The organism is Bacillus sp. XT-2 (assembly GCF_025696525.1).
Taxonomy (GTDB): domain Bacteria; phylum Bacillota; class Bacilli; order Bacillales; family Bacillaceae; genus Bacillus; species Bacillus halotolerans.
Window position 1 is genome coordinate 115,343 of sequence record NZ_JAHVOC010000009.1, and the last position, 115,343, is coordinate 230,685.

Annotated in this window: 109 protein-coding genes, 2 pseudogenes and 2 riboswitches (2 of these 113 running past the window's edge); of the genes and pseudogenes, 29 read left to right on the forward strand and 82 right to left on the reverse strand. The window is 43.9% G+C overall.

The features are described from left to right. From KXD37_RS20215 to KXD37_RS20265, 11 genes are all read right to left on the reverse strand, one after another. Positions 1-521, reverse strand: partial view of a carbohydrate ABC transporter permease gene (locus tag KXD37_RS20215; protein ID WP_038954162.1) — the 5' portion only. 409 nt of this gene lie to the left of the window's left edge; 521 of the gene's 930 nt are visible here — the first part of the coding sequence; the start codon lies at positions 519-521; the stop codon falls past the left edge of the window. Then, the gene (locus KXD37_RS20220; RefSeq protein ID WP_024120496.1) at positions 518-1,801 is read right to left on the reverse strand and encodes an ABC transporter substrate-binding protein; all 1,284 of its coding nucleotides are present in this window, start codon (positions 1,799-1,801) and stop codon (positions 518-520) included. Before KXD37_RS20220 ends, KXD37_RS20215 begins: the two co-directional genes overlap by 4 nt. A gap of 103 nt (positions 1,802-1,904) precedes the next feature. Further along, positions 1,905-3,020, reverse strand: coding sequence for a response regulator transcription factor (locus KXD37_RS20225; protein WP_106022448.1), 1,116 nt, complete (start codon positions 3,018-3,020; stop codon positions 1,905-1,907). Further along, the gene (locus KXD37_RS20230; protein ID WP_106022449.1) at positions 3,020-4,753 is read right to left on the reverse strand and encodes a sensor histidine kinase; all 1,734 of its coding nucleotides are present in this window, start codon (positions 4,751-4,753) and stop codon (positions 3,020-3,022) included. Before KXD37_RS20230 ends, KXD37_RS20225 begins: the two co-directional genes overlap by 1 nt. Continuing rightward, a complete protein-coding gene (locus KXD37_RS20235) occupies positions 4,750-5,379 on the reverse strand; it encodes a YesL family protein (RefSeq protein WP_106022450.1) in 630 nt (209 codons plus the stop codon). Before KXD37_RS20235 ends, KXD37_RS20230 begins: the two co-directional genes overlap by 4 nt. A 114-nt stretch (positions 5,380-5,493) precedes the next feature. Beyond that, entirely contained in the window at positions 5,494-5,775 is a 282-nt protein-coding gene (locus KXD37_RS20240) for a YesK-like family protein (protein ID WP_151174815.1), read from the reverse strand. A 52-nt stretch (positions 5,776-5,827) separates the two neighbouring features. Continuing rightward, complete coding sequence (locus KXD37_RS20245) at positions 5,828-6,373, reverse strand: GNAT family N-acetyltransferase (protein WP_105954767.1); 546 nt, start codon at positions 6,371-6,373, stop codon at positions 5,828-5,830. A gap of 123 nt (positions 6,374-6,496) precedes the next feature. Continuing rightward, positions 6,497-7,066, reverse strand: coding sequence for a spore coat protein CotJC (gene cotJC, locus KXD37_RS20250; RefSeq protein WP_024120490.1), 570 nt, complete (start codon positions 7,064-7,066; stop codon positions 6,497-6,499). 14 nt (positions 7,067-7,080) lie between these two features. Then, positions 7,081-7,344 (reverse strand): spore coat protein CotJB, encoded by a 264-nt coding sequence (gene cotJB, locus KXD37_RS20255; RefSeq protein ID WP_024120489.1) that lies wholly within the window; start codon positions 7,342-7,344, stop codon positions 7,081-7,083. Next, a complete protein-coding gene (gene cotJA / locus KXD37_RS20260) occupies positions 7,328-7,576 on the reverse strand; it encodes a spore coat-associated protein CotJA (RefSeq protein WP_024120488.1) in 249 nt (82 codons plus the stop codon). The genes cotJB and cotJA overlap by 17 nt, the downstream gene beginning before the upstream one ends. Before the next feature lie 72 nt (positions 7,577-7,648). After that, complete coding sequence (locus KXD37_RS20265) at positions 7,649-8,278, reverse strand: TetR/AcrR family transcriptional regulator (RefSeq protein WP_151174814.1); 630 nt, start codon at positions 8,276-8,278, stop codon at positions 7,649-7,651. A gap of 250 nt (positions 8,279-8,528) precedes the next feature. Between KXD37_RS20265 and KXD37_RS20270 the strand changes: the two genes are divergently transcribed. Next, on the forward strand, positions 8,529-9,512 hold the full coding sequence (locus KXD37_RS20270) for an amidohydrolase family protein (RefSeq protein ID WP_263463714.1): 984 nt from the start codon (positions 8,529-8,531) through the stop codon (positions 9,510-9,512). A gap of 57 nt (positions 9,513-9,569) precedes the next feature. Here KXD37_RS20270 and KXD37_RS20275 read toward each other — a convergent pair whose 3' ends face one another. The 11 genes from KXD37_RS20275 to KXD37_RS20325 form a co-directional block, all read right to left on the reverse strand. Next, positions 9,570-10,418 carry an NAD-dependent epimerase/dehydratase family protein gene (locus tag KXD37_RS20275; protein WP_263463715.1) on the reverse strand — a complete coding sequence of 283 codons (849 nt, stop codon included), beginning with the start codon at positions 10,416-10,418 and terminating at the stop codon, positions 9,570-9,572. Continuing rightward, positions 10,415-10,858, reverse strand: a complete 444-nt coding sequence (locus tag KXD37_RS20280; protein ID WP_263463716.1) for a nuclear transport factor 2 family protein — start codon at positions 10,856-10,858, stop codon at positions 10,415-10,417. Before KXD37_RS20280 ends, KXD37_RS20275 begins: the two co-directional genes overlap by 4 nt. 81 nt (positions 10,859-10,939) lie before the next feature. Continuing rightward, entirely contained in the window at positions 10,940-11,521 is a 582-nt protein-coding gene (locus tag KXD37_RS20285; RefSeq protein WP_106021485.1) for a TetR/AcrR family transcriptional regulator, read from the reverse strand. 105 nt (positions 11,522-11,626) lie between these two features. After that, on the reverse strand, positions 11,627-12,061 hold the full coding sequence (locus KXD37_RS20290) for a spore coat protein (RefSeq protein WP_188323601.1): 435 nt from the start codon (positions 12,059-12,061) through the stop codon (positions 11,627-11,629). A 186-nt stretch (positions 12,062-12,247) separates the two neighbouring features. Next, positions 12,248-14,083 (reverse strand): DUF4365 domain-containing protein, encoded by a 1,836-nt coding sequence (locus tag KXD37_RS20295; protein WP_254518094.1) that lies wholly within the window; start codon positions 14,081-14,083, stop codon positions 12,248-12,250. A 550-nt stretch (positions 14,084-14,633) separates the two neighbouring features. After that, entirely contained in the window at positions 14,634-15,353 is a 720-nt protein-coding gene (locus KXD37_RS20300; RefSeq protein ID WP_010333282.1) for a YebC/PmpR family DNA-binding transcriptional regulator, read from the reverse strand. A gap of 169 nt (positions 15,354-15,522) precedes the next feature. Beyond that, a complete protein-coding gene (locus KXD37_RS20305; protein WP_106021538.1) occupies positions 15,523-15,702 on the reverse strand; it encodes a phosphatase RapH inhibitor in 180 nt (59 codons plus the stop codon). Beyond that, complete coding sequence (locus tag KXD37_RS20310) at positions 15,692-16,834, reverse strand: tetratricopeptide repeat protein (protein ID WP_254518093.1); 1,143 nt, start codon at positions 16,832-16,834, stop codon at positions 15,692-15,694. The genes KXD37_RS20305 and KXD37_RS20310 overlap by 11 nt, the downstream gene beginning before the upstream one ends. Before the next feature lie 163 nt (positions 16,835-16,997). Next, the gene (locus KXD37_RS20315) at positions 16,998-18,011 is read right to left on the reverse strand and encodes a hypothetical protein (protein WP_254518092.1); all 1,014 of its coding nucleotides are present in this window, start codon (positions 18,009-18,011) and stop codon (positions 16,998-17,000) included. A 104-nt stretch (positions 18,012-18,115) separates the two neighbouring features. Beyond that, positions 18,116-19,036: a DUF5655 domain-containing protein gene (locus KXD37_RS20320; RefSeq protein WP_254518091.1), complete on the reverse strand. Its 921-nt coding sequence runs from the start codon at positions 19,034-19,036 to the stop codon at positions 18,116-18,118. Between the two features lies 1 nt (position 19,037). Beyond that, positions 19,038-19,382, reverse strand: a complete 345-nt coding sequence (locus KXD37_RS20325; protein WP_254518090.1) for a hypothetical protein — start codon at positions 19,380-19,382, stop codon at positions 19,038-19,040. 166 nt (positions 19,383-19,548) lie between these two features. On the opposite strand from KXD37_RS20325, the gene KXD37_RS20330 reads away from it, so the two are divergent. The 7 genes from KXD37_RS20330 (at position 19,549) to KXD37_RS20360 (ending at position 25,209) form a co-directional block, all read left to right on the forward strand. Next, positions 19,549-21,558, forward strand: a complete 2,010-nt coding sequence (locus KXD37_RS20330) for a T7SS effector LXG polymorphic toxin (RefSeq protein ID WP_254518089.1) — start codon at positions 19,549-19,551, stop codon at positions 21,556-21,558. Between the two features lie 5 nt (positions 21,559-21,563). Then, positions 21,564-22,046: an antitoxin YezG family protein gene (locus tag KXD37_RS20335; RefSeq protein WP_151174809.1), complete on the forward strand. Its 483-nt coding sequence runs from the start codon at positions 21,564-21,566 to the stop codon at positions 22,044-22,046. A gap of 92 nt (positions 22,047-22,138) precedes the next feature. Further along, the gene (locus KXD37_RS20340) at positions 22,139-22,609 is read left to right on the forward strand and encodes an immunity protein YezG family protein (RefSeq protein ID WP_151174808.1); all 471 of its coding nucleotides are present in this window, start codon (positions 22,139-22,141) and stop codon (positions 22,607-22,609) included. Between the two features lie 76 nt (positions 22,610-22,685). Beyond that, entirely contained in the window at positions 22,686-23,156 is a 471-nt protein-coding gene (locus KXD37_RS20345; RefSeq protein ID WP_151174807.1) for an antitoxin YezG family protein, read from the forward strand. A gap of 243 nt (positions 23,157-23,399) precedes the next feature. Then, on the forward strand, positions 23,400-23,705 hold the full coding sequence (locus KXD37_RS20350; RefSeq protein WP_151174806.1) for a hypothetical protein: 306 nt from the start codon (positions 23,400-23,402) through the stop codon (positions 23,703-23,705). 189 nt (positions 23,706-23,894) lie between these two features. After that, the gene (locus KXD37_RS20355) at positions 23,895-25,022 is read left to right on the forward strand and encodes a Rap family tetratricopeptide repeat protein (RefSeq protein WP_151174805.1); all 1,128 of its coding nucleotides are present in this window, start codon (positions 23,895-23,897) and stop codon (positions 25,020-25,022) included. Then, positions 25,012-25,209, forward strand: a complete 198-nt coding sequence (locus tag KXD37_RS20360; protein ID WP_003240078.1) for a hypothetical protein — start codon at positions 25,012-25,014, stop codon at positions 25,207-25,209. The genes KXD37_RS20355 and KXD37_RS20360 overlap by 11 nt, the downstream gene beginning before the upstream one ends. Positions 25,210-25,442: 233 nt before the next feature. On the opposite strand, the gene rlmD is transcribed toward KXD37_RS20360, so the two are convergent. From rlmD to srfP, 3 genes are all read right to left on the reverse strand, one after another. Then, positions 25,443-26,828: a 23S rRNA (uracil(1939)-C(5))-methyltransferase RlmD gene (rlmD, locus tag KXD37_RS20365; RefSeq protein ID WP_254518088.1), complete on the reverse strand. Its 1,386-nt coding sequence runs from the start codon at positions 26,826-26,828 to the stop codon at positions 25,443-25,445. 57 nt (positions 26,829-26,885) lie between these two features. After that, entirely contained in the window at positions 26,886-27,797 is a 912-nt protein-coding gene (locus tag KXD37_RS20370) for a diacylglycerol kinase (RefSeq protein ID WP_010333270.1), read from the reverse strand. 152 nt (positions 27,798-27,949) lie between these two features. After that, positions 27,950-31,099, reverse strand: coding sequence for a surfactin resistance protein SrfP (gene srfP / locus KXD37_RS20375; protein ID WP_106021526.1), 3,150 nt, complete (start codon positions 31,097-31,099; stop codon positions 27,950-27,952). Between the two features lie 130 nt (positions 31,100-31,229). On the opposite strand from srfP, the pseudogene KXD37_RS20380 reads away from it, so the two are divergent. Next, a pseudogene (locus tag KXD37_RS20380) lies at positions 31,230-32,097 on the forward strand (TetR/AcrR family transcriptional regulator); the annotation flags it as partial. A gap of 27 nt (positions 32,098-32,124) precedes the next feature. Here the strand turns inward: KXD37_RS20380 and gatB are convergent. From gatB to gatC, 3 genes are read right to left on the reverse strand one after another with little or no spacing between them, the layout of a single operon-like run. After that, positions 32,125-33,555, reverse strand: coding sequence for an Asp-tRNA(Asn)/Glu-tRNA(Gln) amidotransferase subunit GatB (gatB, locus tag KXD37_RS20385; protein ID WP_254518087.1), 1,431 nt, complete (start codon positions 33,553-33,555; stop codon positions 32,125-32,127). 13 nt (positions 33,556-33,568) lie between these two features. Then, on the reverse strand, positions 33,569-35,026 hold the full coding sequence (gene gatA, locus KXD37_RS20390; RefSeq protein WP_106021524.1) for an Asp-tRNA(Asn)/Glu-tRNA(Gln) amidotransferase subunit GatA: 1,458 nt from the start codon (positions 35,024-35,026) through the stop codon (positions 33,569-33,571). A 15-nt stretch (positions 35,027-35,041) separates the two neighbouring features. Further along, positions 35,042-35,332, reverse strand: coding sequence for an Asp-tRNA(Asn)/Glu-tRNA(Gln) amidotransferase subunit GatC (gene gatC, locus KXD37_RS20395; RefSeq protein ID WP_024120463.1), 291 nt, complete (start codon positions 35,330-35,332; stop codon positions 35,042-35,044). Positions 35,333-35,744: 412 nt separating this feature from the next. Here gatC and opuE point away from each other — a divergent pair, with 412 nt between their 5' ends. Continuing rightward, positions 35,745-37,223, forward strand: coding sequence for a proline transporter OpuE (gene opuE, locus KXD37_RS20400; RefSeq protein WP_103672132.1), 1,479 nt, complete (start codon positions 35,745-35,747; stop codon positions 37,221-37,223). A 105-nt stretch (positions 37,224-37,328) separates the two neighbouring features. Beyond that, the gene (locus tag KXD37_RS20405) at positions 37,329-38,027 is read left to right on the forward strand and encodes an MgtC/SapB family protein (RefSeq protein WP_081638247.1); all 699 of its coding nucleotides are present in this window, start codon (positions 37,329-37,331) and stop codon (positions 38,025-38,027) included. Positions 38,028-38,066: 39 nt separating this feature from the next. Here the strand turns inward: KXD37_RS20405 and KXD37_RS20410 are convergent, their stop codons facing one another. The 5 genes from KXD37_RS20410 to KXD37_RS20430 all read right to left on the reverse strand — a co-directional run bounded on the left by KXD37_RS20410 (position 38,067) and on the right by KXD37_RS20430 (position 45,452). Then, entirely contained in the window at positions 38,067-39,074 is a 1,008-nt protein-coding gene (locus KXD37_RS20410) for a phosphotransferase enzyme family protein (protein ID WP_205407900.1), read from the reverse strand. 176 nt (positions 39,075-39,250) lie between these two features. Then, positions 39,251-40,441, reverse strand: coding sequence for a CamS family sex pheromone protein (locus tag KXD37_RS20415; RefSeq protein ID WP_024120459.1), 1,191 nt, complete (start codon positions 40,439-40,441; stop codon positions 39,251-39,253). A gap of 15 nt (positions 40,442-40,456) precedes the next feature. Further along, positions 40,457-42,463 carry an NAD-dependent DNA ligase LigA gene (gene ligA / locus KXD37_RS20420; protein ID WP_106021522.1) on the reverse strand — a complete coding sequence of 669 codons (2,007 nt, stop codon included), beginning with the start codon at positions 42,461-42,463 and terminating at the stop codon, positions 40,457-40,459. Positions 42,464-42,486: 23 nt separating this feature from the next. Then, positions 42,487-44,706 (reverse strand): DNA helicase PcrA, encoded by a 2,220-nt coding sequence (pcrA, locus tag KXD37_RS20425; RefSeq protein WP_254518086.1) that lies wholly within the window; start codon positions 44,704-44,706, stop codon positions 42,487-42,489. Positions 44,707-44,765: 59 nt separating this feature from the next. Continuing rightward, positions 44,766-45,452, reverse strand: a complete 687-nt coding sequence (locus tag KXD37_RS20430) for a heptaprenylglyceryl phosphate synthase (RefSeq protein WP_127695794.1) — start codon at positions 45,450-45,452, stop codon at positions 44,766-44,768. A gap of 239 nt (positions 45,453-45,691) precedes the next feature. On the opposite strand from KXD37_RS20430, the gene KXD37_RS20435 reads away from it, so the two are divergent. Next, entirely contained in the window at positions 45,692-47,269 is a 1,578-nt protein-coding gene (locus KXD37_RS20435; protein WP_101863691.1) for an FMN-binding glutamate synthase family protein, read from the forward strand. Between the two features lie 35 nt (positions 47,270-47,304). Here KXD37_RS20435 and KXD37_RS20440 read toward each other — a convergent pair whose 3' ends face one another. From KXD37_RS20440 to KXD37_RS20450, 3 genes are read right to left on the reverse strand one after another with little or no spacing between them, the layout of a single operon-like run. Then, a complete protein-coding gene (locus KXD37_RS20440; protein ID WP_014479070.1) occupies positions 47,305-47,619 on the reverse strand; it encodes a YerC/YecD family TrpR-related protein in 315 nt (104 codons plus the stop codon). A 2-nt stretch (positions 47,620-47,621) separates the two neighbouring features. Continuing rightward, positions 47,622-48,617: a DUF3048 domain-containing protein gene (locus KXD37_RS20445; RefSeq protein WP_024120454.1), complete on the reverse strand. Its 996-nt coding sequence runs from the start codon at positions 48,615-48,617 to the stop codon at positions 47,622-47,624. Between the two features lie 26 nt (positions 48,618-48,643). After that, on the reverse strand, positions 48,644-50,386 hold the full coding sequence (locus tag KXD37_RS20450; protein WP_024120453.1) for an adenine deaminase: 1,743 nt from the start codon (positions 50,384-50,386) through the stop codon (positions 48,644-48,646). Positions 50,387-50,513: 127 nt separating this feature from the next. Between KXD37_RS20450 and KXD37_RS20455 the strand changes: the two genes are divergently transcribed. Continuing rightward, entirely contained in the window at positions 50,514-50,747 is a 234-nt protein-coding gene (locus KXD37_RS20455) for a DUF2892 domain-containing protein (protein WP_095714336.1), read from the forward strand. A gap of 14 nt (positions 50,748-50,761) precedes the next feature. On the opposite strand, the gene KXD37_RS20460 is transcribed toward KXD37_RS20455, so the two are convergent. Further along, positions 50,762-52,036 (reverse strand): APC family permease, encoded by a 1,275-nt coding sequence (locus tag KXD37_RS20460; protein ID WP_127696913.1) that lies wholly within the window; start codon positions 52,034-52,036, stop codon positions 50,762-50,764. Between the two features lie 144 nt (positions 52,037-52,180). Here KXD37_RS20460 and KXD37_RS20465 point away from each other — a divergent pair, with 144 nt between their 5' ends. Beyond that, on the forward strand, positions 52,181-52,603 hold the full coding sequence (locus KXD37_RS20465) for an Lrp/AsnC family transcriptional regulator (RefSeq protein ID WP_188323595.1): 423 nt from the start codon (positions 52,181-52,183) through the stop codon (positions 52,601-52,603). 39 nt (positions 52,604-52,642) lie between these two features. On the opposite strand, the gene purD is transcribed toward KXD37_RS20465, so the two are convergent. The 24 genes from purD to mneS form a co-directional block, all read right to left on the reverse strand. Then, positions 52,643-53,911, reverse strand: a complete 1,269-nt coding sequence (gene purD / locus KXD37_RS20470) for a phosphoribosylamine--glycine ligase (RefSeq protein ID WP_106021516.1) — start codon at positions 53,909-53,911, stop codon at positions 52,643-52,645. A gap of 15 nt (positions 53,912-53,926) precedes the next feature. Then, positions 53,927-55,465, reverse strand: a complete 1,539-nt coding sequence (gene purH / locus KXD37_RS20475) for a bifunctional phosphoribosylaminoimidazolecarboxamide formyltransferase/IMP cyclohydrolase (protein WP_106022480.1) — start codon at positions 55,463-55,465, stop codon at positions 53,927-53,929. Then, the gene (gene purN / locus KXD37_RS20480) at positions 55,462-56,049 is read right to left on the reverse strand and encodes a phosphoribosylglycinamide formyltransferase (RefSeq protein WP_024120447.1); all 588 of its coding nucleotides are present in this window, start codon (positions 56,047-56,049) and stop codon (positions 55,462-55,464) included. The genes purH and purN overlap by 4 nt, the downstream gene beginning before the upstream one ends. Further along, entirely contained in the window at positions 56,046-57,086 is a 1,041-nt protein-coding gene (gene purM, locus KXD37_RS20485) for a phosphoribosylformylglycinamidine cyclo-ligase (protein ID WP_101861353.1), read from the reverse strand. The genes purN and purM overlap by 4 nt, the downstream gene beginning before the upstream one ends. Before the next feature lie 100 nt (positions 57,087-57,186). Beyond that, a complete protein-coding gene (gene purF / locus KXD37_RS20490) occupies positions 57,187-58,617 on the reverse strand; it encodes an amidophosphoribosyltransferase (protein WP_024120445.1) in 1,431 nt (476 codons plus the stop codon). Beyond that, positions 58,593-60,821: a phosphoribosylformylglycinamidine synthase subunit PurL gene (gene purL / locus KXD37_RS20495; protein WP_106021512.1), complete on the reverse strand. Its 2,229-nt coding sequence runs from the start codon at positions 60,819-60,821 to the stop codon at positions 58,593-58,595. The genes purF and purL overlap by 25 nt, the downstream gene beginning before the upstream one ends. Further along, entirely contained in the window at positions 60,805-61,488 is a 684-nt protein-coding gene (purQ, locus tag KXD37_RS20500) for a phosphoribosylformylglycinamidine synthase subunit PurQ (protein WP_188323594.1), read from the reverse strand. Before purQ ends, purL begins: the two co-directional genes overlap by 17 nt. Further along, the gene (purS, locus tag KXD37_RS20505) at positions 61,485-61,739 is read right to left on the reverse strand and encodes a phosphoribosylformylglycinamidine synthase subunit PurS (protein ID WP_010333246.1); all 255 of its coding nucleotides are present in this window, start codon (positions 61,737-61,739) and stop codon (positions 61,485-61,487) included. The genes purQ and purS overlap by 4 nt, the downstream gene beginning before the upstream one ends. After that, positions 61,732-62,457 carry a phosphoribosylaminoimidazolesuccinocarboxamide synthase gene (purC, locus tag KXD37_RS20510; RefSeq protein WP_127695805.1) on the reverse strand — a complete coding sequence of 242 codons (726 nt, stop codon included), beginning with the start codon at positions 62,455-62,457 and terminating at the stop codon, positions 61,732-61,734. The genes purS and purC overlap by 8 nt, the downstream gene beginning before the upstream one ends. Before the next feature lie 74 nt (positions 62,458-62,531). Next, a complete protein-coding gene (gene purB / locus KXD37_RS20515; protein ID WP_127695807.1) occupies positions 62,532-63,827 on the reverse strand; it encodes an adenylosuccinate lyase in 1,296 nt (431 codons plus the stop codon). Then, positions 63,824-64,966: a 5-(carboxyamino)imidazole ribonucleotide synthase gene (purK, locus tag KXD37_RS20520; RefSeq protein WP_106021509.1), complete on the reverse strand. Its 1,143-nt coding sequence runs from the start codon at positions 64,964-64,966 to the stop codon at positions 63,824-63,826. The genes purB and purK overlap by 4 nt, the downstream gene beginning before the upstream one ends. Then, positions 64,959-65,447: a 5-(carboxyamino)imidazole ribonucleotide mutase gene (purE, locus tag KXD37_RS20525; RefSeq protein WP_024120439.1), complete on the reverse strand. Its 489-nt coding sequence runs from the start codon at positions 65,445-65,447 to the stop codon at positions 64,959-64,961. Before purE ends, purK begins: the two co-directional genes overlap by 8 nt. 140 nt (positions 65,448-65,587) lie before the next feature. Beyond that, positions 65,588-65,689: riboswitch (purine riboswitch) on the reverse strand. 79 nt (positions 65,690-65,768) lie between these two features. Continuing rightward, positions 65,769-65,966: an NETI motif-containing protein gene (locus KXD37_RS20530; protein ID WP_044152785.1), complete on the reverse strand. Its 198-nt coding sequence runs from the start codon at positions 65,964-65,966 to the stop codon at positions 65,769-65,771. Beyond that, on the reverse strand, positions 65,966-66,520 hold the full coding sequence (locus tag KXD37_RS20535) for a DUF2179 domain-containing protein (protein WP_024120437.1): 555 nt from the start codon (positions 66,518-66,520) through the stop codon (positions 65,966-65,968). Before KXD37_RS20535 ends, KXD37_RS20530 begins: the two co-directional genes overlap by 1 nt. A 214-nt stretch (positions 66,521-66,734) precedes the next feature. Further along, a complete protein-coding gene (locus KXD37_RS20540) occupies positions 66,735-66,902 on the reverse strand; it encodes a Fur-regulated basic protein FbpA (RefSeq protein ID WP_010333239.1) in 168 nt (55 codons plus the stop codon). A gap of 129 nt (positions 66,903-67,031) precedes the next feature. Further along, positions 67,032-67,829 carry a hypothetical protein gene (locus KXD37_RS20545; protein ID WP_095714329.1) on the reverse strand — a complete coding sequence of 266 codons (798 nt, stop codon included), beginning with the start codon at positions 67,827-67,829 and terminating at the stop codon, positions 67,032-67,034. Between the two features lie 215 nt (positions 67,830-68,044). Beyond that, on the reverse strand, positions 68,045-69,367 hold the full coding sequence (pbuG, locus tag KXD37_RS20550) for a hypoxanthine/guanine permease PbuG (protein ID WP_024120435.1): 1,323 nt from the start codon (positions 69,365-69,367) through the stop codon (positions 68,045-68,047). A gap of 135 nt (positions 69,368-69,502) precedes the next feature. Further along, a riboswitch (purine riboswitch) is annotated at positions 69,503-69,604 on the reverse strand. A gap of 146 nt (positions 69,605-69,750) precedes the next feature. Further along, complete coding sequence (locus KXD37_RS20555; protein ID WP_151174796.1) at positions 69,751-71,217, reverse strand: DUF4179 domain-containing protein; 1,467 nt, start codon at positions 71,215-71,217, stop codon at positions 69,751-69,753. Next, positions 71,199-71,732 (reverse strand): sigma-70 family RNA polymerase sigma factor, encoded by a 534-nt coding sequence (locus KXD37_RS20560; RefSeq protein ID WP_010787821.1) that lies wholly within the window; start codon positions 71,730-71,732, stop codon positions 71,199-71,201. The genes KXD37_RS20555 and KXD37_RS20560 overlap by 19 nt, the downstream gene beginning before the upstream one ends. Before the next feature lie 106 nt (positions 71,733-71,838). Beyond that, entirely contained in the window at positions 71,839-73,380 is a 1,542-nt protein-coding gene (guaA, locus tag KXD37_RS20565; protein ID WP_038954159.1) for a glutamine-hydrolyzing GMP synthase, read from the reverse strand. Positions 73,381-73,541: 161 nt separating this feature from the next. Continuing rightward, positions 73,542-75,746 (reverse strand): DUF4129 domain-containing transglutaminase family protein, encoded by a 2,205-nt coding sequence (locus KXD37_RS20570; RefSeq protein ID WP_263463717.1) that lies wholly within the window; start codon positions 75,744-75,746, stop codon positions 73,542-73,544. Between the two features lie 20 nt (positions 75,747-75,766). Continuing rightward, entirely contained in the window at positions 75,767-76,963 is a 1,197-nt protein-coding gene (locus KXD37_RS20575) for a DUF58 domain-containing protein (RefSeq protein WP_263463718.1), read from the reverse strand. Next, positions 76,963-77,925 carry an AAA family ATPase gene (locus KXD37_RS20580; protein ID WP_024120431.1) on the reverse strand — a complete coding sequence of 321 codons (963 nt, stop codon included), beginning with the start codon at positions 77,923-77,925 and terminating at the stop codon, positions 76,963-76,965. The genes KXD37_RS20575 and KXD37_RS20580 overlap by 1 nt, the downstream gene beginning before the upstream one ends. A gap of 159 nt (positions 77,926-78,084) precedes the next feature. Further along, complete coding sequence (gene mneS, locus KXD37_RS20585) at positions 78,085-78,957, reverse strand: manganese transporter MneS (RefSeq protein WP_024120430.1); 873 nt, start codon at positions 78,955-78,957, stop codon at positions 78,085-78,087. Positions 78,958-79,369: 412 nt separating this feature from the next. On the opposite strand from mneS, the gene gabP reads away from it, so the two are divergent. The 6 genes from gabP to KXD37_RS20615 all read left to right on the forward strand — a co-directional run bounded on the left by gabP (position 79,370) and on the right by KXD37_RS20615 (position 84,962). After that, the gene (gabP, locus tag KXD37_RS20590; protein WP_059293380.1) at positions 79,370-80,779 is read left to right on the forward strand and encodes a GABA permease; all 1,410 of its coding nucleotides are present in this window, start codon (positions 79,370-79,372) and stop codon (positions 80,777-80,779) included. An 86-nt stretch (positions 80,780-80,865) separates the two neighbouring features. After that, positions 80,866-82,407, forward strand: coding sequence for an outer spore coat copper-dependent laccase CotA (gene cotA / locus KXD37_RS20595; protein WP_263463719.1), 1,542 nt, complete (start codon positions 80,866-80,868; stop codon positions 82,405-82,407). A gap of 104 nt (positions 82,408-82,511) precedes the next feature. After that, positions 82,512-83,498: a DUF4003 family protein gene (locus KXD37_RS20600; RefSeq protein ID WP_106021505.1), complete on the forward strand. Its 987-nt coding sequence runs from the start codon at positions 82,512-82,514 to the stop codon at positions 83,496-83,498. A 13-nt stretch (positions 83,499-83,511) separates the two neighbouring features. Beyond that, positions 83,512-84,327: an alpha/beta fold hydrolase gene (locus KXD37_RS20605; protein ID WP_106022476.1), complete on the forward strand. Its 816-nt coding sequence runs from the start codon at positions 83,512-83,514 to the stop codon at positions 84,325-84,327. 82 nt (positions 84,328-84,409) lie between these two features. Further along, a complete protein-coding gene (locus KXD37_RS20610; protein ID WP_003234008.1) occupies positions 84,410-84,619 on the forward strand; it encodes a cold-shock protein in 210 nt (69 codons plus the stop codon). 184 nt (positions 84,620-84,803) lie between these two features. After that, complete coding sequence (locus KXD37_RS20615) at positions 84,804-84,962, forward strand: hypothetical protein (RefSeq protein ID WP_038954158.1); 159 nt, start codon at positions 84,804-84,806, stop codon at positions 84,960-84,962. Positions 84,963-84,994: 32 nt separating this feature from the next. Here KXD37_RS20615 and KXD37_RS20620 read toward each other — a convergent pair whose 3' ends face one another. Continuing rightward, positions 84,995-86,041 (reverse strand): PD40 domain-containing protein, encoded by a 1,047-nt coding sequence (locus KXD37_RS20620; protein WP_101861365.1) that lies wholly within the window; start codon positions 86,039-86,041, stop codon positions 84,995-84,997. Between the two features lie 65 nt (positions 86,042-86,106). Next, positions 86,107-86,478: a cell wall metabolism protein WalM gene (walM, locus tag KXD37_RS20625; RefSeq protein ID WP_081638245.1), complete on the reverse strand. Its 372-nt coding sequence runs from the start codon at positions 86,476-86,478 to the stop codon at positions 86,107-86,109. Between the two features lie 442 nt (positions 86,479-86,920). Here walM and bdhA point away from each other — a divergent pair, with 442 nt between their 5' ends. Next, entirely contained in the window at positions 86,921-87,961 is a 1,041-nt protein-coding gene (gene bdhA / locus KXD37_RS20630; RefSeq protein ID WP_024120423.1) for a (R,R)-butanediol dehydrogenase, read from the forward strand. 49 nt (positions 87,962-88,010) lie between these two features. On the opposite strand, the gene KXD37_RS20635 is transcribed toward bdhA, so the two are convergent. Next, a complete protein-coding gene (locus KXD37_RS20635) occupies positions 88,011-89,432 on the reverse strand; it encodes a sugar porter family MFS transporter (RefSeq protein WP_106021502.1) in 1,422 nt (473 codons plus the stop codon). A gap of 606 nt (positions 89,433-90,038) precedes the next feature. Between KXD37_RS20635 and KXD37_RS20640 the strand changes: the two genes are divergently transcribed. After that, positions 90,039-91,052: a potassium channel family protein gene (locus KXD37_RS20640; protein WP_106021501.1), complete on the forward strand. Its 1,014-nt coding sequence runs from the start codon at positions 90,039-90,041 to the stop codon at positions 91,050-91,052. Positions 91,053-91,099: 47 nt separating this feature from the next. On the opposite strand, the gene KXD37_RS20645 is transcribed toward KXD37_RS20640, so the two are convergent. The 7 genes from KXD37_RS20645 to gutB form a co-directional block, all read right to left on the reverse strand. Next, complete coding sequence (locus KXD37_RS20645; protein ID WP_106022475.1) at positions 91,100-92,071, reverse strand: SPFH domain-containing protein; 972 nt, start codon at positions 92,069-92,071, stop codon at positions 91,100-91,102. Positions 92,072-92,101: 30 nt separating this feature from the next. Next, entirely contained in the window at positions 92,102-92,869 is a 768-nt protein-coding gene (locus tag KXD37_RS20650; protein WP_263463720.1) for a TPM domain-containing protein, read from the reverse strand. Further along, positions 92,869-93,894 (reverse strand): TFIIB-type zinc ribbon-containing protein, encoded by a 1,026-nt coding sequence (locus KXD37_RS20655; RefSeq protein WP_106021498.1) that lies wholly within the window; start codon positions 93,892-93,894, stop codon positions 92,869-92,871. Before KXD37_RS20655 ends, KXD37_RS20650 begins: the two co-directional genes overlap by 1 nt. A 64-nt stretch (positions 93,895-93,958) precedes the next feature. Continuing rightward, positions 93,959-94,642, reverse strand: a complete 684-nt coding sequence (locus KXD37_RS20660) for a PspA/IM30 family protein (protein WP_106021497.1) — start codon at positions 94,640-94,642, stop codon at positions 93,959-93,961. Between the two features lie 211 nt (positions 94,643-94,853). Then, the gene (locus KXD37_RS20665) at positions 94,854-95,816 is read right to left on the reverse strand and encodes a carbohydrate kinase family protein (RefSeq protein WP_106022474.1); all 963 of its coding nucleotides are present in this window, start codon (positions 95,814-95,816) and stop codon (positions 94,854-94,856) included. Positions 95,817-95,918: 102 nt separating this feature from the next. Further along, a complete protein-coding gene (locus KXD37_RS20670; RefSeq protein WP_255004892.1) occupies positions 95,919-97,310 on the reverse strand; it encodes a glycoside-pentoside-hexuronide (GPH):cation symporter in 1,392 nt (463 codons plus the stop codon). 83 nt (positions 97,311-97,393) lie between these two features. Further along, entirely contained in the window at positions 97,394-98,455 is a 1,062-nt protein-coding gene (gutB, locus tag KXD37_RS20675; protein WP_263463721.1) for a sorbitol dehydrogenase, read from the reverse strand. 233 nt (positions 98,456-98,688) lie between these two features. On the opposite strand from gutB, the gene KXD37_RS20680 reads away from it, so the two are divergent. Further along, on the forward strand, positions 98,689-101,202 hold the full coding sequence (locus tag KXD37_RS20680) for an NB-ARC domain-containing protein (protein ID WP_263463722.1): 2,514 nt from the start codon (positions 98,689-98,691) through the stop codon (positions 101,200-101,202). A 108-nt stretch (positions 101,203-101,310) separates the two neighbouring features. On the opposite strand, the gene KXD37_RS20685 is transcribed toward KXD37_RS20680, so the two are convergent. The 5 genes from KXD37_RS20685 to KXD37_RS20705 form a co-directional block, all read right to left on the reverse strand. Continuing rightward, positions 101,311-102,186: a GIY-YIG nuclease family protein gene (locus tag KXD37_RS20685; RefSeq protein WP_411910723.1), complete on the reverse strand. Its 876-nt coding sequence runs from the start codon at positions 102,184-102,186 to the stop codon at positions 101,311-101,313. Between the two features lie 284 nt (positions 102,187-102,470). After that, a complete protein-coding gene (locus KXD37_RS20690; protein WP_188323583.1) occupies positions 102,471-102,932 on the reverse strand; it encodes a restriction endonuclease subunit S in 462 nt (153 codons plus the stop codon). Position 102,933: 1 nt separating this feature from the next. After that, the gene (locus KXD37_RS20695) at positions 102,934-103,128 is read right to left on the reverse strand and encodes a hypothetical protein (RefSeq protein WP_263463725.1); all 195 of its coding nucleotides are present in this window, start codon (positions 103,126-103,128) and stop codon (positions 102,934-102,936) included. Beyond that, on the reverse strand, positions 103,103-103,732 hold the full coding sequence (locus KXD37_RS20700; RefSeq protein ID WP_188323582.1) for a restriction endonuclease subunit S: 630 nt from the start codon (positions 103,730-103,732) through the stop codon (positions 103,103-103,105). The genes KXD37_RS20695 and KXD37_RS20700 overlap by 26 nt, the downstream gene beginning before the upstream one ends. A 14-nt stretch (positions 103,733-103,746) precedes the next feature. Next, positions 103,747-105,756, reverse strand: coding sequence for a serine hydrolase (locus tag KXD37_RS20705; RefSeq protein WP_188323581.1), 2,010 nt, complete (start codon positions 105,754-105,756; stop codon positions 103,747-103,749). 284 nt (positions 105,757-106,040) lie between these two features. Between KXD37_RS20705 and KXD37_RS20710 the strand changes: the two genes are divergently transcribed. The 3 genes and pseudogenes from KXD37_RS20710 to KXD37_RS20720 all read left to right on the forward strand — a co-directional run. Then, positions 106,041-106,631, forward strand: coding sequence for a sensor domain-containing protein (locus KXD37_RS20710; RefSeq protein WP_188323580.1), 591 nt, complete (start codon positions 106,041-106,043; stop codon positions 106,629-106,631). A gap of 4 nt (positions 106,632-106,635) precedes the next feature. Further along, positions 106,636-108,441, forward strand: a complete 1,806-nt coding sequence (locus tag KXD37_RS20715; protein WP_188323579.1) for a hybrid sensor histidine kinase/response regulator transcription factor — start codon at positions 106,636-106,638, stop codon at positions 108,439-108,441. Positions 108,442-108,577: 136 nt separating this feature from the next. Then, positions 108,578-108,777 (forward strand): annotated as a pseudogene (locus tag KXD37_RS20720) (tyrosine-type recombinase/integrase); the annotation flags it as partial. Between the two features lie 104 nt (positions 108,778-108,881). Here KXD37_RS20720 and groL read toward each other — a convergent pair. Together groL and groES are read right to left on the reverse strand one after the other, a co-directional pair. Continuing rightward, complete coding sequence (gene groL, locus KXD37_RS20725) at positions 108,882-110,516, reverse strand: chaperonin GroEL (RefSeq protein ID WP_188323578.1); 1,635 nt, start codon at positions 110,514-110,516, stop codon at positions 108,882-108,884. Between the two features lie 46 nt (positions 110,517-110,562). Further along, positions 110,563-110,847: a co-chaperone GroES gene (gene groES, locus KXD37_RS20730; protein WP_003155970.1), complete on the reverse strand. Its 285-nt coding sequence runs from the start codon at positions 110,845-110,847 to the stop codon at positions 110,563-110,565. Positions 110,848-111,085: 238 nt separating this feature from the next. Between groES and KXD37_RS20735 the strand changes: the two genes are divergently transcribed. Both KXD37_RS20735 and KXD37_RS20740 read left to right on the forward strand, forming a co-directional pair. Then, the gene (locus KXD37_RS20735) at positions 111,086-111,820 is read left to right on the forward strand and encodes a CPBP family intramembrane glutamic endopeptidase (protein WP_024120411.1); all 735 of its coding nucleotides are present in this window, start codon (positions 111,086-111,088) and stop codon (positions 111,818-111,820) included. After that, the gene (locus KXD37_RS20740; RefSeq protein ID WP_024120410.1) at positions 111,817-112,008 is read left to right on the forward strand and encodes a DUF4305 domain-containing protein; all 192 of its coding nucleotides are present in this window, start codon (positions 111,817-111,819) and stop codon (positions 112,006-112,008) included. The genes KXD37_RS20735 and KXD37_RS20740 overlap by 4 nt, the downstream gene beginning before the upstream one ends. Before the next feature lie 44 nt (positions 112,009-112,052). Here the strand turns inward: KXD37_RS20740 and tatC are convergent, their stop codons facing one another. Genes tatC through moaC form a run of 4 tightly spaced genes read right to left on the reverse strand, consistent with a single transcriptional unit; the run spans position 112,053 to position 114,169 of the window. Then, positions 112,053-112,811 carry a twin-arginine translocase subunit TatC gene (tatC, locus tag KXD37_RS20745; RefSeq protein WP_081638244.1) on the reverse strand — a complete coding sequence of 253 codons (759 nt, stop codon included), beginning with the start codon at positions 112,809-112,811 and terminating at the stop codon, positions 112,053-112,055. Positions 112,812-112,817: 6 nt separating this feature from the next. After that, positions 112,818-112,991, reverse strand: a complete 174-nt coding sequence (gene tatAY / locus KXD37_RS20750; RefSeq protein WP_010333210.1) for a sec-independent protein translocase protein TatAY — start codon at positions 112,989-112,991, stop codon at positions 112,818-112,820. A gap of 21 nt (positions 112,992-113,012) precedes the next feature. Next, positions 113,013-113,660 carry a redox-sensing transcriptional repressor Rex gene (locus KXD37_RS20755; protein WP_010333209.1) on the reverse strand — a complete coding sequence of 216 codons (648 nt, stop codon included), beginning with the start codon at positions 113,658-113,660 and terminating at the stop codon, positions 113,013-113,015. Then, entirely contained in the window at positions 113,657-114,169 is a 513-nt protein-coding gene (moaC, locus tag KXD37_RS20760; protein WP_010333208.1) for a cyclic pyranopterin monophosphate synthase MoaC, read from the reverse strand. Before moaC ends, KXD37_RS20755 begins: the two co-directional genes overlap by 4 nt. A gap of 126 nt (positions 114,170-114,295) precedes the next feature. Between moaC and KXD37_RS20765 the strand changes: the two genes are divergently transcribed. Beyond that, a protein-coding gene (locus KXD37_RS20765; protein WP_106021489.1) for an ABC-F family ATP-binding cassette domain-containing protein crosses the window boundary here: on the forward strand, positions 114,296-115,343 show its 5' portion. It continues 881 nt past the right edge of the window; 1,048 of the gene's 1,929 nt are visible here — the first part of the coding sequence; its start codon is at positions 114,296-114,298; its stop codon lies beyond the right edge, outside the window.

Sequence of the window (115,343 nt, forward strand, 5' to 3'; positions counted from 1 at the left end):
AGCAGAATCAGCGTCCATAACGCGCTTGTCGGGTCTTGGTACCAGAGAATTTTTTGATCGATCCCGACAAAAAACAGCAGCGCATTGATGACCCCGTCATTGCCGAAAATATTGCGCCACATAATGGCAACAGCCACACTTCCGCCGATGATAGAAGGCAGATAAAACAGCGTCCTGTAGATAGCCGTCCCCTTTGCCGCATTGTTTAAAATGACGGCAATAAAAAGCGCGAAGCCGAGGCGGAGCGGAACCCCGGCAAGCACATACGTGAAAGTGACCTTCAGCGACTGCCAATACTTTTCGTCACCCGTAAACATTTCCTTATAGTTATCGAGCCCGATCCATTTCGGCGCCGTAAACAAGTCGTAGCTTGTAAAGGACAGAAACAGGGACGCGCCCATCGGAATCACCGTAAAACAGAAGAAGCCGATAATAAACGGAGAAATAAAAGCATATCCCGCCAGATTGTCTTTTCTCATACTCCGGCTTATTTTCATTCTGTCAGCCCCATTTCCCGTCAATTATTCCTCTCTAAAATGTCATTGGCCTGCTTCCGGAATGTTTTGGCGGCTTTTTCCGGCGATACCTTCTGATACAGAATCTGATCAGACGTATCCTTCAGCAGCTTAATAACCTCCGCGCTTCCCACCGGCTCTGGCGGATCGGCTTTGCTGATATTTTTCGACGCGGCTTCCACATATTCCACAATGTTGGCCTCTTCCTCATTCAGCTCCGGTTTAATCGCATCTGCCACCTTGTCGGATACCGGAACGCCCCGCTCGCCTTTAATCAGCTGGTTCGCTTCTTCATTATTCACGAAGAAATCAATAAACTTCGCGGCCTCTTTTTTATGCTCTGAGCTTTTCGGAATAGAAAACAGCATACTCGGCTTCAGCGTCAGCGCTTTGTCCTTCATTTGCTGCGGCGGCAGATAGAGAGAAAGCGGCGAGTCTGTCAGCCGGGCAAAGCCTAAATATTGATTCGAGTAGTTCCATGTAATGGCTGATTTGCCTTTGACAATAAAGTCATCTTCCATCCCCTTAATTTGGGCGCTTTCGTCCGGTGTTGGCGATGTTTTTGCTTTGACCAGTCTCAGCTGCCGCTCAAAATAGTCAACAAACAGCTTGTCATCCTGATACGCAAGGCCCGTGCCGTCCTCTTTATAAAAACGCTCACCCTTTGTGCGCAAATAATACGGGAAGAAAATATCAGGCGGGTGCATTCCGTTAGATCCGTATACGCCGGCTTTTTCCTGCAGCTCATACGCCAGCTTCTCATAATCCTTCCACGTCCAGTTTTCCTGATGAATTGAAACACCGGCTTTCTTCAGCAGATCATCATTGGCAATCACAGAAAGCACGTTGACCCCAAGTGTAAATCCGTAAAGCTTTTCGTCAATTTTTCCGCCGGACAGCATATTTTCATCGATTGAACTGACATCAATTGTTCCGTCCTTCATATATGGCGTTAAATCCTCAAGCTGATTTTTCTTTCCGTATTGCGCCAAATATGCCGTATCCATTTGAATGACATCAGGCAGCTGGCCCGCGGCAGACATTGGCGCAAGCTTCTTCCAATAGTCATCCCAGTTCGCAAATTCCGCTTCAATATGGACGTGCGGATTCTTTTTCTCATATAATTCAATGACCTTTGTTGTATAGTCATGCCGCGGCTGTCCGCCCCACCATGCGATTCTGAGCGTAATGTCTTCCTTTTTCCCTGATGCTTCTTCACCCGCAGAACATCCGCTGAAAAACAAGACGCACACAAGTGACAGCAGCACGTAATAAACCTTCTTCACATCAATCCCCCCTTTAATGTAAGTGCTTACATTTTATTTTAAAGGGTTGTGACGGGGCGAAACACTCAAAAAACAGTGGCGAAAGTTAAAAAAACAGAGATGGCTACCCTGCGGAAGCGCCTCCCTGTTTTCTTCTGAATTCTGACGGTGTCAGACCAGTATATTTTTTAAAGACGAGACTGAAATACTTCGGATTATCACCGAATCCGATTTCTTCCGCGATTTCTGATACACTCACATCCCGCCTCAGCTTCATCTGCTTCATCGCATGCTCAAGACGCACCCGCGTAACATATTGGGAAAACTTTTCGCCTGTCTCCTGCTTAAAGATTTTCCCCAAATAATCAGGGTTCATAAACAGCATATCTTTTGCTGCCCATTTCAGAGAGAGATTCGGATTGCCAAGCTCGTCGGCGACAAGCCTGGTGATTTTAGAAATCAATTCACTCCGCTTTTGGTCACCGGCCGTTTCAGTTGCTTCCCGGAACAGCTGTCCTGCGTCTTGCAGCTCCCCCGTCCGGCTGATGATTACCCGGCAGCCTGCAAAGCCGTCCGCCGCCTTTTTCTCCAGATCAGGCGTGCCCTCCTCCACGGCAAACACCGCACGTCCTCCGCTGCAGCAAAAAGCTGTCAGCGAGGAACCAAACGCCTCTCTGGCGGCAGAATCTTCAGGCTGAGTGTTCTCCGCGATGATAAGGCGAATCTTCTTACCTGCAAGCGAAGGCGGCGGAGACAGATGGGTGACACCGGCAATCAAGCCTTCCAGGTATTGATCAGCCGCAAAGGAACGGATATGATTCAGCTCATGTTTCAGGTGGGCGGCTTTCTTCTTCCGCACATCATGCAGCTTCAGCTCGGCGATGATTTCCTCTAATGAACGGATAATCTGCTGTTCATTGCAGGGCTTCAGCAAATAATGCCTTACCCCGTATTTCATCGCTTCCTTCGCGTACTCAAACTCCCCAAAACCAGACAGGACGATAAATTGCACGGACGGGCAGACGGCTGACACCTTTTTGATCAGCTCAAGCCCGTCCATACCGGGCATTTTTACATCAGTGACGACGATATGCGGCTGCTTGTTTACGATCTTCTCATACGCTTCAATTCCGTTCTGCGCTTTTCCGACTAAAGAAGCGCCAAGCGTCTCCCACTCAATGATCCCTGCCATTCCGTCAAGAATGATTCTCTCATCATCAGCAAGCAGTATTTTGTACATCACACCACCTCATTTCGGCACGGTATTGTCAGCAAAATCGTCGTTCCCTTCCCTTTCTCGCTTTGAATGCGTAAGCCATACGGCTCCCCGAACATCAGTCGGATGCGTTCATGAATATTCCAGAGCCCGATCCCTCTTCCGCCCGTTTTTTCAAGAATACGTTCGTCCATGCCGGGCCCGTTATCTTCGACAGTAATACAGACGCAGTCCTCCGTTTTTTTCGCTTGAAGGCGGATGGCGCATGGCCGAGTAAAAGGCTCAAGCGCGTATTGAATCGCATTCTCCGCCAGCGGCTGGAGTGTCAGCTTCGGAATTCGGCAATGCTTCACCTCATCGGCGATGTCCAGTGTGAAGTTCAAGCGCTCCTCAAACCGGAACCGCTGAATCGTCATATAGTGAAGCACAATATCCGCCTCCTCCTGAAGGGTCACTGTATCTTCTTTGATGTGAATGCTGTTTCGCAGGAGAAAACCGAGCGATTCCACCATTTGAGAAATTTGCTTCTGCTGATTCGCTTTCGCCAGCCAATTGATGGACTCAAGCGTGTTATACAAAAAATGCGGGTTGATCTGGGCTTGCAGCGCCTTCAACTCTGTTTCTTTAATAATAAGCTGCTTTTCCACATTTTCTTCCATCAGCTCATTGATCCGCTTCATCATCACGGTAAAATGGCGGTTCAGCGTTCCGGCCTCATCTTGTGTATGTTCCGGCAATGACAGCGACACGCCCGCCTCAATCCCGCCGTGCTGCACCGATTTCATTGCGGATACAAGCTGCTCGATCGGCTCTGTGATGCTGTTGGCAATCTTCCGCCCGAAAAGCAAAACCACACTGAAAAACAAAAGAAAACACGTACCGATTACCGTTTTCATAAAGGAAATTTTCGCGAACATCTGATCAAAGGGGATGACATTGTAGTAGCTCCAGTTTTGATAGGATGATTGAAGGAAAGAAATAAAATAACGTTTGCCATTCTTTTTTACCAAGTCATAACCAGGATGCCGCAGCGTCTGCTTTGTCATCTCAGGCGTAAGCACCGATGCATGTGCCGAATACACCAGATTGCCGTCCTTGTCTGCGATCATCATGTCTCCGACCGAATCGCCCCAATCCTTCGGCAAGTCACGAATCATCTGTTTCACATTCACTTGAATCAGCACCATTCCCAAGCCATTTAAACTCAGCTGATGAAACGATCTGATTTGCCGCGCTGAAATCAGTACAGGATCTGAACTGCCTAGGGTCATCCAAAGATTTCTGCCTTTTTGCGCTTTCGCCCGTTCAAATGCCTCTTCCTGCTGCTGCTTCATAAGGTCCGATGAACTGCTTCCGGCGGAATACTCTGAGCCGCGGGCATCAATCAAATGAATCGAATCAATGTACTTTTCATCGCCGGCATATTGCGCAAGCTGATCCCACAGCTCCTGCTTCATTTGATACTGGTCATACGTATCATCACGGTTTTGCATGCTGAGAATGCGCTGAATTTGTTCATCGGTAATGATTTCATATGATACATCTTCAATTTTCTTCAGCTCGTCTTCAATCCGTTCAGAAGACATCCGCAGCACTTCCGAGGATTTGCGGTAAATCTGCTCATCATAGACATGAAAAGCGTACTGCACCCCGCTGTATACAAACAGAAAGGACACGGCCATGATCAATGACAGAAACACAAACAGCTTATCCTTAATCTTCATTCGCCTGTACCAGCCCGCGACTCTTCCTTTCATGCCGCCTTTTCTTTCTCCTGACGCTGATCTATTGACATAAATGCTGTAAAGGACAGCTTCGTTAACAACAAGCTCAGCGCGCTGCCGCTGAAAAACAGCAAAAACGTCACATGAAACAGCACTAGAAACAACATTCCGACCGCACCCGCTGCCATCATCAGCGTCACCAATGGCCGGCTGAAGGCAATCAAAAAGCTGATGCTCAGCACCTGTCTGAGCTTTACATCAAAATGAGAAAAGACCGGAAACACATATAACAGCACAAACACGAAAATCAATCCGATGCTCATAAACACATTCACCAGCACAGGCTGATTCATCTGAGCGGCAATCCGTATATCCGCAAACAAAAACAAGCCGGCCGTCACAAGAATGAGCCCCAACAGCTGAGCTGCACCCCACTCCTTCTTAAACGTCCGGATAAACAAAGAAAACACCGGGACATCCGTGTTCCCCTTCGTCCACTCTCTCGCCACTGAAAACATCGCGGCCGTAGCAGGCATCAACCCAAACACGACGAGCCCGGCAAGAGAAAACAAGATCCACAGCACATTTACATAAGCCAGTCTCATCACCCATGTACAAAAACGATTCAGCCCATTTGTCAGGCTATGTATCATCGACATCACCTTCCCACTACAGAAAACGCTTTCATTGTAAAGTAATATGTATTTCTCCACTCGAAAGAAAATTCCTGCCGGCCCGTAAAAAATTCGACATCATTTGAGACGGCAAATGTCTTACCTTCTCCTGATTTGCCTTTTCAACAGCCGGAACACCGTCTCGATCAAGTACCCGGCAAACGCTCCGACTATCACATGAATCCCAAGCATGCCCAGCGCCATGCCATCCCAGCCGCCGACAAAAAAGATGCTGCACCAAATTGTGATCACACCGAGAACAAGCAGCCCACCCAGTATCCATTCCGGCCATTTATTTTGCGGCATCCTCAACCGCAGAAAAATGAAGACACAAGCGGAAATACAAGCCGTCGCAATGGCCATCACATAAAAAAAGATCATCCGCCCCGTCCTCCCTTTTCAAAAAGGCAAAAAAGCCCCCTAAAAAGGACGCTTATTCTGACTTGTTCAGTTCTTTCTCAAACAAATGAAACCCCGAGGCATCTGATCCCTTGAATTCATATCCCATTCTCCGGTAGAAGGAATGCAAGGCGTCGTTATCAGCAACACAATCAAGACGGATCCGCTTCTTCCCCGGATACTCAACACCCGTCTCCGTCCATGTGAGAATCTCGGCCCCAAGCCCATTCCCCGCAAACCGGCGGCTGACCGCCAGACGATGCAAATAAATGGACTCTTCGTGCCCCTCGTCTCCCCAAAGCGTTCTGTCCCACTCGCTCGGCTCAGGCAGAAGCATCACTACACCGGCCAGCTCTTGATCTTTCTGGAACACAAACACATGTCCGCTTTCAATTGAGCCAACAATATCATGTGAGTCATGCCCCTCCAGCAGCCCGCTCCATTGGTCAGAGCCCTGGTCCCGCAGCCATTCAGCCGTACGGACGAGCAGTCCCGTTATTTGCTCTGCATCCTCACGATCTGCCAGGCCGGCGTAAAAATCATTTGCGACAGTTTCTTTCGTAATCTTAAAAGATGTCATAAAGGCCCCCCGATCAAAACTAAACTTACATGCATACCTTCATTATAATGCAAGCAAACGACAAAAAAACAGAATATTTTGTCTGTATGTAAAAGGACGCATGAAGGGAGCCCCCGCTGCCTGTTAAAAGAGTTTCTTCTTATCCCGTTCTTCTTTTAAAATCTCAACCGCTTCCCTGAAGCGCATAGAATGCACAATTTCACGTTCACGCAAAAACCGCAGAGAATCGTTCAAATCAGGATCATCCGAAATATCAATCAGCCACTGATACGTCGCACGCGCTTTTTCTTCTGCTGCGATATCTTCATACAAATCCGCAATCGGATCGCCTTTCGCCTGAATATAGCTTGCCGTAAAAGGCACTCCCGCCGCATTGTGATAAAAAAGCGCGCCGTCATGATTCGCGTAATGATCGCCAAGCCCGGCTTCACGCAGCTGCTCCGGCGTCGCATCTTTCGTCAGCTTATACACCATCGTCGCAATCATTTCCAGATGAGCAAACTCCTCCGTGCCGATATCTGTTAAAAGGCCGATGACCTTATCAGGAATGGTATAACGCTGGTTCAAATACCGGAGAGCCGCGGCCAGCTCGCCGTCCGCTCCGCCATATTGCTCAATCAAATACTTTGCCAGCGTCGGATTGCACGTGCTGACCTTGACGGGATATTGCAGCTTCTTTTCATACACCCACATTCAAGCATTCCTCCTTATACTTGCCACGGCCATGGCCCTCGATTCCAATCCCAATCCTCACCCGCGGGGCTGTTGCCGTACTGCAAAAGCGGTCCGTAAGATGATTCGAACTGTCTTTTTAAGTGCCTCGAATAACCGGAATATTGATTAAATTGCTTTAGCGCGTCTTCATCATCAGGATGTGTATCTAAATACAGACTCAGCTCAACAAGCACAAAATCCGCTGCTTGAATCTGCTCAAGCTGGCGGTAATATTCCGCATCAACCTTTTTTGTCATGTGTGTCTCCCCCTCGATAAGGATTTTCATAAAAATCATAGAGATCCTTCCAAAGGGTGCCTTTCCTTAAAGCCTCCATCGGCGAAAACTGCTCCATATGCTCAGGCTGAAAGGTCATATAGAGGTTAGGCGGCGTTCTGTAATATTTCTTCCCTATGGGCGGACAGGGATCAAAACGGCTGTGAAAGGGCGTGTATGATTTAACAGGTGTAAACGGCTGCATATCCTTCATTCTGGCTCCTCCTTTCTCAAAAACAATGACCTTAATAGGTATGAGGCAGGAGGCGTCATTATGACAAAAATCTTAATAAGGAAGCTTGATTTGTTTTTCTATACCCGCAATTCGGAGAGGTCCCAAAAGCGTTAAACGTGTTAATTGATTTGCCATAAATAAAGGACTGTACTTCATGCCGCTTTCCAGCCAGGAACAAATCACCCCGATATGGGCGGAGGTGATATAGCTGACCAGTATCTCTTTCGGAATCTGAAGCTGTTTCTCAGATTCTTCAATGGATGAAAGCAATTCCTCGTAAATTCGTTTCTGAACGAATTCCGCCATCAGACTTCTGAATTGTGGAAGCCCTCTGTCGCTCAGCATTACTTGAAAGTACTCGGCGTGTTCATGGATGTACTCAAAGAGTTTCACAAATGAAACAGGCGGATGATCCTCATCCATACTGACCGGTTCCACCGGCGTCTCAGGCTTAACCTGTCGGATCAAATCATCGAGAACCTCCGTCATGCTTTGAAACAGAAAATCCTGTTTATCCCGATAGTGCAAATAAAAAGTGCCGCGGGTCAGATCCGCTTTTTCAGTAATTTCCTGAATCGTAATCGAATTGGCTTCTTTTTCTTTCAGCAATGCGATCAAAGCGTCTCTTAAATATTTGTTCGTTCTTTTGACTCTCGGATCTACTTTATGCTTTTTAGACATTTTTTACCTCCTTGTCTAACTTTTATTTTCTTCTGGACAAATCATCAGCTGATGTCTTCTTCTAAACGTTTGCACGTTCTCTGTTTATTGACCTTTTCCCAAAATCTACTGTACCATGAACTTACATCTTGTACATGATGTAAAGTAATAAACACGATGTTCATTACCTATTGAAACGAAGCTTCGTGACGTAAAATGAGTGCACTCCATCTGATCTACACCAGCCATGATAAAGAGAGGAGCCTTCGACATGAATGGAAAAATCGCATTAGAAGAGCACTGGGAATCTCCTGATTTTCCGGCAACGGGAAGTCACAATTTTACTGACGATGAATATTTCAGCGCTGTCCAAAAACGATTGCAGGAATTCGAGAAACGGATTGAAGACATGGATAAAAACGGCATCCAAACGTCGATTCTCTCATTAACACAGCCGGGGATTGAAGGAATCACCGATCCTGACAGAGCTGTGAAACTCGCCAAGCAAATGAACGATCACGCTGCGGAATTCTTCGTTTCCAAACATCCAGACCGTTTTAAAGCATTTGCGGCGGTTCCGCTTCAAGATCCTGAAGAAGCAGCGAAGGAGCTGGAGCGGGCAGTAAACGAACTCGGTTTTGTCGGCGCCTTGGTCAACGGCTACAGTAATATCGGAGACGAAAATACCGCTCAATATTTAGACGAGCCACAGGTACGCCCTTTCTGGGAGAAAGCTGCACAGCTTCAGGTTCCCGTCTATCTGCATCCGCGTATCCCGCTGCCAAATCAGCAGCGTATCTATGAAGGCTACGAAGGCCTCCTCGGCTCAGCGTGGGGCTTTGGGGTTGAAACAGCAACACACGCCATCCGCCTGATTCTGAGCGGCCTGTTTGACGAATATCCTGATTTGACCGTAATTCTCGGACACTTAGGCGAGGGTCTGCCGTTTACGCTGCCGCGTGTCGAGCACAGACTGCGCCATCAGCGCCCTGAGACCCATGGAAACCATCAAAAAGCGCCGACTGAATACCTCCGCAAAAACTTTTATCTCACAACAAGCGGAGTATTCAGAACACAGGCATTAATTGATACATTGTTAGAGGTCGGCTCTGACCGCATCTTATTCTCGGTGGACTATCCGTATGAAACGATGGAAGAAATCTCTTCCTGGTTTGACCAGTGTCCAATCAGTGAAACAGACCGATTCAAAATCGGCACCGAAAACGCGGCCAGCCTTTTTAAACTCAATAGCTAAAAAGAAGACCTTCGGCAGAGCCGAAGGTCTTTCTAGACTATTCAGTCCAAAATAAGGTCAGCGCGTCCAGTACGAAACGTGATCAGCCGCAAACTCATCCAGCGAGCGGGGCTCTTTTCCCGTGACACGCTTCACTGTATCCGTCACCCGGTGTTCGGCACCATGGCGAATCGCTTCTTCTAATTCCGCCATAAAGCGCGCGTAATCCGCAGGCAAACCTGCTGTTTCCATCCTGTTTTGCAGTTCGGAAGAAGAAATGCTGACATGCGTCACCGGACGTCCCGCCGCGGCTCCGATGATCTCCGCCGCCTCAGCGTAGCTAAGCGCCTCAGGTCCCGTCAGAATATGATGAGTATTATGAGGCGCAATGTCAATCAAAGCACGCACTCCTGTTTCCGCAATATCATCAGCATCAATAAAACCAAGTTTCCCTTCACCCGCCGCCGTGATGATTTGCCCCTCAGTTTGAATGGACATGCGATGCTGGACATTGATGAAGTTTTGCATGAAGTATGACGGCCGCAGCACCGCCCATTCCGGAAACCCGCGTACTGCACGATGCAATGCACCAAATACAGGACCATCCTCAGGAACAGCGGACGCGCTGAGCATCACCACACGTTCAGCACCGAGCCGCTTTGCTTCCTTTAAAAATGGAAGCACATAAGGAGACGGATCAAACACACCAACCGGCGCAACGAGATAAATCCGTTTCACCCGCTCCAAAGCAGGCGTAAAGCTGTACTCATCCTTCCAATCAAAATATACATACTCCGCATTGCTAATCTCGCCCTTTTTCCTGCTCGCGATGCGAACGCTGTAACCCTGCTCAATTAACCGTTTAGCAATCCGGCTCCCTGTCGTGCCGGTTCCTCCCGTAATCAGAATCTGATCGTGATTCATCATTTTTCATCCTCCTCTGTTTGTACAAATGTTTCTCCAAACGTCTCATTGACGACAAGCGGATTCCAATAATCCTTATAATGCAAAATGCTGCCGTCCTTCGTTTCAATCACACTGATATAGGTTTGCCGGTAAGGCAGCCCAGTCGCGATCGCATAGCCTTCACATTGAAACTCCGCAATGATCGTGTTTGTATCAGCCGAGCGATACACTGTCGGAGCAGTAAACGCAGAAATATGGATTTTATCAGGAAAATCCTTAATATAATCGTAAATTACCGCCTTCCCTTCAATTCTTTCCGGAAATCCCTCTGGCGCATAGGGAAACTCCAATACGGCATGTTCATCCCACAGCTCTGTCCAGCTCTCCATATCCTTTTCAAGCATATATTGCATAAATTGATTCAGTGTGTCACATGCTTTTTCGTATTCCGTCATCATCATGGATCATCACCTCGTATTTTATTCTAGACCATTCAGTCCAAAAAATGCGTCAAAGGGCTAAGCACCCTTTATCAAAAAAAGTCAATCAAGGACAGATAAACTCACTTCAACATAATCCTGAAGATGGTCAAAATCAGCAGAAACCTTAGCGATAAACGTCAGAGACAGCCTGCTCTGGTTTAAATAACGGGCAAGCGCCGATATATCAAGATGCTTCTTCAATTCTCCTTCAGTCTGTGCCCTTCTCAGCGCCTGATAAAAGGCCGTCTCAAGCTGTTTCGTCTGCCCTTCAAAGTACCTGGCAAGGTCCGAATCATGCGGGATTTGTTCAATAGCGCTGTTGATGATAAAACACGCCTTTGAACGTTCAGGATCTTTCAGGACATTCACACCCTCCTGAAAAATATCACGAATGGCTTCCTTGACAGAGCCCGGTGCCTCAAGCCTTTCCACAACAGCCGCGTTTTTTCCCTCAAGATACGTTTTCACAGCGGACAAAAACAGATCCCGCTTCGTTCCATACGTATCGTACAAACTCTGGCGCGCAATGCCTAAATGAGAGAGCAGCTCCTGAAGAGACGTGCCTTCGTAGCCATACTCTCCAAAAACCTCTATCGCTCTGCGTAAAACAAGCGCGGTATCGAATTCTTTATTCCTACCCAAACGAATATCACCTCCTGCAAGATGATATTACCTTTTCCAGACTGAACAGTCAAGAAAAAGAAAAAAACACCCTTGATCAGCAAGAGTGTCCGTTCTCCACGCTTTTTATTTATGGCCGTCTTTTCCCCAGTGCCCCATTTGGTGGTGATGGTGCCCGTAGTTACCATCATGATGCCCATAATTTCCGTCCTCATGATGGCCGTAATTTCCATCCTGATGGTGTCCGTAATTTCCATCCTGATGGTGTCCGTAATTTCCATCAGGGTAATGCTGGTGATGTCCATCATTATCATAATGCATTCCGTAGCTCGGATAACTCATTGAGCTCGGATAGCCTCCGCTTGGGTAGCCGCCGAATCCTCCAGACATGTCATAACCCGGGTAGCCTGCGCCTCCATAACCTGGTTGGCCCATCCCCGTATACATGCCATGGCCCGGATAGCCCGCGCCTCCGTACATGCCGAGCCCCGGACCGCCTGCACCATAACCTGGGTAAGCGCCAAAACCGGGTCCGCAGCAGAAGTGTCTTGTATCAGTCATATCCAATCTCTCCTTCACATAGGTTACAGTCCAGCGTATGAGAAGGTCTTACAGCGCGTATAGACACCCGCCTAAAAAGGAGAAAATAATTTTTGGAACACAAAAAGCAGAATGAATTTAGTCTGCTTTTAATTTATCTCTCGTATTGTGTTGTGATGTATGACCCTTTATAACATATAACTTTTATTAGAGTGATTCTATTAATACATTTCCTTTAACAACAAAGGATACTTCTTCATTTTTCTCCTCATTATACAGACTTACCTGGAATGCCTCTAGCCTTTTATAGGCTTTCATAAATGCATTAAATCCTCTTTTTTTATTATTTCCATTTGTATAGCCATTTATTATACAACCATTAAAATCAAGTTGTATGTAAACTCTATCTATTTCTTCTTTAACATATAGTTTAGTTTGATTATAAAAATCTATACTCTGCCCCTTAGATGGGAAATCTCGAATTAAATCTAACTTTTCGCTCATACTTTTAATTACATTATTAAAATCCTTATTCTTGCAATAAATTTTCCCGACTAACGGGATTCCCCACTTTTCTTTAGTATTTTTCTGTACACCTATAAAAATTTTATCGTACTCGTTTGGTAAATTTAATAAAACCTCTTGTTCTTTTCCTAGTTCTACTTTGATTTGATTTTTTTTATGTAGTGTAATCCTCAAAGCGAAACTATTTTCCCTTCCTAAATAAGCTAAAACTATGCCATTGTTTTTATTCAGTTTTTTTCTTTGATAAAGCCCCATCCATTTCCCTATATAAATCAATCCTTTATCATGTTGATTATTTGCTAATAAAGACACCCCTAAACCAATTAATCCTAACTCATTAGTAGGTTCGATATCCAAACATTGAAGATAATATTTTGAAGCTAACTCATACATACCTTGATTTTTATAATTGTCCCCTATTAAAGCAAGGGCTTGTGCATTTTTTGAATTGATTTTCAACACCTTTTCCAAATAATACAATGCATTTGGATAATCAAATAATGCCGTATATATATTGCCAATGATTAATAATGCCCACTCATTTTCTATATCAAGATCGAGAACTTTTTTTATCCAATTAATTGCTTTCGAATAATTACCAAGAGCAAAATGCAATATTCCATATTGGATATAACCCTCAGGAGTTTCCTTAATAGATAACGATTTTTGTATTGATTTTATTGCTTGTTCATAATTTTTCAACTCAATATAAGCTGAAGCCTTTATTAGATAAATCAGATAATTATTCTCATTAATTTTTAGTGATCTATTACAAAATCTAACCGTCTTTTTATACTTTTTAGACAACATAGATAAGACTGAACATTTAATAAACACTTCTTCCTCTTCAACAAAATTCGCCATATTGCTACAGAGTTTTAAAGCCTTTTCAAACTCTTTTTTCTGGATCCAATTCTCTATTTCTTGATTTTTTTGATCAAATGAGCTTAATAGTTTCTCCTTTCTTAATAGAATATTTTGATTGCTTTCTAATATGATTTTTTGGAACTTCTTTATGTTATCACCAATTTGAATCATCCTTTCATATATTCTGTTGATATTTTCTTTATTTAACTCTTTATAAAACCTATAAGTTAATCCTTTTTGAGATGTTGAATTCAAATTTATATTTTTTTCCAATGCATACTTTTGTATTTCATTTGCCCATTCCCAAACAAAAATTTCTTCATCCTCCAAATAAATCATAAATATAGAAGAAGGATTATTTAATAGATAATTTAGGCTTTTTATTTTCACCTCATAACTATAAGTTCCATCCATATTCTTAATAGAAGCACTATTTAACTTATCCTTAAGTTGAATTTGACAAAGGTAATTACTTGCATATTTTTTATTTCCACCTATTAGTTTAGCCTCTATATTCAGATCAACACCATAATCATTTTGCCTTATGTCCCTTATAATAAAATTTGAACGACCTATAACTAATCTAAAGGCAGTTATACTATTTTCTTCCTGTTCATGCTGATTTGTTGTTTCTGGTAGATTCACTTCCATATTACACACTCCTTAATTCGAAAAAATTATTGTTAACATCTGAAATTTACGAATCATCAGTTTTAATAATCCAATTACATATAATAAATTCTTTAATATACATATTTAAAAATTTCTTTTACGAAATTAAAACTTCGCATAATCAATGTTTTAGAAAATAAATTTAATGTTACAAATATATATTTTAAGCCATATTAAATAATATTTACAAAATAATTATTAAAAGGAATTTAACATCTATAAATAAATATAGGCTTAAGAAGGAAAACTCATCCTTGAGACCGTTGCGAGAGACTCTGAACTTTTTGCTCTGTATAAATTAAAATTCTTTCTTCATCAATGAACTCAGATTTGTTATTGTGAATTCCTACCATATTCTGATTTAGTTTATCCATTTTATTTATTGTAGCCTTTAATTTTCTGTGTATTGATATATACTATAGAATCAACTTATTCTTTGATATTAAAAGAGCTCACCTCTTCTATGAATGATTTTCATAAAAAAAGTGAGCTTAAATGTGCAAGTGTATGTTAATTTAACACGTTTGCTTTATTCTCCTAAATCAACGTTATGATACACCTGCTGAACGTCTTCCAAGTCCTCTAACGCGTCAATCAGCTTTTCGAACTGTTCCTTTGCATCCTCAGGAAGTGTCACTTCACTCTGCGCAAGCATGGTCAGCTCCGCTACCGTAAATTCCTCGACACCCGCGTTTTTAAACGCCTCCTGCACCGCATGGAATTGATCCGGCTCCGCATAGACGATCACGCTGTCATCCTCTTCTAAAATATCGCGGACATCGACATCCGCTTCCATGAGAATTTCAAGCGCTTCATCAGCCGTTTTGCCTTCCACACCGATAACAGCCGTCGCGTCAAACATGTAAGCGACAGATCCGCTCACACCCATGTTTCCGCCATTTTTCCCGAACGCCGCACGCACTTCCGGCGCCGTACGGTTCACATTATTCGTCAGCGCATCAACGATAATCATTGATCCGTTCGGCCCGAAGCCCTCATAACGAAGCTCATCATAATTTTCTTCCGCTCCGCCCTTCGCCTTCTCAATCGCACGTTCAATGATATTTTTCGGCACGCTGTAAGTCTTCGCGCGCTCAAGCACAACCTTCAGCGCCTGGTTGGATTCCGGATCAGGCTCGCCCTGCTTCGCCGCCACATAAATCTCACGGCCAAACTTTGCGTAAACCCGACTCGTATTTGCGTCCTTAGACGCCTTCTTTTCTTTAATATTGTTCCACTTACGGCCCATGATGCTCCACTCTCTTTCATATATATCAATCTAAATACTGTTATTCACTTTAACCATTATACCTCAAATGGTTTGGTTGTTTCGAGTGTCTTGCGTTAGAAATAGAAGGAAGGCGGCTGTTTAAAAGTACGAGACGATACAAACTTCCAATAAAGCAAGAAAAAAAGCCCTAACTAAGGGCTTTCTTATCCTGATCAGTCATGACATGATGAGGGGAATGATCGATATACGTCGTGTTTCGATCCGTTGATTCCTTAAAACCGCCGGACTGTGTCAAGAAAGGAACAGCAATGCTTCCGCAAATAAGGGGAACAGCAAGACACATCATCACTTTTTTCTTAATAAGCATATAAACACTCTCCTTTTTGAATATCTTCTTGCGCTTTCAGCACTTTCCGATAAAACGCAGCAGCGTGCTCAAAATGACAGCGGCTTTCAAAAACAGCGGCAGCGCTGCGGGCACATGCTTCAATGTAAGCGTGCAAGTTCTTTTTTTCAAAATAGCTTAAAAGATCATGAATTTTGCGTTCGTCAACAATCTCTTTGTACACTGCCTGCAAGAACAGATACAATTCTTTATAAAATTTGTGGGCCCCCGCATTTGGATGGGTTGTGATATGTTCTAATCCTTCTTCTATTAGCTGAAACGCCTGCTGTTTTTGTCCAGCTTTACATAATGTCCAGCTTAACCCAAACAAGACTTTCGGCAGCAAATCAGGGACCGTTTCTCTGCTTACTTTCGCCGCTTTTTGGAAGTGCTCAATTGCCAAATCATATCTTCCTGACCTGTCATAACTGTTGGCGATGTTCAATAAAGAGATGCCAATGAACCTGTCGTTTTGAATGTCCATTGCCAGCTCCAGCGCCTTTCTTAAATGCGGGAGCGCTTTATCATAACATCTGAAGTCATCATAATTTCCCGCTACGATAAACAAGCTTTGTATTCTTCTCATGCTATATAACGGATGATCTTGATAAATGTCTAAGGCTTGAAGGATATGATGCATCGACACATGAGTTTGTTTCATATTGTAATATGCTTCTGCCACTTTAATATGAAATTCCGCTTTCTCGATTTCATCTGTTACAAACGGAAGCTCCTTCTCCGCCTCACGGTAAGATCCAATCGCTTCAACATATTCTTTCTGATCAAATTCATACATGCCGCGGAAAAACAAAGAGTAGTATTTCAAAAGACCTGTGAGTTTTTTCTGAGGGGCTTCAATCGTTTCTAAAAGCTCTGTCACTGTAGGGCGATTCCCGTATGTTTGTCCCGGCTCCAAATAATCCAGCATCAGCTGGTGCCGAAAACACATCAGAGAATAATAGATCAGCAAATCCTGATCCTCTTCCATCTGCTGAATGTCCTGCTCCACTTCCGCTTTCAGAACCTCAGCATCCGGAACACTGAACTGGCGAATCATCTTGTACCATTCATTAATCTTAACACCAACACGCGAAGATGGTATCGCTTGCTTCACTCGCTTCCCTCCCTCTCTGTAAGATATGTCATATTCTATCAATCCCAAATTTCGAAAACAAGACAACAGGAAGAAATTGTTTTTTCATCCTGTCAATTTGTTTTTCTCCGCTAAAAAGGACCCCATGGAAGGGTCCCGTGTCATTCTTTTTTCATATACGTTTTCACTGATCGTACACCACAACAAAATCCTGAACCTTCACTTGTTCCTCAGGCAAATCAAACTGATAAAGCATCTTCTTAGAATGGATATCAAACACACCCACGTACCCGCCAATGCCCTTTTTATGCTCTTCCTGGGCAACAACATACAGTTGATTCCCCTTAAACTTTGCATCCATATAAGGGAATTTTAAGCCGTATGTGCGAAAAGAAAAGTCCTTCCCATACTCAAGCAGGTTCGCTTCCCCCTCTTTGTCTTCGTACGTCACATAAAAACTGCCGCTTTCTTTGTCATAGTACACGGTATCAGCATACTCAAGATCATCAGGATACGGAATATATTTTGTCTTCCATGTTCCTTTTTCAATCACAGTCAGTTCATGCTCCGAGCTCGCGACAATAAATTCCTCCGAGTCTGCGAATTTATCAGCGTATGAGGCTAAGCTCAGGGTCTCTATGATTTCCTCTGTGTTTCTGTCAATCACGTAAATTGCCATGCCTTGAATGACATAAATATAATTCTCGTCACTCGACCCCATCGTGACAAGCGAAGGCAAGGTGAGGCTATATTCCTTTTTCGTTTTTTTGTCGTTTATATGGACGTCATTCCCCGTCGTATCAACGTTATAGGCCTTAACAGAAACATCCTTCCCCTTATACCAAAACGAAAATGGATTTGATAGCGGATGCTTTTTTATAGCATCCTTCTCCAGCGTGTAATAAAAGGACTCATGTTCCGCTAATAATACAATGTCTGTTGATGCGTAAGACTTCGTTTGGATGTACGGCACATCCGCCACCTTGAACGTGCGCCTATTAAATCTTTCGCCTGTTGAGGTTGAGAGCAGCGTGCTTTCTTTTATGAGAGGGTTGGAATAGATAAAAAAGATGCGGTCTTCTTCGGGATGGATAGAGGAAGTTGTGACCGGATATGTGTTCTTATTTTGAGAGTAAATATATGCAGCCAACATTAAAACACTTGCGAATAAGCCCAATAGTATAAAACGCTTTTTCATATAAACAACTCCCAGTATATGGTTCAAAACTCTATATCATTTTCAACATGCTCTGCACATTTCCCTTGTAACCCAATAAAAAAAGAACTTCTCAATGGAAGTTCTCACTTATTTTTCTCGTAGGATTGTTTGATCAATCCCATGATATATTCAATGTCTTCGTCATCTTTTATAAAAATCTCATAGTCGCCATTTCCCCAGTGGCCGGTCTCAGAGACATCTCGCATTCTCTCTTCGGGATCATCCAATTCTCCCTTTTTCATATTCACCCACACCTTAAGTCCGCTTTTTAAAAGAGAAATATCCACGAAGTTCCGCTTATTTGACGTAAACGCAATATAAATCTTCGTCGGTTTGATTGAAATATGATCGTCCAAATTTAAAATGAATTCCTTTAGCTGCTGATAAAGCTCTATGATGTCAAACGGCTTATCTGCAAGGTGATCCTCTTCAGAAAACACTTTAATTTCTTTACTGACCTCTTGAATGGTCTCACTTTGCCGTGAAATGGTCTTAATCGACTCGGATACGCCCTCAGCTTTCATTTGATTCATATGAATCAGACCATTTTCATATCTTTTCATCTCCCACAATTCAATTGGAAGATCTTTAAAATGGATGGATTGCTTTTGATACACTGTAAAAACAGGTGAAATAAAAATGACCTTAGACTGCGACCAGTCCACATCATCCCGCTTTAACGGACGTTCATGATTCTCATTGTACTCTAGAATAAAATCAGCTTTATGATTGAGCATTGCTGCTAAATAGGCGTAGCCCTGATCAACAACACTGAAGTTCTTCGTATTTTTATACTCGATAATCACGAAAGCACTTGTCTCATCATCAAACGCTAACGTATCAATGCGGAAATTATTAATCCTGAATTCGGATTTTACAAACCTGAGACCTAACATCTGCTGAAGATTTGTTTCACATAAATCCTGAATCTCTTTTTCTTTTTTAAAAGGTTTCTCGCGAATATCTTCTATCTGATTTTGGTTGTTCACTTTATAGAGATACATGCTAGGCTCCTTTTACTAGTTCCATTAAGGTTTCTAAAGATAGACTTGAAACCGGATTTTGCGTTTTCGTTTTCAGCGTACTGCCAATCAAATAAGAATAGTCACGGCACTCTGCCAATTGAAGCCGGACTCTATTATTCGTTTTAGTGATCTTGGCGGGTTCATCAGATTCCCAAGCGTCAACGATTTTGTAAACATTTAAAATCACACCGCTCCGAACAACAATTGCCCGTTTACATTCCTTTGCCCTAGATAATTTCATATCCCAGTTCCCGCAGGCGCGGTTTGTTAGCGTGTCGCCTTTTTGAATATCCTTGATCTTTATGATTAAGAAATCTTTATCCAAATGAGCTCTTCCCCTTTTTATTGATCTATCGTCATCATATCAAATCTGTGCATATATACACATGCCAAATGACTCATTTTTCCATCGAAACAAGTTTCCACAGCCATTCTCATCCCGCGCCGTGGTAAAATTTTGATATTGAGCTAACAAAAGAAGGGAAATGGTCATGAAAGTACTTGAAGCGAAAACACTGCTTTCTGAAGCGACAGACCGCGCGAAAGAGTATAAAGAACTAAGAACCCAAATGGTCAACTTGAGAAAAGCATTAAAAAGCGTCGCTGATCTCAGTGACAGCGAATTCTCAGGAAAAGGCGCCAGCAACATCAAAGCCTTCTATCACGACCACGTCGGAGTCACCGACCAATGGATCGACTACATCGACATGAAAATCGCATTTTTCAACAGCATCGCCGGAGCCGTCGAGGATAAAGCCCTCTCTGACGCATACATCGAAGAATCCTTTCTGGAGCACGAACTGGCAAATGCCCATAAAAAATCGAAGTCCATCATGTCCGAACAGAAAAAAGCGATGAAAGACATCCTGCACGATATCAACGACATCCTCCCGCTCGACCTGTTTTCAACAGAAACCTTCAAAGACGAGCTGGCTGATGCCAACGACAAACGCAAAAAAACACTGGAAAAATTGGACGGCTTGGACGAAGACCTGCAGACAGAATACGCCCTGTCTGAACCGAACGAACAATTCATCAAGTCCGACTTCCAAAAGCTCCAAGAAGCAACGGACAAAGGCAAAAACGCCACACCCATCCACTACAACGCCAAGGCGTACCGTGAGAGTGACATACATAAGAAAAAAGGCGACATTGAAAAGCGGACGGATGCTTATTTGAAGATTAAGAAAGAGGAAGCGAAGGAACGTGAGATTGAAAAACTGAAAGAAAGACTGAAAAACTACGATTATGCGGATGCCGATGAATTTTACTCAATGGCAAAAACGATCGGCTATGAAAATCTGACAGCAGAACAACAGAGATACTTCACCCAAATTGAAAACACGCGTGAGTTTGAAGCAGGCTTCAAAGGGGTCGCCGTCGGCCTTTACGATTCAGGAAAAGACGCGGTCACAGGCCTGTGGGATATGGTCACAGATCCGGGTGGAACCGTTGAAGCCATTACAGGAGCGGTGGCTCACCCGATCAAAACGTATGAAGCCATTTCAGCGGCAATCGAAGAATCGTATCAAAAAGACATGGTGAATGGTGACACCTACTCACGAGCAAGATGGGTGTCATATGCGGTTGGCACTGTTGTCACATCAGTTGTCGGCACAAAAGGCGTAGGCGCCGTCTCAAAAACTGGCACAGCCGCCAAAGTGACGACCAAAGTCAAAACAGCAGCAAGCAAATCAGCAACAGCCCAAAAAGCCATAACGGTCTCAAAACAAACCGTTGATCACGTCAAACAAAAAGTAAACAAAGGCATAGAAGTATCAAAAAAACACGTCAAAACCAAGTTAAATCAAATCGGAGATCTCACACTTGCAGACATTCTCCCCTATCATCCCCGTCACGATTTAGTGCCGGCAGGCGTCCCTTACAACGCAGTCAATGGGGTCACACTTAAAGAGGGACTGCAGAAATTCGCCAAGGTCATCCTGCCGAAACCGTACGGAACTTCTTCAAGCGGAAGACGAACACCAGCGCCAGTTGTGCCGCCGGTAACCGTCAAATACGGCGAGCATTATGCAAAATGGAGCAGAAAGAAAGTGCTGAAGCCTAATGTTGTCTATAAAACAAAAGAAGGCTACACGTACACCACTGACAACTATGGTAGAATTACAAGTGTCAAAGCAGACTTGCAGCTAGGAGAAGCAAAACGAAACCAATATGCACAGTCGAATGCTGGAAAGCCTCAAGACCGAAAGCCTGACGATGATGGCGGGCATTTAATCGCCACCCAATTCAAAGGCTCAGGCCAGTTTGACAATATCGTGCCGATGAATTCCCAGATTAATAGGAGCGGCGGGAAATGGTACAAGTTAGAACAGGCATGGTCGCAGGCGCTTAAAGAAGAGCCTCCAAAAAAGGTTACTGTCACAATTGAAAATGTGTATGAGAGCGATTCGTTAAGACCCACTTTATTTGATATAACATATAAAATTGGAGAAGAAAGAACAAAGAGCATAACAATTAGAAACCAATTTGGAGGCTGATGAAAATGGAAACTGCTAAAATGGAACAACTATATCAAAAGATTGCTGAAAAAATAAATGATATGATTCCCTCCGAATGGATGAGGGTTACTCTATATGCCGAAATTTTGGATGACTCCAGAGAAGTTTATTTTTTCTTTAACACACAAGAAGACGAAGAATATATTTATTCACACGATATTCCAGAAAATTTCCAAGTAAGTAATCGAATTTACAAAAATATGCTACTAGACCTTCAAGATTTATTTGATGAATTAAGGGATGAATTTAAAAAGCAATCCTCAGATATTTGGACTAACCTCACACTAAATTTAGAAAGAAATGGGGAGTTCTCAATTGATTATGATTATGAAGATGTACTGGCTTCAAAATATACTGATACTGAGCGACAAGTAATTTGGGAATATAAGCACTTGGGAATTACGCCAATGAGCGAGAGCAGCAGAAAGTTCCTTGAACAATATCTAAATGAACAATCGGATAATTAAATGAAACAATGTAGTTTTTTATTTACAGATGGTTAAGGATTATTTAAATATTAAATAATGCCCTCAACAATTCAAAGTTAAAGGTTAATCTAATGGAAACTCAAAAAATGGGTGAACTATATCAAAAGATTGCTGAACATCTAAATGAAATGATTCCATCGCAATGGGAAAAGATCATTTTATATGCTGAAATACTTGATGACTCAGCAGATATATACTATTATTTTACAACACCAAATAATAGTGATTACTTATATTCTCATTATATACCTGGAGAATTTAATGTAAGCGAAGAAATTTACGATCAACTGCTGATTGAACTTCAAGAGCTATTTGAAGAACTAAAAGAAGAATTTAAACTAGGCAACCAAGATATTTGGACTAATCTCACTTTAAAATTAGAAAACACCGGAAAGTTTTCAATTGATTATAATTATGATGATGTTTTATCGTCTGAACTTAATGACCTTCAAAGACGAGATGTTTGGAAATATCAAAATTTAGGGATATTTCCTGAAGATGAGAACGATAAAGAATTTGTAATAAGCTACTTCGGTCTATAAATCAATAATGGCTCAGCGCTTCTCTGCTGGGCTATTTTTGATAACTAAGATTTCTCGACGATTGAAGGTGAAAAGATTGGAAACTAAAAAAATGGGTGAATTATATCAAAAGATAGCTGAGCAAATAAATGAAATTATCCCCTCTGAGTGGGAGAAGGTTACTCTTTATGCCGAAATTTTAAATGATTCTTCAGAAGTTTACTTCTTCTTTACTACTCCACAAAATCAGGAATATATATATTCACACGATATTCCTGAACATTTTAATGTTGATGAAGATATATATGACGAACTTCTATATGAATTGCATGATTATTTCGAAGAGTTACAAAATGAATTTAAAACAAACAATGAAGACTTATGGACAAACCTCACTTTACATTTAGAAAGAAGCGGGAAATTCTCAATAGATTATGATTACACCGATGTCATTGCCTCAGATTTAAACGGTACTCTACGCCAAGTAGTATGGGAATATAAAAATTTAGGAATATTGCCTGAAGATGAGGATGATAAACAGTTTGTAATAAGCTACTTCGGTCTATAAATCAAAAATAGCTCAGCTTTTTACTGCTGGGCTATTTTATATTCTCAGGTTGGCTTTTATGGAAACCGAAAAAACAAACCTATTATAAAATTTGTTAACCGAGCAACTAATAAATTGATTGCTTCTGAATGGGTTAAAGTTTTCTATACGACGAGATTTTAGATGATTCTAGACTTTTCTTTAATACAGAGGATATTAAGGTTTTATATTTATCTCATATCTCTTTATAAAAGGAGCAACATTTTGACAGTAAGAAGAGAATTAATAAAACAAATTAATTTAACAATCACAGCAATAAAAACAAACAATCAAAAGTATCCAACTCCAATGGTCAAAAACATATTGAAAAGATACGAAGAAGCAAAAGTCTTTATCCAACATTTATCTGAGGAACAATTCGAAGAAGACCTCTCTAAAGTTAGAAATAAACTAGACACTCTGACAAGAGCATATCTAGAATCAGCTAACGACTACATGAATCCTATGCTCAGAGAAATGCATAATACAGAAAAGCTGCTAAAAAAGTATGATGAAACTGGTAAGTCATAATCACCGCAATCTAAAATTCGAAAATTGAGATTGCACTAACCCACACAAAACCAAATATAACGCAAAACACCCAAACAGCCATTTGCGGACAGCACCGAAAACTTTTTTTGCGGTCGCTCAACCCCTTCCTATTAAATTTCAGTATTGATAAAATTTACATAATTAGTGAGAAGAGGAAGGGTGAGCAGTTTGGGCACAATTTCGTCTCCGCACGTTGGGATGAAAATTAATGAGTGGAACCGGCATATTCAAAAGTTTAATGTGACTGACGCTGAAATGCTTAAAGCTGAGATCGAGCGGGACATTGACGTCATGGAAGAAGACCAAGACCTCTTGATTTACTATCAGCTCATTGCATTTCGTCATCAGCTTATGATCGACTATGTGATTCCATCTGAAGGAATCCAAATGGAGTTATCAGAATATTTAAAGAGAATTGAAGGCAGCAACAGGAAGATGGAGAAACTCGTTGAATACTACTATTACTTTTTTCAAGGGATGTATGAATTCAAAGAGGGCAATTTCTTAAGTGCTATTACATTCTATCAAAAAGCGGAAAACACCATTCCCTATATTTCAGATGAAATTGAGCGGGCGGAATTTTATTTTAAAATGGCTGAAGTGTTTTATCATATGAAACAAACCCACGTATCCATGCACTATTCTTCTCAGGCGTATAACATTTATAAAACGCACGACCTTTACTCAGTCCGCCGCATACAATGCCATTTTGTGATCGCAGGAAACTACGATGACCTAGAAAGTCATGAAAAGGCGCTCCCTCACCTCGAACAAGCACTAAAAGGCGCACGGCTGCTTGAAAGCAAAAACAAGCGGATTTACGGTCAAGCTTTATTCAATATCGGTAATTGTTATCTTAAAATGGGTGAATTGACGAAAGCAGCAAAATACATGGAGCAATCGATACTCCAATTCAAAAAATCAAATTTCAACAACTTGACACAAGCTTACCACGATTTAGCCTTAATTTATTTTCTTCAACATAAACAAGAACAAGCAATGGATTGTTTCAGAAAGGGCATACGCTTCGCATGTAAATTCGACAATGATCTTTTTAAAATCATGTTTGAAGGATTACAGGCACTGTTTATCAAAAAAGGAGAAGCGTCCATTTTATTAAATGTTTTCAATAAATTAGAGACATCCCAAGGATATCCTTATATGGAAGAGTTGGCATTATTAGCCGCAAAGTTTTATACTGAAATTGGGCAGATGGATGATTCTGTTATCTGTTTCAAAAAGATGGTTCATGCCCGCAAACAAATTCAGAGAGGGGATTGTTTGTATGAAATTTAAACTGACTTTGTGCGCTGTAATTGCTTTGATCGGTGTAAGCTTTATCAGTTCTTCCTTAGGAAATGAAGTAAATGTGGCATCCAGAAACATGACAAGCAAAGCTGCAAACGATTCAACGAACTCCCTGGCAGACAAAGCCATCTTTGACAAAGAAATGACGATTGCAGAAAACGGTACGCTTGGTTAAGGACAAGACGCAGCTTAGGCTGCGTCTCTTTTTCTAAAGAAATAGGTGACAAGGCGATAGAATGTTTATGTTCAAGATGCTGATCAACTTCTGCTTGAAATCCACAAAACGATGACCTCACTTGAGTGGCATATATCTAAAATTAGTGATCTAACTATAAAATTATTCAAGAAAAACAATGAAGTTTAGCCTTTCCAGTTATAACAATCAAAAAAGGCAACAACCCCCAAGGGTTAGTTGCCTTCTCTAAGTTCAAGCACAACCACACACTCCACATGATTCGTATGCGGAAACATATCCACAGGCTGCACTTCGCGCGTCTGATACCCGCCATCCTCAAGCACCCGCAGGTCTCTCGCAAGCGTACCCGGATTACAGGACACATACACCACCCGCTTCGGTTTCATCTCCACAATCGTCCGCAGGAGTGCTTCGTCGCAGCCTTTTCTTGGCGGATCGACGACTAGCGTATCAGCCGTGATGCCTTCTTCATACCATTTTGGAATCACGGTTTCCGCTTCTCCGACCGCGAACTCTGCGTTTGTGATGCCGTTTAATTCAGCGTTTCGCTTGGCGTCCTCAATCGCTTCCGGCACAATTTCAACGCCGTACACTTTTTTCGCTTGCTTTGCCAGGAAGAGAGAAATCGTTCCGATGCCGCAGTAAGCGTCAATGACGGTTTCTTCCCCTTGAAGCTCTGCGTACTCCAGCGCTTTGTCGTAGAGCACTTTGGTTTGCTCCGGGTTGACCTGGTAGAACGATCTGGCGGAGATGGCGAATTTGACGTCTCCGATGAGATCGTAGATGTATTCTTCACCCCAGATGACGTTTGTTTCGTTGCCGAAGATGACGTTTGTTTTGTTTGGGTTGATGTTTTGCACGATGGATTTGACGTGCGGGAATTGCGCTGTGATGTCTTCAATGATCTTCGCTTTGTGCGGGAAGTCGTTTGTTTTTGTGATGAAGACGATCATCATTTCACCCGTAACGACGCCGTATCTGACCATAATGTGGCGGAGCCAGCCTTTGTGGCGTTCTTCGTTGTAGGCTTTGACACCGTAGTTTGCGCAAATGTCTTTGACGGCTTGAACAGCTTCGTCGTTTTTGGATTGCTGGATCAGGCAGGCGCTCATGTCGATGATATCATGGCTTCTTTGCTGATAGAATCCGGCGACGAGTCCGCCTTCCCGTTCTCCTACCGGCACCTGTGCTTTGTTTCTGTAGTTCCATGGGTCTTGCATGCCGAGTGTCGGGTGCACGGTGACGTTGGACAGGTCCAGCTTGCCGATCCGTTCTAAGACATCTTTGACTTGTTTTTGTTTAAACAAGAGCTGTCCTTCGTAGGTCATGTGCTGAAGCTGGCAACCGCCGCATTGCTTGTAAATTGGGCATGGAGCGTCGGTTCTGTGCGGGCTTTCTTCTTTTAGCTCAATCAGGCGGCCGAAGGCAAAGCCTTTTTTGACACGTGTGACTTTGATTTGGGCTTTTTCCTCCGGCAGGGCGTTCGGCACGAAGATCGGGAAGCCCTGCACCTTCGCGACACCCGCTCCTTCATGAGTCAAATCCTCAAATGTCACGTCGTAGTATTCGTTTTTTTCTACTGGGGGGTTCATTTTCATGTATGTTCACCTCTTGTTTTAAGCGAAAGAAAAACTTGGCTCATTAAAGCCAAGTTTTTAGTCATCCAGCTGTTCCGCTTTCTCTTTCGGCATGACGACGTGAATGTGTCGATACAGATTCACGAATTCGCCCGGCAGCATGCCGCCGTACTCGCCGTCCAGGTTCAGCTGCATCTTTTCTGATACATTGACTTTCACGCGGTTCGCTTTTGTATAAATAATGTGCTGGTCGTTGATGTGTTCGCCGCGGAGCGCCATCGATGCGACTCTGATAAATTCAGCAAGGTTTGCTTTCTTTAATATCATCAAATCAAACATGCCGTCATTCAGGCTGGAATCCGGCGCGAGTTTTTCGAACCCGCCGACGGAATTTGTCAGCGTGACCAAAAACAGCATGATTTCACCTTGAAACAGCTTGCCGTCATATTCAATCTCGACTTCTGTCGGACGAAGTGAAGGCAGCATTTCCATACCCTTTAAATAATAAGCAAGCTGGCCGAGCATCGTTTTGAGTTTGCTTGGGACGTCGTACGTCAGCTCCGTCAGGCGGCCTCCGCCGGCGATATTGATAAAATACTGACCGTTGACCTGTCCGATGTCAATCGGGCGGGCAACGCCGTTAATCACCGTATCCGCCGCTTTTAAAATATCCTCTCGCGGAATGCCGAGCGCTCTGGCAAAGTCATTTGTTGTGCCGACAGGAATCACGCCGAGTGTCGGACGATTGTCTAATGGGGCAAGCCCGTTGACGACCTCGTTGATCGTTCCGTCTCCGCCTGCCGCAATGATTAGGTCAAACTCACGCAATGCCGCTTCCTTGGCAGCGTGCGTTGCGTCTCCCGCGCATGTTGTGGCATGGGTAGAGGTTTCATAGCCGGCTTGTTCAAATTTTTGCAGGACCTGGGCAAGATGCTTTTTAAAGACCTCCCGTCCCGAAGTCGGATTGTATATTATGCGTGCACGTTTCATTATCTCATCATCCTACTTAAGAGTATCCGATCCATTTTTACACTAACAACCTTTAATTATACTATGAGTTAAAAAAATCGCAACAAAATGTACATAATCTTACAGAAGGAAACACAGAAAAGCCCCAGCATAGCTGAGGCTTTTTGTCATTTTTACTCTTCTTCTGTTCCCGGTTTTTTCTTGCGGAACTTCGCCAATACTTCGTATACGATTGGCACGATCAAGAGCGTCAGAAGCGTCGAACTGATTAAACCGCCGATAACCGTTACGCCGAGTCCTTTTGAAATGACCTGGCTTCCGCCTTCGAAGCCGAGAGCTAATGGAATCAAGGCGCCGATTGTCGCGATGGCTGTCATCAGGATCGGACGGAGTCGTGTGGAGCCGGCTTCTAAGAGCGCTTCTCTCGTAGACAGTCCTTCCGCTTCCTTATGAATCACGCGGTCAATTAAGACAATGGCGTTTGTAACAACGATACCGATTAGCATCAGCATACCGATCATCGCGTTCAGACTGATTGTCTCACCTGATACGTAAAGTCCGACCAGGGCACCGATGATTGTAAACGGCAATGAGAACAGAATCGCAAATGGCGCTAATGCTCCGCCGAATGTAATCACAAGCACGAGGTAGACGATCGCAATCGCTGCTAGCATCGCTAATCCAAGCTTCGTAAAGGAATCCGCGATATCTGCGGAAACACCGCCTGTATCGATCGTTACATTGTCAGGCATGTCAAGCTTATCAATTTTCTTCTGGACATCAACGGATACAGCTGTGACGTTGTCTGATGTAACCTCACCTGTGACATCAGCATACACTTTTCCGTCACGTTTAGACACCGTATCAGATGTTGTGCCTTCTTTTACTTTTGCCACATCACCGATTTTGACTTCTTTGCCGGTCGCTGATGTGATCTTTTTGTTCTCTAAATCTTTGACACTCTTATACTCGTCTTTTTCGGTTTTAATGTTAACGTCAAGCTCTTTGCCGTCTTTTTTCACGGTTGTGAGCGGGTCCTGTGCTGTCTCTGACATTAGGGCCTTAGAAATTTGAGAAGCTGTTAAACCGAGTTTGCTCAGCTTTTCTTGGTCAGCCACAAATGTGTACTCATCATATGTGCTGGAAAGGCCTGAGTTTACGTTCTTCAGATCCTTTTCATCCTTCATGACCTTCTCAATATCTTTGACAGTGTCTTTAATGTCATTTTCTGAATCGCCATACACATAGTATGTCAATTCATTATTATTGCCTGAAGAGCTGAAGTCCTGTGACTTCCATTCTCCCCGGTCAGACTGCTTTTTGATTTCTTTCAGCACGTTGTCTTTTTCTTTATCAAAATTCGGCGTGTCGCTGTCATATTTGATATAGAACAATGCGCCGTTTGAGTCTCCTCCGGCAAGCGGGCTGCCAGAGCCTAATGAATACTGAACCGTATCGACATGCTTGCGGTCAAGCAGGATTTTTTCTGCTTTTTCAGCTTCATCTTCCGCTTCTTTTTTCGTTTCACCCGGTTCAGGGCTGTATGTGATCTGCATCGTTTTTTCTTCCTCTGACGGAAGGTAGCTGGCACCGATTAACGGTACAAGGAACAAGCTTCCGAGCAGCATCAGAACGGCGATGATAGACGTGATCCATTTGTGGCTCAGCGCCCAGTTCAATACTTTTTTATAGATGTTTGCGAGTCTGCCAGGTTTGTGTTCTTTCGCTTTTACAGGCGCTCCCGTTAATGATTTTTTGAACAGGCTGTGTGCGAGCATTGGCACGAGCGTGATCGAAATCAACAGGGATGCGGCAAGCGCAAATACAATTGTTAAGGCGAAAGGAATAAACAATTCACCAATTTGTCCGCCTACCAGTGCGAGCGGCAGGAATACCGCGATCGTCACAATAGTGGATGACATGATCGGTTTAAACATTTCCTTCGTTGCTTCACGGACCAGAGCTTTTCCGCGCAGCGGTTCATCTTTCAGCCTCATGCGGCGGTAAATGTTTTCGATCACAACAATGGAGTCATCAACAACCCGTCCGATGGCAACGGTCATTGCACCGAGCGTCATGATATTCAGTGTGATATCAAGCTGCTGCAGCACGAAAAGTGCGATCAGCAATGATAATGGAATAGAAATAATTGAAATTAATGTTGATTTGATATCTCTTAAGAATAAGAGAATAATCACAATCGCAAAAATAGCACCGAAGATGGCTTTGCTTAACATTGTTTCAACTGACTGTGTGATCGGCTCTGCCATGTCGAGTGTTGCGCTGTAGTTGAAGCCTTTATGGTCTTCTTTGAACTGCTTCAGCTCATCTTTGACATTGTCGGCAACCTCTACCGTGTTGGCATCGTTTGCTTTGATGATGTTGATGCCGATGCTGTCTTTTCCATTTGTGCGGGAAATTGATTCAGCTTTTTTGACATCTTTAATCGTTGCAATGTCAGATAGCTTGACCGTCGGCACGTCTGTGCTTACGCTTTGCTGCGCCTGCGCTGCTGCCTGCGGGCTTTGAGCCGCTTGTGCGCTTTGTGCTGCTGCGGCGCTGCTGCCTGCACTAGATGCAGATGCCGTTGGAATTCTCATATTCTTCAAATCTTTAATGGTTTCAATATCGCCGCTGACGACGACAGATTTTTCTTTATTTCCGAATGTGTACAATCCAAGCGGCGTTGTCACATCTGACCCCTGAATCACTTGCTTAACTGTATCTTCATCAAGGCCATATTCTTTCAGTTTGTCTTCTTTGAAAGAGAATTCAACCTCTTCCACCTGCTGGCCTGATACTTGGACTGAAGCAACGCCTTCTATGCCTTCAAGCTTAGAAACGAGGCTGTCCTCCACTTGTTTTGTCAGCTTTTGCAGATTATCTGAATCACTGGACACGCTCAGCGTCAGAATTGGGAAGGAGTTCAAACTGTAGCGTGAAATGTCCGGGTCTTTCGCGTCATCAGGCAGGCTGACGTTTTCTAATGCTTCAGCCGCTTCTGTTTTCGCTTTGTCCATATCTTTCTCATAATCATATTCAATCATGACCGACGATGCATTTTCATAGGACGTCGACGTAACAACGCTCACGCCGTCCAAATTCTGCACCGCTTGTTCAACCGGTTTCGTTACTTCATCAGCGACTTGGCTAGGCGTCGCTCCCGGATATGTCGTGCTGATTGTCAGGTAGGGCATGTTTACATCAGGAATGGATTCTTGCTTCATATTCATACCCGCGTACAAGCCGGCTGCCGTTACAATAATCGTCATCAGCCATACGGCGAATTTGTTTTTCAGAACGAAATTAATAACGTGATTCATCATATCCTCCATTGTGTTTTTATTGACTGACTGGTCATTCTATATAATACTAAACGGTATAACGCAACATCGTCAACTCATATACCAGAAAATTTTTCTAAATTTTTCAAGGATTAAGGGGAAGCACGTCATGAATGAGAAAAAAGAGAGAATCATAAAAACAAGCATTCGTTTATTTGCGAAAAAAGGATACGCTTCGACGACCATCCAGGAAATCGCCAGCGAATGCGGTATCTCAAAAGGCGCTTTTTATCTGCATTTCAAATCAAAAGAAGCGCTGCTATTGTCTGCCTGTGAATATTACATTGGCATGTCTATGAAAAAAATGCAACAAATAGAAGAGAATCTCGCCGGACAGCCGCCTAAGGATGTGCTGAAAAAACAAATCAGCGCCCAGTTTGAGGATTTTCGCGATCATAAGGATTTTATTGTTCTGTTGCTAACTGAAAATATCATTCCGGAAAATCAAGAAGTAAAGCAATACTTTTACAAAGTCACAGCCGAGACAGATAAGCTGTATCGGAACGCTTTGCTTGCGACTTATGGCAAGGAAACTGAGAACTACCTCTCAGACCTCTCCATCATGGCAAGAGGCATTGTGCACTCCTATATGAATGTGATGGTATTTAATGAAGAAATCAAAATTGATGCAGACAACATATCTGAATTTATCATGGAGAGACTGGATGATCTTGTACAGGGGCTAAGCCGTTCCAGCCTGAATCCGCTCATGCCAAAAGACATTTACAGCCTGGTGCCGGCGGATAAAGGCCAGATCCTTCAGGACATTCAAAAAGTGAAAGAAAACAGCGCATTGCCTGAGGACATCATCGTTTCGCTCGATGTGATCGAGGAAGAGCTGTCGCAGGAAAAGCCGCGCAAGCCGATTATCAAAGGCCTGCTGTCAAATTTGACCGGAAGTGATTTCGAAGAAGTTGAAAAGCTTCGCGCTTTAATCTCTATCTTTATTTCTATTTGATCATAAAAAAGCAGCTCTCCTCATTGCAGAGGGAGCTGCTTTTTTATTAGCGTTTTTTGATTTCTTCAAGCAGGATTTTGTTAACCATCGGCGGGTTGGCTTGTCCTTTGGACGCTTTCATAATTTGTCCGACAAGGAAGCCGATCGCGCGGTCTTTCCCGTTTTTAAAGTCTTCAATCGACTGAGGATTGTTGTCAAGCGCCTCTGTGACAAGCTTCAGAAGCACGCCTTCATCAGAAATCTGCACAAGGCCTTTTTCTTTCACAATCTTCTCAGCGTCGCCGCCTTTTTCAATTAATTCCTTGAACACTTTCTTCGCGATTTTAGAAGAAATTGTTCCTTTTTCAATCAATTGAATCATGCCGGCAAGGCCTTCCGGTGTCAGCGCAACATCAGAAAGCTCTTTTTGCTCAGCGTTCAGATAAGCTGACACTTCACCCATGAGCCAGTTTGATGCTTGTTTTGCTTCAGCGCCTTTTTGAACTGTTTCTTCGAAGAAGTCTGCCATTTCTTTTGTCAGTGTCAGAACCATCGCATCATATGCAGGCAAGCCAAGCTCATCGATATAACGCTTGCGGCGTTCATCCGGAAGCTCAGGAATGCTTGCTTTTACGCGCTGCTTCCATTCATCGTCAATGTAAAGCTCGACAAGGTCAGGCTCAGGGAAATAACGATAATCGTCAGAACCCTCTTTGACACGCATAAGAATGGTTTTCTTCGTTGCTTCATCGTAACGGCGAGTTTCCTGCTGGATCACACCGCCGGACAGAAGAACCTGCTCCTGGCGTTTTTCTTCATGCTCAAGGCCTTTTTGAACAAACGCAAAGGAGTTCAAGTTTTTCAATTCCGTTTTTGTGCCGAATTCCTCTTGGCCGATCGGACGAAGAGAGATATTGGCGTCACAGCGAAGTGAACCTTCTTCCATTTTACAGTCAGACACGCCTGTATATTGGATGATGGACTTCAGCTTTTCAAGATACGCATATGCTTCTTCCGGCGTGCGGATATCCGGCTCAGATACGATCTCGACAAGCGGCGTTCCCTGGCGGTTGAAGTCAACAAGAGAATAGCCGTCGCCTGTATGCGTCAGTTTTCCGGCATCTTCTTCAAGGTGAAGACGTGTGATGCCGATACGTTTCGTTTTTCCGCCGATTTCAATCTCGATCCAGCCGTTTTCGCCGATCGGCTTATCAAATTGAGAAATCTGATACGCTTTCGGGTTGTCCGGATAGAAATAGTTTTTGCGGTCAAACTTTGTATCCGTTGCGATTTCACAGTTCAGCGCCATTGCCGCTTTCATTGCGAATTCCACTGCTTCTTTGTTTAGTACAGGCAGGACACCCGGATACCCGAGGTCGATGACACTTGTCTGTGTATTCGCCTCCGCGCCGAATGGCGTCGGAGAGCTTGAGAAAATTTTTGAATTTGTTTTTAATTCAACGTGGACTTCAAGTCCGATTACCGTTTCAAAGTTCAATTCATTTCACCCCTTACAGTTCAGGTTTTGCTTTATGATGGTCTGTCGCTTGTTCGAATGCATGAGCGACGCGGTATACAGTGCTCTCGTCAAAGTGTTTTCCGATGATTTGCAGGCCGAGCGGAAGTCCGTCAGCAAATCCGCATGGCACGCTGATTCCCGGAACGCCGGCAAGGTTGACCGGAATCGTTAAGATATCGTTAGCGTACATTGTGAGCGGGTCCTTCGTGTTTTCACCGATTTTAAACGCAGGTGTCGGTGTAGTTGGTCCAACAATGACATCATATTTCTCAAATACGTCTTCGAAGTCTTTCTTAATCAAAGTACGCACTTTTTGCGCCTTTTTGTAGTACGCATCATAGTAACCTGAGCTTAAAGCGAACGTTCCAAGCATGATACGGCGTTTCACTTCATTTCCGAAGCCTTCAGCGCGCGTTTGCTTGTAAAGGTCGATCAGGTTTTCCGCATTGTCCGTGCGGTATCCGTAGCGGATGCCATCAAAACGTGCAAGGTTGGCAGACGCTTCAGAAGAAGACAGCAGGTAATACGTCGCAAGCGCGTATTTACTGTGCGGAAGAGATACTTCTTCCCATGTAGCGCCAAGGCCTTCTAGAACTTTGAGCGCTGCAAGAACAGATTCTCTCGCTTCTTTGCCGACGCCTTCGCCAAGATATTCTTTCGGAACCGCGATTTTCAATCCTTTGATATCGCCAGTTAATGAAGAAAGAAAATCCGGAACGTCTACATTTGCGCTTGTAGAGTCCATTTTATCAACACCTGAAATGGCTTGCAGCAAGAATGCGTTGTCCTCAACCGTACGTGTAATCGGCCCGATCTGGTCTAATGAAGACGCAAATGCGACCAATCCGTAACGGGACACGCGTCCGTATGTAGGCTTTAATCCGACAACGCCGCAGAAAGAGGCCGGCTGGCGGATGGAGCCGCCTGTATCAGAGCCAAGAGAAAACGGAACTTCTCCCGCAGCAACTGCAGCCGCAGATCCGCCGCTTGAACCGCCGGGAACCGTATCTAAGTTCCAAGGATTTTTCGTCAGCTTGTAAGCTGAGTTTTCTGTTGATGACCCCATGGCGAATTCGTCCATGTTCAGTTTTCCGATTGTGACCGCTTCAGCTTCTTGAAGGCGCTGAACGACAGTTGCGTCGTAGATCGGGTCAAAGTTTTCAAGAATTTTGCTGGAGCAAGTCGTGCGCAGCCCTTTTGTTACGATATTATCTTTTACGCCGATCGGCATCCCAAAGAGAAGACCATGCTCAGAACGGCTGTCAACCGCCTCATCGAGCTCCTTCGCATACGCGCGCGCTTTTTCTTCATCTAATGCCAAAAAGGCTTGTACCTTATCATCTACCGCTTGAATGCGTTTATAAGATTCATCGACCAGGTCAGAAATCTTAATCTCTTTTTTATGTATGAGCTGTTTTAATTCTGTGATTTTGTGATCAAATAATGACATTCTTGTGTCCCTCCTTTAGTCCAGAATTGATGGCACACGAATATAGCCGTCTTTGTGGTCAGGCGCATTTTTCATGACATCCTCAACCGGAAGACCTTTACCCGCTTCATCTTCTCTCATGACATTTTTCATTTTCAGCACGTGAGTTGTAGGCTCAACATGGTCTGTGTTGACTTCATTCAGCTCCTCGGCAAATGAAATGATGCTGTCAAGCTGTTCAGTGAACATTTTTGCTTCTTCTTCAGTAATCGCAAGTCTTGCAAGATGCGCAACGTGCTTTACTTCTTCTATTGAAATTCGTGACATATGATCCACCTCCACATATTTCTCCGTTAAGTCATATAATACTGATCATATCAAAAACAAGCCCTCTAAAGCAACAAAACGCCTTGGGGCGGGCCTGTGTTTTCGAGACAATACCCTATATATTTTATACTAAAAAGAGGCGAAGGAGAAACGAAATATTTTTCTGAAAATTTTTACTTTAATTATTTTTGAAAGCGTTTTAATCTTTATTCCCTTCTAGGTTTGCCCCGGTATTTCCCGCTGACCGTCTATGTTTCATCGCTTGAATGGGTGGGAATACTTTGTTAGGTTAAGTTACCAAGTGCACCTGCAAAAGAATGTCTTTTGTGTCGCACTTGCGCCAGGCTGCTTAACTGGCACCATCAATTTGAGAGGTGATGCAAAATTATTAGAATTGAAGAGAGGGTAAAACGTGAGTATTGAAATTATTATTTCTTTAGGAATTTACTTTATTGCCATGCTGTTAATCGGCTGGTATGCATTTAAGAAAACAACTGATATCAACGATTACATGCTTGGAGGAAGAGGTCTCGGACCGTTTGTTACTGCTTTGTCTGCCGGAGCGGCGGATATGAGCGGATGGATGCTGATGGGTGTTCCCGGCGCGATGTTTGCGACAGGGCTGTCAACCTTATGGCTTGCTTTAGGTCTTACAATCGGGGCGTACTCAAACTACTTGCTGCTGGCTCCAAGGCTGCGTGCTTATACGGAAGCGGCGGATGACGCGATTACGATTCCTGATTTCTTTGATAAACGATTCCAGCATTCTTCATCACTGCTGAAAATCGTATCTGCTTTGGTCATTATGATCTTTTTCACATTGTATACCTCTTCCGGTATGGTATCTGGCGGACGGCTGTTTGAATCTGCTTTTGGCGCGGATTACAAATTAGGCTTGCTTCTGACTACCGGTGTTGTCGTATTGTACACACTATTTGGCGGTTTCCTTGCTGTCAGTCTGACTGACTTCGTGCAGGGTGCGATCATGTTTGCAGCACTAGTGCTTGTGCCGATCGTTGCTTTTACCCATGTGGGCGGCGTTGCTCCGACTTTCCATGAAATCAGCGCTGTTAACCCGAATTTATTGGATATCTTTAAAGGCGCGAGCGTCATTAGCATTATTTCCTATTTAGCCTGGGGCTTGGGCTACTACGGCCAGCCTCATATTATCGTCCGGTTTATGGCCATTAAAAACATTAAAGATTTAAAGCCTGCGCGCCGAATCGGCATGAGCTGGATGATCATTTCAGTTCTCGGTTCCGTGCTGACGGGTTTAATCGGTGTTGCTTATGCCCATAAATTCGGTGTTGCTGTAAAAGATCCGGAGATGATATTCATTATCTTCTCTAAAATATTGTTCCACCCTTTAATTACAGGATTCTTATTGTCAGCTATTTTGGCTGCGATCATGAGTTCCATCTCCTCACAGCTCTTGGTAACAGCAAGTGCTGTGACAGAGGATTTATACCGGACGTTTTTCAGACGAAAAGCTTCCGATAAAGAATTAGTAATGGTCGGGCGTCTGTCCGTCTTAGTGATTGCCGTTATTGCGGTGCTCTTATCCTTGAATCCGAGCAGCTCCATTCTTGATTTGGTCGGATACGCGTGGGCCGGCTTCGGTTCAGCTTTCGGGCCTGCGATTCTGCTCAGCCTGTATTGGAAGCGGATGAACGAATGGGGCGCGCTTGCTGCGATGATTGTCGGGGCTGCGACCGTGTTGATCTGGATTACAACCGGCCTGGCAAAATCAACCGGTGTGTACGAAATCATCCCTGGGTTTATCCTCAGTATGATTGCCGGCATTATCGTCAGCATGATCACGAAGCGGCCTGCAAAAGCCTCTTACCGATTATTCGGTGTCATGGAAAAACTGTTAAAACGCAAAAAATAATCAAAAAGCCATCAAGCGCTGCTTGGTGGCTTTTGTGCCCTTGTTTTGCGATAAATACTGTGAGAAAATCATATTTATTTAAAAACACCATAGATAAGGGGGAAGTTGCTGTTGAGCTGGTATATTGATCCTGACATTTTATTAAAATTAGGCATTGCCACTTTGATTGGCATGGTCATCGGGCTGGAGCGCGAGCTGAAGAATAAGCCGCTCGGATTAAAAACCTGTATCGTTATCGCCGTCAGCTCATGCATGCTGACGATCGTCAGTATTAACGCGGCATATCATTTCCCTAAATACTACCGCATCATGATGGACCCGCTGCGTCTGCCGGCGCAAATCATCTCCGGCGTCGGGTTTATCGGCGCAGGTGTCATTTTGCGGAAAAGCAACGACGTCATTTCCGGCTTAACCACATCGGCTATGATTTGGGGTGCGGCAGGACTCGGGCTTGCTACCGGAGCGGGATTTTATAAAGAAGCCTTTGCCAGCCTTCTGTTCATCCTGATCAGCGTTGAATTTCTTCCGTGGGCGGTCAGAAAAATCGGTCCAGACCGTCTGCAGGAAAAAGACATCCGCATCAGAATGTCACTTTCTGATAAAGACAAAATGACAGAGATCTTAAAAGAAATGAAAAGAAGAAACATTAAGACACACTCCGTCCGAATCGATGACCTTCATGAAAAAGAATTTCCGATCATGGAAGTAAAAGTCCGTGTTCATAAAAACAGATATACGACCGATGTCTACTATGATATAAAAGACATTGAAGGTGTCGTCGGCGTGAAGTGCGATACATTATAAAAGCCAATGGGGCATTATATCCCATTGGCTTTTTTCGTTCTAGACGAGCTTAGAAAAATCAAATTCTGTGATCGGCGTGCGGTTTTCTATATCCCTTCTGAAACCGGCCAGCATTTCTTTTTCTTCTGCGCCTATTGAGTTAAGATCAAACATTTGATGCAGCAGTCCGTATATCAGCATGTGACGCAGGCGGAGAAAATCAGGTATTCTTTTCAGCCACGAAGCATCAAGATTATTTTCCTCTCTGTATCCGTTCATAAAGTGCGTCATAAATTCCTCTGTAAACACGGCTTTATTTTCATATGGAACGACCGGATACCACAGCACATTATAAAGGAGAATGCTGATATCATTGACAAACCAATTGTATCCGATGTCATCAAAATCAAATGTTGTGATTTTCCCTTGGTCCCAGTTAAAATTGCCATGGTGGAGGTCTGCATGAACCAAGCCGTAACTGTCCCTACTTTTTGGTAATTGGCGCAGTTCATTCATTAGCTCATCCGCCTGCTGAAACACCTGAGTCTGGTCTTCCGGCACGTATTTTCTAAGCATCAGCTGCTCTTCTTCATCCCACTCCTGTCTTTTAAAAGCAGGATTTTTGAGCTTGTAGCTTTTTGTCAAGCTGTGCATTTTCCCTGTGTATCTGCCAAGCTCAAAAAATAGGGTTTCATTCCAGTCGGATTCGTCCACTTTGTGCCCCGGCGCCTTCTCATAGGCTCGCAATAAAAATGCTCCGCCGTTTCCGTCAGGGACTTCTTCAATCTCTGTGCCATTTAGCGACGAAATCGGTTTTGCGACTGAAAGCCCGCCTTCATCCAGATGACGGAGCCATTCCATTTCACCCATCATATAATCAGCCGACCTGCGAATTGTATGGGTAACCTTTAAAATATAAGGTTCATTATCTTTTATAAACTCATATACATAGTTTTCGGCATCAGCCAGAAAACGCACCTGATTTCTTGAAAAACCGTATCTCCCCGCAGCCTCTGCCAAAACCTTCTCCTCACGAAATACTTTCTTGATTTCTTTATGCACGTTTATCTCCCTTTCTATGCCTTTGATTTCTTCTATTGTTTTTACACGATTTCCAGCATCAACATACCCCCATTTGGTTTTTGTTTCGACAGAAGCGGAAATGATTGCGGTTTCCTTATACTGTTAATTGTAACACAAAAAAACCCTCGAGCCTTAATTGGCACAAGGGTTTTGCATGTTTATCAGTCATAAATGTGAACAGTCGGCTCTTTATCGCCAGCATCGCGGAGAATGACCGCTTCCTGTCCGTCTGAGGATGTAATATCCACTTCGAGATCTAGTGAGCTCTTTGAGTAGTAGTCCATGACTTCACCCGTTAAGAACTGGGTAAACGCGACGACTTCACTCTTTCCGTAGAATTGCATCGGAATTTCAATTTTCATTTTCTTCATTTCATCGTTTTCATACAGGGCCGTTCCGACAACACCTGTGTAGTTCGGGAAGTAGTTGTCAATTGAGTTTTTGAACCGTTTAAAAACTTCAGTATCATCAGGATATTTCTCTGCAGTGCTCGTATCGGCCGGATAAAAGACGTATTTTTCATTTACATCGTCCCAGTTTGAAATATCAGAGGAGCCTGCTTTGACTTCTGTTTTGGCGATAAAATTGCCGGGAACGATTGATGTTTTGGACGCCTGTTTGTAAAGCGCAATCGTAATCGGCACATTTTTCAGGTTGTCTTTTTTGCGAAGGCGGTTAATGACCTCCTGCGCGATTTTTTCTCCCTGTTTACGGAGTGTGCTGTTGTCAATCTCCACTTCTTTTTGAGGGTCGCCTGTTTTTTCACGGTAGTAATACACTGAATTTAACGCCAAGCCGATCATAACGCCGCCAAGCTGGATGGAATTCTTGTCTTTTCTGACTAAGTAATCATGTTCCAGCATAGAAGCTAAATAAACCGGACTGCTTTCGTTTTTCTCTTCTGTTGAGCCAGAGCTAGGGAGCGCTGGGTTCAGACCTTCGTTTTTAAAGTTTTTATCTTCTTTTTGGGCTTTTTTCAGATCAGAGCCTGTTTTTTTCCGAGCAAGCCAGCTTAATACTGTATCTTCATCTAAGTATTGTCCTTCTTGGAACAGATAATCGTCTGTCGAGAAAGAGTCCTGGGCAAGGCGCATCAGCCCCGTTTCAAACTCATCAATATCAAGTCTTGTATTCAGCTGTTCCGTTGTCAGGCCGCGTGCTTTCCCCGCTTTAAACGGAAGCACCATTTTGTAATAGGAGTCAGAGATATTGTATTTCGGGATAATCGCTTTTTCTGACGATTTCGCCGTTTTTTGCGTAATCTCTTCCTCCTTCTTCCCCCCAAAACCTGACGAACAGGCAGACAGCATTAACACTGCCGCCGTTGCCGCCATTACCAACGTCTTTTTCAATAGAAAACACTCCTCTTATTTCTTTAGCTCTCCCATTAACTGTTCTTCATTCCACACTTCAATGTTCAGCTCTTGCGCTTTTGTCAGCTTGCTTCCCGCCGCTTCTCCGGCGATGACCAAGTCTGTGTTTTTGCTGACGCTTCCAGTCATCTTTCCGCCGAGCGCTTCAATTTGCGCTTTCGCTTCGCTTCTTGACAGCTCTTCCAGCTTTCCTGTCAGAACGATGGTTTTGCCTGCAAAATAGGAATCGCTGTCCTCTGCTTTTACTTTTTTCGGACCTTTATAAAGTGTGTTTACGCCCAGCTCCTCAAGCTCTGCCAAAAGCTCGAGCATTTCTTCTTTATGGAAATAGGTGATGACTGCGTCAGCCATTTTTTCACCGATTTCATCTATTGCGAGAAGCTCCTCTATGGTGGCTTTTTTCAGATTATCCAGGCTTTCAAAGTGCATGGCGAGCGTCTTTGCAGCCTTCGAGCCGATAAAGCGGATGCCGAGGCCGAATAACAGGCGCTCTAATGAATTTTCCTTCGATTTCTGTATAGAGCTGATCAGGTTTTCAGTTGATTTTTCGCCCATGCGTTCGAGCTGAATCACCTGTTCCTTCGTCAGCTTATACAGATCTGCCACATTTCGGACGAGATTCTCCTGAAACAGCTGTGTGATGACTCGTTCGCCAAGCCCGTCAATGTTCATGGCATTGCGGGAGACAAAATGAATCAGCCCTTCTCTGATTTGTGCAGGGCATTCGGGATTGATGCAGCGAAGTGCCACTTCTCCTTCAATCCGGACGAGTTCACTGCCGCATTCAGGGCATTCTGTCGGCATGCTGAATTCCTTTTCTTCCCCTGTCCGCTGTTCAACGAGAACGTTCACGACTTCAGGAATGATATCTCCCGCTTTTTTGACGACTACCTTATCCAAAATCCGGATATCCTTCTCTCTAATTAAATCTTCGTTATGAAGGGATGCTCTTGAGACCGTTGTCCCGGCTACTTTTACCGGCTCAAGAATCGCGGTCGGCGTAATCACACCCGTTCTTCCGACATTTAATTCGATATCGAGAAGCTTTGTCACGACTTCTTCTGCAGGAAACTTATACGCTATGGCCCAGCGCGGGCTTTTCGCCGTAAAACCAAGCTCCTCCTGCTGATCAAGGGAATCCACTTTGATGACGATGCCGTCAATTTCATACGGGAGATCGGCTCGTTTCGCCTGAATGTCATCGATCATCGCAATGACTTCTTCTATGCTGCCGCATTTTTTCCGTTCCTGGTTCGTTTTAAAGCCGATGTCGTCGAGAAAATCAAGTCCTTGGCTTTGTGTCTCCACACCCATTTCGTCAAGCTCCGCTATACTGTAGACGAAGATATCGAGATTTCGTTTCGCCGCAATTTTAGGGTCGAGCTGTCTGAGTGATCCCGCAGCGGCATTGCGTGGATTTGCGAAGGGTTCTTCCTCGTTTTTGATCCGTTCTTCATTGAGCGCTTCAAACGAACGCTTCGGCATATACGCCTCTCCTCGCACTTCAATCGAAAGGCTGCGTTTCATTTTGAGCGGAATAGTGCGGATCGTCTTCAGATTTTCCGTAATATCCTCTCCCGTCGTCCCATCGCCTCTTGTGGCGCCTCTGACAAAATAGCCGTCTTCATAACGGAGAGAAACAGCAAGACCGTCTATCTTCAGCTCCACATTATACGCCACATCATCACCCACGGCCTGTCGCACACGGCGGTCAAAGTCGCGGAGATCGTCAGCATTAAACGCGTTGCCCAGACTGAGCATCGGCGTGCCGTGAGTGACTTTTTGAAACGCATCAAGCACAGCGCCGCCGACACGCTGTGTAGGAGAATCAGGCGTTCTGAGGTCTGGATGCTCCTCCTCAATCGCAATCAGCTCCTGCATCAATCTGTCGTATTCGGCATCCGGGACGCTCGGTTCATCTAAGGTGTAATATTCATAGCTATACTTGTTGATGGTGCGGCGCAGTTCTTCTGCCCGCTGCTTCGCTGTTTCTTTGTCCATCTGCTTCTTCCTTTCCTCTTCAATTACTGCTTTTCAATTGGCGCGAATGCCGCTAACAGGCGTTTCACACCGATCGGGCTTGGGAAGGCAATATCGAGTTCGGTCCCTTCTCCTTCGCCTTTCACGCTGACAACGGTTCCTGTGCCCCATTTTTTATGCCCGGCTTTATCTCCGACAGCCCAGCTTAGGGTATCGCCGCCTGTTTTGCTTGCGTAGGACACCGGACGGGAAACAGGGCCGCGTCTCGGCTGCATTTTTCTCGCAGACGGCGCTCTCGTTTCTTTTTTCTCATTTAGGTTTTCCAATAAATCATCTGGAATTTCACCGATAAAGCGTGATTCCGGGTTCATGTTTGTTCTGCCAAACAACGTGCGCATTTTTGCGTTGGTCAGATAAAGCTCCTGCTCCGCTCTTGTAATGCCCACGTAAGCGAGACGGCGTTCTTCTTCCATCTCTGCTTCTTCCATCAGTGAACGGCTGTGCGGGAAGACGCCTTCCTCGAGTCCCATAAGGAAAACAACCGGGAATTCCAATCCTTTTGCGGCGTGCAGCGTCATCAGCGTGATCGCATCCGTGCCGCCGGATTCTTCCTCTTTCTGGTCGAGCTGGTCGATATCAGCGATCAGTGCCAAATCAGTCAGGAACGCAACGAGTGTTTTGTCTTCGCTTTTCTGTTCAAAGTTTTTCGTTACAGACAGGAACTCGTCGATGTTTTCTAAACGGCTTTGGGCTTCAATTGATTTTTCAGCCTTCAGCATTTCTCTGTATTCGGTTTTATCGAGAATTTCTTCGGTCAGCTCGGTAATTGATAAATAGTCCTGCATGTTTGTCAGGTTCTCAATCATCTGTCTGAAGCTGTCGAGCGCGTTTGCTGCCTTGGCGCTGACGCCAATGAAATCAACCTGCTGAATCGCTTGGAATAGTGACAAGTCGTTCATCGCGGCATATGAAGCGATTTTTTCAAGCGATGTGGCGCCGACCCCGCGCTTCGGCACATTGACAATACGCGTGAAGCTGATGTCATCATCCGGATTGGATACGAGACGCAGGTACGCGAGGATGTCTTTGATTTCTTTTCTGTCATAGAACTTTGTACCGCCGACAATGTTATAGTTCAGGCCCGCTTTGAGAAGCGTTTCCTCAATCACACGGGACTGGGCGTTTGTCCGGTACAAGATGGCGATATCCGACAGCTTCCGTTTGCCGGAGTTATGAAGCTCATAAATCTTCCCGGCAACAAATTGTCCTTCACCGAATTCATTGTCTCCGCGGTAATAGGAAATTTTAATTCCTTCATCGTTTTCCGTCCATAGATTTTTCGGCTTTCGGTTTGTATTGTTTTGGATCACTTCGTTGGCCGCGCGCAAAATCCGTTTTGTCGAACGGTAGTTTTGTTCAAGCAAAATGACGCTGGCATTCGGATAATCCTTTTCAAAGGAAAGAATGTTGGCAATGTCCGCCCCGCGCCATCTGTAGATGGACTGGTCGGAGTCGCCGACAACACAAAGGTTTTGGAAACGCTCAGCCAGCTGCTTCACGAGCATGTATTGCGCTCTGTTCGTATCCTGATACTCATCGACGTGGATGTATTGGAATTTGCGCTGATAAAACTCAAGCACTTCCGGAATACGGTCAAACAGTTTAATGGTCGTCATAATTAAGTCGTCGAAATCAAGCGACTGGTTTTTCAGCAGTTTTTTCTGATAATCAGTGTATACATCGCTGACGACCTGATCATAGTAGCCGCCGGCAACCTTAGAAAATTCCTCAGGTTCGGTTAATTCGTTTTTCGCACTGCTGATCGTGCCGAGGATGCTCCTCGGATCAAATTTTTTCGGATCGAGGTTGCGTTCCTTCAAAATTCCCTTGATGACTGAAAGCTGGTCAGCCGTATCAAGGATTGAGAAATTGCGGTTGATCCCGATGCGGTCGATATCTCGGCGCAAAATCCGCACACACATGCTGTGGAACGTGGAAATCCAGATATCATCCGCCCCGGGCCCGAGAATGCTTTCCACACGTTCTTTCATTTCTCTGGCCGCTTTATTTGTAAATGTGATCGCCAGAATGTTCCACGGCGCCACATGCTTTTCCGCCATTAAGTAAGCGATTCTGTGCGTCAGGACACGCGTCTTTCCGCTTCCCGCTCCCGCCATCAGCAGCAAAGGCCCGTCCGTTGTTTTGACAGCTTCCTGCTGAACGGGGTTTAATCCGCTTAATAGTTGATTGCTAATGTAATTCAAAATTCGTCACCCGCCTATACAAACATATGTTCTATCATAAACCAAATCCGTACATTTCGCTACTCGCCTTTGACAGCCGCTACTGTCTTCAGCGCTTCATCAAAATCCTCATACACAGCGTTGCCTACCACAATGACATCCGCGTGCTCGGCATACTGTTTCGCCGTCTCCGCATCTTTAATGCCGCCTCCGTAAAACAGGGTGGACGTTTCCAATACAGCCTTCGTTTTCTTCACGGCTTCTATGTCCCCAAGAGCGCCGCTGTATTCCAGATAAAAAATCGGAAGCTGCAGCAGTTCAGACACGCGCGCATAGGCGATGATATCGTCATGATTCAAATTGGTGTCCGCCTCCGTTAAAGCCGCGGCTTTGCAATCAGGATTTACGATACAGTAGCCCTCCGCCACGATTTCTTCCATCGCCATCAGTTCTCCATATTCCTTCATGGCTTTCTGATGCATTCCGACAATCCAATCCGGATTTTTGCTGTTTAATACACTCGGAATAAAATATAAGTCAAAGCCAGGGACAATCGCTTCAATCGCAGACACCTCAAGGACACACGGCACCAAAAACCGTCTCACCTGAGACAGCATCCGCAGGACATTATCCTCCGTTACACCGTCGCTTCCTCCGATAATAACCGCATCAGTCCCTGACTCACAAAGCATCTCCAGCTGTTCATCAGGCAAATCTTTATTTGGATCGAGTTTAAAGACATGCTTCCACTCCGTTACATCGTACACGTCATCCGTTCCTCCATTCGTTTCTTACCATTTAAACATTATAACAAATTCACATAGCGCGGAAAAACGGAAAAAGCCGTCATTCTCTTTATTCACTGAAAAAGGTGTTTTGATTCTATTTCCGCAGAAAAAAAGCGGCTGTTCCGCTCTCTTTTTATAGAAAAAACACAGAAATATTTTCTATTGTTTGGAAACGCCCCAACAGTGGAAATGGTTACATAAAAAAGGGAGGCTGACAGATGGAATACATCATTATTGCACTTATTGCATTTATCATCGGGATCATCGTTATCCCCATCGCATTGTTTGTCTGGATCTACATAAAGGACGAAAAACAGCAGGAGCATGCAATCCTCCGCAATTATCCTGTCATCGGAAGGTTTCGCTATATTTTTGAAAAAATCGGACCGGAGCTGCGGCAGTATTTATTCAGCAATGACAATGAGGAACAGCCTTTTTCACGAAAAGAATATGAGCAAACAGTCATATCAGGAAAATACAAAAGCAGAATGATGGGGTTCGGATCGGTAAGAGATTTTGATCAACCGGGCTATTATATCCGAAACGCCCTTTTCCCAAAGCAAAAAGAAGAATTGCGTATGGACCAGTCTCCGAAAATCGAAACCCACATCTATAAAATCGATTCGGACAATCTGTTCAGACGCAGCGAACATGCCGAACGTATCAAGGCTGATCCGTATTTTCTCCATCCTGATGATGTTCAAGTCATCGGCGGGAGTACATGCGAAAAGCCTTTTTATGTGAAGGGATTAGTCGGTCAATCCGCCATGAGCTACGGTTCACTTGGAGAGCGCGCCATTACGGCGCTGTCAAAAGGGCTGCACCAGGCGGGCGGCACTTGGATGAATACCGGTGAAGGCGGATTGTCTGAGTATCACTTAAAGGGAGGTGCTGATATCATCTGCCAAATCGGCCCCGGTCTATTTGGCGTACGCAATAGAAAAGGGGAATTTTCGTGGGAGGAATTTAAAAAGAAAAGCCGGCTGGATCAAATTAAAGCGTTTGAGCTGAAGCTCGCACAAGGAGCCAAAACCCGCGGCGGACATGTGGATGGCGCTAAAGTATCAGAAGAGGTGGCAGACATCCGGAATGTCGAACCCGGAAAGTCAATCGACAGCCCAAACCGCTTTCATGAATTTTCAAGCGCGCCTGAAATGCTGGATTTTATTGAAAAGCTGCGAAACGTCGGTCAAAAGCCGGTCGGCATTAAAATTGTTGCAGGCCAGCCTGATGACTTGCATGAGCTTTTTTCTTATATGCAGAAAAGCGGAAAACATCCTGATTTTATTACGGTAGACGGTAGTGAAGGCGGTACCGGCGCTTCCTTCTATGAGCTTGCCGACACAGTCGGCCTCCCGATTATGACGGCGCTCCCTATCGTTGATACGCTGCTCAGACAATACGGCTTGCGTGACCGTATGAAACTTTTTGCTTCCGGAAAGCTGCTGACCCCTGACAAAATCGCGGTCGCTTTAGCTCTGGGCGCTGATTTTGTCAACATTGCACGCGGCATGATGTTTTCAGTCGGATGCATCCGCGCCCTCGTATGCCACACCAACACATGCCCGGCAGGCGTTGCGACAACAGATCCAAAGCTGCAAAAAGCGCTGAGCGTTGAGGAAAAACAGCACCGCGTCTGCAACTACGTCATTTCGCTGCGTGAGGGGCTGTTTAATCTGGCCGCAGCAGCCGGGATCGATTCGCCGGTTCATTTTTCCAAGGAGCATGTTGTCTATCGAAAAGAGGATGGCAGCACAGTTGACATCGACAATCTGATTGAGAAAATTGTTTCATAAAAAAAACGCCCCTTGCCAGACGGCAGGGCGGTTTTTTATTTGGAAGAAGACTCTGTTTCATTCTCCTTCACACGGTCAAGCGCCATTTCATATGCGTCATTTCCATAATTTAAGCATCGTTTCACTCGGGAAATGGTCGCTGTAGAAGCGCCTGTTTCTGTTTCAATTTTATGATACGTGTTTCCTTCGCGGAGCATACGCGCCACTTCAAGGCGCTGAGCCAGCGATTGAATTTCGTTAATTGTGCAAAGATCATCGAAGAACCGATAACATTCCTCCAGGTCTTTCAGCGATAAGATCGAGTTAAATAACTGGTCCAGTTCTTTGCCGCGTAATTTATCGATTTGCATCGTTACACACCTTCTCCTTTACTAATGGAAGCCGCATCGAGATCAGGCACGATATTTATCCATGTCTTTCCTGGCACAAACGGCAGCCATTTGCCGTCTTTTACCGGCACAATTCTTCCGTTTACATTTTTCCAGTCTGCTTCAATGACGTTTCCGTGCTGAAACAGCAGACCTTTACCCCCTGATTCTATGTCGATGTCACGCCTTCCATCTTGGTCAATAGTATGATGGCTGGCTTCAACAATGAAAATATTTTGCATTGCAACCGGCTTTCCGGTCTCCCGGTCTGTCGTCATGACACCATCAGAGCTTCTCGTATAAGCTTCAGTTTTTTTATCATAGTTGTATTCGACAAGATTTGTAACGTTTTTTGTTCCATAATCTACCCGAACATTATAAGATTCATTTACAGGTTTTGCATCTGATGTTTGAAACAGCATTGGATCTGTTTCCTGCTTCAGCTCATATCCCTTTTGTTCAGCCGCCTTTTTTATGTACTGATAAGACGTGTAAGAATTGTGGGGCGGTTCGCTGAAATCAGCTCTCCAAAATAAGCTTCCGTCAAAATCCAATCCATTAATATAATCGGCAGCTCCGGATTCCAGCTGCTCCTTGGCGCCGGGACTCCAGCCGTGATGGACAAATATGCTGTCAAAACCGTTGCTGAGAGTGACGAAATATTCCCGCGCACTCCGCACAGGTCCGACAGTTTCAGGCATCTGGCTTTGAAAAATGGCCAGAAACCTTGTGATTTGGCCTTCGGCAAGCGCTTCTATGACAATGTCGGCTTTAGACAGTCCTGATTGCGGCCTCGCCTTCGGGTGATTGTTCACCATGACAGCAACAGGCCTGCGTTCAGTCACCTTCTGTTCAGTCTCCAGTCCCGTCAAAGGAGCTTTCAGCTTCTTTGTGTGATCAGGGACAGCGTCCTTCTGCTGGCAGGATACTAGCAGGAAAAACGCGAAACACAGTACGCAAACTGTCATCCATTTTTTCATATGTCGGCTCCCCGCTCTTTTATATTTTAACGCATTATCGATGGAAAGAGTACAGTTTTTTTCATCACGTCGAAGATTCCTCTTGGCGTAATGCGTATATACGGGAGGTGCGTGCTTTGCAAAAAGAGCAGCGTATAAACCGGATCACAATACTCATAGCCTCTTTCAGTCAAAAGATCTCTCAGCTTCTGTTCCTTTTCCAGCACGATGTCATACGATTCCGAAGAAGCGCATCCGCACAGTGAAAGCGGAATTTCGTGAAGGATTTTTCCGTTTTCCGCAAGCACAATTCCCCCGCCGATTTCTTTCATGCGGGAGAAAGCAAGCAGCATATCCGCTTTGTTTTTTCCAATCGCGACAATATCCCCCGTCGTCGTAAAGGAGCTCACAAATCCCTGCACACTTGAGGCAAATCCTTTTATCATCGTATTCACGCGCCATTTCCCATGTCTGTCAAGCATCGTTAAATAACTTTCATCATGGTCAAATGAAAGCTGTTCGACCGAGTTGTCGATCTCAATCATATACGGCTCCATAATCACCGCGTTCCGCATTTTTACGCCCATCGGCATGGAAAACTGCAAATCATCCATCGTCATATCATATGAAAGCTCAAGCGGGACAAGACCGCCTTTGTTCCAGTTCGTATGTGGAAACGCATTCATATCACGGCCGTCTTCACGCAGAATTTTGCCTTTTGACAGAACGGTTACCGGATTCGGCTGCAACGGGTCCTCAAGGATATTCAGTGACGCAAGTCTTCCCGGTCCGACAACGCCTAAATAATCATCCATTTGGTAATACTTTGCGATGTTAAAGGATGCCATATTGTACGCATCGATTGCCGGAACCCCTTCTTCCAGGGCAATCCGGATGAGCTCGTTTGTCATGCCGCCTTTATAGAAATTAGGCGTAGCGCCGTCTGTTGTGTAAAAAAAGTGGTCGTAGTAGCGGAAGCCCTTTTCATGAAGCTCCTGCAATATGTTTCTTAAATCAGGGCGAATGGACGAATTGCGAAGTGATACATAATAGCCCAGTTCCAGCCTTCTCATCACTTCATCACCTGTCATGGCTTCATGATCACAATCCGCTCCGAACAGCTTCATTTTTGTAAGCGTTTTATCTGATGCGCCGGGAAAATGCCCTTCTATGCGTTTCCGCTGTTTTTTTGTGGCCTGCATACAGTGAAGCATTAAATCATCGCCATCTACAAGACGCGGCCAGCCAGTCATTTCTCCGCCTTGAATGACATCCGGATGTTCAATCCACTGCTTTCTGACGTCAAACGGAAGAACGTGATCCTCGTTCAGCACCTCGGTTTGCAGGTCATACCGTGACCACCAAAAATACTGAACCGGAAGCTTTTTGAGTTCATTCAAAATAGTAAGCGCTTTCTTTTTTCCGCTTTGCAAAAGCAAAAATAAGTTATCATTTACGAATGTCGTTGTACCGTACTGAGACACATATTCCGCCAGCGTTTGGGGATTATATATTTGAAAAGGATGTGCGTGCGGTTCGATATAGCCAGGCACAATGTATTTTCCTTCACAATCAATCGTATGAATTTCTTCGGTTCTATCCGGAAGTTCATGACCAACATAAACAATACGGTCCTGATAAATCCAAATGTTTTTTTTCAGCCATTGTTTTACATATGGATTTAAGACGAGAGCATTCCGTAAAAGGAGCGTTGGAAGCAGCTTAGAGTCTACAACATCAACCTGTGCCCTGATGTCTTTGTTTTTCCAGTTAAAGGTGCGTTCGGACATTCACATACTCTCCTTTACATGTATTAGACTCATGTTATCACATCCTTCTCCATCACGCACGATAAAAACGTTACAAATTTTTGAAGGTTCAATTAAAAAACTTTTTTAATTAAAAGGAGCAGATTTCATGAAACCAAACATCAGTCTCATCAATGCCGTCTTCCGTATCGCCTGCGGACTGACAATTATGTCAGCTGCCAGCGCCAAGTATACGAAAAAACCTTGGTGCAGAATGCATCTGTTCTGCATCTTTATGGGCGCCATGAAGGCAGGTTCAGGCATACTGCGTTTCTGCCCTGTGACCTATATGTTTCAAAACAGCACTGGTGAAAACCATGGACAGGATCATCAAGAATCGTAAGCAAAAAAGCTTGATCATAAAACGTGATCAAGCTTTTTCTCAGTATATCCCTTTGTCTTCATATAGAAAAAACCAACAGCCGCAAACGCAGCCGGATACAAGAGAGCCCAGCCGCTAAATAAGTAGATCACTGTACAAAGAAGAAGCGCCCCCAAAGCCATCCACCAGCCTGAATCCTTCCAGTTCAGCAGTTTCAGCGCTGCCGCCATTGTGCATATGTAAGATGCGATGAATGCTGAGCTTGGTCCTTTCAGGAGCGTTGTCAGATCAATTTGAAATATGCCGTTTGCCATAAGAACGAAACCAAACACGAAAGCCAGCGCTGTTAATACACAGACAGGTGTATGTTTTGTATGACTGAGCTTCCCGAAATACCCAGGAATATGACCTTCTCTTGCCAACGCATAGACCATCCTTGAAAACCCTGCAATGTTGGCATGAATGGTGGCGAATGTAATAAAAAGAGCTAAACAAGTCGTTACATATACCCCAATATCCCCTGTACCTTTTGATATGAGCATCGTCAGAGATGCGATTTCTCCTTTTTCTCCATATGCATGAGTGCCTACAGTGACAAATGATAGCATGATATAAAGCACCGCCACACAAGCTGCCGCCAAGAATAAACTGATTGGAACATCCTTTTCCGGATGTGTAAACTCTTCAGCTAATGGGGTAATCATTTCCCAGCCTACAAAAGAAAAAAAGATGATGACAGAAACAGAACCCGCGGCAAACCAGCCATGCGGCAGAAAAGGCTTAAATTCAGCTGCTTTAACGTGAGGCAGTGAAACAGCAACAGAAATGACAAGCAGCAGAAGAATGACACAGATGACGAGTATGCTGATGTTTGCTGATAATTGAATGCCCCTGATATGAAGCAAAATGGAGATCGCCAGCATACTTGCTGCAATGCAAGCAATCTGCCAATCTGAAGCCTGTGTGACGTAGCTGACATAATGTGCGCCAGTCAAAGCGATCACTGGCACACCGATCGGAACCGATCCCAGCATGATCCAGCCCAACATGGCTCCGGCTTTTGGCCGAAAAGCAAGCTGTACATAAGCCGTGATCCCTCCCGCGCTTGGCGCCATTCTGACAAGGCGCGCCAGTGTGCCTACGAGCAGAAATGATAAGAAAGACATAAATCCCCAAACCAATACAGAAGCGGGACCAGCGGCATCAGCCGTGACAGACGGAAGGATTAAGATCCCGCAGCCTAATACGGCCCCGATCGTTAATGCCGCTCCTTGAACCCAAGTAATCGAACGCTGTAATTCCGGCAAAATGATTGCCTCCTTTCATGTTAATGGCTTTATTATAGAAAAAAACAAACGGCACCCATATGCTACAATTAAGCTAAATCAACAACATTTCCTCATAATAAAAGGAATTCTCACCAATTCACCTAAACATATAAAGGAGCAATACCAATGGACGATACAGACCTTCAAATTCTTTCGCATTTGCAGCAAAATGCCAGATTAACGATGGTTGAATTAGGAAAGCTTGTCGGACTCAGCTCTCCGAGTGCGGCGGAACGTGTCAGAAAGCTTGAGGACAAAGGGGTCATTACCGGGTACAGCGCTGATATCTGTTATGAAAAGCTAAACAAACATGTCACTGCTTTTATCCTGATGGAGCCGAAAAGCTGCAAGCACTACGCAGCCTTTGCCGCAGCTCACCCCGATGTGGCAGAGAACCACCGGATTACAGGTATGTACAGCTATGTGACAAAAGTGGTGACGGAATCTGTGCATAATCTAGAAGATTTTATAGACGCTTCAATGGCCCACGGAAAACCGACCACGCTTGTTGTGCTTTCTTCTTCCGCTTTCCGGCATGCTTTTGTATAACAAAAAACCCGCAGCACAATCTGCGGGTTTTTCTTCACTTTATTTTTTGGCAGCCTTCAGAGCTCGTGCTCCGATATCTTTTCTGAAAAACAGGCCGGGTTTGATGATCTCATCAACGGCTTTGTACACTCTGTCTCGTGCCGCTTCAAACGTTTCATCAAAAGCGGTCACATTGGCGACACGGCCGCCGTTTGTGACGAACTCTTCACCTTCTGCTTTCGTTCCGGCATGGAAGACGACAACTTGATCAGCATTTGCTGTCAGGCTGCCAATCGGCGTGCCTTTTGCATAGCTTTCAGGATAGCCTTCTGAAGCAAGCACGACACTGACTGCCGCCGTATCCTTCCATCTCAAGTCAACGTCCTTATCATCTAAAAGATCTAGAAGCACTTGTACCAGATCAGAATCCATACGAGGCAGCACAACCTGCGTTTCCGGGTCGCCGAAGCGGGCATTAAATTCAATGACCTTCGATCCATTCGCAGTGAGCATCAGCCCCGCGTACAAAACGCCTGTGAAGGAGCGACCTTCTTGAAACATTGCTTTTGCGGCTGGCTTGACGATCGTTTCTACAGCATGACGCACGGTGTCTTCCGAAATTTGCGGAACAGGAGAGTAAGCGCCCATTCCTCCTGTATTCGGCCCTTTGTCTCCATCAAAAGCACGCTTATGATCCTGGGCAATGACCATCGGATATACCTTTTCTCCTTTGACAAACGCCATGAGGGAAAACTCTTCGCCAGAAAGAAATTCTTCAATTACGACAGATGCGCTCGCATCACCGAATTTTTCATCCTCAAGAAAATCATGCAGACACGCGATGGCTTCTTCTTCCGTCATCGCAACAGTTACGCCTTTTCCAGCCGCAAGTCCGTCAGCTTTAATGACAATCGGAGCGCCTTTTTCCTGCACATAAGCCTTCGCTTCTTCAAAGGATGTAAACGTGTCGTATTCTGCGGTCGGTATGTCGTATTTCTTCATTAAATCCTTTGCGAACTGTTTGCTTCCTTCGATGATTGCAGCGGCTTTTGACGGACCGAACACACGAAGACCGGCTTTTTCGAACTCGTCAACAAGGCCTTCAATTAAAGGAACCTCAGGCCCGACAATGGTCAGCCCGACCTGATTTTCTTTTGCAAATGAGACAAGCCCGGCGTGGTCGCTTTCCTCAATGTTTACAAGCTGTGCAGAAGATGCCATGCCGTCATTTCCCGGAGCGGCAAATACCGTATCAACAAGGCTGCTTTGCGCCACCTTCCATGCCAGCGTATGCTCTCTTCCGCCTTTACCGATAATTAATACATTCACGTCGTTTTCATCCCCTTAATGTTTGAAGTGTCTGATGCCGGTGAATACCATGGCAATGCCGTACTCGTCCGCTTTTTTAATGGAATCCCCGTCACGGATAGATCCGCCTGGCTGGATGATAGCTGTAACGCCCGCTTTTGCCGCTTCTTCGACTGTATCAGGCATTGGGAAATATGCATCTGATCCGAGTGCGCTGCCTTTCGCTTTTTCTCCTGCCTGCTCGATTGCGATTTTCGCTGATCCGACGCGGTTCATTTGTCCGGCTCCTACACCTACTGTCATGTTATCTTTTGCGAGAACGATCGCATTGGATTTCACATGTTTCACGACTTTCCAAGCAAGCTTCAAATCTTCCCACTCTTGCTCGTTCGGCTCTCTTTTTGTCGGAATGCTGATCTCAGCATCAGCAAAGCCGTGCATATCTAAATCTTGAATCAGCAAACCGCCTTGTACAGATGTCAGCTGTTTTTCTTTTTGGACGGCAGCTGTCACATCAAGTGTCAGCAGACGGAGATTTTTCTTCGCTGTCAGGATATCAAGCGCTTCTTGGCTGAATGAAGGCGCAATGATGATTTCTAAGAAAATATGATGAAGCGCTTCGGCTGTTGCCTTGTCCACTTCATGGTTCAACGCGATAATGCCGCCGAAGATCGATGTTTTATCTGCTTCGAACGCTCTGTCAAACGCTTCTGCGATCGTTTCGCCAGTTCCCACCCCGCACGGATTCATATGCTTCACTGCGACCGCAGCAGGCTCAGTGAATTCACGAACAATTTGAACAGCTGCGTCCGCATCTTTAATGTTGTTGTAAGAAAGCTCTTTGCCGTGCAGCTGTTCTGCTTGCGCAATAGATCCTTTGACAGGAAGCGCGCTTTGGTAGAATGTTGCTTCTTGATGAGGATTTTCCCCATAGCGAAGCGATTGTTTTTTCTCAAACGTAACGGTGAATTGCTCTGGTTCTTTTTCACCGACAACATGTGTCAGATAGTCAGCGATCAGCGCGTCATATGCCGCAGTGTGTCGGAATACTTTTGCCGCCAGCTCGCGTTTTTTCTGAAGCGAAACATCGCCTTCTTCTTTGATTTGATTCAGAACAGGGCTGTAATCCGCTGGGTCAACGATAACCGTAACATCCTGATGGTTTTTCGATGCTGCGCGCAGCATGCCAGGTCCGCCGATATCAATGTTTTCAATAGCCTCTTCGTACGTCACATTCTCTTTAGAAATCGTTTCTTTAAATGGATAGAGGTTGACGACAACCAGGTCAATTGGCGCAATGCCGTGTTCATTGATCTGCGCCATATGCTCTTCATTGCCGCGAACTGCGAGAAGACCGCCGTGAATATTCGGATGAAGCGTTTTTAAGCGCCCGTCCATAATTTCCGGAAAACCTGTCACTTCAGAAATTCCGATGACATCAACACCGTTTTCTTGAAGAAGCTTTTTTGTGCCGCCGGTTGAAATCACTTCAACGCCAAGCTCTGTCAGTTCTTTTACGAAAGGAACAAGATTTGTTTTATCTGAAACACTGATTAGTGCGCGTTTAATGGTCATGCCTTTTCACCTCTGTTATTTAATCCTAATAGCTCTTTGATCACACTCGGATACCATTTGTGCTCAAGCTTGTGAATGTGATGTTCAATGGTTTCTAATGTATCTTCTTCGGTAATTTCAATTGCCTTTTGAGCGATGATCGGCCCTGTATCCATTCCTTCATCGACATAATGAACGGTAATCCCGGCAACCTTCACACCCGCCCGGTATGCCTGTCCGACTGCGTCTATTCCAGGGAAAGCGGGAAGAAGGGAAGGATGGATGTTGATGATTTTTCCTCCGTATGCCTGAAGCAGCGTATCACCGATCAGTCTCATATACCCGGCGAGAACGATCAATTCTGCTTCATGAAGATGAAGCTGTTCAATAATGGCCCGTTCAAATGCGGCCTTGTTTTCATAAGACTTCGGCTCAAATGCAAAGGATGGAATCTGGAATCTTTCCGCCCGCTCGATGACTTTCGCCTGCGGCTTATCGCAAACGAGGAGCGAAACGGCTGCATCCCAGTTCTCCTCTTTCAAACGCGTGACGATGGCTTCAAAGTTTGAGCCGTTTCCGGATGCAAATACCGCAAACTTTTTCATGAAAGTGCAGCACCGCCGAATGTAACGCCTTCACCATGTTTTACTCGCCCGATCAAATAGGCTTTTTCGCCGTGACTTTCAAGCGTTCCGATGACTTCGGTGAGATGTTCTTCTTTTACCGCGAGAACAAATCCGATGCCCATATTAAAGACGTTAAACATGTCTCCTTCTTTCAGCTTGCCATGCTCCTGCAAGAAAGAGAAGATCGGCGGGATCGGCCAAGAGCCGTGATCGATTTCCGCACTTAAGCCTTCAGGAAGCATACGCGGAAGATTTTCAATAAATCCGCCGCCTGTTACATGCGCCATACCATCAATGAGTCCGCTTTTCACAGCCGCAAGCACAGGCTTCACGTAAATTCTTGTCGGCTCAAGCAGTTCTTCGCCGAGCGGGCGTTCAAACGGCTCATACGTCTCGTCGAGATCAAGCTCTGCATCGTCCAGAAGCACCTTTCTCACAAGGGAAAATCCGTTGCTGTGAAGACCGCTGGAGCTTAGTCCGATTAAAAGGTGGCCTTCCTTGATGTTTTCGCCGGTCACGATTTCATCCTTTTCCGCTACACCAACTGAGAAACCTGCAATATCGTATTCATCAGCTGTATATAATCCAGGCATTTCAGCGGTTTCTCCGCCGACCAAGGCTGAACCTGATTGCTCACAGCCATCCGCAACGCCTTGTACGATCTGCTCGATTTTCACAGGGTCCGCTTTGCCGACCGCTAAATAGTCGAGAAAAAAGAGCGGCTCTGCACCTTGCGCAAGCACGTCATTGACACACATTGCAACAGCGTCTACACCGATCGTGTCATGTTTATTCATGGAAAAAGCCAGCTTTAATTTTGTGCCGACACCGTCTGTTCCCGAAATTAAAACGGGTTTCTGATAAGAAAGCTCCGACAGATCAAACATGCCGCCAAAGCCGCCAAGGCTGCCCATAACGCCAAGCCTTTTCGTGCGCTCCACATGTTTTTTCATCCGTTTTACAGCTTCATATCCGGCTTCGATGTCAACTCCTGCGTTTTTATATGCTTCAGACATCCTATTCACTCCTTTAAGGCGCTTTTCAAAATATCTCTCCGAACAAGGGCAGAAAGAGAAAGGCAGCCAAACTGCGCTGCCTTTATGTCATTTTCAAGTTTTATTTGGTTAACACCGCTTCTTTTACATGAGGAAGCACAGTGTCCTGATAAATTTCAGTCGGATATTTCCCTGTAAAGCAAGCAAGACATTGCCCGCAATTCGAGTCTTCGTATTTTCTGCCGATTCCTTTCAGCAGCCCTTCGACACTCAAAAATGAGAGAGTGTCGGCTCCGATTTCCTGACGGATTTCTTCAACCGAGTGAGAAGACGCGATCAGCTCTTCATGTGTGGACGTATCAATGCCGTAAAAGCACGGATGAGCGATCGGCGGCGAACTGATTTTCACATGCACTTCTGTCGCACCCGCTTCTCTGAGCATTGTTACGATCCGGCGGCTTGTTGTTCCGCGCACGATGGAGTCATCCACCATAACGACGCGTTTCCCTTCTACAACACCGCGCACCGCAGAAAGCTTCATTCTGACGCCCTGCTCACGAAGAGCCTGAGACGGCTGAATAAACGTTCTGCCCACATAACGGTTTTTGATTAATCCAAGCTCGTACGGGATGCCTGTTGCTTCCGCGTAGCCGATAGCCGCTGAAATACTGGAATCCGGAACCCCTGTCACGACATCAGCTTCAACCGCTGATTCCTGAGCGAGCATTTTTCCAAGGCTTTTACGCGCACTGTGCACGTTAATGCCGTCAATATTGCTGTCAGGTCTTGAGAAATAAATGTACTCCATGCTGCAAATGGAACGGTTGATATTCATGGAGAAGCGCTCTGATTTCATGCCATCATCATTGATAATCAGCATTTCTCCCGGCTCCACCTCGCGAAGGTACGTCGCACCGACGACATCAAATGCGCATGTTTCTGAAGCGACGACATAAGCGTCTCCCATCATGCCGATTGACAGCGGTCTAAGCCCGTTCGGGTCAAGCGCTACGATCATTTCTGTTTCAGTCATGATCAGGAACGCGTAGGCGCCTTTCAGCATAGAAAGCGAGTTTTTAATCTGATCCTTCAGCGTGAAGTGGCCGCTTCTTTTGATCAGGTGAGCCAAAACCTCTGTATCCGAAGAAGTCTGGAAGATGCTCCCTTGATTTTCAAGCTGCTGCTTCAGCTGAGTGGCATTCACCAAGTTTCCGTTATGGGCAAGCGCCAGGCTGCCGTTGTTTTGAGAGCGGAAGAGGAGCGGCTGAACATTTTCATATCCGCCGCCGCCAGCCGTTGCGTACCGAACGTGTCCGATTGCGCCTTTCCCCTTTACTTTGCTGAGCTCACCGTTTTGAAATACTTCAGTGATCAGTCCTTGGCCTTTATGCGCCGTCAGCTTTTCACCGTCAGTCGCCACAATGCCCGCGCCCTCCTGTCCTCTGTGCTGGAGGCTGTGAAGGCCGTAATACGTGATTTGCGGGGCTTCTTCATGCCCCCAAATCCCAAAAACGCCGCATTCTTCATTTAAGCCTTTGATTTCAGCAAGCATGGGATAGCTCCTTTCCACGCGCGTTCAAGCTCTTTTGTCTGCGCGTGAATCAATTGTTGTCCGTCTTGGTTTTGAACGCTCAGAAGTCCGTCAGCTGTTACCTCACCGATAAGAACCGCATCTTGTACAGCTGCTTCAAACGCTGCTTGATGTTCTTTTTTCACAGAAACAACGAAGCGGGATTGAGATTCAGAGAATAATAATGCTGCTTCCCCTTCAACAGTCACGTTAGCGCCAAGGTTTTCCGTCGTCATGACACTTTCAGCAATCGCTACGCCTAAGCCGCCTTCAGATACATCGTGCGCTGATTGAACAAAGCCTTGTTTAATCGCGTCAAGCAGTGCCTTTTGGCGTGCCTGTTCTACATCTAGATCGATTTGCGGCGCTTTGCCGTAAATGCGGCCTTCTGTCATTTTTTGCAGCTCGCTTCCGGCAAACTCAGGTTTTGTTTCGCCGATGACGTACACGAGGTCGCCCGCTTGTTTGAAATACTGCGTTGTGATGTGTGCTGTATCTTCAATTAAACCGACCATGCCGATCACAGGTGTCGGGTAGATCGCCGTTCCGTTTGATTCGTTGTAAAGCGATACGTTTCCGCCGATCACAGGTGTGCTGAGAACGTTGCACGCCTCACTGATGCCGTCAGCCGCTTTTTCAATCTGCCAGAAAATTTCCGGTTTTTCCGGATTTCCGAAGTTCAGGTTATCTGTAACCGCAAGCGGTTCTGCACCTGAGCAAACGATGTTGCGCGCCGCTTCAGCGACAGCGATTTTTCCGCCGACCTCTGGATCAAGGTAGAGATAACGGGCGTTACAGTCAGTTGTCATCGCCAGCGCCTTTTTCGTTCCGCGGATTCTGAGAACACCCGCATCAGACCCAGGAGCGACAACTGTATTCGTCCGCACCATGTAGTCATACTGGTCGTAAACCCACTCTTTGCTTGCGATCGTGGGCTGCTGCAGGAGCGCCTTCAGTGTTTCATTCGCATCGTCAATTTGAGGAGCCGGGACATCCGTCTCTAAAAATTCACGGTAGTAAGCAGGCTCTTGAGAAGGCTTGTGATAAACCGGTGCCTCTTCTGCCAAGGCATCAACAGGGAGCTCGCATACAACCTCACCTTTATGTGTCAGGCGCAGCAGTTTATCATCTGTTACACGTCCGACAGAAACCGCTTCAAGATCATACTTGTCAAAAATATCGATGATTTCCTGCTCACGTCCGCGCTCGATAACAAGCAGCATCCGTTCCTGTGATTCAGAAAGCATCATTTCATAAGCAGTCATGCCTGTTTCACGCTGCGGAATCAAGTCAAGGTTCATTTCAATGCCTGAACCCGCTTTACTTGCCATTTCCGCGCTTGAGCTGGTCAGACCGGCAGCTCCCATGTCCTGAATGCCGACTAGGGCGTCACATTGAATGACTTCCAGACATGCTTCAAGCAAAAGCTTCTCCATAAACGGATCGCCGACTTGAACCGCGGAGCGCTTTTCTTCAGAAGCATCAGACATTTCTTCAGATGCAAACGTAGCGCCGTGAATTCCGTCACGCCCTGTTTTAGCGCCGACGTACATGACCGTGTTGCCGACACCCTTTGCCTGGCCTTTTTTGATGTCTTCATGATTGATTAATCCGACGCACATTGCGTTGACAAGCGGATTCCCTTCATAGCTGCTGTCAAATTGCACTTCGCCGCCGACTGTCGGGATACCGATGCAGTTCCCGTATCCGGCGATACCTGCTACTACTTCTTCAAACAAGTACTTCACGCGCGGTGAAGTCAGTTCACCAAATCGAAGAGAGTTTAATACAGCGATAGGACGCGCACCCATAGAAAAGACATCACGGATTATGCCGCCTACGCCAGTCGCAGCGCCTTGGTACGGTTCGATGGCTGATGGATGGTTATGCGATTCAATTTTGAACACAACCGCTTGGTTGTCACCGATATCAACGATTCCGGCGCCTTCACCCGGACCTTGCAGCACGCGTTCGCCGCTCGTCGGGAATTTACGCAAAATCGGCTTTGAGTTCTTGTAGCTGCAATGCTCTGACCACATGACAGAAAAAATTCCGATTTCTGTGTAGTTCGGCAATCTGCCAAGAATGGATTCAATCAATGCAAACTCATCATCACTGACACCCATTTGCTGATAGATTTTCTCTTCTTTAATTTGTTCTTTACTTGGTTCAAGCAGTAGTGACATGAGTTTCCCTCCAATTTTTCACGATAGACTGAAACAATTTAAGACCGTCGGCGCTTCCAAGCAGTTCATCGACCGCGCGCTCCGGATGAGGCATCATGCCTAATACATTTCCTTTTTCATTTACAACACCGGCAATATCGCTGACACTTCCGTTAATATCGGAACCGTATGTGAAAGCAATTTGATTGTTTTCTTTTAATGAAGCAAGCGTTTCATCATCACAGTAGAAGTTCCCTTCACCGTGGGCAACCGGAACCGTAATCGCTTGGCCCTTTTCATAGGAAGAGGTGAATAATGTTTCGTCGTTCTGCACGATTAATTCAACCGGACGGCAAATGAACTTCAAGTCTTTGTTGCGTCTCATTGCACCTGGCAGAAGGCCAAGCTCCTGTAAAATCTGAAATCCGTTGCAGACGCCGAGAACAGGTTTTCCTTCAGCCGCTGCCTGTTTTACAGCTGGCATAATATTCGCAAAACGGGCGATGGCGCCGCATCTCAAGTAATCTCCGTAAGAAAAACCTCCCGGAATTAACACCCCGTCAAAGCCGTCAAGGCTTGTTTCCTCGTGCCAGACGTATTCCACATCATGACCGAGTTCATCCTTTACAGCGTGAAACATATCGATATCACAGTTAGAGCCAGGTAACACAATCACCGCAAATTTCACTGTGCGACTACCTCCTCAACCTCGTATCTGTAATCTTCAATCACTGTATTCGCAAGAAGTTTTTCGCACATTTCTTTGACTAGCACGTCAAGATCACGGTCAGACTTTTCGATTGTTAGCTCCATGTATTTCCCGATGCGCACGTCTGCGACTTCCTTGTAAGACATACTGTGCAAGGCATGCTGGACAGCGCTCCCTTGTGGATCTAGTACACTTTCTTTTAAGCTGACATAAACTTTTACTTTATACATGATGAATGCCTCCCAGTCTTTTGAAAATCTCTTCGTATGCGTCGGTTAAGCTTCCCAGATTGCGTCTGAATAAATCTTTGTCCAGCTTTTCGTTCGTGTCTTTATCCCACAAGCGGCATGTGTCAGGTGAAATTTCATCCGCCAAAAGCACTTTCCCGTCTGCATCTAAACCGAATTCAAGCTTGAAATCTATTAATCTGACGTGACAATCGTCAAAAATGCTTTGAAGCTCTTCATTTACTGTTTTTGTAATGGACTTAATGGTTTCTACCTGTTCAGGAGTCGCCGCTTTCAGCAGCCAAATATGATCTTCTGTGATGAGCGGATCACCCAGCGCGTCATCCTTGTAGTAAAACTCGATAATCGGCTGTTCAAGCTTCGTGCCTTCTGGAATGCCGAGACGTTTGGACATGCTTCCTGCCACCACATTTCTGACAACGACTTCCAGCGGCACAATCGTTACCTTTTTAATGAGCTGCTCTGTTTCCGAAATGCGCTCGATAAAGTGGTTGTTAACCCCTTTTTCGTGAAGGTGTTTGAAAATCAGGCTTGAGATCTCATTGTTTAAGCGCCCTTTGCCGCTGATTTCCGCCTTTTTTTCTCCGTTAAAGGCAGTTGCAGAATCTTTATACACCACATACAGCGTGTTTTCGTCGTCGGTTTTGTAAATCTTTTTCGCTTTTCCTTCATATAAAAGTTCATTCTTCACAATATTCACGGAAGGCCTCCTAACCCGAATGTTGGGAATTTTCAAACTAAGGCGGCAGGGAAGAAGCCGCCTAAAAGCTTCTTCTATGCTAAACCTAAACGTTCAAAGATCAGATCTACATTTTTCAGATGGTAATGATAATCAAAGCAGTCAGCAATTTTTTCCGAAGAAAGACGGGAAGTGATTTTCTCTTCCGCTTCCACAAGCTCACGGAACGGTACTTGCTTTTCCCATGCCTCCATTGCTTTCGGCTGCACTGTGTCATAAGCTTCTTCACGAGTCAGGCCTGTGTCAATCAATGCCAGCAGCACGCGCTGAGAGTAGATCAGCCCCAATGTGCGGTCCATGTTGCGCTTCATGTTTTCCGGGAAGACCGTTAAGTTCTTCACGATGTTGGAGAAGCGGTTCAGCATGTAATTCAGCGCGATGGTCGCATCCGGAAGAATAATCCGCTCCGCTGAAGAATGAGAAATATCGCGCTCATGCCATAACGGAACATTTTCGTAAGCTGTCATCATGTAGCCGCGAATGACACGCGCTATACCTGTCATGTTTTCAGAACCGATCGGATTCCGTTTATGCGGCATAGCTGATGAACCTTTTTGCCCTTTCGCAAAAAATTCCTCGACCTCGCGTGTTTCACTCTTTTGCAGTCCGCGAATTTCAACCGCGAATTTCTCAATGCTTGTCGCAATCAAAGCAAGTGTCGCCATATAATCAGCATGGCGGTCACGCTGAAGCGTTTGTGTTGAAATCGGTGCGGCTTTCAGGCCAAGTTTCTCACAAACATACTGCTCTACAAACGGATCAATGTTCGCATATGTGCCGACAGCACCGGAAATCTTACCAACCTCGATGCCTTCCTTCGCTTGTTTAAAGCGTTCCAGGTTGCGTTTCATTTCTTCGTGCCAAAGCGCCAGTTTTAAACCAAATGTTGTAGGCTCTGCGTGTACGCCGTGTGTACGGCCCATCATGACGGTGTATTTATGTTCTTTCGCTTTTTCTTTTATAATGTCAACAAATCTCTCAAGGTCCTTGAGCAGAATGTCATTTGCCTGTTTTAATAAGTAAGAAAGAGCGGTATCTACGACGTCAGTTGACGTTAAGCCGTAATGCACCCATTTTCTTTCTTCGCCCAGTGATTCGGATACAGCGCGCGTAAAAGCAACTACGTCATGGCGCGTGTCCTGTTCGATTTCTAATATGCGGTTGATATCAAATGACGCATTTTCGCGCATCAGCTTTACGTCTTCTTTTGGAATAACGCCAAGCTCCGCCCACGCTTCACAGGCAAGAATTTCAACCTCTAACCATGCTTGAAATCTGTTTTCATCCGTCCAAATCGCGGACATTTCAGGTCTTGAATAACGTTCGATCATTCTGCTTGTCCTCCGTCTCTATTTCTCCATTTATTTGTGATCTCCTGAATCCATTCGTCTTCAGGCTGCTTCATAAAAGTAATATGCCCCATTTTGCGGCCTTTTTTGATTTCATGTTTTCCGTATACATAAAGCTTTGCTTCTTTTAAAAGCTCTGGCTCTTCCTCTGGGATCTTCACTTCATCGCCGAGAAGATTCACCATCATGCCAGGCTTCAGCAGCTCCGTTTTTCCAAGCGGAAGGCCGCAGACCGCTCTGATATGCTGTTCAAACTGGCTTGTTTCGCAAAGATCCAGCGTGTAATGTCCTGAATTGTGCGGTCTTGGCGCCAGTTCATTAACCAAAAGCTCATCGCCCTCTGTCAGGAACATTTCAACAGCAAGCGGTCCGACAAGGTTCAGCTCATCTGCGAGCTTAACGGCCAGCTCATCAGCCTTTTCCTGAATCCTTTCTTCAACCCGTGCAGGCACGATGCTTTGGAACAGAATATTATTGTGGTGAATGTTTTCTGCGGCCGGGAACGTCGAAATCTCTCCGTTTACCGATCTGACAACAATCACGGACAGTTCCATTTTAAAAGAAACCCAGCTTTCGAGAATGCAGGTTCCGTGCTCTAAAAGAGCTGAAGCCTCTTCTATTTGTGACGTTTCCTTGATGACAAATTGGCCTTTGCCGTCATATCCGCCGCGGCATGTTTTCAGCACTGCGGGAAGCCCCAGCGACTGAACCGCCTCTTTCAGCTCATCCATTGTTTTGACGATGCGGTAAGGTGCAACTTCACAGCCCGCGGATTGAATCGCTTTTTTCTCTGCTTCACGGTTTTGGGTAATGAGCAGCAGCTCACTTCCTTGCGGGAGATACGCATGACCTTTCAGCCAATGCAGCGCATCATAATCAATGTTTTCAAACTCATACGTGATAATATCACTGATCTCAGCCAATTTCCGAATCGCTTCGCGGTCGTTGTATGAAGCGGTGATTTCAATATCCGCCACCTGCCCGCACGGCGAGTCTTTTACCGGATCGACGACCGCGACTTTATACCCCATTTGTTTTGCGGAGACAGCCATCATTTTTCCAAGCTGTCCGCCGCCGATAATGCCGATGACGGCTCCCGGATAGATGATTTGATTAGACAAGCTGATCACTGCTTTCTAACACTGTTTGTTTTGTATTTTCTCTTCTTTCATCTAACTTTCTGGCCAGATCCTCGTCAAAAGCTGACAAAATTTGCGCCGCTAACAGACCTGCGTTCACAGCGCCCGCTTTTCCGATGGCTGTTGTGGCAACCGGCACGCCTCCAGGCATTTGCACGATGGAAAGAAGTGAATCGAGTCCGTTCAGCGCCTTGGATTGAACCGGAACACCGATGACCGGCAGCGTCGTTTTAGCAGCTGTCATCCCCGGCAGGTGCGCCGCTCCTCCAGCACCGGCGATAATCACCTTGATGCCTCTTTCTCTGGCTGTTTCAGCGTACTCAAACATGAAATCAGGCGTCCGGTGAGCGGAAACCACCTTCTTTTCGTACGGCACTTCAAGTTCTTCAAGTATGTCGCATGCGTTTTTCATTGTCTCCCAATCGGAAGTGCTTCCCATGATGATCCCTACTAGCGGCTGCATTCTGTTCCCACCTTCTAATGCTTTAGTTTTCAGAAAATAAAAAATACCCGGCTTTGTATTGACTTATGAGGAAGCAATACAAACCGGGCATGGTGCATGTATCGGCAGTCGTTCGCTTCTGCGATATATCCATGTCAGTTTTATCGATCACTTTCCTGCATAGTCCGGCAATTTACGGTTGCCGGGTAGAAACTTATGGGCCATATTCCCAAGATTATATGAGGTCGTGTTTTGATTTCATGTTTATCTTAACAACGGACTTGGATAATGTCAACGATATTATCGAACGATACAAAAATTCATTCTTCTAATGTTCGTGTTTTAGATCAATTTCCCTTCAAATACGATTTTTTTTCCGCACGGAACGATCTGAATTGACCCATTTTCCATCTTTTCCTTGAAAATCGGCTCTTCCATTCGACGTACAGGCATATATCCTTCTTCTTTCATTTGCTGAAGCACTGCTTCTATCGTTTGCTGTTCTGTCACTTCAAACTTTTTCTTCTTCGGCTTTGCCATTATTCTTTAATTCTCCTCTTCTTCACCGCTTTGACCCAGAAGCCGCCGTGGATCGTTTTTGGTTCATACGCAATAATAAAAGCTTTCGAATCAAGCGTTTTAATCGTATCATACAGCTGCAGCTCATATCTTCTCGGCGTCAAAATCTGCAGGGCCGTGCGGTCGCCTTCAAGCCCGCCGGCCACCCAATTCGTTACGCCGTAGCCTTTTTCACGAAGCTGCCTAGGAAGATCGAGGTCAAGCTCTTTTGTAATCACATTGACCATAATATAGCCAAGCGCCAGTTTTTCTTCGATTTTCATGCCGACAATAACGCCCAGTCCATAGCCGAGTGCGTACGCAATCACGTTTTGAATCTGGTCTAAGTTATCAAGCACAAGGCTCAGCCCTGTCACATAAACCAGAATTTCAATGGTGCTGATTCCGGCCGCTAAATACCGCTGGCCTTTCAGTGTTAAAATCATTCTTATCGTAAAAAATGATACATAAACAACATTGATAATCAGAATAATGAGAACCATTGCTAATCCGTTTGATAATAAGGTTTGCATCATTTTATAAAACCTCCTTACTCATTCAACTTACGTAAAGCATTCATATTCTACTAGAGAAATGAACCCTTTACAATCAGCTATGGCCGTCATCGCAGGCAAAATTTTTCGACACACTCTCTTCATCACTCAGCAATAGTTTACCCTCTTTCTGTCCTTTTCAAAATCCAAACAAAAAAGCCCGCTTTTCAGCAGACTCATTTTTCTTTATCTATTGTCACATCTCTTTTTTCATTTTCCGAAGGGACTCATATTCTTTCTCAAGTTCACTCAGCGTATAATCAGCGAGCTGTTCCCCTCTTCCGCGATAAAATTCTGAGAGCATTAATTTGGTTTTTAAAAATTCCTTCTTTTGATAAATCGCCTGACGAAGTAAATGGGCCATGTCCATCATCCTCCACCGCATTTTCCTCATCATACACGGATTAATCCTACAATTCAACTATGTTTTTTAGATATATTTGTAAAAACTGTGACATCAAAAAAACCGGCGTTTTCAGCCGGTTTTTTTACATTAAAGCGGGATAAGCGATGCCGTAAAATATTCAGAAATAAACGGCCAAGTCACTGCCGCAAACAGCAGCGCAACGGCTAAAACAGCAAACACACAATAGATATAGTCAATCGGTGCCTCGCTTGCCGCCTGATACAGACGCTGTACATACAACGCCATCACAAAGAAGATCGAAAACAGCATTAACACTGTAAAAAGGACAGTCAGCATCGGTACATTCACAATCGCAAATATCATCCAAATGATTGAAACGGCGATCACCGGAACAAGCAATGAGCCAAAACCAGCCGCAGCTTCCTTGAATGATACCTTTTGCTTCATCATATACCGAGACACGGCCCATATCGAGAAGACCATAACAGCAAAAAAGACGAGCATATACACAAGAACAACAAAAAATCCGTCATAAAACGCGTGATGGCGCTCTCCAAAACCAAGCGGCCTGTTCCAGCTCGCCTTTAACTGAAACCAGTTTCCGATTGAAAAAACGATACTGAATATGAGCATTGAAATAAGACCATATTTATAATGAGAGAAACCATCTGCCACAACAGTTTTCGCCGGAGACTTTAATATTGAAAAAGCAAAGCCGCAATATCTGTTAATGGCTGCCCAAACAGAGGATAGCTTTTCTTTCACAGACGATTCTACGCGTTCCTTATGTTGTTTCTGCTTTTGTTTCTGCTTTTGCTTGCTTTGGCGGCTGGCTTTTCTGGACATCCGCGAAAGCGGCTCTTCATCTATTCCTTCATTCTGGTTAACTTCTTCTTCAAACGTTTCTTTTCTTTCTTCCGTCATGTTAGCAACTCCTATCAAAAATATACGGCGGAATACCATTCAGTAAGAAAATAAAACACTTATATAAGGTACCGAAGCCTTCCTGAACAGTCAAGTCATTTCCATTTAAGTAAACAATGGCGGCACATCTACATGACGGTATATGATATGAAATGGTTTTGCCTTTCGCAACAAAATAAAAAACCAGCCGCAACATCGCAGCTGGTTTTCATTCATTATTTCAAGAAAATAAAGTAAAGAATAAATACAACAAACAGTCCGTACATGATCGGATGAACCTCTTTGGCTTTTCCTTTGCACACCATTGTAATCGGATAGAAAATAAATCCGATGGCAATCCCGGTCGCAATGCTGTACGTTAACGGCATCATGATCATTGTAAGGAAAGCGGGAACCGCCACTTCGAACTTATCCCAAGCGATTTTGCCAAGCGGCGCTACCATTAGTGCACCGACAATGATCAGTGCCGGAGCTGTTACATTTGACGTAACGACTGATAGAAGCGGCGAGAAAAACATAGCGAGCAAAAAGAGAAACCCAGTTACAATTGCCGCAAATCCGGAACGAGCGCCCGCAGCAACACCCGAGCTTGATTCCACATAAGACGTTGTCGTAGACGTCCCAAGCACGGAGCCGATAACGATGGAAGTTGAGTCAGCTAAAAGCGCACGGCCCGCACGCGGCAATTTGTTTTCCTTCATTAAACCAGCCTGTGTTGCCACAGCAACCAGTGTACCAGCCGTATCAAAAAATCCGACAAACAAGAATGTTAAAATGACGATCAGCATTTGCACAGAGAAAATATCCGGCAAGTGAATCCAAGCTTGTCCAAAGGTCGATTCAAGGCTCGGCACACTTCCGACGATTTGAGACGGAACCGGAACCAAACCGAAAATCATCCCGGCAATCGCCGTTAACAGCATCCCGATAAACACGCCAGCGTTCACGCGAAGCACCATCAAAATAACCGTTACGATGACACCGAAAATCGTTAACAGCACAGGACCGCTGTGAATGTTTCCGATTGTGACAAGGGTTGAAGGATTCGATGCAATAATTCCTGAGCCCTGCAAGCCGACAAATGTAATAAATAGGCCAATCCCCGCTCCGACTGCCAATTTCAGCTCAGGCGGAATGGCGTTAATGATTTTTTCACGAAAACCTGTTAAAGAAAGAGCAACAAAGATCAGTCCTGAAATGAAAACACCAGACAAAGCGGCCTGCCAGGAAATCCCCATACCGAGAACAACAGAAAACGCAAAAAACGCGTTCAGCCCCATACCGGGCGCAATGGCAATCGGATATCTCGCAATCAATCCCATTAAGATACAGCCTGCTGCAGACGCCAAAGCTGTCGCCGTAAAGACCGCGCCTTGATCTATTCTCAATGCTTCCGGAAAATCTTTTACACTTTCCAAAGCAAGCGTAATCGGATTGACGAACAGGATATACGCCATGGATAAAAAGGTCGTTAATCCGCCGATGATTTCGTTGCGATAGCTGGTACCCAGCTCATCAAACTGAAAAAACTTTTTCAAGCTATATGACTCCCTTCACTCTTTGCTATTTATCCTGCCCTGAAATCGCCAAATAAAAAACGCCCCAATACATTTTGGGACGCTTGACTACAGACGGATTTCAGTTTGAATAAATAAACCTGTTTTATTTATATCAAACGAAAGAAATGTTTACGTAGTCAAGCCATTTACGGTAGCTTGGTAGAAACTTGCGAGCCATATCCCCGCGATTATACGAATTCATCTTATTTGATTTCTGAGTCTATTGTACCAACTTCAATTTGAAATGACAATATAAATAACGAACATTACTTATTAAAAAAATTGGTTTATTCGTCTATTGACTAATGGGCAACAAAGATAAAAACCGTATGCATGACTACATACGGCTTTTCAACTTTTGATTATTTTTTTTCGGCAGGCTGACTCACTTGATGCACTGGTACAGTAAACGAGAATGGCTTTAGTTGAATCAGGTGATTTAAAACGCCGTTATCAATATACAGACCGTACTCACTAAACTCAAAATGCTTTAAAGACAGCTTATCATTATAATCATCATCCAGTTCAAAAGTAGATACCATTTCGGCTGTGTTCATATTTTTCACTTTAGCTATATTTGTTTTCAAATAATAACCTTCTTCATAATCACCCACTGGATCAGGCCAAGATTGCATTTTTTTCGTATCACCAAGGCCAATCGTTTCACCTATATTCACTAAATCATTTTCATTCATGCTTGAGGTATCAATTCCAGTGAAGCGGTAATGAACCATTACTTTCCTCCCTTTTTGGTTAATGTTATTGATTTCAATCCCTATGTTTTGATGGTTTGTTTCTGAAACATGAAATGGCATCTCTGCATTTAGCGGGACGATTTCACTGACCTCTGCCTCAGATTTAATGTTTGCTATTAATGTTAGCTTTTTCGCTTTTGAATTGATTGGTGATTCTAGCAGTGTTTGTCCTTTTGCTCTTACCGTTCTCTCGTTTACTTTTTTGCGGTCTCCAAGTTCGATGTTTGACGATGTCATCTCATATGTGTTTCCTAAATCATCTTTGACTTCGTTAATTTCAACCGTATCATGCTTTGCTATGCCTTGATAATCTATTGTAAATTGAAGGACAGAACCGAGCTTTCCGTTCTCTACTTGAATATTGGAAAATTGATAACGATTGTGATGCACTGATACCACTTTTGAGCTTTCTAAATAACTCGCATTCTTTTTGGTAATAGGCAGTTTGAAACTCCAATTCCCCTGTATTTCATTGATATGAGTAATCACAAAAGGCGTGGTATCCCCATTTTTTATTTCGGCTCCTTTTGTATAAAGCCTTAATTGACCAGCGTATTGTTTGTTATTTAATTTTTTGAGCATTAAGGAATCAAAGTCGATTGAAAAATTATCGTTAAAACTCGCTTTGCTCACATTATAGCTGAGCTCTTTTTCATCAGACTGGAGGTTATCAACAGTAAAGTTATAGACAAGCTGTCCGGCATCGTAGTATGAACTGTTCACAGATATAGTAATGCCTCGCGACTCCGCTTTTTCATTCAGATTTGTGACCAAATTGCTTTTAAACAATGATAGGCCAACTTTATCTTGAAACTCCTTATAAATTTGGCCGACAATGGGTATGCTTCCCATCGCTTTGTTTACAGAAGGCAGAAAAAGACCGGACGTTAAATACAGTATACCTACCACAGCAGCAACAGCCATTCCATTTGTAATGGTTCGTCCCCATTTAAAACGGCGCTTTGTGTTACTTTCATTTTCAGCACGAACGACAGCTTGATGTATTGCTTTTTTGAGTGCTCTCTTTGGCACTTCTATGTCATCATACAACTGCTTTACTTGGTGTTTTTCCATATTTTTTTATCCTCCTTTTCCAGCTCCTGTTTTAGTGATTTTCTTGCTCTATGTAAATGTGTTTTAATTGTGCCTTCTGCCATTCCTGTTTGTTCAGCTATCATTGAAATCGAATAATCTTGAAAATAATAGAGCTGAATTGTTAACTGAACATGTTCATCAAGTGTATCCAGCGCATTGCGCAAGTCTATATATTCTTCAATATTCCTTTGGTCCGTGCCAGTGTCATGATGGCTTTCAAACGGAACCAATTCCCCCTTCTTTTTCTTCATTGCAAAAATTGAATTAATAAGAATTCGGGTGAGCCACGTTAAAAAGTACTTTGGCTCTTTTAGTTTTTCTATACCTATAAAAGCTTTATAAGCCGTTTCCTGTACAGCATCAAGTGCATCTTCTTTATTTCTTAAATAGAGATAGGCTGTTTTATATAGAGTCTCCTGATGTGCCAGCATAAGCTTTTCAAAGGCTCGAGTATTTCCTTTTCTCGCCTTTGTAATCAATCTTTCTTCCTTCACCTTATCCACCTCCTATGTTGTTAGATATAAGAACTGCCAAAACGGTTTCAAAAAGTTAACAAAAAAACGCCCCTTTTATAAAGGGACGTTTTTCTTAGGTATTTACTTATTCCCACTCGATCGTCGCAGGCGGCTTACTTGTAATATCGTACACCACGCGGTTGATGTGCTTTACTTCGTTTACGATACGTGTCGAAATGACTTCAAGCACATCCCACGGGATACGCGCCCAGTCAGAAGTCATGCCGTCAATTGATGTAACGGCGCGAATTCCGATTGTGTAATCATATGTTCTCGCGTCACCCATAACACCAACGCTGCGGATGTCCGGAAGAACAGTGAAGTATTGCCAGATATCACGCTCTAAACCATGATTAGCAACTTCTTCACGCAAAATCGCATCTGATTCACGAACGATTTCCAGTTTTTCTTCTGTTACTTCGCCAAGAACGCGGATGCCGAGTCCCGGTCCTGGGAACGGCTGGCGCCACACGATTTCATCCGGAATGCCGAGCTCTGTGCCAAGCGCGCGCACTTCGTCTTTGAAGAGCGTGTTTAACGGCTCGATCAGCTCAAACTGCATGTCTTCAGGAAGCCCGCCGACATTGTGGTGAGATTTGATCGTTTGCGCCGTTGCTGTACCGCTCTCGATGATATCTGTGTAAAGCGTACCTTGTGCAAGGTAGTCGATGCCTTTGAGCTTGTCCGCTTCATCATCGAATACGTAAATGAATTCATTACCGATGATTTTGCGTTTTTGCTCAGGATCAGAAACGCCTTTTAATTTATCTAAGAATCGATCTTGTGCGTCTACTTTAATCACGTTCATGTTAAAGCCTTCGCTGAATGTTTTCATAACACCCTCAGCTTCGCCTTTACGGAGAAGACCATGGTCTACAAAGATACAAGTCAGCTGGTCGCCGATCGCTTTATGAATCAAAACAGCAACAACAGAGGAATCAACGCCGCCGCTTAGCGCGCAAAGAACCTGTTTGTCTCCGACCGTTTCACGGATTTTTTGCATTTCGATTTCGATAAAGTTCTCCATTGACCATTCGCCTTCGCATTCGCAAACGCCGAATACAAAGTTTTTCAGAAGGTCATTGCCGTATTCAGAATGGCGCACTTCCGGGTGGAATTGAACGCCGTACCATTTTTTATCCGCTTTGCTCATCGCTGAGTTCGGGCAGTGATGGCTCGTCGCATCAACAGTGAAACCTTCAGGCACTTCTACAACCAAGTCACCGTGGCTCATCCAAACCACTTGTTCATTCGGAAGATCTTTGAACAAATCAGGTGTTCCTTCGATGTGGATGTTCGCTTTACCGTATTCACGCTGGCTGGCAGCTTCTACTTTACCTCCAAGGTAATGAGTCATCAGCTGCATGCCGTAGCAAATTCCCAATACAGGAACATCTAATTCGAAGATTTTCTCGTCACAGCGGAAAGAGCCTTCATCATATACACTGTTCGGACCGCCGGATAAAATAATTCCTTTTGGATTCATTTCTTTAATTTCTTCAGCCGTCAATGTATGGGGATGCAGCTCACTGTATACACCAAATTCACGGATGCGGCGTGTAATCAGCTGATTGTACTGACTGCCGAAATCAAGGACAAGAATCATTTCATTCACTAACTTTGTCATGGTTGTCACCTAATCTCCTCTAAGTTTTTTGACACAGAAAAAAACGAGGACAGATATGAAACACGCTCCGCCCTCTTTGGCAAGGCCGTTTGCCGGAGTCAGGCAACTCGCTCCCAGACTCCGATAATATTCACTAATTCTAACAACACGTCGATAAGCGGTCAAGACCATCTTCTTTTAATTAAATTTTCCCATAACTCTCTGGAATCATTCCAAAGCTTTGCCGAATCGTCATTTCTGTACAGCACCCGTTCATAGTTTGCTGTCAGCTTTAACATGTCTTCAGAATGATATGTTTCGTTGATTCGTTTTGCATACTCCCGCAGCGTTTCGCTGTCACGTTTAGGCAGGCCTCTTCTTTTCATCTGTTTCAGGAGCGCGCCGTATGCCTCAAAAAACACATGCTGATCACTGCGGTGCTTCAATTTTCTCACTGTGAAAACAGGAAGCCATAACGAACGGAAAACATAAAGCAAAACCGCTGTCAAAAGAACCGCAGCCATGGCGGCATACCAGCCTGCTCCAACGCTTGCATGCGCAGACGGCGTTTTTTTGGAAACGGCAGGCTCACGTTTTTCCTTTTGTTTTTGCTCTTTCTCCGGCTGTTTTCTCTTTTCTTTCTGTTCCTCTTTTGCTTTCTCAGGCGAACTGCTGCTTTCGCTGCCGGAATCCTTTGTATCGGAGGAAGCAAACTCAGCCGGATTTGTGAACCCTTTTGTCGGCTCAAAAGTGACCCATCCCTGCTCTGGAAAATACACCTCTACCCAGGAATGGGCGTTGTTATTTGTCACTTCATAGATGCTGCCGTTTTTGTTCCCCGCTTCTTTATATTCACCTGACGTATATCCTTTTACCCAGCGTGCCGGAATGCCGGCCGAACGCAGGAGCACCACCATCGAGGACGAAAAGTTATCACAATAGCCCATCTTTGTTTCAAACAGAAATTGATCCACATAATCTTCATCATCTTTAGGGATGGTGACGTTTTCTGTTTCATAGGTGAACTCGTTTGATCCTAAATAGTCCTCAACAGCTTTGACCTTATCAAACATATTATCGTGATCCTGAGTCAGCTTGATCGCTAGCGTTCTCACCCGCTCAGGCAGAGTATCCGGCAGCTGCATATAGCGGTCGCTGAATGTGTACTCCTCACTGTTTTGTCTCACTTTCACCTTTTTCAGCTCATCCTGTTTATAGACCGGGGAGTTGTACGTCACTGTATAACTGCCCATGTTCCGAATATCACCGGCCTGCTCACTGATCGGAGAAATTTGTTCAGTGTTCCCGTTCATTTCAAGCGAGACAGCCTGCTTAGGCTTAATATTTTGCGCACCAATCGGATACATTACATGGTTATATCCATAATGCTCATCGACCTTCACACGTACAGTGTTCCGCTCTGTGGAAACCTTATGATCAAACCACAGATTTTCAACGTTGCCTCCGCTAAGCTGATACGACATGCCCGTGTCTGTTTCAATCCAGCCTTTTCCCGTATACGTATCCTTTGTTTCCACGCGGAAATATGTGCGCTCTTTTCCCTGCCACGTGAAAACAGGGGTAGCGTCCTGCTGAAACGGACCGCCGAGCGATTCATCGTGATTCCCGTATCCGATTTTGCTTTCTCCTGCCGGCACACGATCATGATTGGTGACTTTTTTGAGAAAAGGAACGGGATCCGGCCAATTCGGATCTGATTTCGGCGCGGCAAGCCCAAATCCCACCGCGGCCAAAATCAGCACAGACAGGGGGAGAAACCATTTCAGAACAGCCGCTTTCGGTAACGTTATTCGTTCCATCAGCTTAATGCGTTCCAAATACAGAAGGCCCAGCATAAAGAAGCCAATCAGCACGATACGGATAACAGCGTAAGCGGCGTCATAAGGCGTAAACGTATCAAGAATCGTAATATACGCCACTGTCATCATAAAGAAAAATAAGATCCTCCTCTGGTAAATCACCCAGTAATGAAGGAGATAGACCAGCAGCCACAGCAGCACAAAAAACAGCAGGGTCCGAAAAGAAGGAATCATATTATTCCATTGTCCAGTCTGAATAAACGTGATATTCAAATAGACATCCTGTAAAAAAGAGCTGACCCAGCTTAAGTCAAAAATAGACCCTTCGTAAAATAGAATGTGTATCGAAATGAACGTAAATAAGACACAAAAAGGAACGGTGACAAACCACCTCATCCTGAAAAAAGTCAGCAGAAACGTCAACCCGATAAAGACAATAAAAAAGCCTGTATGCTTCGTGTCTGTAAAATGGTCCAGCGGCCTGAGCCACTCCCACAGCAATAAAAAAGCCAGAAAATAAAATAACAGCAAGCTCAAACGGCTTCCCTTCTGGTCATCAAGCGGCATGTACACCGTCACCTCTCTTTCTAAACAACACGCGAAGCTCGGCCGCCTCTCATAATTTGAACTCTGATTTGGTGTTTCAGGATGCGTTCGATCATCATATGCTCACCTTGGGAAAGATCGGCGTCTTTCTCTTTTGCCAGTATAATAGTTACCGGACCGATCCCTGCTTCTAATGTCTTCATCAAATCCTCCGTGATCTGTCCCGTGACAATCACTTTATCAGCCTGGCGAACAGACGGCTTCCCAAGCTCCTCACGTGCATAACGGCTTACGCGGTCAGCAGCATTACACTCACAAATCGCTAAGTGATGGAGCATGTGTTTAAAATGATGCTCTCCCTCCTGAATCGGAAAAATGACCCTTTCCTTTCCGACTGAAGCCAGACCTGCTCCTGCGCCATTTTTCAAAACAGAATGAAGAATCGAAGCTGTCACGGAAACGACCTCTTCGAATGCGTCAGAGCTAAAACGGTCCATCAGAAGAAACAGGTTTTTGCTTCTCGACGGTTCAAATTCCTTCGTCATCAGCTGGCTCCGTCTCGCCGAAGTCTTCCAGTCTAACGCGGCAAAACGGTCTCCCGGCTGATAGTTCCTTACACTCGCTGCGACAGAAGAATGGTGCTGATGAACAGGTGATGCCCCGCTTACGCCATCTTCCTGATATCGCTCATTCAGCTGATATTGAAGAGGCTGAAAGAACGGGTAAACAAACACCGCATCGTCCGCCCCATAAAACGACGTTTTTTCAATCAGTCCGAGGACATCCCCGGTCCGCACCCTGACGGCATGAAAATGATGCTTCCCACGCGGTACTCGCGTTATTTGATATGACATCGTGATGCTCCGTTTGAACCATGGGAACACCAGCTGTTTGGCCAAAGCTTCATCTCCGTTTAATGGCTCTAACCCTGACGGCAGACAATCTTCAATCACCATATACATCAGGGGAAACGGCAGTTTTCTTTTAAGCGTAATCGAAGCTTCCAGCCTGTCTCCCGCATGCAATTGCGTTTTGACGATATGCCGCGACACCTGAAAAGAGCGGAGCGGGTACATCGCCAGCAGCCCGGCGTATACAACAAAAGGGAGAAATGAATAAAACAAAAACCAGCTGACAAAGCCGCCCTGAAACATTGCATAAGAGAAAACAGCACCCGTCAATAACGTTAATACGAGCAGTTTCCACCCGTACATCAACCATTGAAATTTCTTTTTCATCAGCGGACCGACGACCTTTGAACCGGAACTTTCACGCCAGACATGATCTCCCGTATGATTGTTTCTGCCTGGATCCCTTCAAATTTTGCTTCCGGCTGCAGGAGCATCCGGTGCGGCAGCGTATAAGGGGCAAGATATTGAATATCATCCGGAATGACATAATCGCGGTCATGAAGCAGCGCAAATGCCTGGGCCGCTTTCATGAGAGCGATGGATCCGCGCGGACTGACGCCTAAGTGAACAGAGGCATGCTGTCTCGTCTTTTGCACGATTTCGACAATATATTCCTTCATGCTGTCATCAGCACGGACATCCTGCACTTCTCTCTGCAGGCGGATGAAATCTTCTTTTGAAATCACAGGCTCGAGTGTCTCAATCGGATGGCTTTTTTCCTGAAGAGATAAGACATCCAATTCCTCTTCAAAGGACGGATAGCCCATGCGAAGTTTAAATAAAAAACGGTCAAGCTGGGCTTCCGGCAAAGGATATGTCCCTTCATATTCCACAGGGTTTTGCGTGGCCATAACAAAAAATGGAGCGGCAAGCGGCATTGTGTTGCCATCTACCGTGACGCTTCCCTCTTCCATCGCTTCAAGCAAGGCAGACTGTGTTTTAGGGGATGTTCGGTTGATTTCGTCAGCCAGCACGATATTCCCCATAATCGGGCCCGGCCGGTATTCGAACTCCATTGTTTTCGCATTATAAATAGAAACACCCGTTACATCGGAGGGCAGCAAATCCGGTGTGAATTGAATTCGTTTAAAATCTGCGCCGATCGATTTCGCCAGAGCGCGAACCATCATCGTTTTCCCTACGCCCGGCACATCCTCAAGCAGCACATGTCCTTTGGCAAGAATAGCTGCTAAGCTGAGTTTTGCGATGTCCCGTTTTCCAACCATTACTTTATCGATATGTTCAACTGCTTTTCCCAGCAAAGGATGCAGGTCTTCTTGGTATGACATTCTCTTCCTCCTAGTCATCTACAAAAATCATCATATAGTAACCTAACTTTACCACAAAAAACGACCTGTATAAAAAAACGATTCTAGCAAATTGCTGCCAATACATACAGAGCAATCAAACAAAAAAGCCTCCCATGACAGGAAGCTCTCATTACCCAGTTATTTGTTTTGCAAAGGCTCCATATGAACATGCGAATAATCAATCGCATGCTCCTCCTTCATTCTCCGCTCAATTTCATTCGCAATATCATGGCTTTCTGTAATATTTAACTCTGATGACACTTCAACCACTACATCTACGTGCACAGAGCTGCCCAAATATCTCGCCTTGATGTCTTTTAACCGGCTGACACCGGAGATTTTTTCGATCGTCTGTTTATAATCGGACATGTCCTTTACGTCAAAGCCATCAGTCAATGAATGCGATGATTCCTTAAAAATATCCCATGCCGTTTTGCAAATGAGAAGGCCGATGACAAATGCAGTCACCGTATCAATCCATGCAAGATGGAATTGCGCGGCCAAAATACCGATAAACGTGCCGACACTGACGAATGCGTCCGATTTATTATCAGCCGCCGCCGCAAGCAGCGCTTGGCTGTTCACCTTTTTGGCAAGCCTTTTGTTGTACTGATAGACAATCAGCATCATGACTGCCCCGCCTGCAGCCGTCCAAGCCGCAATCATATCCGGTGTTTCTTCTTTCACAGAAAAAATAGATTCACCGGCGCTGAAAAGCACTTGCAGGCCGACAACCATCATAATAAACGATGCGATAAGTGATGCAATTGTTTCCGCCCGAAAGTGGCCGTATGGATGATCTTCGTCAGGAGGCTTTTGAGAGATGCGGAGACCGATCAGCACAGCAACAGAAGCAATAATATCTGTTGTGTTATTTAGCCCGTCTGCCGTAAGAGCTTCCGAGTGAAATACATAGCCGATGATCAGCTTAATCGCGGACAGCACAAGATACGCGGCAATACTGACCAGCGCCCCGGATTCTCCCTTTTTCAGTTCATCATATCTCTCCATAAAAAACCTCCTCTCCGCTCATGTTTTCCTATCATTATGATACAAAGCTGACCCGCAGTGGGTCTATAGAAACATGATTCACTCACCACAGAAAAATAGTGACGATAGAACAATTTTTACTCAATGCAAATTATTTTCATTTGTAAAAAGTGTTTCAAATCCAATGATACCAATACTTCTAGCCATCCAACACTTTTTCAAAAATATAACAAATCAAAAAAACGGGTAATTGACGGAAAATTTTTTCTTTTATATCGAACATATTCACTCCAAAAACAGCAAACAAAACCCTACAAATTTGAAATAAACTGTTATATTTTCTGACATAAATTTTCGACAAAATGTATATTTATGTTACAGTTTCAATTATCATAATATTCAGTAACAACTCTAATTTTCAAGGAGGTAACATATGAACCAGTCTCAATCAGGATTAAAAAAAGAATTAAAGACCCGACATATGACGATGATTTCTATCGCCGGCGTCATCGGAGCCGGATTATTTGTTGGCAGCGGTTCAGTGATTCACTCGACCGGGCCCGGTGCCATTGTCTCTTATGCATTAGCCGGATTATTGGTCATCTTTATCATGCGAATGCTTGGTGAAATGTCGGCTGTAAACCCGACAAGCGGATCATTTTCCCAATACGCTCATGACGCTATCGGACCGTGGGCAGGATTTGCAATCGGCTGGCTCTACTGGTTTTTCTGGGTTATTGTTATCGCTATTGAAGCAATCGCGGGAGCAGGCATTATCCAATACTGGTTCCACGATATTCCGCTGTGGATGACGAGCTTAATTTTGACGATTTTACTCACACTGACAAACATCTACTCTGTTAAATCATTTGGTGAGTTTGAATATTGGTTCTCCCTCATTAAAGTTGTTACAATCATCGCATTCTTAATCGTTGGTTTTGCATTTATTTTTGGCTTCGCCCCAGGCAGTGATCCAGTCGGTTTCGCAAATATCACGGGCCAAGGCGGATTTTTCCCGGAAGGCATAGGCTCTGTATTACTCGGAATTGTTGTCGTGATCTTCTCCTTTATGGGAACGGAAATTGTTGCGATTGCTGCCGGTGAAACATCAAACCCGGTCCAATCCGTAACCAAAGCGACTCGATCCGTTGTATGGCGCATCATTGTCTTTTACGTTGGTTCAATCGCCGTTGTCGTTGCGCTTCTGCCTTGGAACTCAGCGAATATTTTAGAAAGCCCTTTCGTCGCTGTTCTCGAACATATTGGAGTGCCGGCAGCCGCGCAAATTATGAACTTTATCGTCCTCACAGCTGTACTTTCTTGCCTGAATTCAGGTTTGTACACCACATCCAGAATGCTGTATTCACTCGCAGAAAGAAACGAAGCGCCGCGCCGCTTTATGAAACTGAGCAAAAAAGGAGTTCCCGTACAAGCAATTGTCGCCGGAACATTTTTCTCTTATATCGCGGTCGTAATGAATTACTTTTCACCTGACACCGTCTTTTTATTTTTAGTCAACTCATCAGGCGCAATCGCCCTGCTCGTTTATCTTGTTATCGCTGTTTCCCAGCTGAGAATGAGAAAAAGCCTCGAAAAAACAAACCCGGAAGCATTGAAAATCAAGATGTGGTTCTTCCCGTTCTTAACCTACCTGACCATTATTGCCATCTGCGGTATTTTAGTATCCATGGCATTTATTGAATCTATGAGAGATGAACTGCTGCTGACAGGCTTTATCACAGGCATTGTATTGCTTTCTTATCTTGTGTTCAGAAAACGCAAGGTGACTGAAAAAGCATCAGCCAAACCGGTCACTCAGCAGCAGCCCGATATCCTGCCTTAACGGCAGGATTTTTTTGTCACCTTCACGTCCTTAATGTCATTAACTATAGTACCAATTAGGGAATATTTAGATAAGGACAGATGAAAATGACACTTGAAAAATTTGCGGATGCTCTCCCAATCCCAGATACACTAAAGCCGGTACAGCAGTCAAAAGATAGCACATACTACGAAGTAACCATGGAGGAATGCTACCATCAGCTTCACCGCGATCTCCCTCCAACCCGCTTGTGGGGCTATAACGGTTTATTCCCCGGTCCCACCATTAAGGCCAAAAGAAATGAAAACGTTTATGTGAAATGGATGAATAACCTTCCTTCAGAGCATTTTCTTCCGATTGATCACACCATTCATCACAGTGACAGCCAGCATGCCGAACCCGAGGTGAAAACCGTCGTTCATTTACACGGCGGCGTCACTCCAGATGACAGCGACGGTTATCCTGAGGCCTGGTTTTCTAAAGACTTTGAACAAACAGGCCCTTATTTTAAACGAGAGGTTTACCATTATCCAAATCAGCAGCGCGGAGCCATTTTATGGTATCACGATCATGCTATGGCGCTCACGAGGCTGAATGTGTATGCCGGGCTCATCGGTGCTTATATCATCCATGAACCAAAGGAAAAACGCCTAAAGCTCCCATCAGGTGAATACGATGTGCCGCTTTTGATCACGGACCGTACGATTAATGAAGATGGCTCTTTATTTTATCCGAGCGGACCGGAAAACCCTTCACCGTCACTGCCTAATCCGTCAATCGTTCCAGCCTTTTGCGGAGATACGATTCTCGTCAACGGGAAGGCATGGCCATACATGGAGGTCGAACCGAGAAAATACCGCTTCCGCGTCATCAATGCCTCTAATACGAGAACATATAACCTGTCACTTGATAATGGCGGAGAATTTATCCAGATCGGTTCTGATGGCGGACTTTTGCCGCGCTCCGTCAAGCTAAACTCCTTCAGTATTGCGCCGGCTGAGCGCTTTGATATTCTCATTGACTTCGCCGCGTTTGAAGGACAATCGATCATTTTAACAAACAGCGAGGGCTGCGGCGGTGACGTTAATCCAGAAACAGACGCAAACATCATGCAATTCAGAGTCACAAAACCGTTAGCCCAAAAAGACGAGAGCAGAAAGCCAAAATACCTGGCATCTTACCCTTCGGTACAGCATGAAAGAATACAAAACCTCCGAACATTGAAGCTGGCAGGCACTCAAGACCAATACGGCAGACCCGTCCTTCTTCTTAACAACAAACGCTGGCACGATCCTGTCACTGAAGCACCGAAAGCCGGTTCTACCGAAATATGGTCGATTATCAACCCGACTCGCGGAACACATCCGATCCATCTTCATTTGGTCTCCTTCCGTGTATTGGACCGGCGCCCATTTGATACAGCCCGTTTTGAAGAGCGCGGAGAACTGGCCTACACCGGACCCGCCGTTCCGCCGCCACCAAGTGAAAAAGGCTGGAAAGACACGGTTCAGTCCCACGCCGGTGAAGTCCTGAGAATCGCCGTAACATTCGGGCCATACACTGGGCGGTACGTATGGCATTGCCACATTCTTGAGCATGAAGACTATGACATGATGAGACCGATGGATGTGATTGACCCCCATAAATAAGGCCCAAAAAACTTGCCTGCTGCAGGCAGGTTTTTTTATCTATGAAACTTTTTTCTTCCATAAATCGTATAACTTAGAAACAGCGAAGAAAGGAGCGGCTTTTTATGCTGACAAACGATCTTAAAAATAAAACAAATCAACACATTTCAATTTATGACGAATTAAAATCAAAATTAAGGTGGAAAGTTGCTCATAATCAGATATTAATGCTCATCTCCTCTGCATATATTGTGAATAAAAGAGATTTTGATTTTCAGCGCTTTTATGATTTAAGCAGCTATATAAAATCAAACATCGGCAGCTTCTCAACACTCAATTCTCACCACCGCTTTACTGTCGCTTCAATTCTGGATATTCATTTTCAGCATGAGGCGAAGCAAGCGTTTCTTACTTTCATCGATGTGTACAGCCAAATGGTGAAGCTTGGATATAAACGGGATATTTTCACGTACCTTTCCGCTCTGATCATGCTCACCGGCAAGACCGAAACGATAAACCAAAGAGAACAGATGAACATGGGGCTCTCTGTTTATCAGCAGATGAAGAAAAATCACTATTTCCTCACTTCAACTCAAAATGTTCCGCTTGCCGTATTGCTCGCCCAAAACGAAAATGGTTTGCGGGCGCTGAACAAGGCAGAAACATGTTATCAGCTGCTGTCCGCTAACGGCTTTAAAAAAGGCCAATACTTACAACACGTCAGTCATATTCTTGCCCTGCAAAGTGAAAAAGACCCTGAAACCCTTGTTTCCCAATGCAAACTGATCTTTCAATCCATTACTGAATCTCATAAAAAGCCAAAAGATTTTCATTATCCCGATCTTGCCCTTCTCACATTCTTGGAAGAGCCGGACATCAAAACCGTTTTAGGCATCACTCATGAGCTGAACCAAGAAAAAGCATTTAAATGGGAAAAGGATATGAACTTCAAAATTGCTGTCAGCTTATATCTCAGCGAGTATATGGAGAAAAATCTGCTGATGGAATCAGGCCTATACACAGCAATTGAAACGGCCATCCAAGCACAGCAGGCAGCCGCGACAGCTGTGATCATCAGTTCATCAGCCATTCATTCACATGACGGAAACTAAAGGAGGAGAAAACATGCCATATATCACATTAGAAGATCAGACCCGCCTATACTACGAAACTCACGGGAGCGGGACACCGATCCTATTTATACACGGCGTGCTTATGAGCGGACAATTTTTCTACAAACAACTTTCAGCGCTATCTGCCAATTATCAATGTATTCGTCTCGACCTTAGAGGGCACGGCGAATCCGACAAAGTTCTTCATGGACACACCATTTCCCAATACGCCCGTGATATCAAGGAATTTATGTGTGCGATGGAGCTTGATCCTGCCGTCCTTGTTGGCTGGTCAATGGGCGCTTTCGTGGTATGGGATTATATCAATCAATTTGGGAATGATAACATACGAGCCGCTGTTATCGTCGATCAATCAGCTTCTGACTACCAATGGGACGGCTGGGGACACGGCCCGTTTGACTTTGACGGCTTGAAAACAGCGATGCACGCTATTCAAACTGAGCCGCTTTCATTCTACAAAAGCTTCATCAATAATATGTTCGCAGAGCCGCCAGCATCAACAGAAACAGAATGGATGCTTGCCGAAATTCTGAAACAGCCAGCAGCCATTTCAAGTACGATTTTATTTAATCAAACGGCAGCTGATTATCGCGAAACCATTCAAAACGTTCATGTGCCGACATTGTTATGCTTCGGAGAAGACCGCAAATTTTTCTCAATAGAAGCCGGAGAACACCTGCGTGAACATATTCCAAACGCAAAGCTCGTTACATTTTCTAGGAGCAGCCATTGTCCGTTTTTAGAAGAACCGGATGCTTTTAACAGCACGCTCCTGTCCTTTTTAGATGAGCAGATTGGAAAGTCATAAAGAAAAAGGAATTAGGAGATTAGGGCAAAGTATGAGACAATAAGAAATGTGCAGTAAAATACATGAGGGAAGAAGTGACTTTATGTCTTACTATAACAAACGAAATCAAGAACCGCTGCCAAAGGAAGATGTGAGTACTTGGGAATGCACAAAAGAAGACTGCAACGGCTGGACCAGAAAAAACTTCGCCAGCAGTGACACGCCATTGTGCCCTTTGTGCGGAAGTAAAATGGTCGACGGCATCCGTTCATTAGTGAATCTCCAAAACAACAGCCAAACGAAAACAAGTTAGCTCTTCCCTTTTTTAAAAGCAGTCTCTATCAGCAAACAATCCTCGATCAGAGATACGAATTTTATATCCAATAGCACGGCCTCCCGATTTGACGAGAGGCCGAGATAATGAAGCCCAAAACTGCAAACGTTTCGGGCTTTTTCACTTTCTATTATGGTATAATATGGATATTAGGGATGATGATGTGATCAAAAACCAACAGCAGGCTGACCTGAAGAAACGAGCTTCAGTCAAAAAGTTGAATTTGGCTATTAACTCATGTGCGGAACTTATGAATTGGTCAATACCGATCATCCGTTTCTTTAAATGGCTCGGATCATTTGCCCTGCACCTCGTCCATTAAAAAAATCACTCAGCATTTGCTGAGTGATTTTTTCAGTTGATGACAGAAAAGCTGTTGATGATGCCATTCGGATTTTCCCATACTTTTTTGAACGTCTTCGTATCAAGGTCATAAGAATAAATTGTCCGAACCTTGGCTTCACGCCCTGTTTCGTCCTTCAGCTTTTTAGCCCCCTTGGCTTCGGCAAGGAAATAAATCTTCTTTCCGTCCTTGGAGAACTGCGGCTGCGCGTCAATTAACAGCTTAAATGTTTTCTGGTTTGAAATGATTTTTTCATAGGTTTTCGTGTCTGCATTCAGCATTTGAATAGAAGCCGTTTGCTCCGTTCCTTTTTGTGTATATGACGTAAACAGAATACGTTTATCGTCATCAGAAACAGCAATATCACTGATAAACTGCTCCAGGCTCTTAAGCTCATGAAGGCCGCTTTCATTACCGGCCGAAAAATGAATCTTTGTCGGTTCAGGATCGATTCCCTTCTCATTGGCTTCATCCGTTTTTTTGTAATCTTCTTCTACAGAATAATGAAGCAATGCAAATGAATCTGTTTTTTGGTTATAAAAGAAGCTGCTGACGCTGTCATCCTGGTCATTAGCGGCAGGATACAGGTTTTTATACTTCTTCGTTTTCAAATCAAAGGATGCGATACGAAAATTGCTTTCGTCCGCTTTCCCTAAACGAAAATAGATTTTTGAGCGATCCTTTGATAAAAACAAGCTGTCCGCGCTTTCCGGACCTTTATAAAGCATAGTTTTCTTATCAGATTTAAGATCAAGCTTAAAAAGCCTCATCTCATTTTGATCGTTATTGCTTGTATAATAGAGCGCCTGCTGCTCTTGGTCCAAGGCAAATGCCGGATAGCTGGTCAGCTTCGCCTCGTGGATCACCTTATCATTTTCATAATACTTCGTCAGAAGATCGGTATCGGTAATCGAAACCAGAAGCTTCTCACTGTTCTCCGTGTTCACGGAAACATCGGCGGCACTCTCACTGCCTTTATCTTTAAAAGAATAAAACATAAAACCCGCAGCTGCCGCCAAAACAACGACGATTGCCAATAAAACGATTCCTTTTTTCATCTCTTATCTCCACCAATAGAAAAAGCAAGAATGCGACTTCTTGCTTTACAGATTTAAACTATGTATTAATAGCTGTAATGTCCCGCTACTTTTCCTTTGCTTAATGGGTATCCCAGCGCTTTAAACGCTTTAGGGCTTACATCCAGCACTGCATGAGGCATTCTGCCAACATCATTTTTATAAACCGTAATCACCTTTTTAGGCTTCGCTTTAGCATAAGCTCTGATTTTTGTCCCATTTCTAGGTACGTCAAATCCGATCTTTGTCGCACAGTCCCAATGTCCAAGTTTTTTACCTGAAGAGCCTTTTTTCCCAACTCCGTTATACCAAGTAATATTTCCGTTCACATGTTTTGCACTGGCATCTGCTGAAAAACTGAAAGCTCCCAAAGTACTTCCTACTAAGATAAAAGCGGCTAAAATGACTTTCTTCAACATTTCGTCCCCCTGTTTGTTAACATCTAGGAAAAATTATACACGATCAACCAGGGATTTTTTATTTCAATATCCTTACAGTAATGTTACAAAGTCGAAAAAAATCTCCTCTGCTAAAATAAACCATGGAAGATTATCCTATTATAATTACAGCATTAGCGTTATAATTGTTGATAGAGTAGTTGTCGCATTCAATATGAACGAACCATTACCGTATTGTTCAAGCCAAATTCATAGTTATGTAAACCAATCATACTCTCTCATCATAAAGAAAAAAGAGTGTGCGAGACTCTTTTTTCTTCAAAGTTTCTTATTTCAAAAAACGTAGATTATATTATATATAAGTTTTATCTTTTTTTTGGTTTTAAAAAATGGCGATTTTGTGAACAGTTCATATTGATCGGTGCGGAATTACTCATATCAAAAGATATAGGAGTGGTAATCCATGAAGGCAGCTAGATGGCATAACCAAAAGGATATCCGTATTGAAAATATTGAAGAGCCAAAAGCGGAACCGGGAAAAGTCAAGATCAAAGTCAAATGGTGCGGCATCTGCGGCAGTGATTTACACGAGTATTTAGGAGGCCCGATCTTTATCCCGGTGGACAAACCCCATCCTTTAACAAAAGAAACAGCACCTGTCACAATGGGGCATGAATTCTCCGGTGAAGTTGTTGAAGTCGGGGAAGGCGTTGAAAACTATAAAGTCGGAGACCGAGTCGTTGTGGAACCGATTTTTGCAACACACGGACATCAGGGTGCGTACAACCTTGATGAACAAATGGGATTCCTCGGCTTAGCCGGAGGCGGCGGCGGATTCTCTGAATACGTTTCTGTAGATGAAGAGCTGTTATTCAAACTTCCTGAGGAATTATCATATGAACAAGGCGCACTCGTTGAACCTTCTGCGGTCGCTTTATACGCTGTCCGCTCAAGCAAAATCAAAGCCGGTGACAAAGCGGCTGTATTCGGCTGCGGCCCGATCGGACTTCTTGTCATTGAAGCGCTGAAAGCTGCGGGTGCTACTGAAATTTATGCTGTTGAGCTCTCACCTGAGCGCCAGCAAAAAGCTGAGGAGCTCGGCGCCATTATTGTGGATCCGTCCAAAACAGACGATGTAGTGGCACATATCGCAGACCTTACAGGAGGCGGCGTTGACGTAGCCTTTGAAGTAACCGGGGTTCCAGTCGTTTTGCGCCAAGCGATCCAATCTACAACAATCGCCGGTGAGACAGTGATCGTCAGCATCTGGGAAAAAGGCGCTGAAATTCATCCGAACGATATCGTAATCAAAGAGCGTACAGTGAAAGGAATCATCGGGTACCGTGACGTATTCCCAGCTGTATTGTCATTAATGAAAGAAGGCTATTTCTCAGCCGATAAACTCGTTACGAAAAAGATTGTCTTAGACGATTTAATCGAAGAAGGCTTCGGAGCTCTGATCAAAGAGAAAAACCAAGTGAAAATTCTTGTCAGACCAAACTAAACATACAAAAAAAGAATCCGCATTCAAGTGCGGATTCTTTTTATTCCACTTAGCCAATCACTTCAGCGCCGGACTCTTCTTTAACCTCACTGCGATCATGAGCACGGAAGCTTTCCTCAAGCTGCTCAAGCGAAAGACCTTTTGTTTCCGGTAAAAACTTGTTCACAAACAGAATCGAGCAAATTCCCAGCGCAACGAAGATGAAGAACGTTGTTGATAACCCAATGCCTGCCATCAAAATAGGGAAAGTCAGACTGACTGCGAAATTGACCATCCACAAGCAGAATACCGTAACACCCATTCCCAGACCGCGAAGGCGCAGCGGGAAAATTTCTGAAAGCATCAGCCATGTCACTGGTGAAATCGCACCCTGCTGAAACGCCAGGAACGAAACCGTTAATGACAGAACCACATATGGAAGCGCAGGCGATCCTTCCAGCACAAGTGAAAATATCCCGATCAGCAGCAATGCCGTTGTCGTTCCGATCAGCCCTGTAATCAGCATCGGCCGGCGACCGACTTTACCGAGCAGCCAAATTCCGACGAACGTAGCCAAGACGGAGATCACACCATTGGCAATATTCCCGATCAGCGCTGCTTCCGTTTGAAATCCGGAATCTCTTAAAATTTCAGTGCCATAATACATGATGGAGTTTACACCCGTAATTTGCTGTACAATCGCAATTCCGATTCCTATGAATACAATTCGGCGCACCCACGGCACTGCAAGATCTTTAAACGTAGCTTTCTCAAGCTTATCCTCTCTTTTGAAAGCGGATTCAATTTCAGCCAGCTCAGAAGCAGCGCGTTTTTCGTCCCTGATTTTCTTCAAAACCCCTAAAGCATCTTCATTCCTTCCTTTTGAAACAAGCCAGCGAGGACTCTCAGGCATTCTGATCATTCCAAAGAACAGGAATACGGCCGGAAGAGACGCTATCACGAGCATAAATCTCCATACATTGGAGCTGTCTCCCATTGTCGTCCCGAGGATGGCATTAAAAACAAAGGCCAACAGCTGTCCGGATACAATCATTAATTCATTCTGGGTCACCATCCGTCCTCTGCTTTCCACTGGTGACATTTCCGCTAAATAAGCAGGCACCGTCACTGATGCGCCCCCCACGGCAATTCCAAGCACAAAACGGGAGATGATCATGATTGTTACGTTTGGAGCCAGTGTACACCCAATCGTTGAGATAAAAAATATAATGGCGAGGAAAAGAATATTTTTACGGCGTCCGTTAAAATCAGACATTCTTCCGCCAAGCACAGCTCCAAGTGCAGCTCCAAAAAGAAGAGAACTGGTGACGAGCCCCTCTGTGAAAGCATTAAGATTAAGCTGATCAGGCTCACCCATATATGGTAAAGCTCCATTTAATACCCCGGTATCATAACCGAAGAGAAGCCCGCCGAAAGTCGAAACTAAAATAATTGTGCTTAAAAATGACATTTGACTGCCTTTTGTATTCATACCGTTTCCCCCAGTCTTTTTCAAAATCGATTAATACCATTTCAAAAACTTATTCTAGGGCGTTGCCTTCCTCACAATTCGTAAGCAGGCTTCAGAAAAAATTCATCATGTTTTTCTCCAAATGGCCTCATAACCTTCCCTTCTTCTAAGCATGGCGGTTTCGTTGGAAGCGATTTCATTTCTTACTAAAAAAAACAGTGGGTATTTCTTTGCGCACATACTTGATGTTTTGTTACATTATAGTCACTTTATAGTTCTATTATAGTAACGTTATAGTTATATCTTTGTTACTTCTGATATTATCATAATTATTAAAACGCTTTCAGTCAATATAAATTTCTGAAAATTTTTTACTCAATAAAAGGAAAATCACCAAATCAAGGGGAAAATGAACTTTTTTCTTTATAAAATTGTGTAAAGCACCAAAATCCCTGTGAGTTTCTGTTCATCTGCTAATGTAAATAAAATGAGTAAGTGTTGGGTAACTTCTCCTATTTTTCTTCTCTGCAATGATCTCTTATCAAACATTCAATCAATTGTTTCAGACTCAAGATAAAAGGTAATAGAAAAGAAAATAAAAGGGCTGGCTTAGGGGAGGCAACAAAATTGAATGAGGTTTATGTCATTGCAGGCCTTATATTGTTGACAGCGGGGATGATTGATTTTTTATGGACCACATTATGGTTAGAGAGCGGTGCAGGCCCCATCACAAGATATCTGTCTGCATGGCTATGGAAAGGGTGCCGTAAAATCAGTGGAGACCACGCAAAGGTTCTAAGTATGGCAGGTCCTCTGCTGTTATGCCTGACGTTAGTGATATGGATCATTTTATTTTGGGGCGGGTGGTTTTTGATTTTCTCTAGTGACCCCCATTCACTCGTGGAAACTCAATCGAAAGAACCGGCGTCCTGGTCAGATCGAATTTATTTTTCCGGTTATGTCATGTTTACATTAGGAAATGGTGACCTCACACCAAATGGAGACCTATGGAAGCTTGTCACGGTTATTGAAACGGCTCAAGGCCTGCTTACCATCACATTTTCTGTCACATATTTGATTTCCGTCTTGAGTGCTGTTAATCAAAAGCGCTCATTTGCCCAAAGTGTATTAAGTCTGGGACGTGACGGAACAGAAATTGTCCAGAATACATGGAACGGCAAAGATTTTCACGACATTGATTTTCTTCTTGTCGCTATCTCATCAGAGCTGGGAAAGCTGACCGCTCAGCATAACGCCTTCCCTATCCTTCATTTTTACCATAGCACGCAGCGACAGGAATCATCCATTATAGCTGTCACTGTATTGGATGAGGCATTAACCATATTGAAATGCGGCATTCCTGAACAATATCAGCCGAATCAGCTTCACATCAAAGAAACGCGCTCAAGTATCAAAAACTACTTGGATACCGTTCATACTGCCTATATCCATTCAGCTGAACAAGCGCCGCCGGAACCAGACATCTCAAAGCTTCAACAATCAGGCATACCGGCTTTATCAAAGCAAACATTTCAAACAGCCGTCAATTCTTTAAAGGAACGTCGTCAATTGCTGCTGGGAGTTGTCCAAGCGGGTGCCCGAAAATGGCCTGTTCAGGAGCAGACTATAGACAACGGATAAAAAAGTCCCGAGTGTCTGATCACTCCGGACTTTTTACTTCATGATTCTTATACAAGCTTCTGCCCGCAATTTGGGCAAAAATTAGCTTCACCGGTTTTTGTTCCGCAGTTCGGACAGAAATTCGGTTTACTTCCGTTGCCAGATGACTGTGAGTCCGATGACTGTACTTGCTGATTTTGATTCATTTGATTCATCATCTGATTGGCCATATTCATTCCCATCATCATTCCAGCCATATCAGAAGCCGCTCCGCCTCCGCTCATCTTTCCGGATGCCATTCCATCCGTCATCGATATTTGCTGGTATCTGTTCACATCCCCAACCATACCGTAGGAAGCGTTCTTCGTAATCATATCCTGAACCTCTTGAGGATAATTAAAACTCATGATTTGAAAACCAGTGACTGTCATTCCGTCGCCGATTAATTGCATATCTAAGTCTTCTTGAATCCCCTTCGCAATGTCAAAAGCATTGGCTTGGAGATTAAACATATCTTTCCCTTCTCTAGTAATCCACTTCATGAGAAGCTGATCCAGAATAGAAGTGATCCGGGTTTTAATATCCTCTACGAAATATTGATCCTTCACGCCAGCAATTTTATCAATCAGGCTGATATAGTCCTGCACCTTGAAATTAAATGTGCCGTTTGCGCGAATTGGCATTCCGCCAGGCATTCCTACTGCCGGAATATTTATCGCCTGCTTTGTTCCCCATCTTACGGTAAATTCCTTCGTATTGACAAACAACACCTCGGCGCGCATGCCGCTGTTAAACCCAAACTTAAAACCCTTTAACGTTGAAAGGAATGGAATAATTTCTGATTCAATATCATAATCGCCATCATCTTGAAAAACCCCTTCAACTCGCCCATTGTTCAAGAAGACAGCATCCTGACCGGGACGAATGATTAAACGGCTTCCTTTTTTGATTTCACGATTGTTCCATTTATAAAAAATCATATCATCTCTAAATTCTTCCCACTCTACTACATTTGCTAATTGGTTTCTGAAAAACGACATCATAATTCTTCCTTTCTCTATTTTCTTCGACTAGAAACTGCCCCGGCTTCCGCTGTATGACGTGCCGCCTTTCGTAACACCGCCATCGCCGCCGCTGTCTTTATCATTTGATGGTTTTCTTTCTCTAGTTACAGTCGTTCTGATATAAGTGTCGTATTGATCAATTACATCAGACGTACGATGATCCATATATGTATTCCCATTAACCGTTACTTTGCCGCCCGAATGATAAAGCATGATTGAAACCGCGATGCCACCGACTGCGATGGCAGCAATCAGCTGAAACCACCATTTAAAGAACACGCTGTCGGGATTGACTCCCGGTTTTATGCCCATATCTTTATAAGAAAGCTGAATATAGGTCTTAAAAGCTTTGAAATAATCTTCATTTGATAAATCAGATGAAATCGTATTTCTGATGCTGTTTAGCCTGCTGTTGTCCAAATACTGTTCAGCTTTTTTGAAGCCCGCGATGAATACTTCTTTGTTTGCCATATCAATCGTTAAAATGGCTGTGCTGCCTTTCCCGTAACGATCATAAAAATCGCCAGTATAATCGGCAATATCTTCACCGTTTGTGCTTTTTGTCGTAATAACGATGAAATCAGTGTCCCTCTTTGCACCCAGCTCTGCCGAGAGAGATTCAAGTTTTCCGATTTCTGCTTTTGATAATAGATTGGCTTGATCATATACATGCTGCTGTGATTCAGAAGCTCTCGCCGCTTCGATCCCCAGTACCGGCATCACCATGAAGACAGCCAGCACAACAAGAATCGCTTTCCCTAAAAATACGCGCATCAAAATCCGCCTCCCATCATCAATGAGACGAGCTTCAATGCAAGAAATGTCCCGCCTGCTATTCCGCTAAACCATGCCGCCACTTTTCCTGAACTGATCGGCGGCTTTCCGACAACCTTTCCTGTTTGGCCGTTCATCGCAAAGGTATGCTCTGCTCTTTCATAATCGTAACTGACCATCCAAACAGGAAGCAAAACATAAAAGCTGTTCACATTTCTCGTGTGTATATGTTTGTCCCTCACATTGACCGACGTATATCCGGAAAAAGTAGAATGTATGTATGAATCTATATAACTGCTGATTTTCTCTTTTGCCCTCGGAAAAAGCTCCTCATCGGTATAATTGTATTTTTCCGCAATATAACCGGCCAAATATGCCGTTTGAAAGTCCTTCAGCTGATCGTATGAATAAGGCTCCAATTTGTCCATTATTTCATCATTCATTTTTTCAGAGGCATCGACAGGGATTTTCAAATAATCGAGATTGATATCCCGAAACGCTTCAAAATGTTCTGTTTCTGTGCAAATATAATCCCCTTCTTCATACTGATGGACTCTGGTACAGTTCGCTCTCACCTGTACTTCACTATTTAAATCAAACATCCAAAACGGGATATACATCCCGGTGATGCTTTTAATGCGATCGGCCGACATGAATCCTCTTGGTGTCAGAAGGCCTTTTTTGCACCACTTTCGAAATGCCTGCTCCGCTTCTTGTTTACTGATTGTAAATGGAATGACCTTCGCCGGTGCCAAATGTCCTGATAAACGATCGGCAAGTATTGCAGCACCTCCGCAGAAACTGCAAGTCGTCGCTGTCGTTTCAGCTTCCGTGATCAAAACGGCACCGCAGTTTTCACATTGATATTCTTTTGCCTCATCTTCAGAAAACCGCGCCGCAATGTTTTCTTTCGGAAGGCTTTCAATATTGTCTTGTCTTCCGCAGCTGCCGCAGGATAACGAGCCGGATTCACTGTCAAATGCCATATCACTGCCGCAGTTCGGACACTTATAAGATATTATCATTACCGTTCCCTCTCAAATCTTATGATAAATGGTGCCGCAGCCGAAAGCTGCGGCCTCCTATGTATTATTTATCCAGCATCATTTTCGCTTTTAACGCCGCAAGTTCATCATCAACCTGACTTGAACCGGCAGTATCATATTTTGCAGTCAGATCAGCAATATCATCCTGCGGAGCGCTGTTCAGTTCAGCCATTGCATTGGCCTGATCAAGCGCCTTATTTACTTTGTCCTCCATTCTGCCGAATGCAGACATTGATTGGCTTGTAGTCGAAACAGAAGCGCCAAGCTTGTTCATTCTTTCTTGCGTTTTCGCTACTGCCCACTTCGCCTTGATCATATTTTTGCGTGCTTCCAGCTCTCCAATGTCAGAAACCAGTTTGTCATGCATCTTTCTCATCTGTGCGGCATTGGTTGCAGCAATTTGATTCGCCGTCTGCAGCTCAGAAAGCTTTGATTCCAAAGATGTTCTTCTTTCAAGGAACTTTCTCGCATCGCCCTCATTCCCCGCTTGCAGTGCTTTCATTGCATAGCTTTCCATCTTTTCCATATCTGCCTGGCACTCGTGTAATTCTCTTTTTGCCCTCTGCTCCTCAGCCATAACAGCTGCTGTTTCTGCCTTAACCTTAGCCAAATCGCTATTCATGTTTCTTAAATACTGATCTACCATTTTCTCTGGATTTTCAGCCTTGTCCAATAAAGCATTGATATTCGCGGACATAATATCTTTGAATCTTCCAATTATACTCATCATATGTTCCTCCTAGAAGCTATTTCGGTATACCCCTTAATACATATACTATTTATTATCGTTAAAAGTTTCATTTTTTTAATAAAAAATGACATTAAAACAGAAAAATACATAACTTTTTACCCAAATATTAAGTTTAAGCACAAAAAATAAATAAAAAAGAGGATGCCTCCCCAAAAGTCCAAAGACTTTCAAGAAACATCCTCGATGTTTATAGAGAAACTTCAATTTCTTTCATGCTGGGCAGTGCATCAATCGCTCCAATTTTGGTGCAGACAAGAGCGCCCACCTTATTGGCAAAAGACACGATATCACGCAGCTGTTCAAAATCAGTTTCTACCGATTGAATCTTATCTGTACCAGCTAATTTGAACAAAGCCGCTCCGACAAAAGCGTCTCCCGCTCCAGTAGAATCAATCGAAGTGACAGGAATACTCGGAATGATTTCATGTTCCTTGCCATTAGACAGCAATGTTCCGTTTTTCCCAAGGGTCACGGCAACCATCTTGGCTCCGATACCATGGAGAATATTGACGCCCTCTTCATGATCCTTCGCACCAGTGATGATCTCCAGCTCCTCGTCACTCACCTTAACAAAATCACTTAAAGCAATGGCTCTTTTTGCAGCACTAACAAACTCAGAGACTCTTCCCTTCCATAAATCCCCTCGATAGTTAGGATCAAATGAAAGAAATTGCCCTTTATCCTTCGCAATGGACATAAGCCGTAAATAGGCTGTACAAAATGGATCAGATAACAATGCCGTCGCTGAGCCAAAATGAAGGATTTTCGCTTGATTCATTTTATCCTGATCGACATCTTCGATCGTAAACAGAGCATCCGCGCCTCTATTGAAAACAAAATCGCGCTCTCCATTATTCTTTAACGAAACAAAAGCAAGCGTTGTAGGTGCTTTCTCGTCCATCACCAGCATAGAGGTATCAACATGAACAGCCTCCAACGTTTGCTTCAGAAAATACCCAAAAGGATCCTTCCCTACTTTTCCTGCGAAAGCAGCATTCCCTCCCAGCTTGGCAATAGCGGCTGACACATTTGCCGGGGCGCCCCCGGCACTTTTTAAGAAATGGCGCCCTTCCATTAAATCAACATCAACATCGGTACAAAAGAAATCGATCAATAACTCCCCAATACAAACAACAGACTGACTTCGCATGTTATCACACTCTTTTTACATATTCTAGATTACAGTCTCAGTATATTACTTTCAGTCATAAATACAACCTTTTACATCGAATATTAGAAATATTAAATATATTCACTCACCTGGAGTACTTCTCAGCTCGGTGATGATCTGTTTATATCTTTTTTCAGTTAAAGGATAAAAGGCTATGATGATGATAGAGAGTAAAATAAATAGTCCCGGTATTAAAGCATTCATATGTTTAATCGCATTCAGTGACGTTACGGTTTGATCAGTATTCGCCACATATCCTGCGATTCCTAAATAGATCGCAGAAAACGAACCGGCCAGTGCAACACCTAACTTATTGATAAAACTCATGCTGGAAATCACCACTCCGTCGGCACGAACTCCTGTCTTCCATTCCGCATAATCAACACAATCGGCAACCATTCCCCAAGCAAGCGTATTTAAAGGGGTTGTAAAGAACCCTGAAGCAAATAGCCAGATGAAAATGAGCGTCACCGAAGAATACGCCGTAAAATGCAGACCTGCATACGAAATCAGTGACAAAGCGGCCGATATGATCATCACATTTTTCCTGCCCCACTTCTCAGAAAAGTATGGAATAAACAAGTTACTGATGAGAGCTGCGCCAAAAAATAAAACGGTTCCAAAGAACACCAATTCCTTATGATTCACGTTATACGTAAAGTAGTACACCATTGTACTGATTTTAATATTAAACCCGATTGCAAATGCTAAAAATGATGACGTTAGAATCAGCAAAGGTTTGTTTTGAAACAAAACAGATAACGTCTTTTTCATTCCCTGTTTCTTTGTTTTCTTAGGCGCAATCCGCTCACGCACAGTAAAGAAACTAAAGAGGTTCAAAGCGATGCTAACAATGGCATAGACGAGAGCTGTCATTTGAAACCCAAATGCCTGGTTCTCTCCTCCCAAAGCTGCTGCAAGCGGTGTTGCACAGGAGATGGATAGAAGGATTCCAACATAAACCAAGATCATACGAGTCGTTGTTAATACCGTTCTTTCTTTTACAGAATTCGTAATCCGGCCCGTTAAGCTGTTCACTGGAATCGTTTGCATACTAAAGGACATGCCGAGCAGAATATAGGTAATATACGCATATACGATGTTTCCCGTTGCTCCAAAGTGAGGAGTGGTGAAACACAGGACAGTAAATAATGCGAAAGGAAATGCCACCCACAACAGATAAGGCCTTGCCTTTCCCCACCTTGTGTTCGTTTTATCTAAAATAACCCCCATAATCGGGTCAAAAATAGCATCCAGCACCCGCACAACAAGAAATAATGTAGCGATGACCGCAGGCTGTATGCCGCCGATGTCCGTGTAATAAAACAGCAGGTATGCGTTTACAAATTGAAACACAATATTATACGACATATCACCGAAGCCGTATCCGATTCGTTCAAGCCAGGACAGACCGGCACTGGATTTTGTTTGATGTTTCGCCTTCATTACCGTTGCTTTTTCTGTTTGAATCATCTTTTCCACCCCAAGAATCCGTTTTCAATATTGAATACAAATCCAGTAAATAAGAGGGAGAATACGAGATTCTCCCTGTTCACTCAGCTATTCGGATAAACCATCACTTTTAAACATTCATTCTTAAATTGCAGTGCCCGCTCCATCGCCTCTTGCGTATGCTCCAGCGCATATTGATCCGTCACAAGGTGCTTCGTGTCAACAATACCCGAAGCAAGGAATTCAATTCCTTTTGGATACGTATTGGCATAACGGAAGATGCCGTATATATCAATCTCATTGTCCGCGATAAATGGCACATTTAGCGGAATTTCATTCTGAGAAGGCAAACCGACAATCGCAAGCTTTCCGCCGCGTCGTACAGAAGCCAATGCAGATTGCAGTGCCGCAGGATTCCCCGCTGTTTCCCAAGCAACGTCAACGCCTCTATCATTTGTAATTTTTTTGATCTCTTCAAGAGCATCCTGTTCACGGATATTGATCACATGAGTAGCTCCCATTTTTTTCGCGGCATTTAACCGCAGCGGCTCTAAGTCGGTCACAATGATTGTACTTGCTCCAAATGCTTTAGCGGCTGCAACAGCCATTAATCCAACAGGACCCATTCCCATGATCGCAATCGTTGATCCAGGCTGAAGCTTCGTTCTCATCGCTGCATGGATACCGACAGAAAACGGTTCAATCAAGGCAGCATCCTCATAGGAAAGTGAATCTGGAATGGAGAAAACAAAGTCCTGTCTGATTTTGATATATTGTACAAACGCGCCGTCTACTGGCGGCGTGGCCAAAAACTGTACATCCGGACAAAGGTTATAACGCCCTTCTTTGCACGCTTCACAGCGTCCGCACGTAACACCAGGTTCCACAGCAACGCGGTCACCGACTTTGAATTGATCAACAGACGAGCCGACAGCCGCGATTTCTCCCGCGCACTCATGTCCGAGGATAAATGGATTCTCCACTACATAGTTGCCTATTCTGCCGTTTGTATAGTAATGCAGATCCGATCCGCAAATCCCGACAGCCATTACCTTAATCAATACTTCATCCTGGCTGGTGTCAGGTACAGGCAATGTTTCTATTCTGATTTCTCTTGTGTTATGCATAATAGCAGCTTTCATGGTTTTAGGTACTGTGTGAGTCATTACGGCAAATTCCTTTCTTTATGAATACTTCTAACAGCATATGGCCGCTTCATCAAGAAATGTAAGTGCATACATTTTTGCGTTTTCTGTTACTGCCCTCATTTTATCTGCTTTTCAGCACGTTCAACAGCCTTTCCTGCTGTATAAAAGGACAGCCGCACTGTACTTTTTGATTTTTCATATACAAAACTAGCAGGATTGATAAAATAGTACTAATAGGAGGTGCAGGTTTTATGGCTGAACTTGAAGATCGAAAACAATTTGCTGAATTGCTGGCACCTGGCGTAAAGTCATTAAAACTTCATCCAGATTATAAAGTCAGTAGGAATAAGGACAAAAAAACAGGACAGTCTTATTTAGACAACATTTCACACCAGCTGGGAGTTTCCCCAAACACGATTAAAAGCTGGATCGGACAGATGGGTGTGAACTATGTCCCCGGAAGAATCGAAGACGGAAAACTGTTCGGAATGATCTGGATCATTCTTGAAAAAACCGATATGAATATACAGTGGTTTACCGACCTGCTTGAGACCACCACTATACCGGTAATCAAACCTGCACTGCCTGTATGGGCGGCCTCATGTCTTAAAAAAGCAAAAATAGTACGGCAGGACAACTCATTCGGAGCACCGCTTGATCAAGATATTGAAAAAACAGTCAAACGTTTATTTCCCGATATTCTCGACCATAAAACGAATGCGCTTACAGAACAGATGCCTTTGACACACAACTTACCGTCACGCTGGTCGGGTCACTTTATAGGACGAAGATTTGACATCGAGGCGATACGGCAATGGATGCTTTCCCCATCACCCGTCTGTTTAATTACCGGATGGGCAGGCATGGGAAAAACGACAACTGCTCTAGAAGCAGCCTATTCCTGTATCGGCGATTCCTCAGATTGGCCGGCATTCAACAGCATCATCTGGCTCAGTGCTGATTGGAAAGGATTAAGCTTTAGCGATTTTTTAAATACGATCGCATACCAGCTCGGGCGAACGGAACAAATTGATAAATCCATAAACGAAAAACGATTTGTCGTCCGCAATGCTTTGGCCAATTACACCAGAGAAAAACCGGTACTGCTAATCGTTGACAGCATAGACACTGCTGAAAGAGACATTCACGAATTTATCACCAGTCTGCCCCAAGGCGTGAAAATTCTCCTCACAGCACGTGAAAACTTGAAGCAAACCTATCGGGAAAGCTTCGGAGAAATGGTAACCATCCAGCTGAGCGGACTTGAACAAACAGATGCCCTGGAATATTTTCATCAAGAAGTGAACCGCTGCCTGCAAATGGGCAACGATCCAACTAAACGAGCAAAGCTAGCGCAGCTGCTGGAACTGTCTCCAGAACTGAAGAGCGAGTTCATTTCAGCGACTGCCGGAAACCCAAAAGCCATGGCACTCAGCATCGCCTATATGTCAGACGATGACATGCCCGCTCAGCAGCTGATTCATGAGCTCGGAAAAGCAGGCTACTCACTATTAGACCTGTTTGATTTTCTATTTGGGCGCACATGGCACAGATGCAATGAAGACACCAGGAAGCTATGGCAGGCGCTATGCTTTTTCAGCAAGCCGCCAGATGAAAAAAGCCTGGCGGCAGCGGCCGGATTAGACGCTCGCCGTTTCCATTACGCAGTTGAACAAATGCGGTCTTTTGCTCTGATTCAGCCCGAACGAAGCAAAGGAAGTACACAGTACTTAGCACACCAAACCGTTGTCGCTTACGGAGAACAGCACTTATCCGAACATCACGAATATGAAAAAGAAGCCCGCAGCCGCTGGGCGCACTATTATATTCATTATGCGGAAACCCATTTAAAGCGGGAACAGCCCAACTCTATCTATTGGAGCTATCTCCTAGGACGTAATTTGGACCAAATCAAAAAAGAATGGCCAAACATCCTAAAGGTGATCAAATGGTCAAGCGAAACCGATCAAAAAGAAATTCTAATCGAACTCATCACCCGCATCAGCCATTTTCTAAGCAGAATCAACCTGCCCCTGCGAATCGAATACGGACGTAAAGCCGCCGACGCCGCCCATCAATTAGGCCAACACACACGAGAAGCATTCTTCCGAATCGACACGGCAGGCTGGGCGCTGATGGAAGTCAATGATTTAGACGGGGCACTTCAACAAATTGTAGACGGACTGAAGATTCTGGAACAATCAGACACTGAAGAGCAAGACGTTCACGATCTAAAGGTATGGGGACTCGCACTGCAATCGAGGCTGTTTTTAAAAGCCGGAAGTCCTGAAAAAGCAGAAGCAATTTTAACCGAAATCAAAAATAAACCGATTTCCCCTGCGATTCAGCACAGAGTTCTATTGGTTCGCGGAGATCTGAGCTTTGCGAAAGGTCATAATGAAGTAGCCATTCAATTATACGAAGCGGCAAATGAGATAAGCTCTATGTATGGGGGCGAAAAAACGATAGAAGCCTATTTCAATTTAGGTGTGGCTTACGTGAAATGTGATCAGTTTGAGAAAGCGGAAGAAGCCTTTGAGCAGATGCTTTATGACAAACATAACGCCAATCAGGTTGAGTTGATTTATTATTATTATGGGATGGCGCAGCTGTTGTATCGTAAAGGAGATCATGCGGAAGCTATGGAATCTAATCAAAAGGCGATTCGTCTGATTGATTCGTGGGAGCCTGCGATTGGGATTCGGGGTGAGGTGGAACAATTGGGTAAGGCGCTTGAAGGAAATGGTATATCACATTGTAGTTAGGAAAGTATGAGGTCGATCTTAGACAAACGCTCTCATATCTTCTCTATTTATAAATAAATCAGGCCTTATCAGTTGAGTAAACTGATAAGGCCTTTCTAGAAGGTTGAATTACTCTTTCTCAATCTCCCCAAACCGAACCCCATTCTTATCCTTCCACTCCGTCAATCCATTAGCATGTCCACCTACAACAAACGCAGCTGCATAAGATGGACTTTTAAAAAGAACATTCTCCTGCAGGATCCCGCTCTGATTAATCTGCACCTGCTCTCTCTTCTGCTTTACACCACTCGGAATACTTTCTGAGTCAATGGTTTCGATCATGCTCCCTTTAAGGACTACAAAACCTTCATTTGTTTGTTCACAGGAGGCTTCAATTGTTTTTCCGCTTTTACGACTATTTCTACTCAGATAAAAAATTCTATTTTGACCTTCTCCAGTATTTACTTGATCTTCGTCTGATGAGCTTGTTTGACTCAGCTTTTCGAATACTTTATGTCCAAGTGCTCCCATAACAATTTGAGCGTATTCAATAAACTCTTCCAGCTCGCTCTGTTTCTCTTCAGTAATATTACCTATCATTGGCTCATTACCATTCTTCACTTCATAACGCTCAGCAACTTTTGCCATGTTGCAGAATCGACTCTCTAGATAGCTGATCTCAGTTGGCCCAAATGAATTATTTGAAGTCGTAAATACTACTGCTTCAGTCCAGTAATCTTTCTCTGGGCTGCGTTTATGCTCAATTAGACGATTAAGAACGCCTTCTCCATTTTTTCGTACACCAGCTTGGCCTACATATACAATGTCCTCACCGTTATCTTCCGATGTTCCAAAAAGAAAATATACTCCAGTCTGCGAAAGATCCTTTCTGTCGCGACACTTTTCGATTTCAGTTCTTGGTATCCTATAAGCCAAACCAGTCCAGTTCGCTAATGTACATTTAATTCTGCCATTTGCTTTGCCATCAATTAAAAATAGATTAATCTTTTTCCTCTAGTCATAAACTACACCCCATTTAAACAGCAGAAAATAGGTGCTTAATCAAACTCCATTTTCTGCTGCTTAGTCATAAAATATATATTTCTTCACATTAAAACTTTTCTTCTACAAAATAACTTTATCAATGTTTAAACCAAATAATAAGAATGCCACTGCGTTGAAATTATCACGACACGATTTCATTCATTAATATCTTAAAAATAAAATACTAGGGAATTATGATTAATACAGGAGCAAAACTAACAGATTGACTTTTAACTTCTCTTTATCTAATTAATTAATTGTTTCGCAAGGGGTAATATTTCTTCTATTTTTCTTAGAATTCGTTTTTGTTCTTTTAAAGGAGGAAGAGGGAACAATTGACTTTTCACAACTTCCCCAGTTATATCCACAAATGTAGTACCAGTAGCTTTTTTCATAAATTCATTTTTGAATGCTCTTAAAGCAAACAAAATAAATTTAGTATCCATTTCAACAAAAGTATCTACACCACAAAGCCCTCTACCTATGCATATCTTTTTATTTGTAATATTTACAATTCCTACAGGAGCTCTAACACATAATAGAACAGTGTCAGCTTCAACTACTTTAGTAAGGTTGTTTATCGACTGGTTAGAATCTTCAAGATAATCATCTCCGAAGAAAACCTTTCCTTGATGAAATTCAATTCCTTTATTTTCTTCAACTACACTTGAACCTTTGGGTGACTGTCCCATTATTATATTAAACACGTCACAATCTAACCCACTTCCAACTCTCCGGTATATCTAACGGTATCTCATCCTCACTAATTTCCGGAAGGGCCTTTGTCTTTTTAATCTTCCCTTCCTCAATCAGCCTTTTCTTCTCTTCCTGAATCTCCTGATAAAGTTCCTCAGCAGTCCCCTCTTCTTCTCGCTGCTCAACCAGCTTTACCTTGAATTGCATACTTAAAAATCGACTTCTGCATATCTTCCGGGAACTTTTTATTTAGTTCTTCCACTTCAGAATAAGCTTTATCATATTGATCGACATAAGGCATTAATTCTTCGACCTTTGCTACAATGCGTTTATGTTCCTCAACTGAAGATATGGGAATCAACGATGCTGTAATTTTTTCTTTCGATATATTTGGCTGAGCTCCACCGGCACCCATTTTTATATAAGCCGTTCTTTGTCCCATTAAATAATAAAACAAATATTTGTTATAAAAATCACCATAAGGTATGCAAACACAACAAGCTTGATTTGTTGTAGCTTCAATATTTAAAATACCTAGTTTACCAATAGTCGCTCCATACATAGCCATTAATACTGAACCTACTGGATTCAATCGAACAGAAGTTTTTTCTAGGGCTTTTTCTGAAATATATTCAGGTACATCTTCAATATACCCATCGTTTAAATCCCCTGTTTTTAACCACGGTATATTTCCTCCGTAATATTCTGGGTTTGACCTAGAAGGTGTTGCTCCTGCACTCCATGAACCGATTTCTCCAACCCTTACCCATAAGAATGATGGTACTCCCCTTAAATATTTGCTATGATTCATGTTTGGATGAATCCTTACTTCTGCTTAATAGGCAAAGCATGATAACCAAAAGCCAAATCGAGTAAGGCACTCGCTTCTTGACGTAGTAACAGATCCGTCGGACGGAAGGTAAAGGATCCGTCGGCGTGGATGGTAGTATCAGGGTCTACGATTCCTTGTGAGGCAAGTGCTTGAATGGCTTGGACCGCCCAGTCATCCGCAGCATCAAGCAATTTTACTTGATTGGCTTGTTCAGGCTGAATCTGCTTTAAGTTTTGAATCATGGTTGCTGCGACTTGTCTGGTAATCGGAGTCGCACGGTCATATCCTGGTATACCAGTTATAAATTGCTTCTTGGCCTCTTTGGAGTCATCTGGGAAATTGCTCCATCCATGTGCAAGCAACAAGGCATCAGCAAATTCTCCTTGTGTCATGGTGCCCATCGGATCGAATAGATTGCCTGCTTTAGCATCCATGATGTTTAAAGCATGAAGATTGTCGATGTGGCTTCTATAATTACTCTTTTGCGGGATATCAGCAAAGGGCGGTTTGATGCTGATTTTCTGGGAGTGAGCGGTAAAGCCTACCCCTTTAGGGTTGGTGTAATAAAAATATGCGATTTCTCCAGCCGTATTTTTTTTGAAAGCAACCTTATTTCCTTCCGAATCCTCAAACAACAACGGATGAATCATTTTGAGGACGTGTTTTCCAGTTTTTTCATCCTCCATGACCAGCGCCCCATTTTCATAGGTAAAGTGGGTACGAATCGCAAATAACCGTGTGTTTTGGTACAAGCCCAAGTATTTTTGAGCTTCTTTTCCCTCTAACGGGAGATTAATTGGTTTCTCCACCTTGTGAACAGGAAAGTAGTGATCCATAAACTCTTCATACACGTCTTTACTCATCATAGTGGCATCATTATTGTAAGACATGAAAAATGCGGTTTTCTGTTCAGGAACCAAAACCATCAAAGAAGAATGTCCCGGCATATTCCCTCCCTTTAATGCCACGTGTTGACCGTTAGCAAGATCATTGAAATATGTTTCAAATCCAACTGTCGCAATAGGAATCGTCTTATCTGCAAAAATTTGGTAGGTATGCATCATATCCATGCTTCTTTTACTTACGATTTCTTTACCTCCAAACTTTCCATTCTGTAGCTGCATAATCATGTACTTTGACATGTCTTCTCCAGTGGACAAAATGCTTCCTTGTGGTGCATCTGTCAGACCATGCCCACTTGTTGGAATAGAATCGCCAGTGGGACCGTAATGTGTAGCCATTCTCTTGAGAAGATCAGGCGTAAAACGTACACTTGTAGACTTCATGCCTAATGGTTTGAAAATATTCTTTTCCATATATCGTGAGAAAGATGAGCCCGTAACATTCTCCACTGCATATCCTGCGAGTGCAAATGCGAAGTTGTCATACGTATAAGCTTCACCGGGCGGCCGTACCACCGTCGGCATATGTTTAGAGAAAAACTCCTTCATTGGGATATCTTGATTAACGTATTCTGGTCCGGTTATTGTAGTGATATCGGGAAAATCCACGCCGCTGGTATAGGTCAGCATATCAAACAGGGTGAGGGGTTTTCCTGTTTTATTGGGTATTTTCAATCCACCGAGATATTGTTGTACATCATGATCTAGTTTAAGCTTTCCTTTATCGACTTGTTGCATCACGGCCAAGGCAGTAAAAGTTTTCGAGACTGAAGCAATTTGGAAGACCGTTTCCTTATTGACGGGAATCTTCTTTTCTTTATCTGCATAACCGTACCCTTTATTGATGACAACCTTTCCATCATGGACGACGACAAAACTTGAACCTTTTACATTGTACTCCTTCATTTTTTCCTCAAATAACGGATCAGCAAAAGATTCTATTTCTTTTGCATTATTGGGAGCTTTCGTCATTTGGACATCGGGCGTGGACGTCGATGGTTTTGATTCTCCAACTTCTAATGATTGTGGGGAACACGCAGAAATCATGCTAGTAGAAGTGAGAAGGATTGCGAGACTGAGTGTATTGATTGCTTTTTTCATTTTCGGACTCTCCTTTGTTTGACTGAAAATTTCTTGTCAGCACAACGAGTAGTCAGCTCGTCAGTGTATAAACCGAGTGTAGCAATCGGAAAGTCATAGTAGCTAGTGACCTTTCGTCATCTTCATGCATGACATAAAAAATAGAGCGTAGTACGGAGAGTTTTATAGTCATGATCTATAAATCATGACACTTTGACACTACCGTATGTGACAGGCGAAAAGTTAGAATCGAAGAGCGGCCCATAACGTATTAGTAAAGAAAAGAAAAAGGAGGAGAAACTCTAATGACGAAAGAAGCAGTTCAAAAAAGTTTGCAAGATTTCTACTTTTTGTTGTTTACCTTCGGATCTGGATTGTTTTACTTTTGCTTCTATTTGGCCAGCATTACATTTGCACTCGTGATGACAGTTATCTTCGTAGGTATTCCCTTGTTAGCGAGTGTGTTGCGGACAACTCACACGTTTGTCCAGTATGAACGTATTCAGACGAAGGTTTATACGGATATATCGATAGAGCCAATCCTACCAAGGACAAAAAGTGGAGGGGATAAATGGATTGAAGCGAAAGAAGCAATTCTTAATAGTAACAATTGGAGGGCTATTTTTTGGCTCATGCAGAAGTTTCTTATTGGGGTAATTAGCCTTATATGTGCCGTTATATTGTATGTAGCTCCGCTTGTATTTATCGTTACACCGTTACTTTTTCAATATCTTGATATATATTTATTGGGAATAACTGTTAATTCATGGAAGGATTCTATATGTGTCATGATCACTGGGGGTATTCTCTTTTGGATACGTACTTGTATTGGAAACAGTTTAGTTCAAATGATTGGAAAGTACACGATTTCCATGTTCAAAGCTATTAAGGGGTGATAATTTGTTTGGGATTTTGAAACAATGGTTTTGGTATGACTGGGTATTACTTTGTATACGTTTTGTCATCTGGCTCTCAATGATGTTAACTACTATCCAACACCAAGACCATTTGACTGTGCCACTTTGGATCATCATTCTTTGGGAAGTAGCCTCATTTTCAGTACCTTGGATTTGTTTAATGTTCAGTTATCGCTATTATCTGTTTACTGAGATAGTTTTGTTTGGTGGAGTTTGCTTCTACTTAATCTTATTATTTCCAACGGCTTATCTTGCTTTTTTAATGCCGACTTTCATGATCGCGGCAAATAGTGCCCATAAATCATACCGTTGGTCGAGTTCTATCACAATTGTTTTGTTTCCGTTTCTCATTGCAATATTTTCCCGTGAAATAGATGTATGGGTGATTATCCTACAAATGGGTCTGGCTTTTGCAATGGGATTTTCCTTTCGTTTACTCGTTGTTAATTACCGTAACAATGAAATTATTCGTAACCAGAAGCAAGTATTGGAACAGTATTTATCCCAGATTGAACGAATTACTTTGCTAGAGGAGCGTGATAGACTCTCAAAAGATTTGCACGATACGATGGGACATTCCTATACCTCAATCATTATGGGGATGGAAACATTACGTACGGAATTAAAGACAAAAGATGGGGAACAAAAGCTTGACTCATTATTGAAATTGGCCCGTAACAGTATGACAGAAGTGAGAACGTATTTACATCAAATGGATTCACAACAAGAATCACTTCCGCTAATTGTTACCTTGAAACAATTAGCGGAAGAGTTCCAGAAACATGCAAAAGTAAATGTACGCACTCGAATAATAGGGGAAGAGTACAAGGTCCCCAAACAAGTGAAAATGACACTGTATCGGAGCTTGCAGGAAGCACTGACTAATGCTGTGCGACACGGACAATCCACCGAAATCATTGTGTCACTGCATTTTGAGCCGCAACAGACGAGATTGGATGTGCAAGATAATGGCTGCGGAGTGGAGGAATGGAAAGATGGATTCGGGTTAACTGCGATGAAAGAACGTACGGCACAATTACAAGGTAGAGTCACTATATACTCCGAAAAAGGCGAGGGGACGCTCATCTCATGTGCGTTACCTAAACTGGAACAATTATCCAAAGACCGAATCCGCTTGTGTATCGTTGATGATCATTCGTTTATTCGAGAAAGTCTCTATACAATCTTGGATGAACAGAAGGACTTGCAGGTAGTGGGCATGGCTGAAGATGGAGAGCAAGCTGTAGAATTGTGTGGAAGGCTGAATCCAGATTTGGTATTAATGGATTTGGAGATGCCCAATCAGGATGGGATTCGTACCACCAAAATAATCAAGGGGAAATGGCCTGACATTCGTGTCCTCATCCTGTCAACGTTTCAGGATATAGAAAGGGCGAAGGAAATCATACGAAGCGGCGCTGACGGCTATCTGCTAAAATCCATAGAGTCACGTGAACTAGCTGAATCGATTCGCCTCGTCTATCGGGGAGCCACTATGATTGACCAAGAGTTGTTCCATAGAATGTGGGATGGAAATGATGAGGTAGAGCCAGCCGGATTGAAGTTAGATGGAAAAGAGTATGGCTTAACGAAACGCGAACTAGAGGTTTTGAATCTTTTGTCTCAAGGAATTCGTTATAAAACAATTGCTTCGGAACTTTACTTATCAAACGGCACTGTAAGAAATTATGCTTCCACTCTCTATGATAAATTGGGAGTCAAAAATCGAGAAGAAGCCGTGCAAAAGGCAAGAGATACAGGATTACTTTCATCTGCTAGGGGTGTGTGAACGTTCAAGGTTTCAGGGGACCACATGTCAAAAATATGTGTTATAGGCGATTTTACAGCTTCTGTAAATAATGTTTTGTTTTTGTTATAAGTTTTTAAGTAATTCATGTTTAATTTTCAATGAATCATATAAAGACAAGCATATTACACCCCCTAGCTTTAGACATACTCATACATCCCCTTAATCATTGAAGCTGGGGCAGGCGTAAAGGAGATTCAAGAAAGATTAGGGCATTCAGACATCAACACGACGATGAATATTTTCGCTCATATGACAAAAAATATCGAAGAAAAGACCTCCCATAAGTTCAGTGAACTTACGAAAGGTCTTCTCTAATTGGTGAAGTAAATTTGTTTCAAAAACTGAAAGTTAGCAAAAAGTTAGCATTTCGCTAATCTCCACCTTCCAAACCCCTATATATCAAGGGTTCTAGGCGATGATTACATCATTCCGCCCATACCGCCCATGCCGCCCATATCAGGCATTCCTGCGCCGCCGGCATTTTCTTCCGGTTTGTCAGCGACAACAGCTTCAGTTGTTAAGAGCATTGCTGCTACAGAAGCTGCGTTTTGCAGTGCAGAGCGTGTAACTTTCGTTGGGTCAACGATACCTTTTTCGATCATGTTTACCCATTCGCCAGTTGCAGCGTTGAAGCCTACGCCGATTTCTTCGTTTTTGAGGCGCTCAACGATGACGGATCCTTCAAGACCTGCATTGTGCGCGATTTGACGAATTGGCTCTTCAAGCGCGCGAAGCACGATGTTGATACCTGTTTGCGCATCACCTTCAGCTTCAACGGCAGCCACTTTGTTATATACGTTGACAAGCGCTGTACCACCGCCGGATACGATGCCTTCTTCAACAGCTGCGCGAGTTGAGTTGAGGGCGTCTTCGATGCGAAGTTTGCGTTCTTTCAGCTCAGTTTCAGTCGCAGCGCCGACTTTGATGACAGCTACGCCGCCAGCAAGTTTAGCAAGACGCTCTTGTAATTTTTCTCTGTCGAACTCAGAAGTTGTTTCTTCCACTTGTGCGCGGATTTGAGTGACGCGTGCAGAAATTTTATCTGTTTCGCCAGCGCCTTCAACGATTGTTGTGTCTTCTTTTGTAACAACAACTTTAGAAGCGCGTCCCAATTGTCCGATTTCAGTAGATTTCAGGTCAAGACCAAGATCTTCTGTGATGACTTCTCCGCCAGTAAGGACAGCGATGTCTTCAAGCATTGCTTTACGGCGGTCACCGAATCCAGGAGCTTTAACAGCAACTGCGTTGAATGTGCCGCGAAGTTTGTTCACAACAAGTGTTGCAAGAGCTTCACCTTCAACATCCTCAGCGATCAGAAGCAATGGTTTTCCTTGCTGAACAACCTGCTCAAGCACAGGAAGGATTTCTTGAATGTTTGTGATTTTTTTGTCTGTGATTAAGATGTAAGGATTGTCAAGAACCGCTTCCATCTTATCAGAATCAGTTACCATGTAAGGAGACGCATATCCGCGGTCGAATTGCATACCTTCAACAACTTCAAGCTCAGTTGTGAAGCCTTTAGACTCTTCGATTGTGATAACGCCGTCGTTGCCTACGCGCTCCATTGCTTCAGCGATAAGGCTTCCGACTTCCTCATCAGCAGCAGAGATCGCAGCAACCTGAGCGATAGATTCTTTGCCTTCGATTGGCTTAGAAATTTCTTTCAGATTCTCGATCGCAACGTTTACAGCTTGTTCCATACCTTTACGCACGCCTACAGGGTTAGCGCCTGCTGTTACGTTTTTAAGGCCTTCACGAATCATTGCTTGCGCAAGAACTGTCGCAGTTGTTGTACCGTCACCGGCAACGTCGTTTGTTTTGCTGGCTACTTCAGCTACAAGCTTAGCACCCATATTTTCAAACGCGTCTTCAAGTTCGATTTCTTTAGCGATTGTTACACCGTCATTAGTGATTAACGGAGAACCGAATTTTTTCTCTAGAACCACGTTGCGTCCTTTTGGTCCTAAAGTTACTTTTACAGCATCAGCAAGTGCATCAACACCGCGAAGCATTGCGCGGCGAGCTTCTTCACTAAACTTAATATCTTTTGCCATGTGTACGAAACCTCCTCGAATTTTTAAGTATTTGTTTATTTAAGAATTAGCCGATAACAGCTAAAATGTCACTTTCACGTAAGATTAAGTATTCAGTACCTTCGTATTTCACTTCAGTACCTGCGTATTTTGAGAAGATAATGCGGTCGCCCTCTTTTACTTCTAAAGCAACGCGCTCTCCGCTTTCTAACACGCGACCTGAACCAGCTGCCACGATTTTGCCTTCTTGCGGCTTTTCTTTTGCAGAATCCGGTAACACAATTCCGCTGGCAGTTTTTTCTTCAGATTCTACGAGTTCAATGACAACGCGATCACCTAATGGCTTTAACAATGTAATAACCTCCTCAATAGTATGAATATGTAATTTTAGCACTCAGCACTAAAGAGTGCTAACACAATTCTTATAATAAAGAATCTCACTTCCAATTTCAAGTGATAAGATAAAAAATTTTTCACGCTTACATCATTCTTTTCAGCTCAGATATCCCTTGGCTTTTTCACCCCCGATTCAATTATGTTACAATAGCTGTAGACAAAAGAAACCCATTTAACAAAGGAGTACATACCATTTGAGAAAACAGTATTGGTTTATTATTTTGACATATATCATCATGCAGTTTTCAGCAGTAATCGGGATTCCCTTGTTATTTAAATTCGGTTATGCGGGAGGACAGCCCACAAAAGAAAATCTGCTGTACGCGCAGGGATTATGGTCCGTCATCAGTTTTATTGCCTGTCTGATTGTTGTGTTGCTCATTCTCAGAACTGTGCCTAAAACTACGCTGCGGAACGAAAAGAAAGACTCGGTCGGACTTTCGATCCTTTGGGCGATAGCCGGGTTTTTCATAGCCCTTTTCTCTCAAGGAATAGCCGGTTCTATTGAATATTATGTATTTGGCATCGGAAGAGAATCAGAAAATACAAAAGCCATCCTGGATGTGATTCAGGCAGTCCCGCTTATGATTATCGTTTCTTCTATCATCGGGCCTATATTAGAAGAAATCATCTTCAGAAAAATCATTTTCGGCGCGCTGTACGAAAAAACAAATTTCTTTATTGCCGGACTGATCAGCTCCATTATTTTCGGAATTGTTCACGCGGATTTAACGCACCTTCTGCTGTATACGGCAATGGGCTTTACCTTTGCATTTCTATATGCGAGAACTAAACGGATTTGGGTGCCGATTTTCGCCCATGTAATGATGAATACATTCGTCGTCATTATGCAGCTTGAGCCTGTTCAGAAATACCTTGAACAGCAAAGCACACAAATGCAATTGATTATTGGAGGATTATTTTCATGAGAAACCCGATAGTGTGGGGAATGATCTACTTTGCCGTAGGGTGCATCTTTACTTATCTCGCCGCAAGCTCGCCAGGCAGCATGTGGTCATTTTACTCCATCCTGCTGATGGTGTTCGCTGCATACAACATCAGCATTTCTTTTAAGATGTTCGCCTTTTCATTTAAAATAAAGAAGAACCAGAAATAAAGAAAATCCATTTCTCTCTATGAGAAATGGATTTTTTATGTTGGCTAAGAAGAAACGTCCTGATCGGCAGCACTGTTTTTCTGCGCTTTCCGATAGGCAGCCTTCGATATTAAAATACTGATTTCATACAAAATCAAGAGCGGAACAGTCACCATCATATGAGACAAAAGCTCAGGTGGTGTGATCAGAGCAGCAATCACAAGCAGCGTAAAGTACGCATACTTTCTGATTTTCGCTAAGAACATCGGTGTCACAATTCCAAGCCTTGTCAAAAACATAAGGATGACCGGCATTTGAAACAACAGTCCAAACGGAATCGTCAGCTGCAGAAGAAAATGAAAATATTCATTAATTCCAATCACCTGAGTGACATTCAAATCCTGAGATATCCGTTTCATAAAATCGACAACAAAAGGAAATAAAATATAATAGGAAAAAGATAAACCCGCTAAAAACAGCAAAATAGAGATCGGAATGTAGCTGAGCGTTACTTTGCGCTCCTTTTCATAGAGGCCCGGGCTCACAAAAGCCCAAAGCTGATAGAGAATAACCGGCGAAGTCAGGACAATCCCGATGATAAACGCAAACTGCATAAACACATAAAGCGGGTCTGTCAGATTAAACGCATTGAGCGTGAGCTCCTTCGCTTCATCCGTTTCTTGCAGATACACTATAATCGGCTTCGCTAAAAAAAATCCCGCGATAAAGAAAACGACAAACGCCAGCGCCACAACCAGCAATCGTTTTCGAAGCTCCGCAATATGCTCCAGCAGCGACATTTGATTCACTTTCATTTGTGTCATCCTAACTTACTGATTCTCTTTCTTTTTTTCCTCATCATCACTCGCTAATCCTTTAGTAGCGTTTTTGAATTCACGAAGTGTGTCTCCAGCCGCTTTTCCCAACTCAGGCAGCTTTTTGGGGCCAAAGATAATCAGAGCAACGATTGCGATAACAGCAAGGCTTCCAGGACCGATCGGCATATTTGGGCTCCTCCTTTCCGGTTACTCGATTTCCTCTAAAACAGAATAATGCTTCAAGAAATAAACCAGTGACTGAAGCTCTACAGCTAAATCTATATGATGAATTCGAATGTGTTCCGGCACATTCAAACGGGCCGGCGTAAAATTAAGAATACCCTTGATCCCTAACGCAACCAATCTGTCGGTAATCGATTGGGCCGCAACTGCGGGCACTGTCAGAATGGCAACTGATTCGCCTTTTACATGCTTTTCAAGATCATCGAGGTTAAAGACGGGCACACCGCCTACCTCAGTTCCTATTTTACTCTCATTTATATCAAAAGCCATAGAAATTTTTGTGTTATTATTTTTTGTGAAATTATAGTGAAGAAACGCTGTTCCTAAGTTCCCGACACCAATCAGGATAACGTCTGTCATTTCATCCTGATCCAGCGTTTTTCGGAAAAATGACAGCAAATAATCGACATTATATCCGTATCCTTTTTTGCCAAGAGCTCCAAAATAGGAAAAATCCCTGCGAATCGTGGCAGAATCAACCTTTACGGCATCGCTGAGTTCAGCGGATGATACACGCTGTTTTCCTGACGCATGCAGATTCTTTAAAAAGCGATAATAAAGCGGCAGCCGTTTTGCCGTCGCCTGCGGAATTTTTGATTGATCCTTATTCATTTTTGGTCCTCCAAATTATACTCGGATAGTTCTCTTTTAAAGTCACCGTTTTTCCCGCCTGTCTTTTCCAGCAAGCAGGTAGGGCCGATGACCATCCCCTTATCAAGCGCCTTGCACATATCGTAAACAGTAAGGGCACACACCGATGCAGAAGTTAGCGCTTCCATTTCCACACCTGTACTCCCTTTCGTTTTGACCTGTGCTTTTATATGAAGTATAACTTCTGTTTCTTTTATTTTCCAGTCAAACGAAATATCGACCCCGCTCAAGGATAGCGGATGGCACATCGGAATGATATTTGATGTTTGTTTCGCAGCCATAATACCCGCCACCTGAGCGACAGCAAGTACATCTCCTTTGCCGATATCATGGCTTTTTATTTTCTCGTACACTTCACTCTTCATGTGTACGCTTGATACAGCCGCCGCAGTACGGACAGTCGAAGATTTTTCGCTGATATCCACCATCTGGGCTCTGCCCTGTTCATTAAAATGAGAAAATCCATTCATAGTAAAAACTCTCCTTAAACAGATCATACACTATTTTCTTCTCTATGTCTTATTCGGCCAATGTATTGTTTGCTGAGTTCTGGTTCATAAGCTACACTTAACTTATTATAGCAGAGGTGAAATAATATGATGATCTTACAAATTAATCAGCTTTCCAAATCATTTGGTGCTGATACTATTTTAAACAATATAAAGCTGGAAGTCAGAAACCGTGATCGCGTCGCAATTGTAGGAAGAAACGGCGCTGGGAAATCTACACTCCTTAAAATTATCGCAGGTCACCTTTCATATGAAAAGGGTGAAATGATCAAGCCGAAAGATATCACAATGGGCTATTTGGCCCAGCATACCGGCTTGGATTCTAAGCTTACCATAAAAGAAGAGCTGCTGACTGTTTTTGATCACTTAAAAGCAATGGAAAAAGAAATGCGAAACATAGAAGAAAAAATGGCGGCAGCTGACCCAAGTGAACTGGAAAGCATCATGAAAACCTACGACCGTCTTCAGCAGGAATTTAAAGATAAAGGCGGCTATCAGTATGAAGCAGATGTCAGATCTGTGCTGCACGGTCTCGGCTTCAGCCATTTTGACGATTCAACGCAGGTGCAAAGCCTGAGCGGAGGTCAGAAAACAAGACTGGCCTTGGGTAAGCTTCTGTTAACACAGCCTGATCTTCTCATTCTAGATGAGCCGACCAACCATCTGGACATTGATACGCTGACATGGCTTGAACATTATTTACAAGGCTATTCAGGCGCGATTCTGATTGTTTCTCACGACCGCTACTTTTTGGACAAAGTGGTGAACCAGGTGTACGAGGTATCAAGATCAGAAAGCAAAAAGTATCACGGCAACTACAGCGCTTATCTAGACCAAAAAGCTGCCCAATATGAAAAGGATCTTAAGCTGTATGAAAAACAGCAGGATGAAATCGCCAAGCTGCAGGACTTTGTAGACCGAAATCTGGCGAGAGCCTCAACGACAAAAAGAGCACAAAGCCGCCGGAAACAGCTTGAACGGATGGACGTCATGTCAAAACCGCTCGGCGACGAAAAATCAGCAAATTTTCATTTCGATATTACAAAACAGAGCGGAAACGAGGTCCTGCGGGTTCAGGATCTGACCATCAGCTATGAAAACCAGCCGCCGCTTCTGACAGATGTGTCGTTTAGGC

Coding starts and splice junctions, on each gene's coding strand:
- KXD37_RS20225 (WP_106022448.1), bottom strand. CDS start 3,020: ATGTACAAAATACTGCTTGCTGATGATGAGAGAATCATTCTTGACGGA.
- KXD37_RS20230 (WP_106022449.1), bottom strand. CDS start 4,753: ATGAAAGGAAGAGTCGCGGGCTGGTACAGGCGAATGAAGATTAAGGAT.
- KXD37_RS20235 (WP_106022450.1), bottom strand. CDS start 5,379: ATGTCGATGATACATAGCCTGACAAATGGGCTGAATCGTTTTTGTACA.
- KXD37_RS20240 (WP_151174815.1), bottom strand. CDS start 5,775: ATGATCTTTTTTTATGTGATGGCCATTGCGACGGCTTGTATTTCCGCT.
- KXD37_RS20245 (WP_105954767.1), bottom strand. CDS start 6,373: ATGACATCTTTTAAGATTACGAAAGAAACTGTCGCAAATGATTTTTAC.
- cotJC (WP_024120490.1), bottom strand. CDS start 7,066: ATGTGGGTGTATGAAAAGAAGCTGCAATATCCCGTCAAGGTCAGCACG.
- cotJB (WP_024120489.1), bottom strand. CDS start 7,344: ATGACAAAAAAGGTTGATGCGGAATATTACCGCCAGCTTGAGCAGATT.
- cotJA (WP_024120488.1), bottom strand. CDS start 7,576: ATGAAGGATATGCAGCCGTTTACACCTGTTAAATCATACACGCCCTTT.
- KXD37_RS20265 (WP_151174814.1), bottom strand. CDS start 8,278: ATGTCTAAAAAGCATAAAGTAGATCCGAGAGTCAAAAGAACGAACAAA.
- KXD37_RS20270 (WP_263463714.1), top strand. CDS start 8,529: ATGAATGGAAAAATCGCATTAGAAGAGCACTGGGAATCTCCTGATTTT.
- KXD37_RS20275 (WP_263463715.1), bottom strand. CDS start 10,418: ATGATGAATCACGATCAGATTCTGATTACGGGAGGAACCGGCACGACA.
- KXD37_RS20280 (WP_263463716.1), bottom strand. CDS start 10,858: ATGATGATGACGGAATACGAAAAAGCATGTGACACACTGAATCAATTT.
- KXD37_RS20290 (WP_188323601.1), bottom strand. CDS start 12,061: ATGACTGATACAAGACACTTCTGCTGCGGACCCGGTTTTGGCGCTTAC.
- KXD37_RS20295 (WP_254518094.1), bottom strand. CDS start 14,083: ATGGAAGTGAATCTACCAGAAACAACAAATCAGCATGAACAGGAAGAA.
- KXD37_RS20300 (WP_010333282.1), bottom strand. CDS start 15,353: ATGGGCCGTAAGTGGAACAATATTAAAGAAAAGAAGGCGTCTAAGGAC.
- KXD37_RS20305 (WP_106021538.1), bottom strand. CDS start 15,702: ATGCTTATTAAGAAAAAAGTGATGATGTGTCTTGCTGTTCCCCTTATT.
- KXD37_RS20315 (WP_254518092.1), bottom strand. CDS start 18,011: ATGAAAAAGCGTTTTATACTATTGGGCTTATTCGCAAGTGTTTTAATG.
- KXD37_RS20320 (WP_254518091.1), bottom strand. CDS start 19,036: ATGTATCTCTATAAAGTGAACAACCAAAATCAGATAGAAGATATTCGC.
- KXD37_RS20330 (WP_254518089.1), top strand. CDS start 19,549: ATGAAAGTACTTGAAGCGAAAACACTGCTTTCTGAAGCGACAGACCGC.
- KXD37_RS20335 (WP_151174809.1), top strand. CDS start 21,564: ATGGAAACTGCTAAAATGGAACAACTATATCAAAAGATTGCTGAAAAA.
- KXD37_RS20340 (WP_151174808.1), top strand. CDS start 22,139: ATGGAAACTCAAAAAATGGGTGAACTATATCAAAAGATTGCTGAACAT.
- KXD37_RS20360 (WP_003240078.1), top strand. CDS start 25,012: ATGAAATTTAAACTGACTTTGTGCGCTGTAATTGCTTTGATCGGTGTA.
- rlmD (WP_254518088.1), bottom strand. CDS start 26,828: ATGAAAATGAACCCCCCAGTAGAAAAAAACGAATACTACGACGTGACA.
- KXD37_RS20370 (WP_010333270.1), bottom strand. CDS start 27,797: ATGAAACGTGCACGCATAATATACAATCCGACTTCGGGACGGGAGGTC.
- srfP (WP_106021526.1), bottom strand. CDS start 31,099: ATGAATCACGTTATTAATTTCGTTCTGAAAAACAAATTCGCCGTATGG.
- gatA (WP_106021524.1), bottom strand. CDS start 35,026: ATGTCATTATTTGATCACAAAATCACAGAATTAAAACAGCTCATACAT.
- gatC (WP_024120463.1), bottom strand. CDS start 35,332: ATGTCACGAATTTCAATAGAAGAAGTAAAGCACGTTGCGCATCTTGCA.
- ligA (WP_106021522.1), bottom strand. CDS start 42,463: ATGGACAAAGAAACAGCGAAGCAGCGGGCAGAAGAACTGCGCCGCACC.
- KXD37_RS20435 (WP_101863691.1), top strand. CDS start 45,692: ATGGAATACATCATTATTGCACTTATTGCATTTATCATCGGGATCATC.
- KXD37_RS20440 (WP_014479070.1), bottom strand. CDS start 47,619: ATGCAAATCGATAAATTACGCGGCAAAGAACTGGACCAGTTATTTAAC.
- KXD37_RS20445 (WP_024120454.1), bottom strand. CDS start 48,617: ATGAAAAAATGGATGACAGTTTGCGTACTGTGTTTCGCGTTTTTCCTG.
- KXD37_RS20450 (WP_024120453.1), bottom strand. CDS start 50,386: ATGTCCGAACGCACCTTTAACTGGAAAAACAAAGACATCAGGGCACAG.
- KXD37_RS20455 (WP_095714336.1), top strand. CDS start 50,514: ATGAAACCAAACATCAGTCTCATCAATGCCGTCTTCCGTATCGCCTGC.
- KXD37_RS20465 (WP_188323595.1), top strand. CDS start 52,181: ATGGACGATACAGACCTTCAAATTCTTTCGCATTTGCAGCAAAATGCC.
- purH (WP_106022480.1), bottom strand. CDS start 55,465: ATGACCATTAAACGCGCACTAATCAGTGTTTCAGATAAAACAAATCTT.
- purN (WP_024120447.1), bottom strand. CDS start 56,049: ATGAAAAAGTTTGCGGTATTTGCATCCGGAAACGGCTCAAACTTTGAA.
- purM (WP_101861353.1), bottom strand. CDS start 57,086: ATGTCTGAAGCATATAAAAACGCAGGAGTTGACATCGAAGCCGGATAT.
- purF (WP_024120445.1), bottom strand. CDS start 58,617: ATGCTTGCTGAAATCAAAGGCTTAAATGAAGAATGCGGCGTTTTTGGG.
- purL (WP_106021512.1), bottom strand. CDS start 60,821: ATGTCACTACTGCTTGAACCAAGTAAAGAACAAATTAAAGAAGAGAAA.
- purS (WP_010333246.1), bottom strand. CDS start 61,739: ATGTATAAAGTAAAAGTTTATGTCAGCTTAAAAGAAAGTGTACTAGAT.
- purB (WP_127695807.1), bottom strand. CDS start 63,827: ATGATCGAACGTTATTCAAGACCTGAAATGTCCGCGATTTGGACGGAT.
- purE (WP_024120439.1), bottom strand. CDS start 65,447: ATGCAGCCGCTAGTAGGGATCATCATGGGAAGCACTTCCGATTGGGAG.
- KXD37_RS20530 (WP_044152785.1), bottom strand. CDS start 65,966: ATGGCAAAGCCGAAGAAGAAAAAGTTTGAAGTGACAGAACAGCAAACG.
- KXD37_RS20535 (WP_024120437.1), bottom strand. CDS start 66,520: ATGATGCAAACCTTATTATCAAACGGATTAGCAATGGTTCTCATTATT.
- KXD37_RS20540 (WP_010333239.1), bottom strand. CDS start 66,902: ATGGCCCATTTACTTCGTCAGGCGATTTATCAAAAGAAGGAATTTTTA.
- KXD37_RS20545 (WP_095714329.1), bottom strand. CDS start 67,829: ATGACGGAAGAAAGAAAAGAAACGTTTGAAGAAGAAGTTAACCAGAAT.
- KXD37_RS20555 (WP_151174796.1), bottom strand. CDS start 71,217: ATGGAAAAACACCAAGTAAAGCAGTTGTATGATGACATAGAAGTGCCA.
- guaA (WP_038954159.1), bottom strand. CDS start 73,380: ATGACAAAGTTAGTGAATGAAATGATTCTTGTCCTTGATTTCGGCAGT.
- KXD37_RS20570 (WP_263463717.1), bottom strand. CDS start 75,746: ATGCCGCTTGATGACCAGAAGGGAAGCCGTTTGAGCTTGCTGTTATTT.
- KXD37_RS20575 (WP_263463718.1), bottom strand. CDS start 76,963: ATGAAAAAGAAATTTCAATGGTTGATGTACGGGTGGAAACTGCTCGTA.
- KXD37_RS20580 (WP_024120431.1), bottom strand. CDS start 77,925: ATGTCATACCAAGAAGACCTGCATCCTTTGCTGGGAAAAGCAGTTGAA.
- mneS (WP_024120430.1), bottom strand. CDS start 78,957: ATGGAGAGATATGATGAACTGAAAAAGGGAGAATCCGGGGCGCTGGTC.
- gabP (WP_059293380.1), top strand. CDS start 79,370: ATGAACCAGTCTCAATCAGGATTAAAAAAAGAATTAAAGACCCGACAT.
- cotA (WP_263463719.1), top strand. CDS start 80,866: ATGACACTTGAAAAATTTGCGGATGCTCTCCCAATCCCAGATACACTA.
- KXD37_RS20600 (WP_106021505.1), top strand. CDS start 82,512: ATGCTGACAAACGATCTTAAAAATAAAACAAATCAACACATTTCAATT.
- KXD37_RS20605 (WP_106022476.1), top strand. CDS start 83,512: ATGCCATATATCACATTAGAAGATCAGACCCGCCTATACTACGAAACT.
- KXD37_RS20610 (WP_003234008.1), top strand. CDS start 84,410: ATGTCTTACTATAACAAACGAAATCAAGAACCGCTGCCAAAGGAAGAT.
- KXD37_RS20620 (WP_101861365.1), bottom strand. CDS start 86,041: ATGAAAAAAGGAATCGTTTTATTGGCAATCGTCGTTGTTTTGGCGGCA.
- walM (WP_081638245.1), bottom strand. CDS start 86,478: ATGTTGAAGAAAGTCATTTTAGCCGCTTTTATCTTAGTAGGAAGTACT.
- bdhA (WP_024120423.1), top strand. CDS start 86,921: ATGAAGGCAGCTAGATGGCATAACCAAAAGGATATCCGTATTGAAAAT.
- KXD37_RS20635 (WP_106021502.1), bottom strand. CDS start 89,432: ATGAATACAAAAGGCAGTCAAATGTCATTTTTAAGCACAATTATTTTA.
- KXD37_RS20645 (WP_106022475.1), bottom strand. CDS start 92,071: ATGTCGTTTTTCAGAAACCAATTAGCAAATGTAGTAGAGTGGGAAGAA.
- KXD37_RS20650 (WP_263463720.1), bottom strand. CDS start 92,869: ATGCGCGTATTTTTAGGGAAAGCGATTCTTGTTGTGCTGGCTGTCTTC.
- KXD37_RS20655 (WP_106021498.1), bottom strand. CDS start 93,894: ATGATAATATCTTATAAGTGTCCGAACTGCGGCAGTGATATGGCATTT.
- KXD37_RS20660 (WP_106021497.1), bottom strand. CDS start 94,642: ATGAGTATAATTGGAAGATTCAAAGATATTATGTCCGCGAATATCAAT.
- KXD37_RS20665 (WP_106022474.1), bottom strand. CDS start 95,816: ATGCGAAGTCAGTCTGTTGTTTGTATTGGGGAGTTATTGATCGATTTC.
- KXD37_RS20670 (WP_255004892.1), bottom strand. CDS start 97,310: ATGATTCAAACAGAAAAAGCAACGGTAATGAAGGCGAAACATCAAACA.
- gutB (WP_263463721.1), bottom strand. CDS start 98,455: ATGACTCACACAGTACCTAAAACCATGAAAGCTGCTATTATGCATAAC.
- KXD37_RS20680 (WP_263463722.1), top strand. CDS start 98,689: ATGGCTGAACTTGAAGATCGAAAACAATTTGCTGAATTGCTGGCACCT.
- KXD37_RS20695 (WP_263463725.1), bottom strand. CDS start 103,128: ATGCAATTCAAGGTAAAGCTGGTTGAGCAGCGAGAAGAAGAGGGGACT.
- KXD37_RS20700 (WP_188323582.1), bottom strand. CDS start 103,732: ATGAATCATAGCAAATATTTAAGGGGAGTACCATCATTCTTATGGGTA.
- KXD37_RS20705 (WP_188323581.1), bottom strand. CDS start 105,756: ATGAAAAAAGCAATCAATACACTCAGTCTCGCAATCCTTCTCACTTCT.
- KXD37_RS20710 (WP_188323580.1), top strand. CDS start 106,041: ATGACGAAAGAAGCAGTTCAAAAAAGTTTGCAAGATTTCTACTTTTTG.
- groL (WP_188323578.1), bottom strand. CDS start 110,516: ATGGCAAAAGATATTAAGTTTAGTGAAGAAGCTCGCCGCGCAATGCTT.
- KXD37_RS20740 (WP_024120410.1), top strand. CDS start 111,817: ATGAGAAACCCGATAGTGTGGGGAATGATCTACTTTGCCGTAGGGTGC.
- tatC (WP_081638244.1), bottom strand. CDS start 112,811: ATGACACAAATGAAAGTGAATCAAATGTCGCTGCTGGAGCATATTGCG.
- tatAY (WP_010333210.1), bottom strand. CDS start 112,991: ATGCCGATCGGTCCTGGAAGCCTTGCTGTTATCGCAATCGTTGCTCTG.
- KXD37_RS20755 (WP_010333209.1), bottom strand. CDS start 113,660: ATGAATAAGGATCAATCAAAAATTCCGCAGGCGACGGCAAAACGGCTG.
- moaC (WP_010333208.1), bottom strand. CDS start 114,169: ATGAATGGATTTTCTCATTTTAATGAACAGGGCAGAGCCCAGATGGTG.